At 59.7% G+C, this 115,343-nt stretch carries 95 protein-coding genes (2 of these 95 cut by a window edge); 31 read left to right on the top strand and 64 right to left on the bottom strand.

The window, feature by feature from the left end; all coding sequences use genetic code 11:
• Positions 1-1,532: the 5' portion of an APC family permease gene (locus tag ACX80D_RS05735; RefSeq protein WP_459321677.1), read on the bottom strand. 439 nt of this gene lie to the left of the window's left edge; the window shows 1,532 of its 1,971 coding nt (coding positions 1-1,532); its start codon is at positions 1,530-1,532; the stop codon falls past the left edge of the window.
• Positions 1,533-1,754: 222 nt separating this feature from the next.
• Here ACX80D_RS05735 and ACX80D_RS05730 point away from each other — a divergent pair, with 222 nt between their 5' ends.
• Positions 1,755-2,426: a potassium channel family protein gene (locus tag ACX80D_RS05730; RefSeq protein WP_459321676.1), complete on the top strand. Its 672-nt coding sequence runs from the start codon at positions 1,755-1,757 to the stop codon at positions 2,424-2,426.
• 1 nt (position 2,427) lies between these two features.
• Positions 2,428-3,084, top strand: coding sequence for a potassium channel family protein (locus tag ACX80D_RS05725; protein WP_459321675.1), 657 nt, complete (start codon positions 2,428-2,430; stop codon positions 3,082-3,084).
• A gap of 4 nt (positions 3,085-3,088) precedes the next feature.
• Here the strand turns inward: ACX80D_RS05725 and ACX80D_RS05720 are convergent, their stop codons facing one another.
• The 4 genes from ACX80D_RS05720 to dut form a co-directional block, all read right to left on the bottom strand.
• On the bottom strand, positions 3,089-3,883 hold the full coding sequence (locus ACX80D_RS05720; RefSeq protein ID WP_459321674.1) for a DUF3159 domain-containing protein: 795 nt from the start codon (positions 3,881-3,883) through the stop codon (positions 3,089-3,091).
• A complete protein-coding gene (locus tag ACX80D_RS05715) occupies positions 3,884-4,147 on the bottom strand; it encodes a single stranded DNA-binding domain-containing protein (protein ID WP_459321673.1) in 264 nt (87 codons plus the stop codon). It lies immediately after the preceding gene.
• Positions 4,148-4,254: 107 nt separating this feature from the next.
• A complete protein-coding gene (locus ACX80D_RS05710) occupies positions 4,255-5,052 on the bottom strand; it encodes a DUF3710 domain-containing protein (protein ID WP_459321672.1) in 798 nt (265 codons plus the stop codon).
• 61 nt (positions 5,053-5,113) lie between these two features.
• Complete coding sequence (gene dut, locus ACX80D_RS05705) at positions 5,114-5,632, bottom strand: dUTP diphosphatase (protein ID WP_459321671.1); 519 nt, start codon at positions 5,630-5,632, stop codon at positions 5,114-5,116.
• A 95-nt stretch (positions 5,633-5,727) separates the two neighbouring features.
• On the opposite strand from dut, the gene ACX80D_RS05700 reads away from it, so the two are divergent.
• Positions 5,728-6,213 (top strand): DUF3093 domain-containing protein, encoded by a 486-nt coding sequence (locus ACX80D_RS05700; RefSeq protein ID WP_459321670.1) that lies wholly within the window; start codon positions 5,728-5,730, stop codon positions 6,211-6,213.
• Between the two features lie 24 nt (positions 6,214-6,237).
• Here the strand turns inward: ACX80D_RS05700 and ACX80D_RS05695 are convergent, their stop codons facing one another.
• Entirely contained in the window at positions 6,238-6,507 is a 270-nt protein-coding gene (locus tag ACX80D_RS05695; protein ID WP_459321669.1) for a DUF4193 family protein, read from the bottom strand.
• A 320-nt stretch (positions 6,508-6,827) separates the two neighbouring features.
• Here ACX80D_RS05695 and sepH point away from each other — a divergent pair, with 320 nt between their 5' ends.
• Positions 6,828-8,246, top strand: a complete 1,419-nt coding sequence (sepH, locus tag ACX80D_RS05690) for a septation protein SepH (RefSeq protein ID WP_459321668.1) — start codon at positions 6,828-6,830, stop codon at positions 8,244-8,246.
• 145 nt (positions 8,247-8,391) lie between these two features.
• On the opposite strand, the gene ACX80D_RS05685 is transcribed toward sepH, so the two are convergent.
• The 3 genes from ACX80D_RS05685 to ACX80D_RS05675 form a co-directional block, all read right to left on the bottom strand.
• A complete protein-coding gene (locus ACX80D_RS05685; RefSeq protein ID WP_459321698.1) occupies positions 8,392-9,591 on the bottom strand; it encodes an alkaline phosphatase family protein in 1,200 nt (399 codons plus the stop codon).
• A 67-nt stretch (positions 9,592-9,658) separates the two neighbouring features.
• Positions 9,659-10,348, bottom strand: coding sequence for a DUF5998 family protein (locus ACX80D_RS05680; protein ID WP_459321667.1), 690 nt, complete (start codon positions 10,346-10,348; stop codon positions 9,659-9,661).
• A gap of 66 nt (positions 10,349-10,414) precedes the next feature.
• The gene (locus ACX80D_RS05675) at positions 10,415-13,090 is read right to left on the bottom strand and encodes a bifunctional acetate--CoA ligase family protein/GNAT family N-acetyltransferase (protein WP_459321666.1); all 2,676 of its coding nucleotides are present in this window, start codon (positions 13,088-13,090) and stop codon (positions 10,415-10,417) included.
• Positions 13,091-13,171: 81 nt separating this feature from the next.
• Between ACX80D_RS05675 and ACX80D_RS05670 the strand changes: the two genes are divergently transcribed.
• Both ACX80D_RS05670 and ACX80D_RS05665 read left to right on the top strand, forming a co-directional pair.
• The gene (locus ACX80D_RS05670; RefSeq protein ID WP_459321665.1) at positions 13,172-15,877 is read left to right on the top strand and encodes a DNA gyrase/topoisomerase IV subunit A; all 2,706 of its coding nucleotides are present in this window, start codon (positions 13,172-13,174) and stop codon (positions 15,875-15,877) included.
• A 247-nt stretch (positions 15,878-16,124) separates the two neighbouring features.
• A complete protein-coding gene (locus ACX80D_RS05665; protein ID WP_459321664.1) occupies positions 16,125-16,643 on the top strand; it encodes a DinB family protein in 519 nt (172 codons plus the stop codon).
• Between the two features lie 51 nt (positions 16,644-16,694).
• On the opposite strand, the gene ACX80D_RS05660 is transcribed toward ACX80D_RS05665, so the two are convergent.
• The 4 genes from ACX80D_RS05660 to ACX80D_RS05645 all read right to left on the bottom strand — a co-directional run bounded on the left by ACX80D_RS05660 (position 16,695) and on the right by ACX80D_RS05645 (position 23,925).
• Positions 16,695-17,693 (bottom strand): GNAT family N-acetyltransferase, encoded by a 999-nt coding sequence (locus ACX80D_RS05660; protein ID WP_459321663.1) that lies wholly within the window; start codon positions 17,691-17,693, stop codon positions 16,695-16,697.
• A gap of 9 nt (positions 17,694-17,702) precedes the next feature.
• A complete protein-coding gene (gene cydC, locus ACX80D_RS05655) occupies positions 17,703-21,137 on the bottom strand; it encodes a thiol reductant ABC exporter subunit CydC (RefSeq protein WP_459321662.1) in 3,435 nt (1,144 codons plus the stop codon).
• Between the two features lies 1 nt (position 21,138).
• A complete protein-coding gene (cydB, locus tag ACX80D_RS05650) occupies positions 21,139-22,245 on the bottom strand; it encodes a cytochrome d ubiquinol oxidase subunit II (protein WP_459321697.1) in 1,107 nt (368 codons plus the stop codon).
• A gap of 63 nt (positions 22,246-22,308) precedes the next feature.
• Complete coding sequence (locus tag ACX80D_RS05645; protein WP_459321696.1) at positions 22,309-23,925, bottom strand: cytochrome ubiquinol oxidase subunit I; 1,617 nt, start codon at positions 23,923-23,925, stop codon at positions 22,309-22,311.
• 187 nt (positions 23,926-24,112) lie between these two features.
• On the opposite strand from ACX80D_RS05645, the gene ACX80D_RS05640 reads away from it, so the two are divergent.
• The gene (locus ACX80D_RS05640) at positions 24,113-24,487 is read left to right on the top strand and encodes a BlaI/MecI/CopY family transcriptional regulator (protein WP_459321661.1); all 375 of its coding nucleotides are present in this window, start codon (positions 24,113-24,115) and stop codon (positions 24,485-24,487) included.
• 53 nt (positions 24,488-24,540) lie between these two features.
• On the top strand, positions 24,541-25,491 hold the full coding sequence (locus ACX80D_RS05635) for a M56 family metallopeptidase (RefSeq protein ID WP_459321660.1): 951 nt from the start codon (positions 24,541-24,543) through the stop codon (positions 25,489-25,491).
• Positions 25,492-25,563: 72 nt separating this feature from the next.
• On the opposite strand, the gene ACX80D_RS05630 is transcribed toward ACX80D_RS05635, so the two are convergent.
• Complete coding sequence (locus ACX80D_RS05630) at positions 25,564-27,684, bottom strand: DNA gyrase/topoisomerase IV subunit B (protein ID WP_459321659.1); 2,121 nt, start codon at positions 27,682-27,684, stop codon at positions 25,564-25,566.
• A 190-nt stretch (positions 27,685-27,874) separates the two neighbouring features.
• Between ACX80D_RS05630 and ACX80D_RS05625 the strand changes: the two genes are divergently transcribed.
• The gene (locus tag ACX80D_RS05625) at positions 27,875-28,099 is read left to right on the top strand and encodes a DUF7455 domain-containing protein (RefSeq protein WP_459321658.1); all 225 of its coding nucleotides are present in this window, start codon (positions 27,875-27,877) and stop codon (positions 28,097-28,099) included.
• A 295-nt stretch (positions 28,100-28,394) separates the two neighbouring features.
• Here the strand turns inward: ACX80D_RS05625 and ACX80D_RS05620 are convergent, their stop codons facing one another.
• The 4 genes from ACX80D_RS05620 to ACX80D_RS05605 form a co-directional block, all read right to left on the bottom strand.
• Positions 28,395-29,666, bottom strand: a complete 1,272-nt coding sequence (locus ACX80D_RS05620; protein WP_459321657.1) for an RNA polymerase sigma factor — start codon at positions 29,664-29,666, stop codon at positions 28,395-28,397.
• Between the two features lie 303 nt (positions 29,667-29,969).
• Complete coding sequence (locus ACX80D_RS05615; RefSeq protein WP_459321656.1) at positions 29,970-31,316, bottom strand: DUF4192 domain-containing protein; 1,347 nt, start codon at positions 31,314-31,316, stop codon at positions 29,970-29,972.
• Between the two features lie 204 nt (positions 31,317-31,520).
• Positions 31,521-32,879: an MFS transporter gene (locus ACX80D_RS05610; RefSeq protein WP_459321655.1), complete on the bottom strand. Its 1,359-nt coding sequence runs from the start codon at positions 32,877-32,879 to the stop codon at positions 31,521-31,523.
• A 4-nt stretch (positions 32,880-32,883) separates the two neighbouring features.
• Positions 32,884-33,855 (bottom strand): proteasome assembly chaperone family protein, encoded by a 972-nt coding sequence (locus tag ACX80D_RS05605; RefSeq protein ID WP_459321654.1) that lies wholly within the window; start codon positions 33,853-33,855, stop codon positions 32,884-32,886.
• A gap of 330 nt (positions 33,856-34,185) precedes the next feature.
• On the opposite strand from ACX80D_RS05605, the gene ACX80D_RS05600 reads away from it, so the two are divergent.
• The 5 genes from ACX80D_RS05600 to ACX80D_RS05580 all read left to right on the top strand — a co-directional run bounded on the left by ACX80D_RS05600 (position 34,186) and on the right by ACX80D_RS05580 (position 40,342).
• Complete coding sequence (locus ACX80D_RS05600) at positions 34,186-35,709, top strand: leucyl aminopeptidase (protein WP_459321653.1); 1,524 nt, start codon at positions 34,186-34,188, stop codon at positions 35,707-35,709.
• A 269-nt stretch (positions 35,710-35,978) separates the two neighbouring features.
• Complete coding sequence (gene lpdA, locus ACX80D_RS05595) at positions 35,979-37,361, top strand: dihydrolipoyl dehydrogenase (protein WP_459321652.1); 1,383 nt, start codon at positions 35,979-35,981, stop codon at positions 37,359-37,361.
• 135 nt (positions 37,362-37,496) lie between these two features.
• Complete coding sequence (gene sucB, locus ACX80D_RS05590; RefSeq protein WP_459321651.1) at positions 37,497-39,194, top strand: 2-oxoglutarate dehydrogenase, E2 component, dihydrolipoamide succinyltransferase; 1,698 nt, start codon at positions 37,497-37,499, stop codon at positions 39,192-39,194.
• A 209-nt stretch (positions 39,195-39,403) separates the two neighbouring features.
• Positions 39,404-39,754, top strand: coding sequence for a hypothetical protein (locus tag ACX80D_RS05585; protein WP_459321650.1), 351 nt, complete (start codon positions 39,404-39,406; stop codon positions 39,752-39,754).
• Positions 39,755-39,913: 159 nt separating this feature from the next.
• The gene (locus ACX80D_RS05580; RefSeq protein WP_459321649.1) at positions 39,914-40,342 is read left to right on the top strand and encodes an OsmC family peroxiredoxin; all 429 of its coding nucleotides are present in this window, start codon (positions 39,914-39,916) and stop codon (positions 40,340-40,342) included.
• 135 nt (positions 40,343-40,477) lie between these two features.
• On the opposite strand, the gene ACX80D_RS05575 is transcribed toward ACX80D_RS05580, so the two are convergent.
• The gene (locus ACX80D_RS05575) at positions 40,478-42,376 is read right to left on the bottom strand and encodes a serine/threonine-protein kinase (RefSeq protein WP_459321648.1); all 1,899 of its coding nucleotides are present in this window, start codon (positions 42,374-42,376) and stop codon (positions 40,478-40,480) included.
• Between the two features lie 110 nt (positions 42,377-42,486).
• Here ACX80D_RS05575 and lipB point away from each other — a divergent pair, with 110 nt between their 5' ends.
• From lipB to ACX80D_RS05560, 3 genes are read left to right on the top strand one after another with little or no spacing between them, the layout of a single operon-like run.
• The gene (gene lipB, locus ACX80D_RS05570; RefSeq protein WP_459321647.1) at positions 42,487-43,203 is read left to right on the top strand and encodes a lipoyl(octanoyl) transferase LipB; all 717 of its coding nucleotides are present in this window, start codon (positions 42,487-42,489) and stop codon (positions 43,201-43,203) included.
• A complete protein-coding gene (lipA, locus tag ACX80D_RS05565; protein ID WP_459321646.1) occupies positions 43,200-44,216 on the top strand; it encodes a lipoyl synthase in 1,017 nt (338 codons plus the stop codon). Before lipB ends, lipA begins: the two co-directional genes overlap by 4 nt.
• Positions 44,217-44,247: 31 nt before the next feature.
• Entirely contained in the window at positions 44,248-45,009 is a 762-nt protein-coding gene (locus ACX80D_RS05560; RefSeq protein ID WP_459321645.1) for a DUF4191 domain-containing protein, read from the top strand.
• Positions 45,010-45,200: 191 nt separating this feature from the next.
• On the opposite strand, the gene ACX80D_RS05555 is transcribed toward ACX80D_RS05560, so the two are convergent.
• Positions 45,201-45,638, bottom strand: a complete 438-nt coding sequence (locus ACX80D_RS05555; RefSeq protein WP_459321644.1) for an RDD family protein — start codon at positions 45,636-45,638, stop codon at positions 45,201-45,203.
• Between the two features lie 178 nt (positions 45,639-45,816).
• Between ACX80D_RS05555 and glnA (ACX80D_RS05550) the strand changes: the two genes are divergently transcribed.
• Entirely contained in the window at positions 45,817-47,241 is a 1,425-nt protein-coding gene (gene glnA, locus ACX80D_RS05550; protein ID WP_459321643.1) for a type I glutamate--ammonia ligase, read from the top strand.
• An 81-nt stretch (positions 47,242-47,322) separates the two neighbouring features.
• Here the strand turns inward: glnA (ACX80D_RS05550) and ACX80D_RS05545 are convergent, their stop codons facing one another.
• The 6 genes from ACX80D_RS05545 to glnA (ACX80D_RS05520) all read right to left on the bottom strand — a co-directional run bounded on the left by ACX80D_RS05545 (position 47,323) and on the right by glnA (ACX80D_RS05520) (position 55,582).
• Positions 47,323-47,508: a CsbD family protein gene (locus ACX80D_RS05545; protein ID WP_459321642.1), complete on the bottom strand. Its 186-nt coding sequence runs from the start codon at positions 47,506-47,508 to the stop codon at positions 47,323-47,325.
• Positions 47,509-47,604: 96 nt separating this feature from the next.
• Positions 47,605-48,510: a glutaminase gene (locus ACX80D_RS05540; protein ID WP_459321695.1), complete on the bottom strand. Its 906-nt coding sequence runs from the start codon at positions 48,508-48,510 to the stop codon at positions 47,605-47,607.
• A gap of 113 nt (positions 48,511-48,623) precedes the next feature.
• Entirely contained in the window at positions 48,624-49,379 is a 756-nt protein-coding gene (locus ACX80D_RS05535) for an amino acid ABC transporter ATP-binding protein (protein ID WP_459321641.1), read from the bottom strand.
• The gene (locus ACX80D_RS05530; protein ID WP_459321640.1) at positions 49,376-50,881 is read right to left on the bottom strand and encodes an amino acid ABC transporter substrate-binding protein/permease; all 1,506 of its coding nucleotides are present in this window, start codon (positions 50,879-50,881) and stop codon (positions 49,376-49,378) included. The genes ACX80D_RS05535 and ACX80D_RS05530 overlap by 4 nt, the downstream gene beginning before the upstream one ends.
• Before the next feature lie 198 nt (positions 50,882-51,079).
• Complete coding sequence (locus tag ACX80D_RS05525; RefSeq protein ID WP_459321639.1) at positions 51,080-54,226, bottom strand: bifunctional [glutamine synthetase] adenylyltransferase/[glutamine synthetase]-adenylyl-L-tyrosine phosphorylase; 3,147 nt, start codon at positions 54,224-54,226, stop codon at positions 51,080-51,082.
• A 9-nt stretch (positions 54,227-54,235) separates the two neighbouring features.
• Positions 54,236-55,582 (bottom strand): type I glutamate--ammonia ligase, encoded by a 1,347-nt coding sequence (gene glnA, locus ACX80D_RS05520; RefSeq protein WP_459321638.1) that lies wholly within the window; start codon positions 55,580-55,582, stop codon positions 54,236-54,238.
• 157 nt (positions 55,583-55,739) lie between these two features.
• On the opposite strand from glnA (ACX80D_RS05520), the gene panB reads away from it, so the two are divergent.
• A complete protein-coding gene (panB, locus tag ACX80D_RS05515; protein ID WP_459321637.1) occupies positions 55,740-56,642 on the top strand; it encodes a 3-methyl-2-oxobutanoate hydroxymethyltransferase in 903 nt (300 codons plus the stop codon).
• Between the two features lie 220 nt (positions 56,643-56,862).
• Here the strand turns inward: panB and ACX80D_RS05510 are convergent, their stop codons facing one another.
• Positions 56,863-57,042, bottom strand: a complete 180-nt coding sequence (locus ACX80D_RS05510) for an SPOR domain-containing protein (protein WP_459321636.1) — start codon at positions 57,040-57,042, stop codon at positions 56,863-56,865.
• A gap of 86 nt (positions 57,043-57,128) precedes the next feature.
• On the opposite strand from ACX80D_RS05510, the gene map reads away from it, so the two are divergent.
• Together map and ppgK are read left to right on the top strand one after the other, a co-directional pair.
• On the top strand, positions 57,129-58,007 hold the full coding sequence (gene map / locus ACX80D_RS05505) for a type I methionyl aminopeptidase (RefSeq protein ID WP_459321635.1): 879 nt from the start codon (positions 57,129-57,131) through the stop codon (positions 58,005-58,007).
• A gap of 72 nt (positions 58,008-58,079) precedes the next feature.
• Positions 58,080-58,874, top strand: a complete 795-nt coding sequence (ppgK, locus tag ACX80D_RS05500) for a polyphosphate--glucose phosphotransferase (protein ID WP_459321634.1) — start codon at positions 58,080-58,082, stop codon at positions 58,872-58,874.
• A gap of 162 nt (positions 58,875-59,036) precedes the next feature.
• Here the strand turns inward: ppgK and nrdR are convergent, their stop codons facing one another.
• The 13 genes from nrdR to ACX80D_RS05435 all read right to left on the bottom strand — a co-directional run bounded on the left by nrdR (position 59,037) and on the right by ACX80D_RS05435 (position 73,194).
• A complete protein-coding gene (nrdR, locus tag ACX80D_RS05495; RefSeq protein ID WP_459321633.1) occupies positions 59,037-59,519 on the bottom strand; it encodes a transcriptional regulator NrdR in 483 nt (160 codons plus the stop codon).
• 104 nt (positions 59,520-59,623) lie between these two features.
• A complete protein-coding gene (gene hisD / locus ACX80D_RS05490) occupies positions 59,624-61,012 on the bottom strand; it encodes a histidinol dehydrogenase (RefSeq protein WP_459321632.1) in 1,389 nt (462 codons plus the stop codon).
• A 105-nt stretch (positions 61,013-61,117) separates the two neighbouring features.
• Entirely contained in the window at positions 61,118-61,882 is a 765-nt protein-coding gene (locus tag ACX80D_RS05485; protein ID WP_459321631.1) for a hypothetical protein, read from the bottom strand.
• Positions 61,883-61,884: 2 nt separating this feature from the next.
• Complete coding sequence (gene dnaE, locus ACX80D_RS05480; protein WP_459321630.1) at positions 61,885-65,451, bottom strand: DNA polymerase III subunit alpha; 3,567 nt, start codon at positions 65,449-65,451, stop codon at positions 61,885-61,887.
• Positions 65,452-65,535: 84 nt separating this feature from the next.
• Complete coding sequence (locus ACX80D_RS05475; RefSeq protein WP_459321629.1) at positions 65,536-66,459, bottom strand: RluA family pseudouridine synthase; 924 nt, start codon at positions 66,457-66,459, stop codon at positions 65,536-65,538.
• Positions 66,452-67,069: a signal peptidase II gene (gene lspA, locus ACX80D_RS05470; RefSeq protein ID WP_459321628.1), complete on the bottom strand. Its 618-nt coding sequence runs from the start codon at positions 67,067-67,069 to the stop codon at positions 66,452-66,454. The genes ACX80D_RS05475 and lspA overlap by 8 nt, the downstream gene beginning before the upstream one ends.
• 177 nt (positions 67,070-67,246) lie before the next feature.
• Entirely contained in the window at positions 67,247-67,921 is a 675-nt protein-coding gene (locus ACX80D_RS05465; protein WP_459321627.1) for a DivIVA domain-containing protein, read from the bottom strand.
• Positions 67,922-68,067: 146 nt separating this feature from the next.
• On the bottom strand, positions 68,068-68,358 hold the full coding sequence (locus ACX80D_RS05460; protein WP_459321626.1) for a YggT family protein: 291 nt from the start codon (positions 68,356-68,358) through the stop codon (positions 68,068-68,070).
• 212 nt (positions 68,359-68,570) lie between these two features.
• A complete protein-coding gene (locus ACX80D_RS05455; RefSeq protein ID WP_459321625.1) occupies positions 68,571-69,098 on the bottom strand; it encodes a cell division protein SepF in 528 nt (175 codons plus the stop codon).
• A 78-nt stretch (positions 69,099-69,176) separates the two neighbouring features.
• Positions 69,177-69,956 (bottom strand): YggS family pyridoxal phosphate enzyme, encoded by a 780-nt coding sequence (locus ACX80D_RS05450; protein ID WP_459321624.1) that lies wholly within the window; start codon positions 69,954-69,956, stop codon positions 69,177-69,179.
• A 101-nt stretch (positions 69,957-70,057) separates the two neighbouring features.
• Positions 70,058-70,813 carry a polyphenol oxidase family protein gene (locus tag ACX80D_RS05445; protein ID WP_459321623.1) on the bottom strand — a complete coding sequence of 252 codons (756 nt, stop codon included), beginning with the start codon at positions 70,811-70,813 and terminating at the stop codon, positions 70,058-70,060.
• A 57-nt stretch (positions 70,814-70,870) separates the two neighbouring features.
• Complete coding sequence (ftsZ, locus tag ACX80D_RS05440) at positions 70,871-72,040, bottom strand: cell division protein FtsZ (protein WP_459321622.1); 1,170 nt, start codon at positions 72,038-72,040, stop codon at positions 70,871-70,873.
• Between the two features lie 431 nt (positions 72,041-72,471).
• The gene (locus ACX80D_RS05435; RefSeq protein ID WP_459321621.1) at positions 72,472-73,194 is read right to left on the bottom strand and encodes a cell division protein FtsQ/DivIB; all 723 of its coding nucleotides are present in this window, start codon (positions 73,192-73,194) and stop codon (positions 72,472-72,474) included.
• 40 nt (positions 73,195-73,234) lie between these two features.
• On the opposite strand from ACX80D_RS05435, the gene ACX80D_RS05430 reads away from it, so the two are divergent.
• On the top strand, positions 73,235-73,828 hold the full coding sequence (locus ACX80D_RS05430; RefSeq protein WP_459321620.1) for a hypothetical protein: 594 nt from the start codon (positions 73,235-73,237) through the stop codon (positions 73,826-73,828).
• On the opposite strand, the gene murC is transcribed toward ACX80D_RS05430, so the two are convergent.
• The 13 genes from murC to dinB all read right to left on the bottom strand — a co-directional run bounded on the left by murC (position 73,796) and on the right by dinB (position 90,238).
• On the bottom strand, positions 73,796-75,265 hold the full coding sequence (murC, locus tag ACX80D_RS05425; RefSeq protein ID WP_459321619.1) for a UDP-N-acetylmuramate--L-alanine ligase: 1,470 nt from the start codon (positions 75,263-75,265) through the stop codon (positions 73,796-73,798). The genes ACX80D_RS05430 and murC overlap by 33 nt on opposite strands.
• Before the next feature lie 6 nt (positions 75,266-75,271).
• The gene (murG, locus tag ACX80D_RS05420) at positions 75,272-76,381 is read right to left on the bottom strand and encodes an undecaprenyldiphospho-muramoylpentapeptide beta-N-acetylglucosaminyltransferase (protein WP_459321618.1); all 1,110 of its coding nucleotides are present in this window, start codon (positions 76,379-76,381) and stop codon (positions 75,272-75,274) included.
• Complete coding sequence (ftsW, locus tag ACX80D_RS05415; protein ID WP_459321617.1) at positions 76,378-77,667, bottom strand: putative lipid II flippase FtsW; 1,290 nt, start codon at positions 77,665-77,667, stop codon at positions 76,378-76,380. The genes murG and ftsW overlap by 4 nt, the downstream gene beginning before the upstream one ends.
• Positions 77,667-79,220 carry a UDP-N-acetylmuramoyl-L-alanine--D-glutamate ligase gene (murD, locus tag ACX80D_RS05410; protein WP_459321616.1) on the bottom strand — a complete coding sequence of 518 codons (1,554 nt, stop codon included), beginning with the start codon at positions 79,218-79,220 and terminating at the stop codon, positions 77,667-77,669. Before murD ends, ftsW begins: the two co-directional genes overlap by 1 nt.
• Entirely contained in the window at positions 79,202-80,314 is a 1,113-nt protein-coding gene (mraY, locus tag ACX80D_RS05405; RefSeq protein WP_459321615.1) for a phospho-N-acetylmuramoyl-pentapeptide-transferase, read from the bottom strand. Before mraY ends, murD begins: the two co-directional genes overlap by 19 nt.
• Positions 80,311-81,852: a UDP-N-acetylmuramoyl-tripeptide--D-alanyl-D-alanine ligase gene (locus ACX80D_RS05400; protein WP_459321614.1), complete on the bottom strand. Its 1,542-nt coding sequence runs from the start codon at positions 81,850-81,852 to the stop codon at positions 80,311-80,313. Before ACX80D_RS05400 ends, mraY begins: the two co-directional genes overlap by 4 nt.
• Complete coding sequence (locus tag ACX80D_RS05395; RefSeq protein WP_459321613.1) at positions 81,845-83,620, bottom strand: Mur ligase family protein; 1,776 nt, start codon at positions 83,618-83,620, stop codon at positions 81,845-81,847. The genes ACX80D_RS05400 and ACX80D_RS05395 overlap by 8 nt, the downstream gene beginning before the upstream one ends.
• Complete coding sequence (locus ACX80D_RS05390) at positions 83,620-85,467, bottom strand: peptidoglycan D,D-transpeptidase FtsI family protein (protein WP_459321612.1); 1,848 nt, start codon at positions 85,465-85,467, stop codon at positions 83,620-83,622. The genes ACX80D_RS05395 and ACX80D_RS05390 overlap by 1 nt, the downstream gene beginning before the upstream one ends.
• Positions 85,468-85,531: 64 nt before the next feature.
• Positions 85,532-86,188 carry a hypothetical protein gene (locus ACX80D_RS05385; RefSeq protein ID WP_459321611.1) on the bottom strand — a complete coding sequence of 219 codons (657 nt, stop codon included), beginning with the start codon at positions 86,186-86,188 and terminating at the stop codon, positions 85,532-85,534.
• Positions 86,185-87,183, bottom strand: coding sequence for a 16S rRNA (cytosine(1402)-N(4))-methyltransferase RsmH (gene rsmH / locus ACX80D_RS05380; protein ID WP_459321610.1), 999 nt, complete (start codon positions 87,181-87,183; stop codon positions 86,185-86,187). The genes ACX80D_RS05385 and rsmH overlap by 4 nt, the downstream gene beginning before the upstream one ends.
• A gap of 285 nt (positions 87,184-87,468) precedes the next feature.
• A complete protein-coding gene (gene mraZ, locus ACX80D_RS05375) occupies positions 87,469-87,900 on the bottom strand; it encodes a division/cell wall cluster transcriptional repressor MraZ (protein WP_459321609.1) in 432 nt (143 codons plus the stop codon).
• A 551-nt stretch (positions 87,901-88,451) separates the two neighbouring features.
• Positions 88,452-88,829, bottom strand: coding sequence for a DUF3040 domain-containing protein (locus ACX80D_RS05370; protein WP_459321608.1), 378 nt, complete (start codon positions 88,827-88,829; stop codon positions 88,452-88,454).
• Positions 88,830-89,080: 251 nt separating this feature from the next.
• Entirely contained in the window at positions 89,081-90,238 is a 1,158-nt protein-coding gene (dinB, locus tag ACX80D_RS05365; protein WP_459321694.1) for a DNA polymerase IV, read from the bottom strand.
• 200 nt (positions 90,239-90,438) lie between these two features.
• Between dinB and ACX80D_RS05360 the strand changes: the two genes are divergently transcribed.
• Positions 90,439-90,999: a hypothetical protein gene (locus ACX80D_RS05360; RefSeq protein WP_459321607.1), complete on the top strand. Its 561-nt coding sequence runs from the start codon at positions 90,439-90,441 to the stop codon at positions 90,997-90,999.
• Between the two features lie 113 nt (positions 91,000-91,112).
• A complete protein-coding gene (locus ACX80D_RS05355; RefSeq protein ID WP_459321606.1) occupies positions 91,113-92,216 on the top strand; it encodes a polyprenyl synthetase family protein in 1,104 nt (367 codons plus the stop codon).
• Positions 92,217-92,381: 165 nt separating this feature from the next.
• On the opposite strand, the gene ACX80D_RS05350 is transcribed toward ACX80D_RS05355, so the two are convergent.
• Positions 92,382-92,735, bottom strand: coding sequence for an Rv2175c family DNA-binding protein (locus tag ACX80D_RS05350; RefSeq protein WP_363844416.1), 354 nt, complete (start codon positions 92,733-92,735; stop codon positions 92,382-92,384).
• Positions 92,736-92,897: 162 nt separating this feature from the next.
• Here ACX80D_RS05350 and ACX80D_RS05345 point away from each other — a divergent pair, with 162 nt between their 5' ends.
• Both ACX80D_RS05345 and pknB read left to right on the top strand, forming a co-directional pair.
• Positions 92,898-94,550 (top strand): LysM peptidoglycan-binding domain-containing protein, encoded by a 1,653-nt coding sequence (locus tag ACX80D_RS05345; protein ID WP_459321605.1) that lies wholly within the window; start codon positions 92,898-92,900, stop codon positions 94,548-94,550.
• Between the two features lie 114 nt (positions 94,551-94,664).
• On the top strand, positions 94,665-96,812 hold the full coding sequence (gene pknB / locus ACX80D_RS05340) for a Stk1 family PASTA domain-containing Ser/Thr kinase (RefSeq protein WP_459321604.1): 2,148 nt from the start codon (positions 94,665-94,667) through the stop codon (positions 96,810-96,812).
• Between the two features lie 165 nt (positions 96,813-96,977).
• On the opposite strand, the gene ACX80D_RS05335 is transcribed toward pknB, so the two are convergent.
• Positions 96,978-98,375, bottom strand: a complete 1,398-nt coding sequence (locus tag ACX80D_RS05335) for a class II 3-deoxy-7-phosphoheptulonate synthase (protein WP_459321603.1) — start codon at positions 98,373-98,375, stop codon at positions 96,978-96,980.
• Between the two features lie 83 nt (positions 98,376-98,458).
• Positions 98,459-99,391: a lysophospholipid acyltransferase family protein gene (locus tag ACX80D_RS05330; RefSeq protein WP_459321602.1), complete on the bottom strand. Its 933-nt coding sequence runs from the start codon at positions 99,389-99,391 to the stop codon at positions 98,459-98,461.
• A gap of 214 nt (positions 99,392-99,605) precedes the next feature.
• Between ACX80D_RS05330 and ACX80D_RS05325 the strand changes: the two genes are divergently transcribed.
• Both ACX80D_RS05325 and ACX80D_RS05320 read left to right on the top strand, forming a co-directional pair.
• Positions 99,606-100,397 (top strand): alpha/beta hydrolase, encoded by a 792-nt coding sequence (locus ACX80D_RS05325; protein WP_459321601.1) that lies wholly within the window; start codon positions 99,606-99,608, stop codon positions 100,395-100,397.
• Positions 100,387-101,055 (top strand): hypothetical protein, encoded by a 669-nt coding sequence (locus tag ACX80D_RS05320; protein ID WP_459321600.1) that lies wholly within the window; start codon positions 100,387-100,389, stop codon positions 101,053-101,055. The genes ACX80D_RS05325 and ACX80D_RS05320 overlap by 11 nt, the downstream gene beginning before the upstream one ends.
• Positions 101,056-101,076: 21 nt before the next feature.
• Here the strand turns inward: ACX80D_RS05320 and ACX80D_RS05315 are convergent, their stop codons facing one another.
• The gene (locus ACX80D_RS05315; protein ID WP_459321599.1) at positions 101,077-102,066 is read right to left on the bottom strand and encodes an ROK family glucokinase; all 990 of its coding nucleotides are present in this window, start codon (positions 102,064-102,066) and stop codon (positions 101,077-101,079) included.
• Positions 102,067-102,226: 160 nt separating this feature from the next.
• On the opposite strand from ACX80D_RS05315, the gene ACX80D_RS05310 reads away from it, so the two are divergent.
• Positions 102,227-104,041, top strand: a complete 1,815-nt coding sequence (locus ACX80D_RS05310) for an AMP-dependent synthetase/ligase (RefSeq protein WP_459321598.1) — start codon at positions 102,227-102,229, stop codon at positions 104,039-104,041.
• Positions 104,042-104,184: 143 nt separating this feature from the next.
• On the opposite strand, the gene ACX80D_RS05305 is transcribed toward ACX80D_RS05310, so the two are convergent.
• Together ACX80D_RS05305 and gcvP are read right to left on the bottom strand one after the other, a co-directional pair.
• On the bottom strand, positions 104,185-107,580 hold the full coding sequence (locus tag ACX80D_RS05305; protein ID WP_459321597.1) for a pyruvate carboxylase: 3,396 nt from the start codon (positions 107,578-107,580) through the stop codon (positions 104,185-104,187).
• Between the two features lie 328 nt (positions 107,581-107,908).
• Complete coding sequence (gene gcvP / locus ACX80D_RS05300; protein WP_459321693.1) at positions 107,909-110,755, bottom strand: aminomethyl-transferring glycine dehydrogenase; 2,847 nt, start codon at positions 110,753-110,755, stop codon at positions 107,909-107,911.
• 151 nt (positions 110,756-110,906) lie between these two features.
• On the opposite strand from gcvP, the gene ACX80D_RS05295 reads away from it, so the two are divergent.
• The gene (locus ACX80D_RS05295; protein WP_459321596.1) at positions 110,907-111,743 is read left to right on the top strand and encodes a ParA family protein; all 837 of its coding nucleotides are present in this window, start codon (positions 110,907-110,909) and stop codon (positions 111,741-111,743) included.
• Positions 111,744-111,896: 153 nt separating this feature from the next.
• Here the strand turns inward: ACX80D_RS05295 and ACX80D_RS05290 are convergent, their stop codons facing one another.
• From ACX80D_RS05290 to gcvH, 5 genes are all read right to left on the bottom strand, one after another.
• Positions 111,897-112,490: a MerR family transcriptional regulator gene (locus tag ACX80D_RS05290; RefSeq protein WP_459321595.1), complete on the bottom strand. Its 594-nt coding sequence runs from the start codon at positions 112,488-112,490 to the stop codon at positions 111,897-111,899.
• A gap of 261 nt (positions 112,491-112,751) precedes the next feature.
• Complete coding sequence (locus ACX80D_RS05285; RefSeq protein ID WP_459321594.1) at positions 112,752-113,273, bottom strand: bifunctional nuclease family protein; 522 nt, start codon at positions 113,271-113,273, stop codon at positions 112,752-112,754.
• On the bottom strand, positions 113,270-114,004 hold the full coding sequence (gene ftsR / locus ACX80D_RS05280) for a transcriptional regulator FtsR (RefSeq protein ID WP_459321692.1): 735 nt from the start codon (positions 114,002-114,004) through the stop codon (positions 113,270-113,272). Before ftsR ends, ACX80D_RS05285 begins: the two co-directional genes overlap by 4 nt.
• A gap of 40 nt (positions 114,005-114,044) precedes the next feature.
• Positions 114,045-114,539: an FHA domain-containing protein gene (locus ACX80D_RS05275; RefSeq protein ID WP_459321593.1), complete on the bottom strand. Its 495-nt coding sequence runs from the start codon at positions 114,537-114,539 to the stop codon at positions 114,045-114,047.
• 159 nt (positions 114,540-114,698) lie between these two features.
• A complete protein-coding gene (gene gcvH, locus ACX80D_RS05270) occupies positions 114,699-115,085 on the bottom strand; it encodes a glycine cleavage system protein GcvH (RefSeq protein WP_459321592.1) in 387 nt (128 codons plus the stop codon).
• Positions 115,086-115,338: 253 nt separating this feature from the next.
• Between gcvH and ACX80D_RS05265 the strand changes: the two genes are divergently transcribed.
• Positions 115,339-115,343: the beginning of a hypothetical protein gene (locus tag ACX80D_RS05265; protein WP_459321591.1), read on the top strand. The gene runs 778 nt beyond the window's last position; the window shows 5 of its 783 coding nt (coding positions 1-5); the start codon lies at positions 115,339-115,341; its stop codon lies beyond the right edge, outside the window.

Below are 115,343 nucleotides of genomic sequence, written 5' to 3'. Positions count from 1 at the left end.
AGCGCCCTCACCGCCGAATCGGTCTCCACCGCAAGCTCCTTGGCCACGTTGTCGTAGTGCGACCGAATGCTCCACATGATTACGAACAGCACGGACATCGCCAAGAGCGCAATCCAGGCACCCTGTTCAAATTTCGTCACCAACACAATGAGTAGCACCGTCAGCGTCATACTGAAGCCAATGGTGTTGATCACCCGGGAACGCTTTATCCGGAACCGGATGGACTTGTCTCTGACTTTGAGCAGCTCGCGCCCCCAATGCCGGATCATGCCTAGTTGACTGGCGGTGAAGGAGATGAACACGCCCACTATGTAGAGCTGGATCAGCCGGGTGACATCGCCGTTGAAGGCCACGATCAGCACAATGGCGCCCACGGCCAGCAACAGCACGCCGTTGCTGAAAGCGAGCCTGTCGCCTCGCGTACGCAGTTGCCTGGGCAGGTAGCCGTCCTTGGCCAGGATGGAGGCCAACACCGGGAAACCGTTGAAGGCGGTGTTGGAAGCGAACACCAAAATGGCACCCGTGGCCGCCACCATGATGAAGAACGGGATGGAACCGGCGCCAAAAATGGTGGAGGCAATTTGGCTAATGGCAGGATTCTGCACATAGTCCACGGGTGGGGCCACACCATCGACCAGGAATTCTGTGTGCGGGTCCGCCACAATGTGCACACTGATGGCGTTGGCCAGGAACAAAATACTGGCCATCATGCCGGCGGCAATAGCGCCCAATAGCAATAAGGTAGTGGCTGCATTCTTGCTCTTGGGTTGGCGGAAGCTGGGCACCCCGTTGCTGATGGCCTCTACGCCAGTCAGCGCGGCGGCGCCGGAGGAGAAGGCGCGCAACAGCAAGAACGCCCCCGCGAGTCCAACGAGGCCTTGGTTGAAGGCGGCCTCGGGCACTATCTCAAAATCGGCCGACGGAGCCCTCCCCAGTGTTCCCGTTGCTGCTTGGAAGATCCCAGCCGCGGTCATGGAGAAGATGCAGAACATGAAAATGTACGTGGGGACGGCGAATACGGTGCCGGCTTCACGCACGCCGCGCAGATTCACCAGGGCGAGAATAATGACACCGATCACGGCGATCATGGCTTGGGCATCATGCCACCCAGGTATTGCAGTGGCTAGGTAGTGTGCTGCCGAAGACATGGACACGGCCACCGTCAGGACGTAGTCCACCATGAGTGCAGAGGCAACAGTTAGCCCTGCCCGTTTGCCCAAATTCACCGTGGCAATCTCATAGTCACCACCACCGGAGGGGTAGGCGTGCACGTTCTGGCGATAGGAGGCCACCACCGTCAGCAGTACCACCATGACGGCCAGCCCCACCCAAGGTGAGAGGGACACCGCGGCCACACCGGCCAGTGCCAGGGTCAGCAGAATTTCATCCGGCGCGTACGCCACAGAAGAGAGCGCGTCGGAGGCGAAAACGGGCAGCGCAACTCGCTTGGGCAGCAGCGTATGAGACAGCTTGTCGTTGCGGAACGGACGCCCCACCAGGACGCGTTTGAACGCGTTGAAAAAATTCAGCACGCGGGTAACGCTAGCACCAGAAAGGCGCACCCGCCCGGCGCCCACCCGTGAGCGCGGGTGCATGACACACTGGTGGGGCAGTGACAGGCAAGCGCATTGGTAGTCCCGACTTGACCGCGGGGCTAGACGGGGCGTGAAATTGGTACCCGCACAGCTTAGAAAAGCACTAGACATTCGCGGCACCGGCAATCACGCCGGGGTCCGCCACGACAGGGAGCGTGAATGGCACATTTCGTGATCATGGGTTGCGGGCGAGTGGGCGCAACCTTGGCCCATGCTTTGGAAGATTTTGGCCACTCGGTGGCCATCATTGACCAGGACGAACGGGCATTCCGCCGCCTGCGCACCGGCTTTGGTGGCCGCAAAATCACAGGGGTTGGCTTTGACCAGGACACCCTGAAGGAGGCGGACATTGAAAACGCCTACGCCTTTGCAGCCGTCTCCAGTGGAGACAACTCCAATATCCTCGCTACCCGCGTAGCCCGGGAAACCTTCCATGTGGAACACGTTGTAGCCCGCATCTACGATCCCGGCCGGGCTGAGATCTACCAGCGCCTTGGGATTCCCACGGTGGCTGCTGTGCGCTGGAGTGCCGATCAAGTGTTGCGTCGAATTTTGCCTGAAACCGCTATCAAAGGTGATTTCCGGGAACCATCAGGGCGTCTGTTCTTGTGCGAACTGGCACCGCACCCGAAGTGGATTGGCCATCACATTGCGGAGATGGAACAAGCTGCCGATGTCCGGGTGGCTTATTTGACGCGTTTCGGTGAAGGAATCTTGCCACGGGCAGATACCAGCTACCAGCAAGGAGATACGGTCCACGCCATGGTGGCCAGCTCCCGTTCAGCCGATGTGACACGTATTTTGGCAGCAGCCCCCCTGAAGGAGATTTAGCATGTTGGTGGTAATTGTTGGGGCGGGCAGTGTGGGCTGCTCCATTGCCAAAGAGCTGCTCTCCAACGGGCACGAGGTGCTCTTAATCGATCCCAAGCCGGAGGTTATCGGCAAAAGCGGGTTGCGCGGTGCCCGCTGGCTGGTGGGTGACGCTTGTGAGATCAGCACCTTACGCGAAGCCAAACTGGAAGAGGCTGACGTGGTTGTTTCCGCCACGGGAGACGACAAGGTCAACTTGGTGGTCTCCTTGCTTGCGAAGTCAGAATTCGGAGTGGGCCGCACCGTGGGCCGGGTCAACAACCCCAAGAACGATTGGATGTTCGATGATTCCTGGGGCGTTGACGTTGCCGTGAACACCCCGCGGCTCATGACGGCCCTTGTGGAGGAAGCGGTGGAGATTGGGGACCTGGTGCGGCTGCTGACCCTGCAGGCCGGTGTTGCCTCACTCGTGGAGTTCACTGTTCCTGGCGATTCCCACGTGATTGGCTCAACCGTGGGTGCAATCTTGTGGCCGCAAGATTCCACGCTCGTGGCCATTCTGCGGGATGAAGCACCCATTACCCCGAGCCCTGACGACGTCGTTGAAGCTGGCGATGAGCTGTTCTTTATCAGCACCATCGCGGCAGAAGATGAGCTGCGGAGTCTGCTTCGCAGCTAGGGAGCTAGCCGTCTGTAGCGGGAGCTTTAGTTTCGGCAGTGAGCTCGGTGACCGGACGGCTGATGAGCCAGGCAACCCAGAGCCCAAAGGCGTACAGCGGAACTCCCATGATCAGGCGCATGGCACCGAGTGCGTCCACGGCTCCTGCGAAGTACAGCGGCAATTGCACCGCCAGCCGGGCGGCCATGACGCCGACTAAGATCCAGGTGGCAACGCGGTAGGCGCGCAGCCGATCCGGCATCTCACGCCACCGAACGCCCTCATTCCGGGCGTAGCCGAAGAGCAGCCCCAGAATCGGCCAGCGCACGGCGATGGAGACCACCATGGCGGCAATGTAGGCGGCATTCGTGACGAAACCGATGGTGTAGAAGTTCTCGGCTTTGCCGGTCTTCATCGCCAAGAACGCTGAAAGCGCGACGCCGGCAATGCCGGCCAGCGCCTGCGTCAGGGGTGTGCGCTGGATGAGTCGGGCAACGAGAAAGATCGCGGCCACCGCCACCGAGCCAACTAGGGCAATCGTCAGGTCCCGGGTCAATGTGAACGCCACCAGAAAAACCAGCCCCGGCAAAACGCTTTCGGCGATACCCCTCATGCCACCAGCGGCAGCCAAAAGATCAATGTGGCCGTTATCTTTGCGGGCCAACGGGTTCTTGGCGGCCATTTCCTGGGCGATCTCCGCGAACCCGCCACTGGTCTTTGGACCCGACTGATTCAGTGTTTCTGACTGGGGAGACGGCTCAGGCTGACCTGAGTGAGCTGGCTGCTCTGGCTTATGTTCTTCGGGGTTCTGCTGGCTCAACTAGCTCTCCTGGATTCCAATGATCTCGTAGCGAGGGTTGTACATAGTGGGCAGTCCTTCATGCAGAGAGACCATTCCTTCAACCCGTAGCCGAACTCCGGCGCCGATGCCGGGCACACGCCGCCGGCCCAGCCACACTAGACGCAAGCGGTGGCTGCCACGGTTCTGATCCACCCGCAACTGATCCACCCGAGACGAACCGCCTTCCTTGAGCATGGTGTCGCTCAGGATAGCCCTGTAGGTGGGTGCGAGAGTGACAGGCATGATCGTGATTGCATCGATCACACCGGTGCACACTGCCCGTCCACGCGGAGGCAACTCTGCGATGGGAGTTGCCTCCGTCCAGTCGCCTTGCTCAACAGGAGACAATGCTAGCCAATCGCTGTGATTTCAGGGCCGCGCTCCAAGGGAGAGCCACCCTGGGCGGCACCCATGTCGGGGCCTGAAACTCCTTGTGCGGCAGCTACTGCATCCTTGGGCAGACGCAACAGTAGCAAGTCGCGGGGAGGCAGTGGCACTTCGCCACGGGCTACAACAACGCCACGGAACAAGTCTTCCAAGACCAAGGCCGCTTCGCTGTCCACGGCCGCGGACCCTCCCAGGACACCACGCAAGAACCACCGCGGACCATCAACACCGATGAAGCGGGCCACTCTGAAACCCTTGGATCCATCGTCGCTCTGAGCGGGAACCTTTGCTAGTACTTCCTTACCAAAAGTGCCGTCAAGAATCTCAATTTCGCCGCCCTGTGAGCCCACCGAGAGTCCGATCTGCTCACGAATATCGCGCCACAGCGGCTCCGAACGTGAGGCTGCGAAGGCCTGCAACTGCAAGCTGGATCCGTCCAGATCGAGAGTCACAGCAATAACGCGCTGGGTGTTTTCTTCCACTTCCAAGCGCAGGGAGAGCCCCTCCCGCGGTGTCACCAACAAGGCGCCGAGGTCCACATAACCATCGGTGTTCTCAATTTCGCTGACATCCAGAGGTCCATGAACGGCCCTGTCGTAAGCGGTATCTGCCGGGTCCGGCGGCAGATTCAGCATGGCTGCGGCGCTCTCGACGGATCCAGTCGTGGTGTCAGTGTCCGCCGACGCCCCAAGGGCACCGGAGGTGGTTGCTGCGGACTCCTCTGAGCCGTTGTTCTTTTTCTTACCGAACCCAAATGCCATGGGAATTAAGACTCCTTGTAAAAGTATGGAAGTAAAAGTATGGAAACGAAAGGATCAGCGATTAATTGAACGCTGGTGCATTATTCGACGGGGAAAAGCCGCCGGTGGAACCAAATCCGCCGGTGCCGCGCACAGAATCGGGCAGTTCCGCCACGGCGATGAACGTGGCGGTTTCCACACGCTGGATCACCATTTGTGCAATTCTATCGCCCCGGGACAGGGAGATGGAATGGTGCGCGTCGGTGTTTAACAAGGTTACGGAAATCTCGCCGCGGTACCCGGCATCGACCGTTCCGGGGCTATTGACAATGGTCAGGCCGTGTTTGGTGGCCAGCCCGGAGCGCGGGTGGATCAAGGCTACGAAACCAAAGGGCAAAGCAATGCTCACGCCCGTGGGCACTAGTGCGCGTTCGCCCGGGGCTAAGAGCAGGTCGATGCGGCTGCGCAGATCGGCTCCGGCATCACCTGGGTGGGCGTAGCTGGGAGGTTCGATCCCGGCGTCGAGCATGTGCAGTTGCACCTGAACAACAGGGCTCGCGGGATCACTGGCTGGGTTTGCGGGGAAAGTCTCATCGGTCACAACAGGACACTCTATCCCGAAGCGCTGGGCACTGCCCGCGTTCGCGCTCTGCGGACCAAGGTGAATTACTCACGAAAAGATGAAAAGCTGGTCCCATGTCATCAACATCTCCCCACAGCGCCACTTCCCCTTCCTCGGCCGCGGCCACCTACACCGAGAAACTTTGGCCAAACCTATGGGCTTGGGTGATTGTGGTGGGACTTTCGGCAGCAGGAATTCTGATCTTCGTACCCATCAGTATCGAGGCCGGGTTCGTGGCTTTCGGCGTTTTGCTGGCGCTCCAGATCGTGGTGTTGGTCACCTCGACCCCCAAGATTGCTGTCACCGAAGACACCCTTCAGGTGGGCCGGGCACAGATTGAACGGAAATTTGTTGGCGAGGTCAGTGTCCATTTTGGCGAGGACGCCACCGCGCAGCGCGGTATAAAGCTCAACGGTTTGGCTTACCTCTGCATCCGCGGCTGGATCAAGCCCGTGGTGAAAATTGAAATCCTTGACCCGGAGGACCGGACACCCTACTGGCTCACGTCTTCACGCAACCCCGAGTACTTGGCTGCTGCGCTACGCGGTAAGGGAGCCTAAGGGAAGCTAACGGGCTTGGAAAAGTTAACCTTCGCAATCTCGGCAGTACTTCATGCCCTGTTTTTCCTTAGCAAGTTGTGAGCGGTGCCGCACCAAGAAACAACCGCTACAGGTGAACTCGTCGGCCTGTTCGGCGATGATTTCCAAGGCCTGCTCTTCGGGAGCTAGCTCAGCACCGGGCAGTTCGTAGCTATCTGCCAGTTCAATCTCGGCGGGGTCAATCACGGCAACCACGGAGACCGGCCCCCGGCCAGCTCGACGGGCTCTGTGGTGCTGGCGAGTTCCGGTGTTCATACGTGTTCTCTTTTCTCTGTCCCGCCAAATACCGATCCGGCTTAATACAGCCAATACCTTAAAGCCTGTTGGCATTCCTGGCAGCCATGGCGCACCCCACGTTCGCAGCAGGCTTAAGTTTGACCACCGCGAAGTTCCACAGAGAACTTCTTAGTTCACCACGGAGCAGAACAACCTCGAGGAGCGCGGCGGGGGTTGACTGAGCAGAATCAGCCAGATTTTTCAGCCATCTCACGCCACGCCTACAGCGGTAGTAGGAATTGACCGGTATCGGTGGCAAAGTTTTGAAGTGAACTATTGAGACTTTTTTGGAGGACGGCATGGCTGATTTACGGCTAGTGGGTGTCCACGACGACGGCGAACACCTGCTGCTCAGTGGTCCCGACGGGGACAATTATCTTCTCCCCCTTGATGAGGCGCTGCGCACGGCTGTGGGCAGGACCAGTCAACGCGCTCCTCGATTGAACCAGCCCGGGGCCCGCATGACGCCCCGTGAGATCCAATCCTTGATCCGTGCAGGCTCCAGCGCCACCGATGTTGCTGATCAGTCCGGTCTGTCTCTAGAGCAAGTGCGCCGCTACGAGGGGCCGGTCTTGGCCGAGCGAGAGTACATTGCCAGCCAGGCCCGAAAAGTTCATGTTGCTTCCTCGGCCTTGCCCTCGGCAAACACCAAGCCGTCTCTGGATGAGGAACCCACCACGTTGGAAGAGATGGTCCGCTTCCGTCTTTCCGCTTTCGGCATCGACAGGGCATCGCTGCGCTGGGATGCTTGGCGTGACCATGCCGGGGCTTGGACTATCAGCGCAGATTTTGAGCCTGGTACCGAATGGGCGGCCAGCAGCATTGGAGAGCCCGCACCTGCTTTGTGGCGCTTCCACGCCGGACGCAAGTCGCTGCAGAACGCGAACCGCTGGGCGCAGCAGCTCAGTGAACTCGAACCCCTCGATAGCCCGGTGCCAGAACGCCGGCTCACCGCGGTAGCCGACAAACCATTCGACGTCGACGCAGACGGCACCAGCACCAGCACCAGCACCAGCACCGAAAATAGCACCGCCGAAACTGTGGACTTCGGCGATGGTGACTCCTCCCCCGCCGAGGCAGCCACAACAGATCCTGCCGACACCACAGGTGAGAGTGCAGGTACTGCAAGCGGCACCGAGCCCGACGCCGGTTATGCTGGTCACGGTCTTTTGGACATGCTCCGGTCCCGCCGCGGCGTCCGACTAGGAATCAACGAGGCCGGGGACGACGAACTCGCCGCCATGCTGGGCACCCACGTTCCTGGCGCTCATCCGCGCGATGAAACTCTCTACGGCCAAGACACCGACCACAGCAATGCTGGCGATCCTGAACCAGCACCGGCTCCAGAGTCAGGCTCAAAACCAGAATCTGCGCGGGATCGGCTCAGGAAATTGCCGTTCCTGCAGCTTGCACCGCGTCTGGCGGATGACGCTTTAGATAGCGTGGCCGAGGTCAGTACTGAAACCCGTGAAGTGGTCCTCTCAGGTGAGCCAACGGGACGCTTGCAGCAGGTCCAGAAGGCGGCGACACCCGCGGATGCAGCATCAACGCCAACCGCGTTAGCACAGAATCCGTCGGCACTGAAGGCTGATACCGAGGACCCGGGGCCCAGCGACAGCGAAGTGGCAGCCCGTCTGGAACGCAAGGCCGCAGCCAAGCCCAAACGTTCAAGTGTGCCTAGCTGGGACGAGATCGTCTTCGGTACCAAGGGCGACTAACCCCAGCACAGGTCAACTCAAGAGAGCACGGGCCGGTCTTTACAGGCCCGTGCTCTCTTGAATTCAGTTATACGGCAATTGCTTGGCGTGCGTGCCTAACTTTGCGTGACCGCATACCCCATTTTGCGAGACCGAACACTCCGTGTCAGCGGCGCTTGCCTTTGGCTTTCTTCGCCGTCACGGGAATCCGCAGTAGCGGCACTTCTCGTTCGGCCTTGGTGATGGAACCGTGCTGGCCCACCACGTCCATGGCTTGGAGCCGGACGCGGCGCAGATCGTAAAAAGCCACAGACTCCCGGGCCAAGATCAGCACATCACCAATGCGGTCGCGCACACTATCGCTCACCGTCCCAAAGTACCCTGCAGCGATGGCTTGTTCCCGGGTCACAACCCAGGCCTTGCGTTGGAAGTGCTCCAGCCAGGCTGCCATGAGCTGATCACGAGACTCCGAGGTCGACCCGGGTTCAAGATACAGGTGCACCATGCGCGGCTCCCCCGCAGTGTGCCGGACACCGGCCACCAACTCAGGAAACACCGAATAGTCAATGCGATCAGCGCGCGGGATATCCACCATGCCGTGATCGGCCGTCAACAAAATCAGGGTGTCCGCAGGTACCGTGGCCGCCAAACGCTTCATCCCGGCGTCGAGCTCTTCTAGCTGCCGTTCCCACTGGGGCGAATCCGCGCCATAAGCATGACCTGCCTTGTCCAGCTCGCTCCAATAGAGGTACACCAGCGCGCTGGGCGTTGCGGCCAGCGCCTCAACTGCCTGCTCTACCCGGGCGTGGGTGGAAGTGGCACCACTGAAACGACTACCGCGCAGGGCGGCCTGCGTCATGGCGGAGTCGGCGAACTTTGGCAAGCTCACCGTGGTGGCAGGGACCTGACCCAACAACCGCTCAAAGACTGTCGGGACCGGCTGCCAGCGAAACGGATCGACTCCAGCGTCCCAGTTGCCGAGCAGGTTGACCACCTTGTCTTGGCGGGGGTCTAACACGTCGTAGCCCACCATGCCGTGCTCCCCCGGAACGGCTCCGGTACCCAGCGCTGTCAAGGAGGTTGCGGTGGTGCTGGGAAACGCGGCGTGCAGGGTGCGGGGGTGCTCGCCGGCGGAATCAGCTGCCAAGACCCCGCGCAAGAAAGGTGCGTGAGAGGCACGCTGCTTGAGCAATGCCTTGCCCAAGCCGTCAACTAACACCACGCAAATCCTTTTCGCCGCAGGCAATTTCAGAGCGTTGGTGTACTCCTTGGCACCCAGCACGGCTGCAGCACTGCTGAGCACCTCACCAATGCTGGCTTTGCCGTAGGCCGGCGCCCCAGGCAGAGCGACTTGGCGGGCCAACATGGCCTCACTGGCGGCAGTGGCAGCTAGGGTTTCAGTGGCCGCTAGGGTCGCGGGGGCGCTCACGGCGTTATCGGCGGTAATGTGAACGGCCCAATCGTGCGCCGAATGCGGGGAATCGGCTGGCGCCCGCGTCGGGGTGGCCTGGTGTGACGGTTCCGGTGTTGACGGCGCGCAGTGCACGAGCGAAGGCCTTCGCATCCGCCACCGCCTGCAAACCCTCGGCCTCGGCGCTGATACGCAACGCGATGTCTTCTTGGACGATGGTGCCGGAGTAGCCGTGATCGGCGTCGCAGTTGGGATCCCCGCACGACGCCGGACCCATCTCGACCCGCTGTCCCCCGGACCATGCGATTGACAAGGTCAGCTCACGGGCGGGGTCGGAGGGCTTGTAGTCCTGCGGCTGGGCGTAAATGTAGCTCAACACCACGGAATTGATTTGACTCACGGGCACCGATTCGGTGGACACCTGCGCCACCATCTGTTCCCCCGATTCATCGAGTTGGTGATCGTCCACATGGGTGATGACCAACATTTCGCTGGTCAGTACCAGAACAGTGATGTGCCGGTGCACCTCGTTGCGGTCAAAGTGTGTTTCGAGGTGGACCAAATGGGACAGCGGCTCCTGGCTGTCCAGGGCGTCATTGACCACATCGGCAACCAGCCGGGGATAAAAACCAGACCGCTGGAGTGCGGCATCCAAATCGCGGCCCTTGATATTCGCCGGCGCGCCGGCTCCGAAGGTGTTCATGGTGTCCATTTTCGCACTTTGCCGCCAGCGAAAGCGAACTGGCGGCACAAACGTCCTTCCGGTCACCAAACGCGCTTAGGACCTCATCGCTCTGCGGGCACTGTCCGTTCGTTGGGCGGGGTTGCCAATCCGCACATCCACCGCCAATACCGTCACGGTGGTGGGCCCCACGAGAATCGGCTTGAACTCAATCAGCGCAACTTCGGGATGTTCATCCTTGAGCATTGCCACACGGGCTACAAGATCTTCCAATGCCGCCACATTCCCTGCCGGCAGGCCCTCGTAACCGAAGAGTTTCACGGCGGCACGGGGCGAACGGATTAGCTCCGCGGTGTCCGCCGCCGATAACGGCGGCACCCTGTGCGCCCAATCATCCAAAAGATTCACGGCATCCCCGGAGAGGCCAAAGGAGATCACAGGGCCTAACAGCGGATCCTCAATGGCCCGCAAGGTGCACGATTGGCCCACTTCGGCCATGCTCTGCACCTCCAAATCTTTCTTCCCATACGGTTCTAAGTATTTGCGCATCTGGACGATATTGCGCCGGAGCGAGTCCGCCGTTTCAATGTTGATCCGCACCCCGCCTAGATCCAGACGGTGACGCAGGCTCGAATCCAGGGTTTTGATAGCCACTGGCCACCCCAGCCGTTCGGCATTGACCACTGCCTCTTCGGCACTGTAGAACGGCACCGATTCCAACACGTCAATACCGTAGTGCCCCAGGATTTCTCGGGACTGCTCGGTGCTTAGCGTGACCAGCTCATCACCGGAAACACCTTCCAGCCACGTGTCCAAGAGGTCTTCCACAGCCTGGGAATCAACACCAGCGGGTGGCTCAAATTCCGATGATTCCACTGTTAACCATTGCGCGTGACGAACAACGGCCGCCAACGCTGCAATGGCTCCACCGGGACTGGAGAAGGCTGGCAGCGAACCGGCCATTTGCCGGTTGACGTGGATGGAGGGTTCAAAAATACCTGTAAACACGGCGATCACCGGTTTACCTGATTCCTGCGAGCACTCCTGCAACGTCTTCGCGATGGTATCCACGGTCAACCCCACCACCGGTAGCAGCGTCACGATGGCCGAATCCGCACCTTCTTGCGCCAGCGCATCCAGCACGGTTCGTTTGAGCAGCGGCATGGCCCGCGACTGTCCCATATTCAACACCAGTGATGTCTTCAGCACTGCAACCTTGAGTCCCTGTTCTTCGGCAGAATCCGCCACCACAGCACCGAGAGCACCAGAGTTGGCCAGGATCGCCAGGCCAGGGCCCTTAGGTAGCGGCTGGCCCACCACGATCTGCGCCACATCTGAGAGTTCTTCAATGGTGTTCACACGCACCACTCCGGACTGGCGCAGCATGGCGTCGAGTGCGCCGGTTGGGGCCTGGGTGGTGCGGACCGCATGCCCGGGTGGCAGCCGGAGCCCCATAGAGTCCGACTTCGCTACGATCACGGGCTTGGTTCTGGCCAGACGGCGGGAGATCCGGGAGAACTTTCGCGGATTTCCAATGGACTCCAAGTACAGCGCGCACGCTTGGGTGTTGGGGTCATCTTCCCAGTACTGCATCATGTCGTTGCCTGAAACATCTGCCCTGTTACCGGCCGACAGCACCGTGGACATGCCCACACTGCGCCGACTCATGGAGGCGAACAGCGAAACTCCTAAGGCGGCGGACTGGCTGAAGATCCCCAGCCCGCCCTGCGTGGGCAGCCCCGGCGCCATTGAGGCATTCAGAGACACTGCTGGATCAGTGTTGGCTAACCCCAACGACGCCGGTCCCACCAGACGCATTCCGTTGGCCCGAGCTTGGCTCACTAAGGCCCGCTGCCGCGCAAGCCCATGTTCGCCGTCGTCGGCAAATCCTGCCGTGGCAATGACCAGACCTTTCACGCCCGCCTGGCCACACTGATCAACAACACCAGGAACTTGGTCATAGGGCACGGCGATAATGGCCAGATCCACAGGCCCGGGGACCTCGAGAATACTGGCGTAAGGCATCATTCCGGAAACTTCCAACGCCTCTTGATTGACTGCGTGGACGGCGCCGGTGAACTTTCCTTCCACCACGTGTTCTAAGAGTTGCTGGCCAACACTGCCCCACTCGCGGCTGGCGCCTATGACGGCCACAGACTGCGGCGCCACCAGGCCGGCAACGCTGAGCGCTTCGGCACGGTGTTCACGGGATTCCATGACGGCCCGAGATTTTTCTGTTGGGTCTATATCAAACTGCAAGGAGATGACACCGTCATCAAAACGCCGGCGCACCTCATATCCCGCCTCGGAAAACACCTGCATCATCTTGCGGTTTTCTGGCAAGACTTCGGCGGAAAACTTATCGATCCCATGCTCGCGGGCAGCTGCGGCGAGGTGTTCCAATAAGATGGATCCCAGACCGCGGCTCTGGTGGGCGTCGGAAACGTTGAATGCTACTTCGGCTTCGGTTGGGTCATCCAACCGGTCATAGCGGCCAATGCCAATGATTTCCTTGCCGCGGGTGATCACAAAGGCCACGCGATCGCGATAATCCAGCTCGGTGAAGCGGCGCAGCTCTTTGGGCGTCAGCTTTGACTTGTAAGTAAAGAAGCGCATGTAGATGGAGTTTGACGATTGAGCCATATGGAAGGCTTGGACGGCATCGGCGTCGTCCGCGTGCATAGGGCGCAGGTGGGCCGTGCCACCATCACGCAGAACGACATCGGCTTCCCAATGGGCCGGGTATTCGGGCGCTAGCTCTGGCTTCACCATAGAATCACTGTACCGACATGATGCGCTATTTGCCGCTCATGCCACCCCTAACACCCATGTAGAAAAGGAATCACCGCCATCATGGCCAAGCGCCAACCCCCCGCAGCAGATGACTTTGTTGAAAACATTGTTGATATTGATGTTTCCAATGAGATGGAAAGTTCCTTCCTGGAATACGCCTACTCGGTGATTTACTCCCGCGCGCTCCCTGATGCGCGCGACGGTCTCAAGCCTGTGCAGCGGCGCATCCTGTACATGATGAGCGAGATGGGTCTGCGTCCCGAGAAAGGACACGTCAAGAGCGCCCGTGTGGTGGGTGAGGTCATGGGAAAGCTGCACCCACACGGTGATACGGCTATTTACGACACCATGGTGCGTATGGCTCAGGATTTCTCCTTGCGCCTGCCGCTCATTGATGGCCACGGTAACTTTGGCTCGCTCGACGACGGTCCCGCCGCCCCCCGTTACACCGAGGCGCGCCTGGCAGCCGCGGCCTTGGCGCTGACCGGCAACCTGGATGAAAATGTTGTGGATTTTGTGCCCAACTATGACAACCAGATGATGCAGCCCTCGGTGCTGCCAGCGGCCTACCCTAACCTTCTCGTCAATGGCGCCAGCGGCATCGCGGTGGGTATGGCCACCAACATGGCCCCGCATAACCTCGGCGAAGTGATTGCCGCTGCCCAACATCTGATCGCTAACCCTGACGCCACGCTCGAGGACGTTATGGCGTACGTGCCCGGTCCTGATCTGCCCTCCGGTGGCCGCATTGTGGGGTTGAGCGGCATACGCGATGCCTACGCCTCCGGCCGCGGCTCCTTCAAGACGCGCGCCAAGATCGCCGTCGAACAGCTCACGGCACGCCGCGTGGGACTGGTGGTCACCGAACTGCCGTACCTGGTGGGCCCGGAAAAGGTGAAGGCGAAGGTCAAAGAGGCCGTCGATAATAAAAAATTGGTTGGCGTCGCTGACTTTGTTGATCTCTCCGACCGCAAGCACGGTCTCCGTTTGGTGTTGGAGATCAAGAACGGTTTCAACCCGGCCGCCGTCATGGAGCAGTTGTACCGTTACACGCCGCTGGAGGAGTCCTTCGGCATCAACAACGTCTGCCTAGTGGAGGGCCAGCCGCAGACGCTGGGCTTATTGCAGCTGCTGCAGGTCTTCGTGAACCACCGTATTGATGTTGTCCGCCGCCGCACCGCCTTCCGGCTAGGCAAGAAGCAGGACCGCCTGCACATTGTCGAGGGCATGCTCATTGCCATCGTGGACATTGACGAGGTCATCCAGATCATCCGCACCTCGGATGAAGTGGCGGCGGCCCGCGAACGGCTCATGGCCATCTATGACCTCTCCGAGGTTCAGGCCAACTACATTCTTGATCTGCAGCTGCGCCGCCTGACCCGTTTCTCCATGGTGGAGCTGGAGTCTGAGCGCGATGAATTGCGCCGTGAAATTGCGGCCCTGGAAGCCATCCTGGCCTCCGATGAAGCCCTGCACCAGCTGGTGTCCGATGAACTCGGTGGGGTGGCGGCCACGCACGGCACACCGCGACGCACCGTGCTATTGGAGTCTGAGGCCATGGCACCGTCCGTGGCCAAGGCTCTGGCTGCGGGCCTCGGCGGGAAGCCCGGAAAAGCGGCGCCATTGGCTCTGGAAATTGCCGATGACCCCTGCTGGGTGCTTCTGAGCGCCACAGGCCAAATTGCCAGGACCACCTCCGCTGATCCGCTGGTGGAATCCGGTGCCCGGAGCAAACACGATGTGTTCTCCTCGGTGCTGAAAACTACGGCTCGGGCCGAGATCGGGGCTCTGACCTCGTTGGGGCGCATGCTGCGACTGCAAGTGGTGGACATGCCTGTCCTGCCGCCCACCGCAGCCCTGCCCAACCTCTCTGGTGGTGTTCCGGCCAAGGATTTCATCACCCTGACCAAGGGCGAAACGTTGGTGGGCTTTGTGCCACTGAACGCCATCTTTGCGGTGGGCACGGCCGCCGGCGTGGTCAAACGGGTCACTCCCGAATACCCCCTGAACCGCGACGATTGGGAGTACATCTCCCTCAAGCCCAAGGATGTTGTGGTGGGTGCCGGCCTAGCCACGGACGACGACGATCTTGTGTTCATCACGCAGGGCGCCCAGTTGCTTCGCTACAGTGCCGCCAATGTTCGCCCGCAGGGACGCACGGCTGGCGGCATGGCAGGTATCAAGCTTAGCGCCGGAGATGCGGTGTTGTCCTTCGGTGTCATCTCCCCGCATGATCCTGATGCCGTGGTGGTGACCGTCTCCGGCGGGCAAGAGGCCTTGCCGGGAACGCCGTCGGGCTCGGCCAAGGTCACAGCGCTCTCGGAGTACCCCGCGAAGGGCCGGGCCACCGGTGGCGTCCGCGCGCACCGATTCCTCAAGGGCGAAGACCGGCTCTTCTTGGCGTGGGCTGGCCACGGTCCGGCCAAGGCATCCTCCAGCTCAGGTGTGGCGAGAGCCCTCCCTGTGGAGCACGGCCACCGCGACGGATCCGGTGTCGCTTTGACAGCCGGTATTGACCTGGTGGGCCCAAGCTTGTCCAGTTCAACATTGGCCGGATCTGGCGCGGCCGGTTCTGGCGCGGCCGGTTCCACTCAGGCTGGTTCCACTGAGGAAAGTTCAGCTGCGCCTGAGCGTGCAACTGCAACATCGCCGGTAACATCGCCTGTAACATCGCCCGGGGCAAATACCCCACCGCCTGCGCCCACTCGTGATCCTGCGCCTATCCACGACGCCACCCAGGAGGCGTTTGAGCTGCCACTGGACTAGGTAGGGTCCTCCTCAGCTCTCAAGTTATCGATCCGCCGCGCCGCTGATCCGATCCGCCGCGCCGCCTCGTCATCGAGGTCATCGAGCCGTCACGTAATGACGCTTAGATTTTCCCAAAGCGTCATTACGTGACGGCTCGATGACCAGGTGCCTGCTCGGGAAGGGCCAAGCGCAGGCTGGGCGCCGGTGAGGCCACGGGAAGCTACTCGACGGATCGGCCTGGAGTGGATCGGCCTAGACTGGCCCCATGGACATCATGGGCGATCAAAAAGACTGGACCTGGTTACTCGAGAGGAGCTGCCCGGACTGCGGTTTCACTGCCTCAAGCGCCACTCCAGCCACGGCAGCCACGATGCTTCCGGCGTTGTTGCCGCGTTGGCGTTCGGCGCTGGGGCGAGCCACTGTGGAGGAACGTCCGGAGCCGGGTGTGTGGTCGGTGCTGGAATATAGCGCCCATGTCAGGGACGTGTATGAGGTCTTTACGGCCCGGCTGGAACTCATGCTCAGCGAGGACAATCCCACGTTCCCCAATTGGGATCAGGACCAGGCTGCCCTCGATGGAAACTACTCGGGGCTCGATCCGGAGCTGGTGGCACATGATCTGGTGCAGAACGGCCTCGACGCAGCCGCCGCGTTCGGTGCCGTGGCCGACGAAGACTGGAACCGACGCGGCCTACGTGGCAACGGTGCGGCCTTTACCGTAAAGACAATGACGGGCTATTTCTTGCATGATGTGGTTCACCACCTTCACGACATCAACGCCTAAAATCACCACCCACGCCTGCCCTGTCCCATCATCCCGCGCATTCGAAAGAGCTTAGGGCAGCAAGTCCCAGGCGACACTGCTGCGCCCAGGCAGGGCGCGGTACCCCATACGTTCGTACATTCCCAGGGCGCCGGTGGGGTTCAAGGTGTCCACGTCCAAGGTGGCGCGTTCCATCGCGGCGCCCGCGTACCGTGTCATGGCATCGATCAACAAGGCTGGGGCAATCTTGCGGCCGCGCCACGCCCGGCGAACACCGAGGAGTTCCGTGTACCCGTCGCGGTGGCCTGTGGCAGCCAGCACCGTCGGATCAAACATCGAGATTTGGTAGCCAGCCACCTCGCCGGTGGCATCGTCGAGAGCCACTGATGTCCATTCTGGGCGGAAGTTCTCATGAGCCATGAGCACGGACCACTTGTCCACGCTGCGTTGTTCCGAGCCCCAATGATCAGCAAAAGCCTCATTGTGAGCCCGCCGTACGGCCTCCGTAAGGTCAGGGGTAAACGGCACAATACTGACTCCCGGAGTCAACGGGGCATCCGGAATCTGAGCTAAGTCCAGTGCCATTTCCGTGAAGGTTCTGACTGGAACAAATGCTGCGGCACGCATCAGCTCCGAGTGCCCGGCCGTCACTTCCATGACGTAGCTGCGGACCACCGGCACGCCCGTTCCATCGGCCAATGAACGCCCCCGGAGCACCTGACACTGCCACGCCAAAACAGCTGCACCAATCCCCCGACGACGCCACAACGGGTCAACCCCGCCCATCGCGTAGCCCACATCGCTGGCCGGGTTCTTGGTCACAAAGCCCACAGCCCTCAGCTCTCCGTCGGCGTCCACACCAGCCACCGTGTTGAGCGCGGCCGGGTTTGTGGTTGAAGCAAGCACCTCCAGAAGGTCCGAAAGTTGCTCATGCCAGGGCGCCGAATCCGCCTGCGCCATCCGCTGCACCAGCTCGAACCACGGCTGCGCATCGGCCTGTGTCATGGGCCGAAACAGCAGCCCAGCGGCGGTGGGAAGAGGGGCAAATGGCACGGGCACATCGGGGTTCATCCCTCTAGCCTAAACGCCGAATCCGCTACCAGCCGCCGCCGTGGCCCGCTCAGGCTCCCCCAACGAAAGGTGAACATCTGCGGTCTGGGCCAGTTCGGCGTCGTGCGTCACCAAGACCACCGAGGCGTCAGCCAAAGAGCGCCGCAGATCCTCAATCAGCTCCACGGATTCATCCGCACCGAGGTGGGCTGTGGGCTCATCGAGAAGTACGACGTCGGCCCCCGCCACGAGCGTGCGTGCCACCGACACTCGGGTGCGCTGACCGCCGGAGAGATGATGCCCGCCGGGACCCACTCGCGTGTCCAGTCCCAGCGGCAGATCGGCTAGCCAGGGGCCCAAACCAACCGTAGCCAGGGCTTCGAGCAGCTCGGCCTCGGCAGGTGGTGAGGTCGCTGGCCGGGACAGAGCCAAGTTGGAACGCAGCGTTGAGTTGAACAGGTAGGCGTCTTGCGGGCACCAGGCGATCTTGGAAAGAGTTTCCGGCACGGCAGGAGCTTCGTTGATGAGGTAGCTACCGGAGGTGGGCTTAAGGAAGCCCAGCAAGACCGCCAACAGTGTCGACTTGCCGGAGCCGGAGGGTCCGCTGACGCTCCACCAGGTGCCACGCTGCGTCCCACCGCTGACATTGCTGAAAACATCGCTCGCGGCGTTGGGGTAACGTGCCGTGATTTTATGGACCTCCAGCGAATTAACTGGTTCAGTGTTGGTGGCGGTTTCTACATCGGTCTGCACCGTGGCGTGCGCGTCCAAGAGCGGCAAGGTTCGGTTCATTAACGTCACCAGAGCTGGGAGGGCGCTGACGGCTTCAATGTACTGTCCTAGTGGCTCGGCCAGCGCCAGCATGAGCAGTGCAGCAACGGCCGCGGCACGGGGATCCACACCGGATCTAATGGCGATGAGTGCCACTGCAATGGAAACCAGCGAGGTCAGCAGTGTGACAGTGCCTTGGCCTAGGCCATCGGCCCATGCGAGCCGACTCAAGGGTTTGGCCACCTTGGCATCGGTAGCGGTGAACCGCTGGGCTTGGGCCGTGCCGACGCCGTTAGCGGCTAGTTGGGCGGCTGCGGCAAACAGTGTGGTGGCCCGTTCAGCCAACCAAATTCGGTGAACTGCGGCGGCGGCGGAGGCGCGCCGCTGAGCGGCCAGCACCACCACCGGGAGCAGCACCAAGGCCACCAATCCCAGCAGCAAGATTATGCCGGTGGCTTCCGGAACCAACAGGTAGACGGTGAACAGCACCGCCCCGTAGGAAATGATCGCCGACGGGATCGGCACTACGGCCCGGGGAACGGCGTCGCGCAGCTCATCGACGTCTGCCACCAGGGTGCCCAAGGCGCCACCCGAACGGGTCAGCCTGCCCCAGTGCACCACGGAAGAGCCCAGGGTGTCCCAAAGTTTCAGGCGCAATTCAGCAGCCCAGCGGAACACGGCGTCGTGGGTCAAGAGCCGTTCAGAATAGCGCAGCAGGGAGCGGCCGATCCCGAAGGCTCGCACACCAACAATCAACGTCATGAGGAATAGGATGGGCGGCTGAGCAGCTGCCCAGACAATAAGCCACCCGGAGAGGCCGCTCAGCGCCGCGGCACTCAATGTGGCCAGAGCCGAGACCAGAACACCGGCGGCAAAGCGAGGTGAGCGCAGCGGCAAGTGGCTTAAGTGGCGCCACTGGAAACGAGCCAGGGGCTCATTTCGGTCACTTTCGACGGTGTTTACGGGAGCTGGGGCTGGTGTGAGCGCAGGGGCTGGGACGTCAAGGGCTGAGTTGTAGAGAGTCGATTTGCCAAGAGTCGATTTGCCAAGAGTCGAAGGCCCGGAGGTGACGGCCTGACTGTCACGCAACAGTCCTGCCAGCGCGGTGTCGTGCGTGGCGACCACGACTGCGACACTCCCTCGCAGCCGGGCCAATTCAACCCGCACGGCCTGTGCCGAGATGGGATCCAAATGTGCTGTGGGTTCATCAAAGAGCGCCAGTTCCACGGCCGGGTCTATGCCAATGCGGGCTAGGACGCGGGCCACGGCTACGCGGCGCAATTCTCCGGGGCTGCAGTCGACCACGGCACGGCTTGCCAGATGACCGGCGTTCACTGACTCAAGTGCGGCTGTTACGTCAGCCTTATCCACGAACAGCTGCTGCGGTCCGGCGGCATACAGGGCTATCTCCGCGGAAACGGTGTCCTCGGTGAAAGCCGGGTGCTGGGAGAGCCACACCACGGCTTCTGGGGCGCGCACGGCCAAGCGCCCCTGGACCACTGCTGCATCGCTCCCTGCTGAGGGAAGGGTGCCAGCCAACGCAGCTAAAATGGTCGACTTTCCTGTCCCACTGGCCGTGGCCAATACCAGGGCCTCACCCGGAGCCAAGGTGGCGCTAAAACCGGAAACAGCCGGCTCGCTCCGTCCGGGATAGCGGACGCTGAAGTTGTGGGCTTCAAGCACGGAGCCCACGGCGAATGCGGCACCATCCGCATTCTGATCCACGGCTGACGGTGAGCCGGGCTGGGAGGAGGGTTCGGCGTCGAGAATTTCAGTGACGCGGCGCAGCGCCTCTACCCCGTCCTCGCTGCCGTGGTGTGCCGCCCCCAAATCGCGCAGTGGACGGAAGCACTCGGGGGCCAACATCAGGGCCAGCAATCCAGCTTCCAGCGGCATGCCACCGGCAACCAGCCGGACGCCAATGAAAACGGCCACCACGGCCACGGAGATGGTACTGATCAGTTCCAACGCCATCGAGGACAAAAACGCTGTCCGCAGGGTGTCCATGGTGGATTTACGGTAGGCCTCGCAGACGTCTGCCAGAGCCTTGCGTTGAGCGTTGGCACGGCGCAGCCCTACCAAGACCGGCAGTCCGCGGGCCAGTTCAAGGAGGTGGTTGGAGAGCCGGTCCAAACCGCTGGCGGCCGCCTCCACGCGTTCTTGGGTGTGGAAACCGATCAGGACCATAAACACCGGTACCAGCGGCAGCGTTAGCGCCACGATCAGGGCACTGACCCAATCGGAGATGAGAATCTGCACTCCGAGCATGACCGGCAGGACAGCACAACTAACTAGAGCCGGAAGATAGGTGGAGAAATAGTTATCAAGACCGTCGAGGCCGCGGCTAGCCAGCATCCCTTCGGCACCCACAGCACCGCTTTGCCCGGCATTGCGCGGATCGAGGCGGTGGGCCACCAGCTTGGCGCGCAGCTCTTCCTTCACTCCCAGCGCGGCGCGGCGGGCCAAGATTGCTTGACCCCACACGGCCCCGCCAAGCAGAACCGCACCCACACTCCCCTGCACCAACAACTTGGTACTGTCCAAGACGTTACCGCCTGCCCATTGGGCCAGCGCGTGCGCCAAGGCACCCAAGCCAAGCACCAGGCCCACGGCTTTTAAGGCCGCCAGCCCACCCAGGCCAGCAAGAGCCAGCTTGGTCGAGTTACCACTGGGAAGTGTGGGTCGCATACTCATATCAGTGCTTTCCGCCTGTTGCTAGTGCCTTATCGGCGGGGTTGGGGTGCCCATCGCTATTGGTGTCGGTGCCCTTATTTTCTGCTCCGACAGCGGGGGCAAAATCGATCGGTTCGGGCAGGTGAGCCACGGTGATGCGCTTGCGGAAGACCCAATACGTCCACGCTTGGTAGGCCAAAACGAGCGGCACTCCAACCGCAGCCACGATCGACATCAAACGCAAGGTGTAACCGGAGGATGACGCGTTCTCAACGGTCAGGTTCCAGAGCGGATCAAGGGTTGAGGGCAACACCACAGGGTAGACCGCGCTAAAGATGGCGGAGGCGCCAGCCAACAAGAACCCGCCCATAGCCAGGAAACTAATGCCTTCACGGCCGGCACGGTTGGCTACCCACGATCCCACAGCAGCCACGACGGCCACGGCGATCAGCAACCAGCTGAACCACTTGCCGTTCTCCAGCGCCACGGCGATGGCCCATACCGCCATGGGCGCCAGTCCCACAGGCAGCCACCGCCCAACGAGCCGGCGGGCGCGGTGCCGGATATCGCCGTCGGTCTTCAGAGCCACGAAGGCTGCGGCGTGAACAATGGCAAAGCCGACCACCGCGAGACCGCCAATGACGGCGTACCAGGTGAACCAAGCGAAAGCTCCACCTACGCGGTCACCGTTGGCATTCAGTGGCAAGCCGGTGGTGGTCAGTGCCAGCATGGCGCCGATGCCGAACGCAGCCATAATGGATCCCACAGTGATGGCCCAGTCCCAGACCTTCCGCCACCTATCCTCGTGGATTTTGCCACGGTATTCGAAGGCTACCGCCCGGAAGATCAGGGCCAACAGGACGAACACCAGCGGGATGTAGAGGGCGGAGAACAAGGAGGCGTACCAGAACGGGAATGCGGCAAAGGTGGCCGCGCCGGCTGTGATGAGCCAGACCTCGTTACCGTCCCAGACCGGCCCCACCGTATTCAGCAGAACCCGGCGTTCCTTCTCGCCGCGGGCGAAGGTCTTCATCAGCATCCCAACGCCCAGATCAAAGCCCTCCAAAAAGAGATAGCCAATCCAGAGGAAAGCAATAATTATGAACCATAAAGTAGGCAGAAAATCCATCATTGATCCTTTGCGATCAGCAGGAGAAACGGAAGCTTGTCACAGTGTGGGAATGCGCTGGAATCAATAGGCAAAGGCGAGAACATCGTCCTGATCCTCCCCGCCGGCTCCGGTGCCGTCGTCGTCCTTGTCCTTGTCCTTGTCCTTGTCTGTGGTCTGCTTCTTGGTCTGATCCAACTCCGGCATAGCCGAGACCACACCGCCACGGACATACCTGGTCAGCAGCATGACCTCCACCACCAGCAAGACCGCGTATACGGTGGCCAGCGCCACCAGAGAAAAGATCACTTCTCCGGCCGAGACTCCGGGCGAGACCGCCGATGCCGTAAACATAAACACCTGATCGACGCCGCTCATGGCCGGGTTGGGTGCCACCACGAAGGGTTGTCGTCCCATTTCGGTGAAGATCCAACCGGCGGCGTTGGCACCGAACGGGGCGAGGATGCCCACCAGTGCCAGACGCATCAGTCCTTTGGAGAGCGGCACGGTGCCCTTGCGGGTGACCCACAGGGCGACGGCGGCAGCCATAGCGGCGATTCCGCCGAAGCCGATCATGATGCGGAAGCCCCAGTAGGTAACGGCCATGACCGGGACGTATTCGATCTCCGCGCCGGCATTGCTGCCGTACATGGGATCGTTGGGCAAATGTGTGCCGTACTTCGCCTGATATTCGGGCACGAGCGTGTTAACACCCTTGATATCGGTAGTGAAATCACCGTGGGCTAGGAAGGAGAGCAGGCCGGGGACTTCCATGACGGCCACCACGTCGTCGCAGTTGCGGCTGCCCACATCACCAATGGAGAGGATGGAAAAACCGGTCCCGTCGTGGCAGGCGGCCTCGGCGGCAGCCATCTTCATGGGCTGCTGATCAAACATCAATTTGGTCTGCACGTCTCCGGAAATGGTGGCGCCGGCAAAGGCGATCATGGCCACCACCGCACCTAGGCGCAGGGATTTGATCCAGACAGAGTGATCCAACTTGTCGCGGCCAGGAATTACCTCCGATTCCCCCACCACTACTCGGCCCTTGGCATCTACTGTGTCGACGCCATCTTTACGACGACGCCACAGGTGGTACCAGGCGATGCCCAGCAAGAAGCCGCCAGCAACGGCCAGAGCACCTGTGATGGTGTGGACAAACGCCACAATGGCGGTGTTATTGGTAAAGACCGCCCAAGCGTCAACCATGACAGGGCGTCCGTCGAGCATTTCCACACCGACTGGGTGCTGCATCCACGAGTTGGCCACGAGAATGAAGTAGGCCGAGACAATGGATCCAGCCACGGCGATCCAGATGCACGCCAGATGAACCTTGGCGGGGAGTTTTTTCCAGCCAAAGATCCACAGTCCCAAGAAGGTGGATTCCACAAAGAACGCCAACAACGATTCCATGGCAAGAGGGGCTCCGAAGACGTCGCCAACAAAGCGGCTATATTCACTCCATGCCATGCCGAATTGGAACTCTTGGACGATGCCTGTGGCCACGCCCATGATGAAGTTGATGAGGAACAATTTGCCCCAGAACTTCGTCATGCGCAGATAGGCCTCATTGCCAGTTCTATGCCACGTCGTCTGCAGTATTGCCACGAGAGTACCCAGCCCAATGGTGAGCGGCACCATCAAGAAGTGGTACACCGTCACGATTCCGAACTGCCATCTGGCAATGTCCAGAGCTTCCACAATTTTCCCCTCGTCCATGAAAAATATTCAGGGCATGCCCTAAGTTCTACGTTACGTAGAAATCTAAGTTCTACCCTGCGTAGAACATTGTTGTCAAAAGCTGTATATTTAGTGATGTGCACTTGCTTGACGTAGTCTGTGTACTTTTGATGAATGTTTGATGCGGGTAGTTAAGTAGAGGAATTTGATGGCAACGCTTGGAGATTTAGAAAGAGCCGTCATGGACCTGCTGTGGGAACACCAGGAGGCCATTACGGCCAATGTGCTACGTGATTTGCTCTCACAGCGCACCTCGGAAGGCAACGTGGAATCGCGGCCCCTGGCCGTCACCACGGTACTCACCGTGCTCTCTCGCTTGGAGAAAAAGGGTCTCGTGGAGCGCGAACGCGCTTCGCGTCCTCACCGCTACCGAGCCGTAACCAGCCGCGAAGAGCACACCGCTGAACTCATGCTTGAGGTCTTGGGCTCAGCCCCCGACCGCGAAGCAGTCCTTGCCCGTTTCATTGGCACCGTCAGTGCTGGTGAAGCCGAGACGCTGCGCAACCTCTTGGGACGTTCCTAACATCGGCACCCACCGGCTGCGTTACTGCGGCCGGACACGGTAAGTTGTAGATCATGTTTTGGACATCCTGGCTCCTAGCCGCTCTGGCAGTGATCTTGGCGTGGCCGGTGCCTGTTGTGTTGTCCCGCGCGGCGTGGCCTGCCCGGGCCCCCTTTGCCGCCATGGTGCTGTGGCAATCGATAGCACTTGCCGGTGGCCTCTCAATGATCGGCGCCATGCTCTGTTATGGGCTGGTGACACTCGGGGACACTCTGGCCAGCGGACTCCATGGCCTGATCCGGATCTTTTTAGGCCAGGAATCTCTAGACACGCTGGGCGTTTTACACGCCTTTGCCCTCAGTGCTGCAGCCCTGCTCTCGGCGCATCTGGTGTTTACACTCTGGCTGACGTACTTCCGTATTGCGCGCCAGCGCCGCCGCCACCGAGATCTACTGCACCTGCTCAGCTCACCGTCCGCTGACCGACCAGACACGCTGGTCATCAATCACCAAGCCCCGGTGGCGTACTGCCTGCCGGGCGGTTCGCGGTCGGTCACAGTCCTCTCAGAGGGGCTTTTAGAACTCTTGACCCCCGAGGAGCTGCGCGCGGTTCTGCTCCACGAACAAACTCATATAGCTCAACGTCACGACCTGCTGCTGTGGGCGTTTGCCGCTTGGCGCTCCGCGCTGCCGTGGCTGCCCACCTCCAAACTTGCCCAGCAGTCGGTATCCTCGCTGATAGAAATAATGGCCGACGACGTCGCCTTGCGTTCCGTCGACAAGCCCACCTTGGTCACCGCCATCGCCTTGGTAGCCAGCGGCTCCGCCCAAGTCCCCGCGGATACCTTGATGGCTGAGAACGCACCCCAAATTGACACACCCAGCACCACCTCGGCCCGGCTCAGCAGGCTGCTGACCCCGGCGCCAGCATTAGCTGCGAGCCAGCAGATCCTAGTGATTGCCGCAGCCCTGCTCTTACTGGCAATCCCCACAGCGCTGCTGCTGGTCCCAGGCCTTCTAAACTAGAGGCTATGGCAGGAGGAAGACCTGGTGTCTTTCACGGGGCCCGGGCTGATCCTTTTTTGCGGAGGAGCCTGTTTAGGCGTCGATGCGGTCCTGATCTAGCTGCTCACTGCCGGCGACAATGAATTCCTTGCGCGGGGCCACCTCAGATCCCATCAGGAGTTCAAAGGTATGTTCTGCACGGTCAGCGTCGGCACTTGTCACCCGGCGCAGCATTCGGTGGCGCGGATCCATAGTGGTTTCTGCCAGCTGATCGGCATCCATCTCACCCAGACCCTTGTAGCGCTGAATAGGCGTCTTGTACTTCTTGCCAGACTTGTTCAACTTAGCCAACAGGGCGTGCAGTTCCTGCTCGGAGTAGGTGTAGACCATCTCATTGGCTTTGGTACCGGAGTTAATGATTTCTACCCGGTGCAGTGGCGGGACGGCGGCGAAGACACGACCGGCGTCGATCATGGGGCGCATATAACGGAAGAACAGAGTCAGCAGCAAGGTACGGATATGGGCACCGTCCACATCGGCATCCGTCATGAGGATGACCTTGCCATAGCGTGCCGAGTCTAAATCAAAGCTGCGTCCAGAGCCGGCCCCAACCACCTGAATGAGAGCTGCACATTCGGCATTGGCCAGCATGTCCCCCACAGATGCCTTCTGAACGTTCAGGATCTTGCCGCGGATCGGTAGCAGAGCCTGAAAATCGGAAGATCGAGCCATCTTGGCCGTTCCCAGGGCGCTGTCACCTTCCACGATGAACAACTCACTCTTGGCTACATCGGTACTGCGGCAGTCCGCCAACTTTGTAGGCAGAGATGAGGTCTCTAACGCGTTCTTGCGGCGTTGAGTTTCCTTGTGGACGCGCGCCGAAATTCGTGACTTCATTTCAGAGACTACTTTTTCAAGCAGCTGCGCCGACTGGGCTTTTTCAGCGCGGGCGGTGGATTCCAGTTTCTCCTTGAGAGCCTTCTCGACCACTTTGGCCACGATGGCCTTGACGGCGGGGGTACCGAGAATTTCCTTGGTCTGACCCTCGAATTGCGGCTCGGCCAGACGAACCGTCAATACGGCGGTCATGCCCGCCATGACGTCGTCCTTTTCAACCTTGTCCGTGCCCGCTTTGAGCTTGCGGGCGTTGGCCTCAATGACCTTTCTGAACGTCTTCAGGATTGCCTGCTCAAAACCTTCTTGATGGCGACCACCCTTGGGCGTCGAAATGATGTTGACGAAGCTGCGCATGGTTGTGTCGTAACCAACACCCCATCGGAGGGCAATGTCTACTTCGCAGTCACGTTCCATGGGTGTGCTTTCCAACCGGCCTTCGGCATTTAGCACAGGTACGGTTTCCGTAAAGGTGCCGTGTCCTTGGAGGCGCCAAATATCGGTGACCGAGCCACCTACAGAGAGGAAGTCCACAAATTCGGAGATGCCGCCGTCGTGGTGGAAAATCTCCTCGTGCGTGGCGAACTCTCCCGGCGTCCCTGCGACGCGGCGTTCGTCAACAACTTTGATCTTTAGCCCCGGCACCAGAAAGGAAGTTTGCCGGGCACGGGCCACGAGCTCGTCATAGGAGAACTTGGCATCTGCTGTAAAGATTTGGCGGTCGGCCCAATAGCGGATCCGGGTGCCGGTCACACCACGCTTAGTAGTGCCGACCACATCCAGGCTCGAGGCCTCGGTGAACGGCTCAAAAGCGACATCGGGGCTCAGGCTCCGGCCGGTGTCCTTGAAGTGCCCAGGCTCTCCGCGGCGGAAACTCATTTGATAGGTTTTGCCGCCACGATCCACCTGAGCGTCCATCCGGGACGACAAGGCGTTGACCACACTGGCACCCACGCCATGCAGGCCACCCGAGGCCGCATAGGAGCTGCCGCCAAACTTTCCGCCAGCATGAAGCTTGGTCAAAACAACTTCCAGCCCGGTCAGACCGGTCTTTGGCTCCACATCCACAGGGATGCCGCGACCGCCGTCGTGCACTTCTACGGAGGTGTCCTTATGCAAGATGACAGTGATGTTCTGCCCATATCCCGCCAGCGCCTCATCGACGGAGTTGTCGATGATTTCCCACAGGCAGTGCATCAGGCCGCGGGAGTCGGTGGAGCCGATGTACATGCCCGGGCGCTTACGTACAGCCTCCAATCCTTCCAGAACGGAGAGATGGCGTGCACTGTAATCAGAACTCTGGCGTGCCACTGTGGACATACTCCTTCGAGGGTTGGTTGGCCTATCAATATCTAAGGTTAACGGCTGGTGAGCCCTAGCTGTTACAGGCTTGCCGCGCTAACACTGATCCGGCAGGGATACGCGGTTAGCGAAAGTACCCCGCTTCGATGGAAGCAACTCGCCCTAAGGATGGTTGTATAAAGTACAGGAACTTATGAAGGAGGCAATCATGACCACCACGACCATCAGCAGCCCCGAGCTGACAACCCTTGATCGCTGCGACCGTTGCGGCGCACAAGCATATGTGCGGGTAGTTCTGGAATCCTCCGGCGGTGAACTGCTCTTCTGCGGCCACCACGCGCGAGCAGTGGAAGCCACTTTGAAGCCCTTGGCTGCAACCTGGCTCGACGAAACCAGCCGCCTGCACGAAAAGGCACCCGTTTCAGTCGACTAACACCGCCCCGAGTGGCACGTGCTTTAGAAGAGGGACTCTGGATCACCAGGGTCCCTCTTTTTGTGTCTCCATGCACCTACTGACGCTTATTGCGCTCTGAGCTTCTACCCGCCTTCCGACTCCCCTATGGGCTGCGGCCTATAGGGATCATCTGACTGGCTGTGCGATCTTGGTGGCCGACAAAAGCAGCCGCCCACGCAAGCTGGCCCGCCTTCACGTGGCGAAGTATCCCGATTTCGGGAGAATCTTCGCCCCTTTGAGGGCGGGCCAGCTGGGTACTTCAGCGCACTGGATGTTAGTCCAGGTAGTCGCGCAGTACCTGTGAACGCGACGGGTGGCGCAGCTTAGACATCGTCTTTGATTCGATCTGGCGGATACGCTCACGCGTCACACCGTAGACCTTACCGATTTCGTCTAAGGTCTTCGGCTGGCCATCGGTCAAACCGAAGCGCATAGCAACCACTCCAGCCTCGCGCTCGGAGAGGGTGTCTAGCACGGAGTGCAACTGCTCCTGCAACAGTGTGAAGGACACCGCGTCGGCGGGAACAACAGCTTCGGAATCTTCGATCAAGTCTCCGAACTCAGAGTCTCCGTCTTCACCCAACGGGGTGTGCAAGGAGATCGGCTCGCGACCGTACTTCTGAACCTCGACTACCTTTTCCGGGGTCATGTCCAATTCCTTGGCCAATTCCTCAGGTGTTGGTTCGCGGCCCAAGTCCTGGAGCATCTGGCGCTGGACGCGGGCCAACTTGTTGATGACTTCCACCATGTGTACCGGGATACGGATGGTGCGGGCCTGGTCAGCCATGGCGCGGGTGATGGCCTGACGGATCCACCAGGTTGCGTAAGTGGAGAACTTAAAGCCCTTGGTGTAGTCGAACTTCTCTACAGCGCGGATCAGGCCCAGGTTACCCTCCTGGATGAGGTCCAAGAACAGCATGCCGCGGCCCGTGTAACGCTTGGCCAGTGAGACCACCAGACGAAGGTTGGCTTCAAGCAGGTGGTTCTTGGCGATTCCACCATCATGGACGATCCTCTTGAGGTCTCGCTCAAGCTGGGTGTCCATGGCATCGGAGCCGGCTTTCAACTTTTCAGTCGCAAACAAGCCCGCTTCAATGCGCAGGGCAAGATCAACTTCCTGTTCAGCGTTGAGCAGTGCGACCTTGCCGATTTGCTTCAGGTAGTCCTTGACGGGGTCGGCGGTGGCGCCAGCCGACATGACCTGCTGGACAGGCGCATCATCATCATCCGAATCTGAATAAACAAATCCGGTGCCAGTAGCTACGGGGCGCTCTGATTTGCTCTCGTCTTGCTCGTCTTCCTCAACTACTTCCTCAGTCGCGGAGTCATCCTCAACCTTGGACTTGCCACGTCGGGCAGGGGCGGCTGCCTTCTTCGGAGCAGCTTTGGCTGCATCGGGGACAGAGTCACCGGAGGCAGAAGCAGCCTTTTTGGCGGCAATGGTGGCAGCGCGCTTCTGTGCTGGCGTCAGGGGCACGGTTGCTGACGAGGAAGCATCCTCAGTCTCGTTGGATGTGGAGACTTTGCTTTTAGCAGTAGCAGACACAGAAAACCTTTCTTACGGCGGTCTGTGGAGTTACCTTCGGGCAACACCACTATGACCCTGTCAAGTCCGCGTTGCTTTTCGCATCACTTTTACTTGGAGGGTCGTAGGGTATAACTCCCCAGACCACGGCATTGTTCCCACCGCCCGAATGAAATTCCATTCGGCGCAAATCCAAAAAAATGTGAATGCTTCAACACGGACCCCACCGGGTCTTGCATCTAGTCTCTCACGATTTGCCCGGGGCTTCTTGCCTACGCCACGCCCAAGAGCTAGTGACCGAGTGCAATTAACATCACAGCGGGACTACGCCGCCTCATCAAGGCCTGTCTCTTCACCCTCATTCGCTTCCAGATTTGCTTCTGGCTGGTCTCCTAGCTGATCCTCCGGGCTGGATTCGTCAGTGTCGCGATGCCATGCGGTCATTGGATCCTTGGCGCAGTCAGCAATGTGCCCACTAGAGAGCAACTGTTCAAGAAGTGCGGCCAGCCGGTACCCGGGTTGATAGTCCATGCACGCCATGAAGTACTGACCAGCCCAACTACCCCGTCCTTTGCACCATTGAATCCAGCCCAAGATACACAGCACCGGCGCCTTGTCCGCTGAATTGGTGGACTGCGCAAGAAACTGCAGGAACGGTTCCGCCCGATCCAGCCTTTCCCAGTCCAGTAAACAGGGCGCTTCGCCCTCCATTCTTGGGGCAGTCCCGCCCACCAGAATATTGCCGAAGTCATAGGCTGCCCCCGCCATGAGTTCCTCGGTAACCCACCCTATCTGGATTGGTCTGCCAGCGGCTTGGTTGCCACCGTACCAATTGGTCGGAACCACTAGCTCTGCCTTATCCGAACCGGTCACACCCAATCCCACCGCGCCAGCGAGGGCATACTCAGCAGAGGTCGCCAAGAGGACGATGACAGCATCACGGACGTTTCGATCTCCCAGACTGGCCAGTAATAACGCGCACATGCACGTATCCGGTAGCTTCGGCCAGAGCTCCAGACTGAACTGCCACGCCTGCAGGGTTGCGGTCAGTTGCTCCACACCACATCCATTGATGGTCAGTGACGCCTTGACCAACTCGCAGGCGGCGGCAACCTTGGCCACGAATTCTGGGTCGCGGATACTCGTCAGCTGTGCCACTTGTTCCTTGGGCGCCTCCCCCACCAGGCTGCCTCGGAAAATAAACTCTGCATTGACAAAGCTTTCCTTAATGGCGGCATTGCTCTTACCCGGCCAAGGACAACAACTCGCAGAAGTGCATTCAAGAGATCGCCAATGTTCGGTGCCCACAAACCATGCATCTCGCACCGGAAGCCCCTGCGCCGCAAACTCCTGACACAACTGCTTGTACAACTTGGCATGAGCGAAGTTCTTGGGTCTGAGCCAATCTCCGCGGCCGAAAATGGCGATGAGGCAGCCGTCCGATTCGGTATCGCAGGCTAACTGAGCTGCGGCAATGCTGGCAAAATGGGCTGTTTCCCTACTGGTGGCATCATCAGGAGGAAGATCCAACCGCATGGTGGCCCGAAGCTTTTTACCTTTCATAGCGATGCACACAATACTGGCTTCGGGCCAATACCCCACCATGTGGGGAATGAATGCCAGGAGGTCTTCACCGGCACTGACTTTGATCTTCTCTGGTTCTCTACTCATGACCCAAGGGTGATGCCCTCGCGCTCCGGAATCTAGAGCAATTTCCACAAATGGCTATATCTGTGGATAACAGGGGCCTACATCCGCATGAAGAGGGTCGAAAACTTTTCTGCAATCAGTCATCCACAGCCCCCGCCGCGCAGTGCCCGAGGCTCAGAAGCTATGCGCCAGCGCAACTGGTTAAGCGCCCTACCCGCTGCTTATTTACTGCTTGCGCTTGAGCTTTTCTGCGCGCAGCTCATCCCTGTATTGCTGCTGACGTCGGCGCCTGTCCGAGAGCACGTCTCGCAGCGGCAGAATCCCCTCGCCGCGGGCGGCCATGGAGCTGCGAATAATGCGCCGGGTCCTGATGACGGCGACAATCCCAATACCCAGAATCAGGAACTGGAAGCTGAACGCCACACGGAAGGCGTCGAGGGAATACAAGCCTTCAGTTGAAAAACCCGTTCCATTGAGCAGGTCCAGTACCAACCCAACGATATACATCGTGACCAAGGCGGCAAAGAATCCACCGACGTTAACGATCCCGGTGGCCGTTCCTACACGGTGGGAAGGGTTGAAGGTCCGGGCAAAGTCGAAGCCAATCATCGAGGCAGGCCCACCCAAAGCTAGAACCAAAATCAACAGCGCCAACAACCACAGTGGAGAAGGACCGGCATGCAACAATACGGCTGCCCAGGCTGCAACGATGGCAAAGGAAACCGCGAGCACCATAGTGGACCGCCGAAGGGGGTGCTTTCCCACCCAGCTGCCTAGGAACGGTCCGCACGCAATGCCCACCACAACAAACATGCTCAACAACAAACTCGCGGTGGAGCTATCTAGGCCTTGGCCTGAGACCAGAAATGGGTATCCCCATGTCAGTACGAAGACGGTGCCGGAGAATTGCGTGGCAAAGTGGCTCCACATGCCCAGTCTGGTTCCAGGTTGCCGCCAAGCAGTGGTTAGGTCAGCGGCTGTTTCTTTCAATCCCTGCCGCATCCCCGGTGAGACCGCTCCCGCAGGGGCGTTGCGCAACAGCGCCGCAGCCAACACGCAGGCCAGCACACCCAGCGCAGCCAGCCCCAAAAATCCTTGGCTCCAACCATAGTTATGCAGCGCCCACGCGAAAGGGGCGATGCTGATGAGCTGGCCGATCTGTCCCAACTGCCCCGTTAGCTGGGTTAGGACCGGAACCCTGCGCGAAGGAAACCAGAGAGGGATGAGCCGAATCACGGCGATAAACGTCATGGCGTCGCCAGCGCCGACAAAAACACGGCCCACCACACCGGCTGGTATGGAGGAGGCGGCCGCCAGCTGCAGCTGTCCCACTGCCATCAGCGCGGCCCCGGTGGCGATCATTAAGCGTGGACCGAATCGGTCCACGAGCATGCCCACAGGAATTTGCAGCACCGCATAGACAACGAGCTGGATGACGGTGAAAGCCGACAAAGCCGCAGCCGTAGCGTTAAAACGCTCTGTCGCTACGAGACCGGCAACACCAAATGAAGTTCTCTGGGTGATAGCAATCAGATAGGCGAAAACACCGATACCCCACACCAACCATGCACGCTTACTATCCACCGCTTTAGCTTATGCCACCCTCAGGCTCACTTTGGTTCTGAGCGCCACCATCACGACTGGCCAGGTACGCCTCAACTGCGGCACCGAGCTCATCGGCGTCGGGCAGTTCATCGTTATCGCCAGCCAAAAGGGAGCGTCGGGAAACACCGTCAGTGTGTTCGTCGTAGCGCTGTTCCAAGTTCGTCACGACCAAGGCGACCTCACTGGAGGCTGTCACCTGGTCAGTAATTTGACGCTCCACAGCCCGTCCAGCCTCACGCAGACGTTCGCTGGGCAGCATCAGCGAGGCCGCTGCACCCAGGTATTCCAATCCAGCGACGGCGGCGGGCGGATATTCGGCGTCGGACAGGTAGTGCGGGACGTGGATGGCATAGCCCACCACATTGCGGCCCGCGTCAGCCAGCTTGACCTCGAGAACGTGGCCAATCGCTGCCGGAATCTCCATGGTGGTCTTCCATGCCGAAATACCCTCAATGAGGTCCGGACGGTTGCCGTGAACCGTAGCCCCAATCGGGCGGGTGTGCGGCACGGGCATGGGCACCGAATGAACCCACGCCACCAGATTCACATCGAAGCGTTCCACCAAACCCAGAACAGCATCGCTGAAGCGGTCCCACTGTAGATCCGGCTCGCTGCCGTTCAAATACAAAAATGGCGTACCCAAAGCATCCACCATGCGGTGCAGCACTAAGGAGGGCGCCTTGTAATCGCTGAGCCGGTCTTCGGTAAACGTCACCCGTGGCCGGCGCGAGCGGTAGTCAATGAGATTGTCAATATCGAAAATGGCCACGGGATCGTGGGCCAGATGATCGTGAAGTTCACCGGCGACCTGAGTCACCACGTGGCCTGCATCAGAGGATCCAGTGAACCCCATGATCAGGTTGAGACCGCTAAGATCCTCGGCGGCCAGCAGCTCCTCATTCAGGGCATAGAGGGACTCAGGGGCGTGAAACGGGGCGTACTCAAAATTTTTCATGGTCTTCCTCAGCAGCTTATGACTCTGAACAGCACAACACCGCAGGCCCCCTGAAACATTCCGCGAACATCCTATGTGGCGCAGTGCATACAGTACGGCATGGTCTTTAGCAGTACTGCATGGTCTTTAGCAGCCCGGTGACGCTAGGACTTTACCTTGACCGCAACACAGCAGAGAAAGCTGCGGTGCAATGTGGACCGCTGAATGTAGCTGAGAATCAAACGCTGGGCTGGCGACCGGGCCAATCTGCAGGCAATCGTTTTGCGTTGGGGCTACGATCGAAAGCAGCGACACAGTTCATCAGTACTCCACAGTAAGGACAGTAATTTCGTGACTGCAAAAGAAGCCATCACCTTTCGCGCCATTAACACCGACTTGGCGAAGACCGCCTCCGACGCCTTGGTGATCGCTGTGGCCAAGAGCGCCGACGGCCCCGTCATCCTCGACGCGCCGCTGTCTCCGGCGGCTCTCACCTCCTTGAAAGCCTCACTGTCCGCCCTCGGTGTGACTGGTGCGGCCGATCAGATTGTGCGCCTTCCCGGGCTTCCGGACACCGGCGCTAAGATCTTGGTCTTGGCGGGAGTAGGTAAGGTCAAGGGCGCCACCGTCAGCGAAGAAGCCCTACGCCGCCTAGCCGGAGCCGCTACTCGCCAGCTGGCCGGGACCAACCATGTTCTCTTTGCCGTACCTACGACGGCGGTCACACATGTTGCCGCTCTCGCCGAGGGTGCCGCTCTGGGCGCCTACCAGTACGCCAGCATGCACACCAGCACGGCCGGCAAGCATGCTCCCGTGTCCAAGGTCACCATCTATTCAACGTTGGCTAAAGATCCAGAACTAGCCGCAGCATTGGAACGCGCCTCAGTTGTTGCCAAGGCTGTCAACGCAACCCGCACCTTGGTCAATGAGCCCCCCAGCAAGTTGTATCCAGCAACCTTTGCCGATGCAGCACGCGAACTCTCTAAGGGCCTGCCCGTCAAGGTCACTGTCTTCGACGAGAAGAAACTACTCAAGGACGGATGGGGAGGCATCATGGGTGTGGGCCAAGGTTCCTCACGCCCACCGCGCATGGTCAAGGTCGAGTACAAGTCCGAGCGCGCCCTAGCCACCCTTGCCCTCGTGGGCAAGGGCATCACCTTTGACAGCGGCGGAATTTCCATCAAGCCCGGCGCCGGCATGGTCACCATGAAATGCGACATGGCAGGGGCTGCTGCAGTGCTCAACTCCGTCCTTGCCGTCGCAGCTCTGGGACTGCGGGTCAACATCACTGGTTGGCTCTGCATTGCCGAGAACATGCCCTCCGGAACGGCGATCCGCCCCTCCGATGTCCTCACGATGCTTGGCGGCAAGACCGTTGAAGTGCTCAACACCGATGCAGAAGGCCGTCTGGTCATGGCCGACGGGCTTGTTGCCGCTTCTGCCGAATTCCCCGATGTGATCATCGATGTCGCCACCCTGACCGGGGCCCAGGTAGTAGCGTTGGGGCACCGCACGGCTGGCGTCATGGGCGATGAAGGCGTCAGCGCAGCGTTGAAGGCTGCCGCTGATCGCGCCGGCGAGCTGGTGTGGCCGATGCCGCTACCAGAAGAACTGCGTCCCTCCTTGGACTCACCCGTGGCTGACATGGCCAACATCGGAGAGCGGATGGGCGGCATGATGACTGCAGCTGTCTTCTTGCAGGAGTTCGTTGGCAAGGGCAAGGACGGGGAAATGATCCCCTGGGCTCATCTGGACATTGCTGGTCCCGCCTTCAACGAAGGATCCCCGTACGGCTACACCCCCAAGCAGGGAACCGGTATGGCAGTTCGTACCTTGGTGACCTATGTGGAAGACGTTGTGGCACGTAGCGCCTAGTCGCCACCTCCGCCCCTGTCCCGTCACAGCTGAGAAGGAACTGTGACACACCGCGGCCATCACTAAAGTGAGTATGACCACATTCGCCATAGTGTGACAGCTGTGACGGCGCAGGGCGGGACAACTAACGTAAGGTAAATAGCGAAAGTATTTGTCTTTGACTTCGAAGCTGTCAGGGCTGTTCCTTAAGAACTCCCAGACTTCTTTCAATAAATGATGAGATGACGCGACAAAGTGTGCGCGTCAACCGAACGCGAGGGAGCGTCTAAGTGGCCGAACAGGCAGCTGGGCAAGAATTCGATATTTTGGTTCTCGGCGGTGGCAGCGGCGGTTACGCAACTGCTCTGCGCGCAGTCCAATTGGGCATGACCGTAGGTCTTGTGGAGAAGGGCAAGTTGGGCGGGACCTGCCTGCACAACGGCTGTATCCCCACCAAGGCACTGCTGCACGCAGCAGAGGTAGCTGATCACGCACGTGAGGGCGCCTCCATTGGCGTCAACAGCCAGCTCAACGGCATCGACCTAGTAGGCGTGAACAAGTACAAAGACGGCATCGTCGCCGGCAAGTACAAGGGGCTGCAAGGCCTCATCAAGGGCAAGGGCGTCACGGTCATCGACGGTGAAGGCCGCTTGACCGCTCCCAACACCATCACGGTGAACGGCGTGAACTACACCGGCAAGAACATTGTTCTGGCCACCGGTTCATACTCCCGCAGCCTTCCGGGCCTGGAAATCGGCGGCAAGGTCATCACCTCCGATGAAGCCTTGACCATGACTGAGCTACCCAAGAGCGCCATTGTGCTCGGCGGCGGTGTCATCGGCGTTGAATTTGCTTCCGTCTGGAAGTCCTTCGGCGTTGAGGTCACCATCATCGAAGGTATGGCCTCACTGGTCCCCAACGAAGATGCAGCCATCATCAAGGTGCTGGAGCGTACCTTCCGCAAGCGCGGCATCAAGTTCAACACCGGTACGTTCTTCCAGGGCGTCGAGCAGACCAACAACGGCGTCAAGGCCACCTTGGTTGATGGCAAGACGTTCGAAGCCGATCTGATGCTCGTTGCTGTTGGCCGTGGCCCGTCCACCGCTGGCATGGGCTTTGAGGAAGCCGGAGTCACGATCGACCGCGGCTTCGTCATCACCAACGAGCGTCTGCATACCGGCGTTGGCAACATCTACGCTGTGGGCGACATTGTCCCCGGTATCCAGCTTGCCCACCGCGGCTTCCAGCAAGGCGTTTTTGTTGCTGAAGAAATCGCGGGCATGAACCCGGTCATCGTCGAAGACATTAACATCCCCAAGGTCACCTACTGTGACCCGGAGATCGCTTCGGTTGGTTTGAACGAGAAGCAGGCCAAGGAAAAATTTGGTGGCGAGAACGTCGAGACCATCGAGTACAACTTGGCCGGAAACGGCAAGAGCGCCATCTTGGGCACCGGCGGCATCATCAAGTTCGTCCGCGAAAAGGATGGCCCCGTGGTGGGTGTTCACATGATCGGCAGCCACATTGGCGAGCAGATCGGTGAAGCCCAGCTCATTGTGAACTGGGAAGCATACCCTGAGGATGTTGCTGCTCTGATGCACGCACACCCCACACAGAATGAAGCTTTGGGAGAAGCGGCAATGGCCTTGGCCGGACGCCCGCTCCACGGCTAGCAAAAAATAGTGCACCCGGCGCTCACGCCGGGTGCACTAAGCTACAAACACGACCTATTTCTAAGAATTTCAGGGCCATGCATCACCGTGCAGGCCCAGACAAATGCAGCGCATTAGAAGGAGAACGGGGACGAAATGTCTGAATCCGTGAACTTGCCCGCCTTGGGTGAAAGCGTCACCGAAGGAACCGTCACACGATGGCTCAAGCAGGTTGGGGACCGCGTCGAAGTAGACGAGCCCTTACTGGAAGTTTCCACCGACAAGGTTGACACCGAGATCCCGTCGCCCTTCGCTGGCATTCTGGAAGAAATCCTCGTACCTGAGGACGAGACCGCTGAAGTTGGCGCTACGTTGGCCCGTATCGGCACCGGCGAATCCGCCAGTACCGAAGCACCCGCCGCCGACGAAGTACCTGCTGAGGCTCCGGCCGAACCCGCAGCTGCTCCTGCAGCTCCCGCAGCAGCACCGGCTGAAGCAGCCGCTCCGGCAGGAGATTCCCACGAACTGGTGCTACCCGCCCTGGGCGAGTCGGTCACCGAAGGTACCGTTACCCGCTGGCTCAAGGCTGTTGGTGACTCCATCGAGATCGACGAGCCGTTGCTGGAAGTTTCCACCGACAAGGTTGACACCGAGATCCCCTCCCCCGTGGCAGGCGTCTTGTTGGAAATCCGCGTCCCCGAGGACGAGACAGCTGAAGTTGGCGGCGTACTGGCGTTGATTGGTGCCGCTGGTGCAGCCGCTCCGGCAGCCCCGGCCGCTGCCCCGGCACCTGTTGCCGAAGCTCCCGCTGCAGCACCGGCTGCAGCTCCGGCTCCTGCTGCTGCACCTGCAGCTCCGTCCGCTGCACCCGCAGCTCCCGCTGCTGCTCCGGCCGCTCCCGCAGCTGCTGCATCGGGATCAGAGTCCAATTATGTGACTCCCTTGGTTCGTAAGCTGGCCAAGACGCACAACGTTGACATCGCTACCGTCACCGGCTCCGGTGTTGGCGGACGCATCCGCAAGGAAGATGTTGTTGCTGCCGCAGAAGCCGCCAAGGCCGCTGCTGCCCCAGCCCCGAGCGCATCCGCAGCCCCCGCTGCCAAGGCTGCTCCCGCCGTCGTACCGTCTTCATTGCGCGGCACCACGGTCAAGGCTCCTCGCATCCGCCAAGTTATCGCCCGCCGCATGCGCGAGTCGCTGGAAGCTTCCACGCAGCTCACGCAGGTGCACGAGATCGACATGACGCGCATCGTGAAGCTGCGCACCAAGGCCAAGAACCAGTTCCAGGCCACCAACGGCACCAAGCTGACGTACTTGCCCTTCATTGCTAAGGCAGTCACCGAAGCGCTCAAGGTGCACCCCTCGGTCAACGGTGAATACAACGAGGAAACTCAGCAGATCACCTACCACAACGCCGAGCACCTCGCGATTGCTGTGGACACGGACAAGGGCCTGCTGGTTCCTGTCATCTCCAACGCAGGAGACTTGAACCTTGCTGGCCTGGCCGGCAAGATCGCCGATGTTGCCTCACGCACCCGCAGCGGCAAGATCGGTCCGGATGAGCTCTCCGGTGGCACGTTCTCCATCACGAACATCGGTTCCGTTGGCGCCCTGTTCGACACCCCCATCATCAACCAGCCCAACGTTGCCATCCTCGGCACCGGCGCGATCGTCAAGCGCGCAGTGGTTGTTGCTGACGCTGATGGTGATGACTCCATCGCCATCCGTCACATGATGTACCTGTGCCTGACGTATGATCACCGCTTGGTGGATGGCGCAGATGCCGGTCGCTTCCTGCAGACCTTGAAGTCTCGCCTTGAAGAGGGCGCATTTGAGGCTGATCTGGGCCTGTAAAACGTCCCTTGCATGAATGTTCGACGGCGGTCGGCGGCTTGGTTGATTCAAGTCGCCGGCCGCCGTTCTCATTTTCCTTCTCCTACTCCTACTCCTACTCCTACTCCTACAACGTTTTATGTCCTGTGTCTGGGGCTCCATTCGTCATGTTGGTCATCTTAGGCAGTCCTTGATAGACACTGTGTCAGTAAATTGTTTAAGCTGAAACTATGGACTTTTTACATTTATTTCTTGTGTTCTTGCATATTCTTGGTGCCGCCGCGATTGTTGGCGGCTGGCTCGCCGCTTTCAAGACCCCTACCGTTAGCCAGTGGCAGTGGATCGGTGCGTTGACTCAGCTCATCACCGGTTTGTTGCTGGTTGGTTTGGCTGAGATGGGCGATGGCGACGTCAACCATATGAAGATTGGCGTTAAGCTGGTCATCGCCTTGGTTATTGCCGTTGCTGCTTTCATTGGCCGCCGCAAGGTCAAGAACAACCAGGATGTCTCCAAGGGACTGGCTCACGCAGTGGGTGGCATGGCGTTTATCAACGTCGCCGTCGCTGTTTTCTGGATCTAGTCTTTGCTCTTATTCACGGCGCTTTTCGCCGTGAGCGCAGTTTCTCAACTGTTCTCACCCTGAAGGGCGCCGTGGGGCATTTAAGGCAATAGGGTGGAGGTGGATGTCCAGATGAATCCATCTGGTCCCGCTGTTTTTTCTACACCTCAAGGAGTTAACATGGCAGCAACACGTAACGCCCATGCAGGCTGGGTCGGAGACCTTCCTACTGGTAAGGGTCAAGTCACCTTGGACAGCTCAGAACTGGGCAGCTTTGATATCACGTGGAGGGCACGCACCGAAGCATCCGAAGGCAAAACCAGCCCCGAGGAGCTCATCGCTGCCGCACACTCGTCGTGCTTCGCCATGGCCTTCTCTCACGAGCTTGCTGGCGCCGGTTTCGCCGCTGACTACGTCAACACCAGCGCCGCCGTCACGTTCGTCCCCGGCACCGGCATCACCGGTAGCCACCTGACGCTTGCAACGAAGATCCCGGGCATCACCCAGGAGCAGTTCGACACCTTTGCCAATGGAGCCAAGGCTGGCTGCCCCGTATCAGCGGCTCTGGCCGGTGTCGAGATCACTCTCGAGGCAACACTAGAGGCCTAGAAACCTTCGGAACCTGGAGGAATAAGTGTGGGCGGCAACTGCGAGAGCGGTTGCCGCCCACACTTGCGCTGGGCGGCTTGGGGCCGTGACGTACTGCTGCGCTTCCGTGCTGCCGAACGTTGCCAGCCCACCCAATTATTGTCCGCTGGCGGCCCCCTTCGTCATCGGTGCGGCGTGAAGCACTTCTTGAATCTGCCACCGTAAGTCAACCTTTGTGAGGAGAATCTTCAGGTCTTGACGTTGCTCCGAGGGATAGTTGTGCACTAGTGCCCCATCTGCGTCCTGTTCCGCAAAGCTACTGGTGAGGATGGTTGCCTGCACGATGGCAGAGCTGCTGCCGTCCACATCGCCGCCAGCTACAGGTGGTGGGCTCGCGCTAATGCGGGCCTTTTCTACCGTGAACTCCAACCCTGTCAATCCGTGGCCGGAGGCGGTCAAGGCAGCCACTATGGCGGTGTCTGCGGCCAAGGCCGGCGAATACTCCCCATTGATGTGGCGCAGCAAGTTCTGATCTGCGTGGGATAGCGCAAAGGATCTGGCCCAAGCCAGTGACCGCAAGGCCACCTCCGGTTCTGGCGCCAGCAAACCTTCTTGGACCTCCGGGGGAAGGGCTGCAGCCCAGGGCAGCGACACGGCATCTATCTCCGGTTGCGGAATAGCCAATGCCGGAACCGTCGATGACGCTCCGTAGTTCAGCCCTCTATCCCCGTAAGAGGTAGGCGTGGGCCAGGCGCCACTCATCACCACGATCCCTACTACTGACGCACCCATCCCCAAAAGTACTACCAGTACTAGTGCCACAGCGCGGCCCCTGATCTGGCCCCTGACCTGGCCCCGAACCCCGCTGCTAACTCGGCCACCATTCCCGCCTTGGATCCCACCTGCGGCACTGGGCACTCCCGGTTCCCGGTGAGGCGCAGCTCTTCGTCCAGTCCTGCTAACTTCTCCACCGCTGATGCCGTCCGTTCGGAGAGGCGCATCCCCATTTCCCCATAGGGGAGCCAGGCTCTTGATTTTCCTCCGGCGAGAAAACCAGGTTGCATCCTTCATCGGTGCGCCATCCGCAAGACTGGCTCCGCGTCGCTGTAGCACTTTGAGCCATCTCCCATGACGCGCCCCGTTGCGCCTTTTGTCTTTTGCCTTGGCAACGCGCCGGGTGGGCAATTCAGGAAGGACGCTCGGGTGCACAGCATGGGCCAATATCACCGATTCGGCCCGGGCACTTCGATACACCGCTTGGGCAAAAGCGGCGGCCGTTGGACGTCGCACAGGGTCCTCCTGCAACCCCGCTTCAAGTGCCGCCACTAGCTCGCTGGGAACCGATTGAACCAGACTGGACAACGGAGGACGGTCCCTTGTTGCCGGGGGCGTCCGGCCTGTTAAAGCAAACCAACCAACAGCAGCTAGCCCATAGACATCCGACGCTTCATTCCGCTGCCCATCTGAGGGACAAAAGTATCCGGGCGTCCCCACCGACTGCCCCGCCGACTGACCCAGCACTCGGCTAAAGCCAAAGTCCGCGAGGTAGGGCTTACCGGTGGCACTGAGCAGGACGTTGCTGCTGGAAACATCACCGTGGTTGGCTCCGCGACCATGCAGAAACGCCAACACTTCTCCCATCGGGGTCAGGACGGTCACCGACTCCCCCACTGACAACGGGCCGCGTGCTCGCACAATTTGGCTCAAGGAACCACCGGCCGCGAACTCCATGATCAAGACCAGCGCGCCGCTGGTATCGGCCACAAGCCGGTGCACGGGAATGAGGTGGTCGTGCCTGAACTGTGCCAGCAACCGCCACTCCTGCGTGATTTGGCTCTCATTGTGACGCGTGAGCGAGCTGGCGTGAGCTCCTTGCACAGGAGTTGGTTCCGTCGAAAGGAACTTGGCCGCCACGGAAGCTGAACCGTCATGCGGGGACATGAGCCACACCTGACCCTGAGCTCCCCCACCCAAACAGCGCACGGGATCATAGCCAGCGATGCGCGGAGGCCGGTCCGGGTGCAGTAGCTTGGCAGATTTGGTAATGGTGTCCATGTATAAGTAGTAGTCCGCTTTGAGATTTCCTGCTTGAAGTTATCCACAGGCCCCACGTCATGACGAATTCCGATTTAGGCGAATATGCATAGTCCTCTAAAGTGACCTCTATGACTGTTGAGTTCACCGAAGTTGGATTAGCCCCGAATTTCATTGACTACGCCAGTGCCTGGGATCTGCAGCGTAGCGTCCACGACAACGTCGTTGCTGGCACTGCACCTAATACGGTGCTGCTCTTGGAACACGCGCCGGTGTATACAGCCGGCAAACGGACCGAGGAGCATGAGCGGCCCTTCGATGGCACACCCGTGATCAATGTGGATCGCGGCGGCAAGCTCACCTGGCACGGACCCGGCCAGCTCGTGATGTACCCGATCGTTCGCCTGGCCGATGCCCGCAGCATCCGGGCGTACGTCCATGCCCTCGAAGACATCATCATCGAGGTGTTGGCTCATTTCAAGATCGACGGCGTCCGTGTTGAGGGCCGCGCTGGCATCTGGCTTCTCGCCGATGACAAGGGGCCCACACGGAAAATCGCCGCGATTGGTATCCGCGTCCACGACGGCGTCACGATGCATGGAATTGCTATCAACGCCGACAACAGTCTGGCACCGTACAACCAAATCATCGCCTGCGGTATTCAAGACGCAGGCACCACCACGATGGCAGCGGAAACTGGCAAAGACATCACCCCGCAGGATTTGCTTACCCACGTTCAAGTGGCCACAGACAAATTCTTAGCACCCCTGATCACCGATCTTCAGCCCCACGGGGACACAACCGCCGAGGCCGTTGATCCGGCGCGGCCAGAAGGAGCATTGCCGTGACGTTGGCACCTGAGGGACGTAAGTTGTTGCGTGTTGAGCTGCGTAATGCTGCGGTTCCGGTTGAGCGTAAGCCGGAGTGGATGAAGACCAAGGTTGAGATGGGTCCGGAGTTCATTGCGATGAAGAACCTGGTCAAGGGTCAGGGCCTGCACACGGTGTGTGAAGAGGCTGGGTGCCCGAACATTTTTGAGTGCTGGGAAGACCGTGAGGCGACGTTCCTTATTGGTGGTTCCGAGTGCACGAGGCGTTGTGATTTTTGCCAGATCGATACGGGTAAGCCGTCTCCGATTGACATGTTTGAGCCCACGAAGGTTGCTAAGTCTGTGGTGCAGATGAATCTGCGCTACGCCACGGTGACTGGTGTTGCCCGTGATGACTTAGCTGATGAGGGTGTGTGGCTCTACGCTGAGACGGTCCGTAAGATTCATGAGCTGAACCCGAACACGGGTGTGGAGCTGTTGATCCCTGATTTCTCCGGTAAGCCCGAGCATATTACGGCGATTTGTGAATCGAAGCCGGAAGTTTTTGCGCACAATGTGGAGACGGTGCCGCGGATCTTCAAGCGTATCCGTCCCGCGTTCCGGTACGAGCGTTCCTTGGACGTCATCACCCAGGGCCGGGATCAGGGCATGGTTACTAAGTCCAACCTGATTTTGGGTATGGGTGAGACGCGTGAGGAAATCTCTGTTGCGTTGCAGGATCTTCATGATGCTGGGACGGATTTGATCACTATCACCCAGTACCTGCGTCCTTCCGAGCGGCACCTTCCGGTGGATCGCTGGGTCAAGCCGCAGGAGTTCATGGAGCTCTCTCAAGAGGCAGAAGAAATCGGTTTCTTGGGTGTCATGTCCGGGCCGTTGGTGCGTTCTTCCTACCGTGCCGGACGCCTCTGGGCCACAGCGATGCGGAAGAAGGGTTTGGACATCCCCGAACACCTCGCCCACATCGCTGAGGGCATTGAAGATTCCGGCCACACCCGCCAAGAAGCAGCCTCGCTACTCGCCGCACAATAATTCCCGTCAAACCCGCTAGAATTGAATTACTATGGCCAAAACTGACTCCGCATCCAGTAACACTGACGACACCAAGCGTTCTCTCTTCTCGCGCAAGCCCAAGGCTGATAAGCCGAAGAAGACCAAGAAGCCCAGCCGCATCAAGCAAATGGTGGACATCTTCAAGATGACCCGCAAGCATGATCCGATGGTCACATGGTTGATGATCGGCGCCTTCTTGCTGCCCATCGCCATTGCCTTTGGCATCGGCTTCTTGTTGGATAACTGGATCACTGGTTTGCTGATCGGTATTCCCTTGGGATTGCTGTGTGCGTTGCTGATCATGTCACGGCGCGCCGAGCGCGCTGCTTACTCGCAGATCGAGGGTAAAGCTGGTGCTGCCGGTGCTGCACTGAGCTCGCTGAAGAAGGGCTGGATCTTTGATGAGCAGCCCGCATCGGTAAACCCGCGCACCCAGGATGTAGTTTTCCGCGCCATTGGCAAGCCCGGCATCGTACTGGTCACCGAAGGCCCTTCAAACCGGGTCAAAGGACTGGTAGATGCAGAACGACGCCGGTTGAGCCGCATCCTGCCCAACGTCACCATCACCGTGCTTGAGAGCGGACGCGGCGAAGGCCAGGTCCCCATTGCTCAGATCACCAAGAAGATGGGCAAGCTCAAGAAGGAACTGACCAAAGTCGAGGTGAGCGCCGTCAACAAGCGCATCACCTCGATGGGTAATAAGCTTCCTATCCCCAAGGGCATCGATCCCTACAAAGCCCGTCCGGACCGTAAGGCCTCTCGCGGACGGTAGTCACTACAGCTGTGAGCTAGAAGTTAGAGCAAGAAAGGGCCCGGTGGGATCAACTCCCACCGGGCCCTTTGTGTCTGCTGCCCCGCCTGTCACCATCACCGTTGACCTCACGGGTCAACGCATCAGGGCCTCACGAGTGGACACAGCCATGCCATGAAAGGTCAAGTATCAGTGCGCGGAGACACGCCCGGCTAGCGGCGAATCAGGATTGACTTGATTGCCCGGTCGTGGAGGCCGCGATGATCTGCGTCGACGATGATCACGGGAAACACCAAACACACCAGGACCGCGCGAATCACGCCGTGAAGCAACGTTGGCTGCCTGCCGTTGAGCTGAACCACCTCAATGCCCATGATTCGGTGACCCACACTGTATCCGAGCATGCCAACCAGAAGCATTTGCTCGATCGCAAAAATGGCCAAAATGGCGTTAGGATTACCGCCAAAGAAGGCAGCTGCGATGAGGTACGACAAGCCCCAGTCGATGCAAATGGCAAGTATGCGTCGTCCTGCTCGGGCCATGGATCCAGGGCCAGATTCGGGTTGTCCCAAACGCTCGCCCGGAAATTTGGATATATTAGAAGTGTCCGGCCCACTGAGCCAAGAACCTATGTCTTTACGATCTACCACCTCTCCAGCCTACCGTTGCCGGGAAAAAGCCGGGCATCGGGCTCGACCGGAGGGGTTGTAACATGCCGGAAACATTTCTGACACTGTTGAGTAATGGCGCCATTCTAGGCTTATGCCAGTTAGACATGCACCATGGCCGCACCAAGCCGGCCAAAATCCCCAGCGCCAAGGAGCGTAGATGTTCAAGAACGCCGAAGAAGTACTCCAGTTCATCAAAGATGAAGACATAAAGTTCGTCGATATCCGATTCACAGACCTACCCGGAGTCCAGCAGCACTTCAATGTTCCAGCCAAAACCGTCGACCTTGACTTTTTCGTCAACGGCCAGCTGTTCGATGGCTCCTCCATCCGCGGGTTCCAAGGCATTGCCGAATCGGACATGCAGCTGATCCCAGATCCCAAAACGGCATTCGTTGACACGTTCCGCAAGGAAAAGACGCTTGCATTGAACTTCTCCATCGTCAACCCGCGCACTGGAGATCCTTACCACCGCGATCCACGCGGCGTGGCCGAAAAGGCTGAGGCCTACTTAGCATCCACCGGTATTGCCGACACCGCTTTCTTTGGTGCCGAAGCTGAGTTCTTTGTCTTCGACAACATTCAGTACGAGTCTTCACCTCAGGGCTCCTTCTATAAAATCGATTCCGAAGAGGCCTACTGGAACACCGGCCGCAAGGAAGAGGGCGGCAACCTCGGTTACAAGACCCCTCAGAAGGGCGGCTACTTCCCAGTGGCCCCGATTGATCACCAGGCTGACCTGCGCGATGCAATGAGTCTTGAGATGGATGCCGCAGGCCTTGAAGTTGAGCGAGCTCACCACGAAGTTGGTGCAGCCGGCCAGGCTGAAATCAACTACAAGTTCAACACGCTCACACACGCGGCCGATGATCTGCAGAAATTCAAGTACGTCATCAAAAACACCGCTTGGGCCTGGGGCAAGTCAGTGACGTTCATGCCTAAGCCCGTTTTCGGCGACAATGGTTCAGGCATGCACTGCCACCAGTCATTGTGGAACGGCGGAACTCCCTTGTTCTACGACGAGAAGGGCTACGCAGGACTCTCTGACATGGCTCGCTGGTACATCGGCGGCCTCCTCAAGCACGCCGACGCCGTCCTTGCCTTCACGAACCCGACCGTGAACTCTTACCGCCGTCTGGTCAAGGGCTTTGAAGCCCCTGTCAACATGGTTTACTCACAGGGCAACCGCTCTGCCGGTATCCGTATCCCGATCACTGGTAGCAACCCGAAGGCCAAGCGTCTCGAGTTCCGTGCACCGGACCCGTCGTCCAACCCGTACCTGGCCTTCTCAGCTCAGCTGATGGCTGGCCTTGACGGAATCAAGAACCGGATCGAACCCCCGGCTCCGATCGACAAGGACCTGTACGAGCTGCCTCCGGAAGAAGCCAAGGATATCCCCAAGGCACCGGAGTCCCTCGAAGCGGCCCTGATTGCTTTGGAAAACGACAACGAGTTCCTGCAGGCCGGTGGCGTCTTCACCCAGGACCTGATCGACACCTGGATCGATTACAAGCGCGAGTATGAAATTAAGCCGCTCTCGCTGCGCCCGAACCCGTATGAGTTCGAGCTCTACTACGGTTGCTAGGCCGCACGATTATTAAATAGGGAGGGCCGGAACATCTAATGTTCCGGCCCTTCCTGTCGCTCTGTCTAACGGTGACCCGAGCTACTTACCAAAGACGTCTTTGCCGGCGTCCTTGACGTGCTCTCCGGCCTGCTTTGCCTTAGCTGCGGCCTGATCGGCTGCGCCCTCTGACTGAAGCTTCTCATTGTTCGTGGCATCACCAAGGCTTTCTTTGGCCTTGCCGGTCATTTCCTGTGCCTTGTTGCTGATCTTATCTCCGAGTCCCATGAGGACCTCCTTCAATATGAATCCAACGGGTTACACTTTTCACGTTACGAACTTAATCTGAGAGTTACCTGAGTACGGAGTCTTCTTGTGTTTACTTTAGAAGATGGACCAGCCAGTCCTAGCAGTGAATTTATCAAGCGCAGCGATACCGGCCACAGAGTTACCGTTGGGGCCCAGAGCTGGCCCCCATACCGAGATCGAACACCGTCCCGGCACAATGGCCACGATCCCGCCACCGACTCCGCTCTTACCCGGCAGACCCACCCTGTAGGCAAATTCTCCGGCCGCATCGTAGGTGCCGCAGGTGAGCATTACCGCATTGACGCGCTTACTCTGATTAGGACTCAGGAAAGGCGAGCCACCGGCTGCAACTCCGTGCCGAGCCAAAAAGAGCGAGGCCTTGGCCAGGTCTTCGCACGTCATCGCCAAGGCACACTGCTTGAAGTAGCTCTCCAGTACCTCATCAACGGGATTCTCAAGGTTGCCATAGCTAGCCAAAAGGTGCGCCATGGAAGCATTTCGATGACCGTGATCAGCCTCTGAATTGGCCACCACCGCGTCAATGTCAATCGTGGGATTACCGGACTCCAGACGCAGCAGTCCACGAATCGAGGCGGCCGCATCACCGGTCAGTGTCAGCAACCGGTCCGTGACCACCAGTGCACCGGCGTTGATGAAAGGATTTCGAGGAATGCCGCCGTCAGCCTCCAACTGAATCATGGAATTGAACGGTGTTCCAGACGGTTCCCGAAAAACCCGTTTCCAGATTGAGTCGTAATCATAGGACATGACCAAAGCCAGCGAGAAAACCTTCGAAATACTCTGGATGGAAAAAGACGTCTGCCAGTCCCCCGAGCCATACACTTCGCCATCAGCCATGGCCACGCAGATACCGAACTGCCGCGGATTGACCTCCCCCAAGCTAGGAATGTATCCGGCTACTGAGCCCTGGGCGCTCAAGGGCGTCACATGCTCAACAATCTCATCCAGGATCCCCTGCATATCCTCCACCCGCGCTCCCAACTGTCGTCCCGCCGTCGTACTTCGTCAAAAAAGATTCTGCCAAGGAAAAAGGGCGGCAGCTTAATAGCCGCCGCCCTTCACACTGATAAAAGCTACAGTACCTTGGCCAGGAACTCCTGTAGTCGCGGCTGCTGCGCATTGGTGAAGATGGACTCCGGGGTGCCCTCTTCGCAGATGTAGCCGGCGTCCATGAAGATCACGCGGTCTGCGACCTCACGGGCGAAGCCCATCTCGTGCGTGACCACAACCATGGTCATGCCCTCGGCGGCGAGGTCGCGGATCACCTGCAACACCTCGCCCACCATCTCCGGGTCAAGGGCGCTGGTGGCTTCGTCAAAGAGCATGATGCCGGGGTTCATGGCCAGCGCGCGAGCAATCGCCACCCGCTGCTTCTGACCTCCTGAGAGCGACGCCGGACGGGCATCAGCCTTTTCCTCCAGGCCCACGCGCTTGAGCAGTTCCATACCCTTAGCGCGGGCGCCAGCCTTGTCCAGCTTCTTCAGCTCGACCGGAGCCAACATGATGTTCTGAAGCACCGTCATGTGCGGGAACAAGTTGAAGTGCTGGAACACCATGCCAATGTTCTGGCGGACGGCGTTCAGATCTACCTTGGGGTCGGTGAGGTCAAAGCCGTTGACGGTGACCGTTCCGGCGGTGATGTCCTCAAGCTTGTTCAGGCAGCGCAGGAACGTGGACTTTCCCGAGCCCGAGGGCCCAATGACACACACAACTTCGCCCTCGGCAACGTCCACGTCAAGACCCTTGAGGACCTCATTGGAACCGAAGGTCTTCTTCAGCTCGCGGACACTGATTTTCGCTTTTTTCACTTTTGCACTGGTTTCGCTCATTTGTTGAACTTCCTGTCAAGGACGTTGGAAAGCTGGGTCAAGATGGAGATCACGATGAAGTACAACGCCGCCACGATCAACAGTGTTTCGCCCGTACGGAAGTTGGATGCGTAGATCTGCTGGCCCTGGTAGGTCAGTTCCGCGAAGCCAATAACGGCCAGCAAGGAGGTGTCCTTCAAGGTGATGACGAACTGGTTGATGAACGACGGCGTCATGATCTTCACCGCTTGCGGTACCACTACGCGGCGCATGGAGGTGACGTAGCTCAGGCCCAGGCTGCGGCTGGCTTCAAGCTGGCCTGTGTCCACGGACTGAATGCCGCCACGGACAATCTCCGTCATGTAGGCACCAGCGTTAAGGCTCAAGGTGATCACACCGGCTGTGAGGACATCGAGGGGCTGCCCTGTCATCTGCGGCAGACCAAAGTAGAAGAAGAATGCCTGAACCAGCAGCGGCGTGCCACGGAAGATGGCTACATAGGTGCTGGCAATGGCGCGCAATACCTTGTTTTCGGCGACCTTGAAGAAACCGAACACAATACCCAGAACGAGGGCGATCACCAGTGAGAGGACTGTGGCGACCATGGTCAGCCAGAGGCCCTTCATCAGTGCAGGGAAGCTATCGGCAACGAGCTGGAAGAAGCTTCCCTGCTCTACTGCTTCGGTCTTGGCTAGGTACTTGTCCAAGATGGCGTCGTACTCACCATTGGCCTTCAGCTCGGCTAGGCCGGTGTCAAAGGCTGCCAGCAGCTCAGCGTTCTGACCCTTGTTGACGGCAAAGCCGTAGGAGCTGCCCTGTTCTTTATCGGTGACAATTTTCAGGCCGTTGTTCTGACTGACGCCGTAGGCCAGCACGGGGTAGTCGTCAAAAACAGCAACCGAGTTGCCGGCTTTGACGTCGTCGTACATGGTCGCTGAATCAGCCAGCGCCTTGACTGTGAAGCCGAATTCGTCCTTGATGGAGTTGGCGAAGGTTTCGCCTTCACTGCCGCGCTTGGCGGTGACGGTCTTGCCCTTGAGCTCGGCGTAAGTCTTGATTTCATCATCATTTTTAGCCACGGCCATTTGAACGCCGGAGTCAAAATAGGGATCTGAGAAGTCGAAGATGTTCTTGCGTTCATCCGTGATGGACATACCGGCAATAACGCCCGCCACCTGGTTGGACTGCAGTGCCTGCAGCGCCGCATCAAAGCCCAGTGACTTGATGTCTACTTCGAAGCCCTGATTCTTGGCAATGGCGTTGATCAAGTCCATGTCAATGCCCACCAGGTTGCCGCTGCCATCGCGGAACTCAAACGGGGCAAAGGTGGTGTCGGTAGCAATAGCGAACGTCTTGCCTTTAACGTCGGCGGGCTGGACTACGGAGTTCACTGAAGCCGGGGCTGGCACGCTCAACGCTGAGGCGCCACCGATCCCGAACAACATGAACATAACAGTAAAAAGGGCAGCGAGGGCGGCAAATTTGCCGCCACTGCGCCGCCGTAGGGGTGGAAGCCTGAGCATAGATTTTCCCTCACAACGGTGTCGCGCCCCTCGCGGGGCGTTTGAAGTACCTCTCGACGGTACAGCGTTTAGTCCGAGGATGCGAGATCGATCACGATTGAGTTTCAGTTCCAGCCCGAAGTGGCCAAATCATGTCCACCACGCGCAGCTCAAGTGCGGCTCACGTACAGCTCACACGCGGCTCCCAGGTGGCTTAGCCTAGCCGTAATACAGGCGTTCAAACACGGCGCGGGCCCTGCGCGTCAGGCCAAGATAGTCTTCCTCGAAGGCGGCTGCCTGGCCGGGCTCATAGCCGCACCATCTGGCAACGGCTTCCAAGTCATGGCGGGCAGAAGGCAGCAGATCAGAATTTTTGCCTGTCCACATGACGTTGGCATTGCGAATCTTTCCAGCAAGCCTCCACGCTGCCTCCAACACGGCCGCATCCTCATCCTCGACGATTCCTAAGACGCGTGCCGCCTCCAGCGCTGGCAGAGTTTGAGTTGTCCGCAACGACTCATGCGCATGGGCGTGTTCGAGCTGCCAAAACTGCACCAGCCATTCGACGTCGCTCAGTCCACCACGACCGAGCTTCACGTGCCGGGCGGGGTCGGCGCCGCGGGGCAGCCGTTCGCCTTCCATGCGCGCCTTGATCCGTTTGATCTCACGCTGATCTTCGTCGGAGAGCCGGAGCGGGTACCGAATTGGATCTGCCATAGCCACGAATTCTTCGGCAAGCGTGTCAGAACCGGCCATGGGACGTGCTCGCAGCAGCGCCTGCGCCTCCCATGCCGAGGACCAGCGGCCGTAGTACTCAGCGTAGGCATCCAAGGAACGGACCAGAGGACCGTTTCGGCCTTCAGGGCGCAAGTCGGCATCAATACTGAGGACGCGTTCGGCCTGGATGGCTGGGCGGACCGGTGCGGTCAGCAGAGACGTCAGTTTTTGCACAATGGCTTTGGCTTGCTGGTTGGCAGCGTCAACGAATTCCTCGGCCAGCCCTGGTACCGGCTGGTGCACAAAGAGTACGTCAGCATCGGAACCGTACCCAATTTCGGCCCCGCCTTGGCGCCCCATGGCCACCACAAGCACGTTGGTGAGCGGCTCGGAGTCAGCGTAGACGGCTTTTTCAGCAATCATCAATGCGCCCAAGACCGCTGCTCGATCAGCGTCGCTGAGGGCCGCCGATACTTGGTCTTGCTCCAGCAGGCCTGAGCTGTCAGCAATGCCAATACGTAGAATCTCGCGTTGCCGCAGCAGACGCAGCAAGCGAATCGCTTCACCAGTGTCACTATGGCGAGCTAATTTTGAGCGAATTTCCGTCCACTGCGCTTCAAAGCTCACCGGTACCAATTCCCGAGAGTTACCCAGCCAGGCTGTTGCTTCCGGGGAAACTTCCAGTAAGTCACTGACCAGACGTGAACTGGAGAGCAGATGGCACAGGCGTTCAGCTGCCGCCTGGTGGTCACGCAACATCCCCAAGTACCAGTGGGAGGTACCCAGAGCGTCACTGACGCGGCGGAAAGCGAGGAGTCCGGCGTCGGGGTCTACACCATCAGCCAGCCAGCCGAGCAGGACAGGCAGTAGCTGACGCTGCAGTGCAGCACGCCGGCTGACGCCTGCGGTGAGGGCTTCGATATGGCGCACGGCTCCAGCCGTATCCCGGTAACCGAGGGCGGCCAAACGTGCCCGGGCTGCGTCAGAAGTCAGTGCGGCATCCGCCGCGCTGAGATTTGCAGCCGTGGCCAGGATGGGGCGGTAGAAAATTTGCTCGTGCAAGGACCGTACGGATCGCTTGACCTTGCTCCAGTCAGCCTCCAGCGAATCGGCGCTGGGGCGCTTCATACTCATGGGTCCTTCCAAAGCCCGTGCGAGAGCACGCAACTGCTCCGGCGCAGTCGGCATGCTGTGCGTGCGACGCATCTGCACCAGCTGGATACGGTGCTCGAGCACGCGCAAATAGGTGTAGTGGCTCAAGAGAACCGCGGCATCGGTCCGGCCCATATAGCCGGCCAAAGTCAGCGCCTCAATGGCATCGGTGGTGGCGCGCAATCGGATCGTGGTGTCACTTTTCCCATGGACCAACTGCAACAGCTGCACAGTAAATTCAACATCGCGCAGGCCGCCCTTTCCCAGTTTGATCTGGCGGTCGGCATCAGCGTCAGGGATATTTGCTGTTACCCGCCGGCGCATAGCCTGCACGGACTCCACAAAGCCATCACGTTCTGAGGAGTTCCAAATCAGAGGCTCAACGGCCCTCTCAAAGTCCTCGCCCAGCGCTCTGTCCCCGGCAATGGCGCGGGCCTTCAGCAGTGCCTGAAACTCCCAGCTTTGCGCCCAGCGCTGATAGTAGGCCAGGTAAGAATCGAGGGTGCGCACCAGCTGACCGTCTTTACCTTCAGGGCGCAGATTAGCATCGACCTCCCACAAACCGGGCTCCCGCTCGGGGGCATAAATGGTGCGGGAGATGGCTCCAGCCAAGGCATTGCCCACGCGCACCGCCTCACCCTCATCCATCATGACGGCAGGCCTCGGAGATACGGGATGTGAGGAGGCGCGCTCCGTACCGTCACCGGCGTCGGACGGGTCCTGAGGCGCAGGCTCCTGGTCTGGGTCTAGGTCCTGGTCTAGGGCCACCACGTACATGACGTCGACGTCGGAAATATAGTTCAGCTCCCGGGCTCCACACTTGCCCATCCCCAACACAGCCAGGCGCAACGAGGCAACTTTCTCCGCGCCCATACTTACGGCCACTTCACACCGGGCCACCGCGAGGGCTGCCTCGAGGGCAGCACCGGCCAAATCTGCAAGCTCAGCGCCAATCTGGGGCATCACCGCCGTGGCTGACGGCGCGGCGAGATCCCGCAACGCCAGCTCACAGAGGTGCCGGCGATATTGAGTGCGCAGTGCTATCCGCGCCTCGGTGCCCATCACCTGCGCAACGGGACGGTCCGATTCCGGGTCCGCGCCCACCGCGCGCAACAGCGAGGTCCGGAGTTCCTCCACCCCGTAGGTAACGTGATGAGACGCCGCCGTCGCCGGATCCACCACCTCCAGATGCTCCGGATGACGCATCAAGAATTCCACCAACGCCTCGGAAGCACCCAGCAGCCTGAACAGTTGCTCATTGGAGACCTGAGCACCCGTAGTTGGATCCAGTACCTGCAGTAGCGCCCGGCTGGCTGGCACCGCGCTCAGTAGCCGGACCAACGATCGCAGGGCCATATCCGGGTTGTCAGCAATCGCCAACGCATCGAGCAACTCGGCTTGGTCAAGGTCTGCAAGTTCGCTAAAACTCAGGAACCGTTCACACGTTTCAAGGTCAGAGAATCCACGGGATATCAGGGTGCGGGTCAGGGAACTCATGGCAGTGGTTTAGAGCACCCCTAGGTAACGGTTAATTTCATAAGGGGTGACTTGAAGGCGGTATTCCTGCCACTCGGCGCGCTTATTACGGAGGAAGTTTTCAAACACCTGCTCGCCCAAAATCTCGGGCATGAACTCAGATTCTTCCATTTGACGCACGGCATCGTGAAGGCTGGAAGGGAGTGGATCGTGACCCATCAGGCGACGTTCAGCACTGGTCAGCGCACTGATATCCTCCACTGCTGCCGGAGGAAGTTCATAGCCTTCCTCGATGCCTTTGAGGCCGGCTCCGAGCAACACAGCGTACGCGAGGTAGGGGTTTGCTGCGGAGTCGATGCCCCGGTATTCCAGCCGCGCTGCTTGACCTTTGCCCGGCTTGTACAGTGGCACGCGCATCAGAGCTGAGCGGTTGTTATGGCCCCACGAGACGTAACTGGGTGCTTCTCCCCCGCCCCACAGGCGCTTGTAGGAGTTGACGAACTGGTTAGTCACTGCGGTGAATTCCGGAGCGTGTTTGAGGATTCCGGCCATGAATTGACGAGCCGTTGTGGACAGCTGGAATTCGGCAGCGGGATCGAAGAAAGCGTTCGTGTCACCCTCAAAAAGGGAGAAGTGGGTGTGCATGCCCGAGCCCGGGTGATCAGAGAACGGCTTGGGCATGAAGGTGGCGTAGGTGCCCTGTTGGATGGCGACTTCCCGGATCACTGTGCGGAACGTCATGATGTTATCGGCCGTCTGCAGCGCATCTGCATAGCGCAGGTCAATCTCGTTTTGGCCAGGTCCGCCTTCGTGGTGGCTGAACTCAACGGAAATACCAACATCTTCAAGCATGGTGACCGCGGTGCGCCTAAAGTCCTGTGCCACACCACCGGGGACGTGGTCAAAATAGCCGGCCTGGTCCACGGGGACGGGAATGCCATCAGGTCCGGGCCGATCCGACTTCAGCAGGTAGAACTCAATTTCTGGGTGCGTGTAGCACGTAAAGCCCATGTCAGCGGCTTTTGCCAAGGTGCGTTTGAGGACGTTGCGCGGATCTGCGGCGGACGGTTCGCCGTCGGGGGTGAGCACATCACAGAACATCCGTGAGGTCTGTTCGGACTTGCCGTTTCCGCGCCACGGCAGGATCTGAAACGTGGAGGGGTCCGGCTGCGCCAGCATGTCCGATTCAAAGATACGTGCCAAGCCTTCGATGGCTGAGCCGTCAAAACCTAGGCCTTCCTCAAAGGCGCCCTCAACTTCAGCAGGGGCCAATGCGACAGATTTAAGGCTGCCTACAACGTCAGTGAACCACAGGCGCACAAATCGAACATCGCGCTCTTCAATGGTGCGCAGCACAAATTCCTGTTGACGGTTCATGTACGGGCCTCTTCCTTTGGCACATTCACCCCTGGCTCCATTTGAGGGCAGGCGGCGGACGGGTTTGCGGCAGGTGTAGTCCCTGCAGAGTTCACTCTACTAACTACAGTGACGCGCTGCGCCCAACCCGCACGTCGAATCGTAATAAGCTGGTGCCATGTCACCCACAAGCAACCCTGACTCCCCCGTGTCCGCCGAACTCGCGGCCCCCTATGGTTCTGGCGCGGCTGCCCGGCCCACCAGTACTGGCGGCGTTCCAGCAACGGCGGCCAAGGTCCGAACCCATCATCTGCTGGCGGCCAAACAGGCGGGCCAAAAATTCGCCATGTTGACGGCCTACGACCAATACACCGCACAAATTTTTGATGAAGCTGGCATTGAAGTGCTGCTAGTGGGCGATTCCGCCTCCAACAATGTTCTGGGCAATGAGACCTCTTTGCCCATCACCCTTGATGAGATGATCATCTTCTCCCGGGCAGTGACTGCAGGGGCTAAGCGCGCTCTGGTCGTGGCTGATCTCCCCTTCGGCAGCTACGAGGCATCCCCCGAGCAGGCCATTGCATCCTCGGTACGCCTCATGAAGGAGGGACTGGTTCACGCCGTCAAGATGGAAGGTGGCGCCTACTACGCTCCCACCGTGCGCGCACTGACCCAGGCTGGCGTGCCCGTCATGGCGCACATTGGTTTCACCCCGCAGAGCGAACACATGCTGGGCGGTTACCGAGTTCAAGGTCGGGGAGAAATGGCCCAAGGCTTGATTGACGACGCCGTTGCTCTCGTTGAGGCCGGCGCGTTTTGTGTGTTGATGGAAATGGTCCCAGCCGACACGGCCGCCGCTGTTGAAGCCGCAGTATCCGTGCCAACTGTGGGCATTGGCGCAGGTAACACCACCACCGGTCAAGTGCTGGTGTGGCAAGACATGGCCGGGCTGCGCCCCGGCAAAATGGCCAAGTTCGTCAAGCAATACGCCCAGGTACGCACCGTTCTGGCCGATGCTGCCCGTGAATACGGTGATGAAGTCCGCTCCGGCGTTTTCCCAGGTCCCGAGCACACTTTCTAAGCGCTCGGGGCACCTAGCTAAGCGCTCGGGGCACCTAGACCCGGCTTATACGCACTCCCTTGATCCGCCGGTGCGTATAAACAAACTTGAGTTTGTTTATACGCACCGGTTCCTGTTCCGCTTGCGGTGGAATGAGAGCACCGCAACCCGGCCGGGCGTGTCGTGCGTATAGGCAAAGCGAGTGCAGACCACAGAGCGTCCGCGAGCCACATGAGGTGACTTATTCGTCGTCGTCCTCTTGAGCATCCAACGCATCAGCGGCAGCGTTACGCTCCTGGACCCTCGCCAACGCCTGCTCAGCTTCGGCTGCACTCGCATAGGGGCCGATCAGGGACTTCCAGCCTGATTGGGCGTCCTTCTCTACTGTGCGGGTTTCCACGTTGTACCAATATTGCGCCATGATGGCCTCCAAGCTTTGTGGGCGAACTCTTGCAACTGCTGCCATCATAGAACTTTTCAGCAGCCAAAAACTTATAGGATGGTGGCATGTCTTCAACAGCAACCTCAGCACCCATTGGCAAACTGGTCCCCGGCACTATTAGTGAGCAGTTGGCCGTCCCCGCATCCATTCCTCGCCCCGAATATGTGGGTAAGGCCGGTCCGGCACCGTTTAAGGGCTCGGAAGTCAAAGATGCGGAAACGCTGGAAAAGATCCGCATTTCCAGCAAGATTGCTGCACAGGCCATTGTTGAGGTGGGCAAGCACATTGTTCCCGGTGTCACTACTGACGCCCTTGACCGTGTGGGCCACGAGTTCCTCCTGGATCACCAGGCCTACCCGTCCACATTGGGCTACCGCGGTTTCCGCAAGTCGCTGTGCTCCTCCATCAATGAAGTGATCTGCCATGGCATTCCAGATACCACGGTGCTGGAAGACGGCGACATTATCAACATTGACATCACCGCTTTCAAGAACGGCGTTCACGGAGACACCAACTTCACGTTCCTGGTGGGCGATGTTGATGAGGAGTCCCGCCTGCTGGTGGAACGCACGCAGGAATCGCTTAACCGCGCCATTCGCGCTGTAGCTCCGGGCCGTGAAATCAACGTCATTGGCCGCACCATCGCCTCCTACGCCAAACGTTTTGGGTACGGAGTTGTGCGGGACTTCACCGGGCACGGAGTGGGCGAGGCTTTCCACACTGGGCTGATTATTCCGCATTATGACGCGGCTCCGGCCTACAGCACTGTGATGGAAGAGGGAATGGTGTTTACTATCGAACCCATGCTCACTTTAGGAACCATCGACTGGGACATGTGGGCTGACGATTGGACGGTGGTCACCCGTGACCGTAAACGCACCGCCCAGTTTGAACACACCATGGTTGTTACGTCCACTGGTGCAGAAGTCCTCACTCTGCCGTAGCATTACCCGGTCAACATCTATCCGCCAGCCTTGGCACTTGTACGCGAAAAAACTTCTATCTTTGGAGCCTGCATGACTAAGAAGCACCCGTCCCGAACCACCGTCATTGGTATTGACATTGGCGGCACCGGCATCAAGGGCGGCATTGTCGACCTCGATACCGGAGAGGTGGTGGGTGACCGCTTCCGGATCCCGACGCCCAGTCCTTCTACCCCGCAGGCGGTGGCCAAGGTGGTCAAGGAGATTGTTGAAGAGCTCTCCGGACGCAAGCACGCTCCCAGTAAAGACGCGCCAGTGGGAATCACGTTCCCAGCCATCGTCTCCCACGGCATCTCCCATTCGGCAGCGAACGTAGATAAGTCATGGATCGATGCCAACGTCGATGAGATCTTCACCAAGGAGTTGGGCCGCGAAGTTCAGGTCATGAACGACGCCGACGCCGCCGGCCTAGCTGAAGCTCGCTACGGCGCTGGCAAGGGCGTCAAGGGCACCGTTTTGGTCATCACCCTGGGAACCGGAATCGGTTCGGCGTTCATCTACAACGGCAAGCTCATCCCTAACCTGGAACTGGGCCACCTGGAAATCGACGGATTCGACGCCGAAACCAAGGCCTCGGCCAGCGCCCGGGAACGCGATGACATCAGCTGGGACGAGTACGCCGTCCGTCTGCAGCGCTACTTCTCCCACGTGGAATTCTTGTTCTCCCCGGAGCTGTTCATCATTGGTGGCGGTATCTCCAAGCGCAGCGAAGACTACCTGCCTCAGCTGGATCTGCGAACAAAGATCATCCCGGCCGAGCTGGCCAACAACGCCGGCATTGTAGGCGGTGCCTTGCAGGCAGCCGTGCATTTCAAGCTGACCAAGTAGCCTCAGCCAGGCAACGGGAATCGCCAACGGGCGCCGCAACAACTGCAACAACTGCAACAACTGCAACAACTAAGGGTGTGTGCCCCCATCTTCACGATGGGGGCACACACCCTTAGTTGTCAGCTACGTTCTTGCACGTGCTTGTTCTCGCATGAGCAACTGCTAGTACTGAATCTCGGACGGATCCTGGGACAGTTGCTGCTCCTCACCACGAAGCGTGGCAATAGAGGCTTCAAAATCCTCGAGTGATTCAAAGGCTTGGTAGACACTGGCAAATCGCAGATAGGCCACGAGATCTAGTCGGCGCAGGGGCGCCAAGATGGCCAAGCCCACGTCATTAGCCTCAATCTCAGCCGCGCCACTGGCACGGATTGACTCTTCAACTTCCTGAGCCAACTTGGCCAAGTCATCATCTGTGACGGGGCGCCCTTGGCAGGCCTTACGCACACCGCTGATGACCTTGCTACGGCTGAAGGGCTCGGCCACCCCGGAACGTTTGCTCACGGAAAGGCTAGCGGTTTCCATGGTGCTGAACCGTCGGCCGCACTCGGTACATTGCCGCCGGCGCCGAATAGAGGAGCCATCGTCAGACAGCCTGGAATCCACCACTCGGGAATCGGGATTACGGCAAAATGGACAATACATGCAACCCCCTTCAGGTCAGGATCATCTTCAGTCTAGTTTCTCGCCCGAACGAATTACAACCGTGTGATTACCACACCGGCAGCACCAGTGTCTAGAGCTATTTCTTAGGGAAAACGGACGGCTACGGCGTCACCGTGCGCCGGCAGATCCTCCGCCTTTGACAGTGTGATGACGTGAGTGGCCACTTCGGCCAGAGCGTCCTTGGAGTAGTTGATCAGCTGAACAGCGCGCAAGAACGTGGTGACATTCAACCCTGAGGAAAACGCCGCCGTACCGCTGGTAGGCAACACGTGGTTGGAGCCCGCGCAGTAGTCGCCCAAGCTCACAGGGCTGTAATCCCCAACGAAGATGGCCCCGGCATTGGTGATTCGAGCGGCCACCTCAGCGGCGTTCTCGGTAACTACTTCCAAGTGCTCGGCAGCGTAGGCGTTGCAAACGGCTACCCCTTGCGCAAGATCATCAACCAGAACAATGCCCGATTGCACGCCGCCAAGGGCAGTTTCAACACGTTCGCGGTGGGCTGTGCGGGCCACCTGCTCTACCAATTCACTCTCGACGGCGTCAGCCAACTCCGGTGATGTGGTCACCAAAACCGAGGCGGCGTTGGGATCATGTTCGGCCTGGCTGATGAGATCGGCGGCAACAAACACCGGGTTAGCGCTGTGATCGGCCAGAACAGCAATTTCCGTGGCGCCAGCTTCCGAGTCAATACCCACAACGCCCTTGACGAGGCGTTTAGCAGTGGCCACAAAAATATTGCCGGGACCGGTAACCACGTCAACGGGCTCAATGGCCTCTCCCCCACCATTGACCGTAGTACCTGCTGCCACGCCGTAGGCGAAGGCTGCAATGGCTTGGGCGCCGCCCATGGAGTACACCTCAGCAATACCCAGCAGGGCTGCGGCAGCCATGATTGTTTTATCCGGCAGCCCGCCGTTGCTCTTCTGCGGCGGGGAGGCGAGGGCGATGGAGCTAACACCAGCAGCAAGTGCCGGAACAGCATTCATGATTACCGAGGAGGCCAAGGGGGCCAGCCCTCCGGGAACATACATGCCCACGCGGGTCACTGGTAGCCAGTGCTGGGACACGACGGCGCCGTCGGCCATAGGAAAGTCCATATTGGCCGGTTTCTGCGCCTGGGCAAAGGCTCTGGCGCGGGCGATGGATTCTTCCAACGCGGCGCGGACTGCGGGATCTAGATCGGCCAGCGCCTGCTCTAGTGCCGCGGCGGGGACACGGGGATGTTCCTGACTCACGCCGTCGAACTTCAGAGCCAACGCGGCCAGTGCGGCGTGGCCGTCCCGCCGAACATCGGCAATGATGGCTGCCACGGCCGTTTCGGCGGTGGTCACGGTGGCTGCGGCGGTTCGGGGCACAGCATTTTTCAGCTCAGCCAAACTCAAGGAACGCCCGCGCAAATCGATACGGCGCAGGGTCACGGCAGCTTCGCTACTGGTGGCGGTTGTGGACGCGGAAGTTTCAAGATTGCTCACAACAATGAAGTTTACCTGTTGGCTAGCCGGTGGGTGCGTCGTGGCTACCGGGCTTCCGCCTGCTGGACATCCGCCCCAGGGTTTTGCCCAGCGTCTTTACCAGCGTTATCCCCCAGCGACGCCGGATTGCTGGTGCGCAGGCGCAAGCTTGGAGGAGTCCTCGAGTGGGCGCGCAAAGTTGTAGCCGATGAAGTGAACCAGAAATAGCACGGCGGCACTAGCCAACGGCCAGAGCAAAAGTACAGACGGTGAGCGGAGCGAGAAGATCATGCTGGGACTGGGGAGATTCTCCGGCACCGTCTGGAAGAGATCCCCGGCGAAAACACCGATTCGCCACGCGAGCACGGATCCGGCGAGCCCGCCGATGAGCAGAGCTAGCGTTGGCGTTCCCGAAGCCCACACACGCCGATTCTTCCTGCCTTGACGCAACAGCAACACCGCTGAAAGTACCCCGGCCACCAGCAGCAACAGGGCCAGCGCCGCGTCCCGTGGGAACCACGTGGCAAAGTCCTTGCCCTCGCCGTAGATGGCACCGCCCGGGGCCAGCACAAACCAAGCGACACCCATGATGGCGCCTAGCGAGAGGGTCAGCGTCAGCCACGTGCGCCATATGGCAGCAGTGTCCTCATCTCTGGGCCCCGTCCCTGCCTTTGCATCCTTGGGTGTCCGGAGTCGCCGATCGGCTCGCCGCCCCGTTGGAGCCAAAGTGGGCGCAGGGTTAGGCGCCGAGGCCATGGCGGCAGAGACTGGAGGCGCCAGGGTTTTAGGAGTCGTCACAGGGTCATGGCGTGCTCTTAGAGCCGCATCGTCCGCAGCGGCGGGAGCGTCCGGAGTGGTGGCAGCAGCCGCAGCGGTGGCAGATTCAGTCATTCTCAGCCTTCCAAGCAATTGGGGCCCAGCAGCACCTTGAGATCGCCAAAGAGCGATGGCGTGGGATTGACCCGGTGATGCAGTGGCAGCTTCATGACTTTCATTGATCGTGTGCCGGCCAGGTGCATCTTAACTTCGGTGTTGCCACGGTGATCGTTGAGAACGGACTTCAGCGCCTCGAGGACCTGTTCGTTGGCCTTATGTTCGGGCATTGAGATGACCAGCGGGCCGGACATGCCTTCGGTGAGGTCCGGGACGGTCATTTCCATGGCATTCAACGTAATGGCACCGTCGTCGCGCTTTTGCAGACGGCCCTTGACCACCACAATCAAATCTTCTGCCAAGACGTTGGCGATGGGGCCGTAGGTCTGGCCGAAGAACATGACTTCCACCGAGCCGCCCAGATCCTCGATCTCGCAGCGGGCGTAGGGGTTACCGCTGCTCTTGGCGATGCGGCGTTGGAGGTTGGTGATCATTCCCGAAATGGTCATGATGTGTCCGTCTTGGGGGCCGTCATCGCCCAAGAGTTGAGTGATGGACATGTCCGCGTTTTGGCTCAGAATCCCTTCCAGCCCACGCAGCGGGTGGTCCGAAACATAGAGCCCCAGCATGTCGCGCTCAAACGCCAGTTTGTCCTTCTTCTCCCATTCGGGCAGATCCGGGATCTCCGTAATGAGAGCAGATTCGGGCTCTTCCTCACCACCTAATCCGGCGAAGAGGTCAAACTGGCCCACAGCCTCATTGCGTTTGATGCCAATGACCGAGTCAACGGCTTCTTCATGAATCATGGCCAAGGCACGCCGGGCATGGCCCAAGGTGTCGAAGGCACCGGCTTTGATGAGGGATTCAATGGTGCGCTTGTTACACACCACGGCGGGGACCTTCATGAGGAAATCGGAGAAACTTTCAAAGTTCCCCTTTTCCTTACGCGATTCCACCATTCCGTTGACCACGTTGGCACCCACGTTGCGGATGGCGCCCATGCCGAATCGGATGTCTTTGCCGATGGGGGTGAAGTTCAAGGCGGATTCGTTGACGTCCGGGGCGAGGACCGTGATGCCCATGCGGCGGCACTCATTGAGGTACAGCGCCAGCTTGTCTTTGTCATCGCCCACGCTGGTCAGCAGCGCAGCCATGTATTCGGCCGGGTAGTGCGCCTTCAGGTAAGCGGTCCAGTAGCTGATGACACCATAGGCGGCCGAGTGTGCCTTGTTGAAGGCGTAGTCGGAGAAGGGCAGCAAAATCGCCCACAGGGTGGTGACGGCGGCGTCCGAGTAGCCGTTGTCGATCATGCCTTGGTGGAAGCCTTCGTACTGCTTGTCCAGCTCCGACTTTTTCTTCTTACCCATGGCACGGCGCAAAATATCGGCCCGGCCTAGCGAGTAACCGGCCAGCTTCTGCGCGATGGACATGACCTGCTCTTGGTACACGATCAACCCGTAGGTGCCGCCCAAAATGTCTGCGAGAGGTTCCTCCAGCTCAGGGTGGATGGGTGTGATCGGCTGCAGGCCGTTTTTACGCAACGCATAGTTCGTGTGCGAATCGGCACCCATGGGCCCTGGTCGGTACAGTGCCAGCACAGCGGAAATATCTTCAAAGTTATCCGGACGCATGAGCTTGAGCAGCCCACGCATGGGGCCGCCGTCGAGCTGGAAAACACCCAGCGTGTCCCCGCGCGCCATGAGCTCGTAGGAGGGTGCGTCGTCGAGCTCTAGACGTTCAAGGTCCAGGTCGATGTCCTTGTTGGCTTTGATGTTCTCTAACGCGTCGGTGATGATGGTGAGGTTTCGCAACCCCAAGAAGTCCATCTTGATCAGCCCCAGGCCCTCAGCGGTGGGGTAATCGAACTGGGTGATCACCTGGCCGTCTTGGATGCGGCGCATGATCGGGATGACGTCGATGATGGGATCGGAGCTCATGATCACACCAGCGGCGTGGACACCCCACTGGCGTTTGAGCCCTTCCAAGCCCTTCGAGAGCTCAAAGACCTTGGCCGCTTCAGGATCGGTATTGATCAGGTTGCGGAAATCCGCCGCTTCGCCGTAGCGCTTGGCCTTGGGGTTTTCAATGTCGTTGAGGAGAATGTCCTTGGCCATGACGGCTGGGGGCAACGCCTTGGTCAGCATTTCTCCCATGCTGAAGGGGTGGCCCAACACGCGTGAGGAGTCTTTCAGGGCCTGCTTGGTCTTGATCGAGCCGTAGGTGACGATCATGGCAACACGTTCGTCGCCGTACTTTTCGGTCACATACTTGATGACCTCGTGGCGGCGACGATCATCGAAGTCCACGTCAAAGTCAGGCATGGACACACGTTCAGGGTTGAGGAAACGCTCAAAGATCAGGCCGTGACGCAGCGGGTCAAGATCGGTGATGCGCATAGCGTAAGCCACCATGGACCCGGCTCCGGAACCACGGCCGGGACCAACCCTAATGCCCTGGCTCTTGGACCAGGTGATGAAGTCAGCCACCACCAAGAAATATCCGGGGAAGCCCATACGGATGATGACGTCCAGCTCGTAGTCCGCCTGTTTGCGAACATCATCGGGGATGCCGCTGGGGTACCGGTAGCGCAAGCCGGCGTCCACTTCCTTGACCAGCCAGGAAGTCTCGTCCTCGCCCGGCGGGCAGGGGAACTTGGGCATGTAGTTGGCATCGGTGTTAAAGGACACCTCGCAGCGCTCGGCAATCAACAGTGTGTTATCGCACGCCTCGGGCAGCTCTGAGAAGAGCGAACGCATCTCCGCAGCCGATTTCAAATAATAGCCACTACCACTGAAAGCAAAACGCTTACCACCCTGGTCATAGGTGGGTTCGGTCAAAGTAGAGGCAGATTGCAGAGCCAACAGAGCCTCGTGGGCCTTGGCATCGTGTTCGTGCGTATAGTGCAAATCATTGGTGGCAACGAGGGGGATCGCCAATTCCTTGGCCAGCCGCAGCAGGTCCTTGGTGACCCGGCGTTCAATGTCTAGCCCATGGTCCATGAGCTCACAGAAATAGTTTTCTTTGCCGAAAATATCCTGGAACTCGGCGGCGGCCGCCTTAGCCTCGTTGTACTGTCCCAAACGCAGCCGCGTTTGAACCTCGCCGGAGGGGCAGCCAGTGGTCGCTATGAGGCCGGGGTGGTACTGGTTGAGCAGTTCCCGATCCAAACGCGGGTATTTACCCATAGGTGAGTCCAGCGAGCCAATCGAGGAGGCTCGGAACAAGTTGCGCATGCCCTGATTGTTGTAGCTCAGTAGCGTCATGTGGGTGTAGAAACCGCCACCGGAGACGTCATCCTTTTTCTGCGACTCGTCGGTGCGCCATTTGACCCTGGTTTTATCCGTGCGGGCCGTGCCTGGGGTGACGTAGGCTTCAACACCGATGATCGGCTTGATGCCGGCGTCGGTGGCCTTGCGCCAAAAGTCGAAAGCGCCGAAGAGATACCCGTGGTCAGTGGTGGCTAGGGCCGGCATTTGGAGCCGCTTAGCCTCGTCAAAGAGTTCGGTCAGGCGCGCTGCACCGTCCAGCATGGAGTATTCGGTGTGCGTATGAAGATGGACAAAACTGTCAGTCGATGAGCTAGCCACCCATCTATTCTACGGTGCTTAAAGCCCGACGGCGGGAGGCCACCTCACAGGGTCAGCCTCCCGCCGTCGGGTATGGCACAGCTGCTAGTGTTCACCGCGCAGATGATCCAGCGCGTAGTTGAGGTCCTGCGGGTACGGGCTGGTGACGCTGACCGGCTCCCCCGTTGCCGGGTGGGTGAACCCGAGCCTATGGGCGTGCAGCCACTGCCGGGTCAAGCCCAACTCGGCTGCTAACGTAGGATCGGCACCATAGGTCAGGTCCCCGGCGCAGGGGTGGCGTAGCGCCGAGAAGTGCACACGAATCTGGTGGGTACGTCCGGTTTCTAGGTGCACCTCCACCAACGATGCCTTGCCAAACGCTTCCAACACCTCATAGTGGGTGATGGAAGGACGTCCATCCTCAATCACGGCGAAGCGCCAGTCATGTCCCGGGTGGCGACCAATGGGGGCATCGATGGTGCCCTGCAACGGATCGGGCAAGCCCTGCACGACGGCGTGGTAAACCTTCTCCACGGTTCGCTCGCGGAACGCCTGTTTGAGTACGGTGTAGGCGTGCTCGGTCTTGGCAACCACCATGGCTCCGGAGGTTCCCACGTCGAGGCGGTGCACAATGCCCACGCGTTCTTGCGCGCCGGAGGTGGAGATGCGGAAGCCTGCTGCAGCCAACCCACCCACAACCGTGGGACCTACCCAGCCCGGTGAGGGATGCGCGGCAACACCGACCGGCTTATCCACCACCACGAAGTGCTCGTCGTCCAGCAGGATGTTCAGTCCATCTACGGGTTCCACGATGACTTCTAGCGGGTCGCGCCGTTCAGGAATGGTGATCTGAATGCTGGCCCCAGCACTGAATTTATCGCTTTTGACCATGGTTGCACCATTTTGCAGGACATTCCCCTCGGTGCACAACAGCGCCGCGGCGGAACGGGAGATTCCCAACAAAGCGGCCAGTCCGGCGTCGGCCCTGCTGCCAGCAACGGCCTCGGGAGCGAGAAACGTCTCAGTCATTGCTATTCCTGTCATCATTGTTCTGGTGCTCCTTACCCTGCTCCGCAGGGTCCTTCACTGGCTCCGAAGAAGCCTTGCCCGATTCTGCTTTGCTGCCGTCCATTCCGATCCCCAGCAGCGTCAGCAGGCAGATCACGATAACCCCGCCCACCACCGCCATATCTGCCATATTGAAGATGGCAAAGTTGGGGAAGGAGATGAAGTCCACCACGTGCCCCATGCCGAACGACGGCGGACGAAACAGCCGGTCTGTCAGGTTACCCAGCGCGCCACCGAGGACCAGCCCTAGGCCGATCGACCACCAAATGGAGGCGATTTTGCGCGAGAGGACCATGATCGCGATGGATACGGCAGCCATGAGGATGGTGAACACCCAGGTGAAGTTCTCACCGATGGAGAACGCTGCACCGGGATTGAGGATGTGGTACCACTGCAGGAGTCCATCGATGACGGGGGTCTTTTCACCAATTTCCATGGTGGAACTCACCCACCATTTAGTCAGTTGATCGCAAAGGTAGGCAAAGGCTGCAACGCCGAACCAGATCCACCAGAAGTGGTGGCGGCGGGCCTTGACAGCGGCGGCCGGAGCCGGCAAAGAGTTCTCGCTCATGACGCTTTCAGTTGTTCGGGTGTTAAAGCAAAAGGGATTGTTTCAATCATAGGCGGCTATATCCACCATCCCGGGACCTGCCCTATTTCAGGGCTGACTTACAAGCCCCAAACGAGGGTTTAACAAACGAAAGCCGGTGGAACAAGTTTCCTTGCTCCACCGGCTTTTGTTTGCTAGCTAGGACTCTAGGGCGCCTTCGGAAAAGTCCGGGGCTGCCACTGAGCCGCGGGCATCCAAGTCGCGCAACTGGCCTTCGATGTAGCTCTTCAGGCGTGAACGGTAGTCGCGCTCGAATCCGCGCAGCTGCTCGACCTTGCGCTCGAGTACTGAACGCTGCTGCTCCAGGGCCCCGAGCGTCTTACGGCTCTTCTCCTGTGCATCGTTGACGAGCGTGCTGGCTTCGATCTGTGCCTCGGCAATGATCTTGTCGCGCTGCTCAACACCGGCGTTGACGTATTCGTCGTGCAGGCGCTCGGCCATGGCAAGAACGCCACTGGCTGATTGTGCAGTGGAGCTCGGAGCTGCCGGAGCTGACGCTACCGGAGCAGGCGCTGCCTCCACCTTTTCTTCAACAACGGGCTCCGGAGCCTTTACAGGCTCCTTAACCTCAGGTTCAACGACAACCGGCTCGGGTTCCTTGGCCTGTACCGGGGCTACAGGAGCCGCGGTTACCTTAGCGTCGGAGCCACCGTCTGCGAGCTGCTTACGCAGTTCGTCGTTTTCCTGGTGGAGTCGGCGAAGCTCAACGACGATCTCGTCAAGAAAATCGTCGACTTCGTCCTGGTCATAGCCTTCACGAAACTTTGTCGGCTGGAACCGCTTGTTGACAACGTCTTCTGGCGTTAGCGCCATTTAGTCACCTCATTGGTCTTATGTGAGTCAGAAACCGGCCGAAACCTGCCCGGACTGCGGTACCGAATACAAATCTGGAGATCTGAACTGGGGTCTTTCCGCTTTTACAATATAACTTTTCTTCGACGAAAACTAACGACGCGACCCTAACCGACAAAACTTCTTGTGATACTCATCCCAATGCCGACCCCAACGAGCAATAAAAGGAAGCCAATATCGAGGGCAACGGCACCAATTCTGAGCGGCGGAATCATGGCTCGGAGCTTACGTAGCGGCGGGTCAGTGAGTCGATACACCATCGATGCGCCGACCAGGGCCGCGCCCTTAGGCCGCCAGTCACGGGCAAAGACCTGAATCCAGTCAAAGACCATGCGTAGTAGCAGCGTAAGGAAGTACAGCAGCAGGAGCAGATAGAGGAGAGCGAAAACTATTGTCACGCGTGTGCACACATTCCCTAGGTGGAGGAAAAAGAAGTTCTTTGCCTCCAGAGTAAACCACTATGTTACGGATTGTCCCGGAAGGACCGCACCTCAAGCCACGAGCTTAACGGACTGCGCTTATTAAGGAACTGCCCGGACACAACGTGTCCGGGCAGTTCCTTAATGACTTGGCAGGCTCTAGCTTTTATCAGCTGAGCCGTTTGCTGCTCTTAGCTCTGGTTGAAGAAGCTGGCCTGGGTATCGGAGATCTTCTTGTCATCGCCCAGCACCTCAATGTAGGACGGCGAGAGCAAGAACACCTTGTTGGTGACGCGCTCAATGGAGCCGCGCAGGCCGAAGACCAGTCCGGCTGAGAAGTCCACCAAACGCTTGGCGTCGGCTTCACCCATGTCCGTGACGTTCATGATGACCGGAATACCATCCCGGAAGCTCTCCCCAATGATCTTGGCGTCATTGTAGGAACGAGGATGGACTGTGGTGATCTGGCGCAAACTTTCAGCCTCTTCCCGGGTAGATGCAGCACGCTTGATGGGGGTTACCGGAGCGCGGTATTCGTCATCGCCAGCCTTGGGCGCTGATGGTTCAACCGCTGCGGCAGGAGCCGGGGCTGCATCGCGCTCAAGCACGTCCTCTTGGGCGTCTTCTTTTGGCAACGGCGGAGCATGCTCCGCGTCATAGTGCTCGTCACCGTCGGCGAGCCCAAGAAAAATCATTGTCTTGCGCATAGCGCCAGCCATGGTTGCTCCTCATTAGTGTGCAAAGCTAGAAATCTCTTTGTTCAGCTGGCGAACGGTATGCCTGCTGTTCTCAAAACGCTACAGCACCACTGGGCGGGGGCCGAGGATATCGGAACCGACACGCAGGTGTGTCGCCCCTGCCGCTAGTGCTGCCTCCAAATCGTGACTCATGCCAGCTGATATAGCGGTGGCGTTGGGGTGCTCCGCCACGAGCCGCGCCGACACCGTTGCCAGCAAGTCAAACGCTGGCTCCGGCGCAACTCCCAGAGGCGCTACTGCCATGAGTCCGGCGAGTCGCAGGCCGTGTGCGCCGGTAATTTGATCGGCCAGTTCCATGACGGACGACGGCGCCGCCCCTCCCCTGCCGCTGGGCGAGGTAGTAGGTTGCGTAGCCGCGGTTGATTGGCCTGTTGGATCCCTGAACTCCGCATACGATTCGGAGAGGTCCACCTGAATGAAACATTCCAGCGGCGCCCGTCCGCTGGATTCCAGCTCCCTGACCATGGCGTTCTCCAACGCCTTCACCAAAGAACCCCTGTCAATGGACTGCACCGAATGCGCGTAGGTCACCACGGACTTGGCCTTGTTCTTTTGCAACTGCCCGATGAAATGCCAGCGCAGCTGTTCCGCACCAGCGCCAGCTACCTCCAAGGCCTTGGCCGCAGCCTCCTGATCCCGGTTTTCGCCAACATCAGCGACGCCGAGGCTGTGCAGACGCAGGACATCTGCCGCCGGATGAAACTTGGTCACCACGATGAGTGTGGGTGTCACTACATCCGTGCGGGCGGCACTAATTCGCGCCTTGACCGCGTCCAGACGTTCGGCGAGTTGACGTGTACGGGGGTCCTGCAAATTCATGGGCTTGATAGCTTTCACTACGCAATATCGGCGGATGGGATGGATCGTTGGCGAATTGATTCACGAGAATTCATTGACGCGAAACGAATGGTGGCGTGAGGCTAGAGGGCCGAGACGACAAAACCTATGAAGCGACCTTCTGCCGAGCCGTCTCGGACGGCGCGTCGGTGCGAATGAAAGGTTGGGTTTTCTAGCGTGCAGGCTCCGCTGGGATGGGCCGTGACCTCATGAGCGCGTAATTGCGCCAGGACCGCGGCTGGCAGGTCTAGCGCGGGCGTTCCCCAGGATGTGGTGGCGAATGATGCCGGCACCTTCGCCGCCAGGGCCGCCCTCATGGTTTCAGGGACTTCGTAGCATTGGCCGCAAATACTCGGCCCCAGCCACGCCTCAATGGTGCGAGCCCCTGCGGCACGCATGCTCGTCACCACAGCCCCTATGACGTTTGCCTCCACCCCTGGCCTGCCGGCATGGGCAACGGCTAGCGTTAGCCCGCCGTCGTCGTCTTCTGCCACTAAGACCACGGGAACGCAATCGGCAACCATGACGGCCAGACCGGCACCCTTGGAAACTAGCGCATCGGCAGTGGGTGCTGGCGTCGCCGCAGCATGTGAGTCTGCAGGCTCTGGAACTAGGGCTACCGCGTTGCCATGAACTTGGCTCATATAGGCCAAGGAAACGTCAGAGCCACTGAGCCTTGACAGTTCCTGATTCAGCACTGCCCGGCGCTGTGTCACGCTGGCAGGATCGTCTCCAACATGAAAGGCCAGGTTGCCTGTCTCCGTCCCGGTGAAACCGACCCATACTCCGGGGCGCACCTGCTGCACGGAAACCATATAAGCAACCTGACCATTCATCATTGTGGGTATTGCAATACTTCCTCATGCCGGCGGCGATGGCCACCGGCATGAAACCGCCTACTTGAGGAAGTCCGGCACATCCAGATCATCGGAACGGTGTCCGGTCAGATCGGGTTCTACAATGGCGGGCAATTCAACATCAAAGCCACCGTCGGCAGGAACGTGCGATGCTGACTGCTGACCCCACTGGTTGAGGTTGGTAACCGACGCGCTAGTGGGCACGGCCGCCGGAGCCGGCGGAACCGCAGCGGCAACAGGCTCGGCAACTTCCGGAGCGGAGTCAGGTGCGTCAAAACCAGCAGCAATGACCGTTACACGGACTTCGTCACCTAGGGCATCGTCAATGACAGCACCGAAGATGATGTTGGCCTCAGGGTGGGCCACTTCCTGAACGAGACGCGCGGCCTCGTTGATCTCAAAGAGTCCCAGATCAGAACCACCCTGAACGGACAACAGAACGCCATGCGCGCCGTCGATCGAAGCTTCCAGCAGCGGGGACGCAATGGCAAGCTCGGCTGCCTTGACGGCGCGGTCTTCACCGCGAGCCGAACCAATACCCATGAGTGCCGAACCGGCGCCTTGCATGACGGACTTGACGTCGGCGAAGTCGAGGTTGATCAAACCGGGTGTGGTGATGAGATCGGTAATGCCCTGGACGCCAGACAGCAGCACCTGATCGGCTGAACGGAAAGCGTCCATGACAGAGACGTTACGGTCGCTGATGGAAAGCAAGCGGTCGTTCGGGATGACGATAAGCGTGTCAACCTCGTCGCGCAGTGCCTCGATGCCGTTATCGGCACTCGTCGCACGGCGGCGGCCTTCGAACGTGAAGGGCCGGGTGACGACACCGATGGTCAAGGCGCCGAGCGAGCGAGCGATTCGAGCCACGACGGGGGCGCCACCGGTTCCGGTTCCGCCACCTTCACCAGCAGTCACGAACACCATGTCGGCGCCGCGCAAGACTTCTTCAATCTCTTCCTGATGGTCCTCTGCTGCCTGACGGCCAACATCGGGGTTGGCGCCTGCGCCGAGACCACGGGTGAGTTCACGTCCAACATCAAGCTTGACGTCGGCGTCACTCATCAACAGCGCCTGAGCGTCAGTGTTGATGGCGATGAATTCAACGCCGCGCAGACCCACGTCAATCATGCGGTTCACTGCATTTACGCCGCCACCGCCGATGCCGACGACTTTGATGACTGCCAAGTAATTCTGGGGTGCTGCCACGTTACGTGTCCCTTGTTCGTATGTTGCTGAAAGATCAAAAAAGCGTACCTTTGCTACCTATAAATCAATGCGCCTGCAAGCTGCCAGCATCAATCTTGGGAGCAACCTTGAAGCAATGCTTGAAGCTTTGGTAGCTTAACCTTCAAGTTGAAGGTTATAGTTATGTCAACTAACTCTTGTCTGTGACGCTATGGTGCATCTGCGCCGCATGCAATTACCGCTGCCGCGTGTCGCCAGAATCCCCCAAAAAAACGTCCCAAACACCCCTATCTGTGTCGTTTCGTGTAGCTTTTGAAGGGTGGACGGTTGGCTCCACGATGAGTGGCGGCTGCCACCTTACGGATAAGTGCGACCCGTATAACACCGCCGAGTCATCGTGACAGCACCATCGAGCCGACCCGAGAGACTCACAGCGTTACAGGGGCACCGAATCACCGAGTCACCGGATGCCGCGGGGCACTGACATCAAAGACTTGAGCCGGCACGGGAGCTGGCTTGCCGGGCTGTGCGGTGGGCACTGGAGCATTCAATAGCGATTCCAATACTGCGGCCTTGAGCTCCATGTCACTGGCATTGCCCCACACTACACTGCGCCCGTCAACAAGTCGCAGTTCTACGGCATCCGGAGACTTAGCCGTTGCGTTGGCTAGCTGGTTCAGGATGGATTTAGGCAGGGTCGCCAAAACGGAGGTCATAGCTTGGAAGGTGTCTTGGCCGATGGCAGCTTTACCGCCGTCGATCAGCGGAAGCGCTGCAGCAGCTGCATCCTTGGTGGTGCCGAGCTCAACACCGTCCTGGTCCACCAACGAGTAAGTTGCACCGTTCTTCAGCAGCGCAACAGGTACCCGTTCCACTACGTGAACCACCAGGGTGGACGGCGGCCGTGCTTCGATCCTGGAACTCTTGATCTGCACCACGGATTCCAGCAACGCCGAAACATCCTCAGCCGTCACTTGGGGTAGTGGTTGAGAAATGACCGGTGCCAAGGTGAGCTCCAAGGTGTCCTGGCTGACCAGCTTATTGCCTTCAAAGACCACGGTCTTGACACCCAAAACTGGGGAATAGAGGGCAATGCCCATCACCAAGGCCAACACAGCTACGACACCCGCTGCAGACAGCAAGAACGTACGTCGACGTCGCTTGTGGTTCGGCATTGGAAAAGCCAGTACCTGCGCCTCGGTGTGATGTTCAGACTTGGACTTATCGGCAGCGCTCTCCCCCGGCGCAGGCTTTGACGGCGTTGACTTTACTGGCGCGGACTTTGCCGGCACCGACTTGTTGGATCCAGCCTTGGTGGATCCAACCTTGGATGGCACCGGCTTGGTGGAACCAGCCTTCGCCGATCCGGACGTGGAAGTTCCAGCTTTCGCGGAACTTTTCGTGGCTGTACCGTCCTTGGCTGCTTCAGCCTTAGCTGATTCTGGTGGGCGCAACTTCGCACTCGCACGTGGACGAGGGACTCGCAGAAGACTCCTCGCCCTTTCTGTAACTCCAGACTGTTTAGAAGCTTCAGACGATTCAGAAGTTTGTGTGGGCACCGGTAGCATTGCCACCTTCTTGCTGGTACCCCGCACCGTTCCAGAAGCTGGCGGGCCGCTTGAAGCGCCGGAGGTATCCTGCAGTGCAGCGCCATTCGACGCTTCTTTATTCGGTGTAGTGCCATTTGGAGCCGCGTCATTCGTAGCTGCGCTGCTCGCTGCAGTTCCGTCCCCATCGGCGGGGATGCGGGTCCGGATGACTCGAGGCTTACGTGGTTCAGCCATTGCCGTCTTCGACGCCGGCCAATAGCGCCGCCACTAGAACCGGACCGTATTCGGTGACGTCCCCAGCGCCCACCGTCAAAATGATGTCCCCGGCAACTGCTGCACGGCACAAGGCCGCCACGGCCGCCACTGGCTCCGGGGCGTATCCGAAAGGCTTGGTCAAGGATTTTGTAATCAGCTCGCTGGTGACCCCGGGGACGGGATCTTCGCGGGATGCATAAATATCTAGGACGGCAACGGTGTCTGCCAGATCCAAGGCCCGAGCGAATTCGGTGGCGAATTCGGCGGTCCGGGAAAAGAGGTGGGGCTGGAACAGCACATGAACCTTGTGCTCACCGGCCACAGTGCGGGCGGCTAGCAGCGCGGCGCGTACTTCGGTGGGGTGATGGGCATAGTCGTCAAACACCGCGACCCCCCGCGCCTCACCCTTGGCCTCAAAGCGCCGGGCTGCGCCCGCGAAATTGCCAAGAGCAGCCAAAGCGCTGCTGACCTCAACGCCGAGTGCCAGCGCAACCGCCACAGCGGCAGCCGCGTTGCTGAGGTTGTGATTGCCCGGAACCTGCAGCCGGAGTTCGAACGGCCCAGATGCCGAGGCGCCAGAAGAAGCAGCACTCCCCCACTGATCGCCCTGGAGCACTACTGTAGCGGTGGTGAACAATCCGTCGTTGTGACCGGGGATTAGCCGCACATCAGCGTCTTCGGCAAATCCATAGCTGATGGTGTGTGTTCCCGACGCACTGGCCTGGGCAGCCAAGGCGGCCGATCCGGCGTCGTCAGCGCAGGCCACCAACGTGCCACCGTCCGGGAGGAGTTCCACGAACTGCCCAAAGGCCGCGTAGACGTTTTCGGCCGTTCCGTAGTGGTCCAGGTGGTCGGCTTCCAGGTTGGTGACCACGGCGATGTTCGGCCGGTAGTTGAGGAAGGAAGCGTCGGATTCGTCGGCTTCGGCCACGAAGACTCCTGCTGAGCCATGGGCTGCGTTGACGCCCAAGCCTTGGACGGTGCCGCCTACAGCGAATGAGGCATCCACTCCGGCACCGCGCAACATGACGGTGATCATGGAGGTCGTGGTGGTTTTGCCGTGAGTGCCGGCCACCGCCACCACAACGTCCTGCGCCATGGCAGCCGCCAGTGCCTGAGAGCGGTGCAAAATGCGCAGTCCGCCCGCGCGGGCCGCGAGCAGCTCGGGGTTGTCTTCGCGGATGGCCGTGGAGATCACCACGGTATTGGCAGCGGCGACGTTGGCACCGGCTTGGCCTACATGCACGGTGGCGCCCAGTGTGGCCAGCTCGGCCAACCCGGCAGAATCTTTGGCGTCAGACCCACTGACAGAGAGTCCCTGGCCCAACATAATCCGGGCGATCGCCGACATTCCGGCCCCGCCCATACCAATGAAATGGACCCGGCCCAGCTCGGCGAGTGTGGGTGGTGTGTACATGGTGGGTGTTCCCTTATCCGTCATTTCCGTCTACTTCCCGCTCGCTGCGAACACCATAGCGGCCATACTTTCGGCCGCGTCACGAATACCCAGTTCAGCAGCACGGGCACCCATGCGTTCTAATCGGGGCGTATCAAGGCACAGCGGTATCAGCTCCGTGCGGACCCACGCGGCATCGAGTTCCGCATCCGGGACCAGCAATGCGGCACCAGCGTCCACCAGCCCGGTTGCGTTGCGTGCCTGTTCCCCGTTTCCGATGGGCAGGGGCACAAACACCGCAGGAAGTCCGACGGCGGCCACCTCCGACACTGTTCCGGCGCCTGAGCGGCACAACAGCAAATCTGCCGCCGCGTACACGTCTTCCATGCGATCCACATATTCCACCTGGCGGTATCCCGGCGCGCCAAGAAGTTCCCCGTCTGCATCGAGAATAGATTTGCCTTTTCCGGTGATGTGCAAGGTCTGGATACCGGCGTCAGCAAGCGCCCGGACGGAACCGGCGATGGCTTGGTTCAGTCGCAATGCACCCAGCGATCCGCCGGTGACAATCAACGTAGGTTTGTGCTCTGCCAAATTGAGGCGTTTCCGGGCCGTAGCCTGAGCGGAGCTGCGCTCCAGAGTGGCAATTTCCTTGCGCATGGGCATGCCCACCAGATGCGCATGCCGGATGGCCGTTGCTGCGAAAGCAGTGCCCACATTTGTGGTGTAGCGCGCGCCTACTTTGTTGGCCAAACCTGCTTTGGTGTTGGCCTCATGGATCACAATGGGAACGCCCAATGATTTAGCTGCCAGGTACATGGGAGTACACACATAGCCACCCACACCCACCAGCACATCCGCGTTGGCATCACGAAGGATCTTTTTGGCGTCGCCAATAGCCCGCACCATGCGCACTGGCAGCTTCACCAGGTCCACGGAAGGTTTGCGCGGCAGCGGAATGCGTTTGACAAATGCCAGCTCAAAACCGGCCGCCGGTACCAGCGTTGCTTCAAGACCCGAGGTAGTGCCTACGGCCAAAATAGTGCTCTCGGGAGAGGACTCGCGAATGGCCGCAGCTATGGCCAGCAACGGACTGACATGCCCTGCTGAACCTCCCCCGGCCAGAACCACTGACAAGGGGGTTGGGTGGATCTGTGTCATGAGGTCTTCAAGCTACTTTCTGGCTCTGTTCGGGAAAATGACAGGACAACTCCCAAGGCGGCAAGCACCATGATCAGAGCTGTTCCACCATAGGAGATCAGTGGCAATGGCACACCAATCACGGGGAGGAGTCCCACCACCACGGCGATATTGACCACGGCTTGGCCGATGATCCATGTCATGATCATGCCGCACACAACGCGGGTGAAGGGATCGTTGCGGGAGTTGATGACCCGGAAGATCGAGTAGGCAAGGATCACGTACAGCCCGACAATGACCAGGGTGCCCAAGAGGCCAAACTCTTCGCCGATGATGGCGAAGATGAAGTCGTTATGGGCTTCAGGAATCCAATTCCATTTTTGCCGGCTCTGTCCAAGGCCAACACCAAACCAGCCTCCGGAGGCGAGAGCGTAAGCACCGTTGATGTACTGATCGCAGGCACCTTCCACGCTGCAGTCACCGAGCCAGGCGGCGAAGCGGCCGGTTCTGTTTGTGTCGGAGATGTTCGCGATCACAGCAATGATTCCGGCCGCCGCAACAGCTATTGCTAGGAAGCGTTTGGGTACCCCGCCAATCCAGAGACCCATTAGGACCATCAGGCCGATGATGATTGCGGTTCCTAAGTCATGACCGAGCATGACCAGTCCCAGGATCAGGCCAGCGCCAATTCCCATGGGGATCAGGATGTGCATGAGGCGGCGAATGAGCGCGCCCTTGGCGGCAATCACCGCACCCATCCAGATGGCCAGGGCCAGCTTGGCAGCTTCCGATGGCTGGAACTGAATGCCGCCAATCCCCAACCAGTTCATATTTCCGCCGGCACTAACACCCAGCGGCGTAAAGACTAGTGCAAGCAGGACTATGGCGATACCCAGCAAAATGGGAGCAAATTTCTTCCATACAGCCGGTGGCACGCAGGAGAGCACAAACATCAAAACGAGCCCGAGAAGAGCAAAACCGGACTCTCTCAGGAACAGATCGTAGGGGTCTTCGCCTTTGGAGATGGTTTCCGCCGTGGATGCCGAAAGTACGGTTAAGCGCCCGATGAGGGTCAGCGCTAGGGCAGTGCCGACGATCCAGTAATACCCCGCAGCAGGGCGGCCGACCCGGGCGTTGAAGGCGTCCCGGAATCGTTGGAATCGCTTGACCTTGCCACCGGCTGCTGGAGCCGGCATCGACGCCGCACTGACTTTAGCTTTAGTCTCATTATTGACAGCCGTTTTCTTGGCGGTCGTGGCGGGCACGCCTTTGGCGGAGGCCCTTGGCTGTGCGGGCGTTTTGGCCACTATGACTCCTTATTGGCGCTTGCCCGTAATTCCAGCAGTTCCCGTACCGAGTCAATGAAGGCATTGCCACGATGGGCGTATGAGGTGAATTGGTCCATGGAGGCCGACGCCGGTGCCATCAGCACCGTGTCCCCGTCCGTGGCTAGCGATGCGGCTACTGCCACAGCCTCAGCCATGACGGCGTCGCCTCGCAGCTCGGAACCGCTGGAACGTCGCCCACCGCTGGCACGTGTGGCAATAACCTGCACGTCCGGAGCTAGGCGTTCTAGGGAGCTTGCAAGATCTGAGCTATCGGCACCAATCAGCACCACAGCTTTGAGCCGTGCTGCGTGACTGCGAACCAGATCGTCATAGTCGACGCCCTTGGACAGGCCGCCAGCAATCCAGATGACCGGCTTGAACGCTGCCAGTGATGCTGCTGCAGCATGCGGGTTGGTGGCCTTTGAATCGTTGACCCACAGAACGCCATCAGCGTTGGCCACGGCTTGGATGCGGTGTTCACCGTTGTGGTAGTTCACCAGACCCTTGCGTACGTCATCGGGGCTCAGCCCGCAGGCCCGTACAAGTGCTGCGGCCGCGGCAGCATTAGCCACTAGATGCCGGGGCACCAGATCTCCAATGTCGCTGATCTTCGCTAGCTCGACGGCCGAATCTTTGCGTTCTGCAATGAAAGCCCTGTCAACGAGCAGGCCCTCCACGATACCGACCATGCTGATGGCCGGCATACCCGTGGTGAAAGCTACCGCTCGGCAACCTTCTTGGACATCGGCTTCTTGGACCATACGTTCGGTCTCAATTTGTTCGGCGTTGTAGATGCACGCGATTTCTGTGTTGGCGTAGATTTTGGCTTTGTCGGCGGCATAGGCTTCATAGCTGCCGTGCCAGTCAACATGGTCTTCGGCCAGGTTTAGGCAGACACTGGCTGCTGGCGCTAGGGATTCGCTCCAGTGGAGTTGGAACGAGGAGAGTTCCACCGCCAGAAAATCCCAGCCTTCAGGATCACGGACGGCATCAAGAATGGGGGTGCCAATGTTTCCCGCGGCAATGGCGCGCAGGCCTGCTGCTTGCAACATGGATTCCACCATGGTGGTGGTGGTGGTTTTGCCATTGGTACCGGTGATGGTGATCCAGCGGGCCGTCTTCCTACCCTCGCGCTGGCGCACACGCCACGCCAGTTCAACATCTCCCCAGATGGGGATGTCCGCCTCTGCCGCAGCAGCCAGTAGAGGGTGCGATGGTTTATAGCCTGGGCTGGTGACCACAAGCTCGGCGGACTCGCCGTTGACCAGCGGCAACACGGTAGAGCTCTCTTCACCCAGGATCACCTGGGTGACCCCCACGATCTTGAGGGTATCGGCGTTAGCCCGGGCCTCGTCGTCGTCCGAGGAAGCGACAACCACCACTGCAGCCCCTAGCTCAGCCAAGGTGTCAGCCACCGAGAAACCGGTCTTGCTGATGCCGGTAACCACCACGCGCAAGCCAGCCCAGTCGGCGTCCCAACTGGTCAGGGAATCAAGTCGGTTTTGCAATGCACTCACAGTCGAACAATCCATTCAGCGTAAAAAGCTCCCAGACCCACGGCCACCATGAGTCCTGCCAAAATCCAGAACCGCACAACGACGGTGACTTCCTTCCAGCCCTTGAGCTCGAAGTGATGTTGCAGAGGGGCCATGAGGAAGACTCGCTTGCCCTTGGATAGCTTGAAGAAGCCAACCTGAATCACGACAGAAGCAGTGATGATCACGAACAGTCCGCCGATGATGGGCAGCAGCAGTTCGGTGCGGGAGAGGATGGCGAAGCCGGCAATGGCGCCGCCGATCGCGAGGGATCCGGTGTCACCCATGAAGATTTTCGCCGGTGAGGTGTTCCACCACAGGAAGCCAATCAGGGCAGCAAACATGATGACCGAGATCAGAGAAAGATCCAACGGGTCACGGACTTCATAACAGACGGTCTCGGCCGGCACCCTGTGCGATCCGCAGCCCTGGCTGCTCTGCCAGAGGCCTATGAGCGTGTAGGCGCCGAAGACCAAAATGGCGGCTCCGGTGGCCAGCCCATCCAGGCCGTCGGTCAAGTTCACGCCGTTGGTGGCTGCGGTGATGATCAAGTTAGACCAGATCACAAACAGCACCACGCCCAAGCCTGCACCGGCGAACGCCAGGTTCAGGGTGGGGATATCGCGGGCAAAGGATATAAACGTGCTGGCCGGGGTACGGCCGGAACTGTCCGGGAAACCCAACGCCATGATGGCGAAGGAAATACCCACCACGGCCTGGCCCAGAAGCTTGCCCTTGGGGTTCAGGCCAGTGTTGTGTTGCTTGGTAATTTTGAGGAAGTCATCGAGGAACCCGACCAGTCCCATACCCACCATCAAATAGATCATGAGCAGTCCGGAGGCTGTGGGTCCGGTGGAATTATTGTTGACCAACCACACGATCAGGTGGGTGATGAAGTAGGAGGCAACCACTGAGCCGATCACTACGGTACCGCCCATGGTGGGGGTGCCGCGCTTGATCTGGTGAGTGGTGGGCCCGTCTTCCCGAATGATCTGGCCATAACCCTGCTTTACCAAGAATCGGATAAAGATGGGTGTGCCGATCATGGCAAAGGCCAAAGCCAAGCCGGCTCCAATGAGCAATGCAATCATGGCTGGGCAGTCCTTTCACCTGTTGTGTTATCACTTGCTTGTGTGGGGCTAATCCCCGTGGGTAATGCTATCTGATCACCCAAGAAACGGAGCCCAGCGCCATTAGAAGACTTGAATAGAACAATGTCGCCGGGCGCTAATTCAGCTTCCAAAACAGCGGCAGCGGCAGCAGCATCGGCGAAGAACATGGACTCATCTCCCCAGGAACCTTCCATCACAGCACCGACATGCATGGCCCGGGCACCCTGGCCCACTACCAGCAAGCGAGAGATGTTGAGCCGAACCGCGACACGGCCTACGGCGTCGTGTTCTAGGACCGATTCCTCGCCGAGTTCGAGCATCTCACCCAGCACGGCCCACGTGCGCCGGGCACCGCTGCCGCCCAACTCTGCCAAGGTACGCAACGCTGCCCGCATGGATTCCGGGTTGGCGTTGTATGCATCGTTGATAACGGTGACGCCGTCGCTACGATCAGTGCGTTCCATCCGGTAGCGGCTGGCTGCTCGCTGCTCATTGAGCGAGGTGACAATCTGCTCCGGCGTGGCGCCTGCGGCGAACGCGGCGGATGCTGCTGCGAGCAGGTTCGTCACGTGATGCAGGCCTAGTAGCTTGCTACTCACGTGTAACGGGGCGCTGTGTCCGGGGAAAATAAGATCAAATTCGGGCTGACCGTCAGCATTCGTGCGCACGTTCCGGGCTAGCACCATAGTGTCGGCGCTAGCGCCGTCGCTATCAGCACTGTCAGTACCGTCGCCTGGCGTTAGCTCGGCAGCGTCGGCGCTGCTGAAGAATCGTACGGGGGCGCCGGAGCGCGCAGCCATGGCACGCACCCGGCCATCGTCAAAGTTGAGGATGGCGCAGCCACCGGGTGTCAGCGCTTCAACGAGCTCGCCCTTAGCGACAGCGATGTTGTCGATGGAACCGAACTCGCCGGCGTGGGCGCTGCCAACACACAGCACAACACCTATATCGGGGCGCACCATCTGCCCCAGGTACTTGATCTGGCCCATCTTCGTGGCGCCCATTTCAATGATCAAATAGCGGGTTTGCTCATCGGCCCGGAAAACGGTCAGTGGCACACCCACTTCACCGTTGTAGGAACCCACGGGAGCCACAGTGGGACCTAGCGGTGACAAAATGCCAGCCAACAGGTCCTTGGTGGTGGTCTTGCCGGCGGAACCGGTGATGCCAATGACGGTCAGAGGCGAATGAGCGCGAATCTGGCGCACCACTTCGGCAGCGATCGCTCCCATGGCGAGGACAGCGTCGGGGACGATGATAGCCGGGAAGGGATTTCCGGCGTCGTCCGCTACCTCCCGCTCAGCCAGAGCCAACACGGCACCTGTGGCGAAGGCTGCGGCAATAAAATCATGGCCATCGGCTGCTTCACCGGCCTTGGCAACGTACATGCTGCCGGCCACAGCCTCCCGGGAATCGGTGACAATGGCGGCGACGTTCAGGCACAGATTCGGGTCAGTGCCCGGCGTCAGGGTGCCCTGGGTGAGCTCGGCGAGGTGGGCTACTGTAATTTCAATCATCAGTTGGGGACTCTATCTTGCTTGCTCCGGTAAGGGGGAATCCGTGCGCCACTAGCGCCGCACGCAATTCAACCCGATCGTCGAGGGAAATATTGACACCCTTGACTTCTTGGTAAACCTCATGGCCGCGTCCAGCCACCAATATAACGTCGTTCGGGCCGGCCAATTCCACGGCTCGGGCAATGGCCGCAGCGCGCGGCTCAATCTCCTCGATGATGCGCTCAAGCCCGCCGTCGCGCTGGGCTTCATATGCCCCAGCCAGCACGCCGGCGCGGATCGCGGCCGGGTCCTCGTCGTGGGGATCGTCATCGGTAATGATGACCACATCGGCCCCTTGAGCAACCACGGCACCCATGATGGGGCGCTTGGTGACATCACGCTCTCCTGTGGCACCAAACACGGCAATCACGCGCGCGCCCGCCGTGTCCGGCCGGACAGCGTCCAGGGCTCGGGCCAACGCATCAGGATTGTGGGCGAAATCCACCACAGCAACCGGAGCCGTGCCGATCAGCTGCATGCGGCCCGGCACCTCCACCGTGAAGGGGTCATGAGAGTCCAGCACCCCTTGCAGACGCGCCAGCACCGCGTGGTAGTCGACGCCGGAACCTGCGTCCGCAGCCTTCGTTAGCAAGTGCGTGGTCACCATGAGCAACGCCAGCGCCGCGTTGGAAACGTTGAAGGCGCCGGGCAAGCCCGTGTGAACCTTGAGGACAGCGTTATCGGGGCCATGGAGCGTGAACCGAGAACCCACACCATCGCGGCGAACCTCACGCACCTGCCAGTCTGCTGCTGCGTGTCGCTCTGCACTTGGGCCGGCAGCGTCTGCATCCGTTGCCAAGGTGACCGTGGGGACAGTAGCGGTCTCCGCCATGCGCTGTCCCCAGTGGTCATCAACGGTCACGACAGCCTGGCGGGCATGACCGGGAGTAAACAGGGCAGCCTTGGTCTCAAAGTAACCCTCCATGCCGCCGTGCAAGTCCAGGTGATCCTGGGTGAGGTTCGTGAACCCGGCAACATCAAAGATCACCGCGTCCACGCGGCCAAAGGCCAGCGCGTGAGAAGAGACCTCCATGGACGCGGCGGTGAGACCCTTTTCTGCCATAAGCGCTAGGAGGGCGTGAACATCCGTGGACTCGGGCGTGGTCAGCTTACTGGGAATAGCTTCCTCGCCTGCCAGGATTTCAATGGTGCCAATCAGCCCGGTGCCGTGCCCCAGTGCACGTAGCAACGAGTTTAAAAAATAGGTGGTGGTGGTCTTGCCATTGGTGCCGGTCAAGCCGAAGAGCTCCAGGCTGTGTGCGTTAGCCGGGGCGCCGGCGGTATTAGGGGCAGCATCGGTGCCGTAGACACGTGCAGCCAGCTTTCCGGCCACGGCGCGCGCGTCTGCCAAGGATAGAACAGGCACCGCTGGCGATTCCCCTACAAGTTGAGTGCCGGCGTCGTCCGTCATGATGGCGAGAGCACCGGCAGCAATGGCCGCACCGGCAAAGGAAGCTCCGTGGCTGCGTGCACCGGGCAACGCCAAGTACAGATCTCCCGGGTGGATGGCTCGTGAGTCCAGGCTGATGCCGGTGATCCTCAGGTTTGCATGGCGGGACAGAGCACCGGACCATGTCTCCGGATTGAGGCCAGCCAAGGTAGCCAGCTCTGCCAAGGTGGCGCCGCTGTGCTGGCTGGGCCGCAAGCTGCTGGCGGGGGTGTTCACGGGCACTTGTACGGAATCCTTTTCTGCTCCACGATCGGTGGTGGCATGTTCTTTCTCCGCCATTATTTGTAGAACTTGGGGAGTTTGACGGGTGGTGTGGTTGAAGGTGGAACGTCGTTGCTGCGAAGCACCTGTCCCATCACTTGATTAAACGTATACCCCTGAGTGACTCCATAGACGTTGCCCTGCGGCCGTTGGACCGTTATACCCACCACATAGCGGGGATCATCCATGGGAGCCATGCCGACAAAGGATGTGGTGTAGCCGTCAAAGCCGACACCATTGTCCGCCGGAGCCTCGGCCGTACCGGTCTTGCCGCCGGTGCGGTATCCGGGAATGTCCACCACTTTATAGTCGGTCATGGTAACGACGCCTTCGAGCATGTCCCGGGAGTCTTTGGCGGTTTCCGGACTGATGACTTTCACGCCAGGGGCCTGCGGTAGGGTCTCCACGGTTCCGTCGGCGGCCGTGAAGGATTCAATCAAGGCTGGCTTGAGCCGGACGCCGTTGTTGGCTATGGTTTGGAAAACCATGGTGGTCTGTAGCGGGGTTTGTGCCACACCCTGACCAAATAGCACGGTGTAGCGTTGGCGGCCGTCCCAAGTCTTCCAGTCAGCCAGGATGCCGGGGCTCTCACCCGGGAGCGGAATGCCGGTCTTCGCGCCTACACCGAACTTGCGCATGTAATCGTAGCGCTGCTGCAAACTCAGCCGGGATCCGGCCATGACGGTTCCCGTGTTCATAGAATCGGTGATGATGCCAGAGAGAGTGCGCTTTTCTGTTCCGTGATCAAAAGAATCGGAGAACGTCTGTCCGTCCACTGTCAACGTTGGTGGGACAAGGAACTCGCTCATAGGCGTGGCCAAGCCTTCTTCCACGAGTGCCGCCGCGGTCATGATCTTGCTCGTCGAGCCTGGTTCTACGACTGAACTGACAGTACGGGAACCAATGTTGGCCTTATCGGAGGCGGCCACATCGTTGGGATCGTAAGAATCACTGTCAGCGATGGCAACCACTTTGCCGGTCTTGGCCTCAATGACTGTGATGCTGGCCCACTGGGCGCTGTACTGTTCCTTCTGCTGCTGAGCAGCCTGCTGGGCATAAAATTGGATGTCTTGGTCAATGGTCAGCGTGACAGTTTGCCCATCGACCGCTGGCACGGTCCGCACAGGGGCTGTGGGAATGATGATGCCGTTCTTCCCAGCCTGATAGGTACGGGTACCGTCGATTCCTGTCAGTTTGGCATCCATGGTTTGTTCAATGCCCGCCAACGCCTTACCGTCGCTGTCCAAGAACCCAACGATCGGCCCACCGACCACACCCATAGGGTAGACGCGCTTGGTGATTGCTTCAGAATAAATGCCCGGAATGCGCAGTTCAGCGATTTCCTTCTCAACGAGGGGGCTGACATCCATGGCGACGTAGTTGTGGACCCGATCGCCAGTCACGCTCTTTTTGACATCGTCGAAAGGTAGCTCCAACACTTTTGCCAATTGGGCAATGCCTTCATCGGAGGTGTAGGTCACCACTTTCCACTTACCAGTGGCCGGATCCATCACGGTTTCCCCGGTCTTAGGGTCCAAGACCAGACGGTCGAACTCCGGGTATTCGGCAAAATTAACTTGAGAGACGGTGATGTTGTACCGAATGATACTCTCGGCTAGAACTTTTCCTTTGGAGTCCACAATCTTCCCGCGCACCGCCGGCAAAGTCTGCTCAACCTTGCGCTGGTTCTCAGCAGCCTCGGCCATATTGTCAACATCCAAGCCCTGCACCAGGACGAGTCTGCCGCCGATGATCAACAGAATTGCCATCATGAGAACGAATCCCCAGCGCAGACGCACGCGCCCGATCTTGTTCAGTTGCTGTGCAGTCGCACCACGTACGCCCGGACTTGAGTTGTCTGCCACTGCTTAAATCCCTTGCATTCCTTGCTTCGCAAAATGCTGAAGCACTCAGTCCATCATAGAAAAATTAGCTGTCCTTTTGTGCCGGGGCGGGGATCGTGCCGCCATTAAGATCCGGGGCAACCACCGCGGGCGGCACAACTGCCGCCTCCTTGGCCGCCGTATCTTTAGCAGCGCTAACTTCACCTGCCGGGCTCAACGGAACTTCTGATGCGGGCGCCGCGGGCTGGGCCCGAGGCTTATCAATGACCGCGGCCGGTATGCTCACCAGACCCTTTGTGTCAACGGTGGCCGGCAGCGGTGAACCACTGACCGTCTTGGTGCGCACATCGATCTGTCCTGTAGTTCCTGCCGGAACCATGCCTAAGGCTGCGGCTCGTGCGGCCAATTCCTGCGGCGCCTGATTCGCGCCGATTTCCTGCTCCATAGTCTGGTTGGCCTTAATCAGCTCTGACTGCTGATTCTTCAAGCCCACGAGCTCGTACTGGCCCTTGGAGACGGAAATGCTCATGATCAAAACCACGGCCATGGCGGTCACGAAGATCAGCGCCAAAGTGATGGCCAAGGGTGAGCGGCCACGTCGCGGCGCTGAGACCACCAGCGACAGCGGAGCCCGTGATTTTTTGACCTTGGGTTCCGGAGGCGGCGCGGCCACAGGTTCACTCAGCACACGGGCGGCACTGCCCAGTGTGACAGGGATGGTCCGTGATGCACTCGGGCTCATACGACACTCCTGATTCTGATCTTTTCCACGGCCCGCAAGCGTGCTGATGCCGCCCGCGGATTCTCTGCAATTTCCTGCTCGCTTGGTATTTCTGTGCCCTTGGTAAGACGCTTCAAGGTGGCTTTGTGCTCTTCGAGTTCCACCGGGAATCCGGCGGGGGCCGAGGACCGTGACCCAGCAGCAAAGACTGCCTTGACGATCTTGTCTTCCAGCGAGTGGTAGGACATGACCACGGCCCGTCCATGGAGCGCAAGCGCGTCGACAGCTGCAGGAATGGCAGTTTCCAAAACGCTAAGCTCCTCGTTGACTTCAATGCGCAACGCCTGGAAGGTGCGTTTGGCGGGATGTCCTCCGGTCTTGGCCGCACCGGAGGGAACCACGTTGCGGATAATATCCACTAGTTCCCCGGTGCGTGTCAGAGGTGCCTTGTCTCGAGCAGCAACGATGTGATTGGCAATGCGGCCAGCGAATTTCTCTTCGCCCCATTTGCGGATGATGCGGACCAGCTCTTCCTCTGAATAGCTGTTGAGCACATCAGCGGCGGTCTGACCGCGGCTCGTATCCATGCGCATGTCCAAGGGGGCATCAAAGGAGTAGGCGAAGCCACGATCCCTCTCGTCCAGTTGCAAGGATGATACTCCAAGGTCCATCAAGATCCCGTCAATGCGCGGGACTCCCAAATCTTCGAGCACCTCGCTGATTTGGTCATAGACGGCGTGGACCAGATCGGTCCGTTCCTGGAAGGGCGCTAGACGCTCCCCTGCCAGGCCCAGCGCTTCGGTATCGCGATCGATACCAATCAGATGTAAATCTGGGTAACGCTGCAACATGGCCTCACTGTGTCCACCCATGCCCAAGGTGGCATCAATGACTACAGGGGTGCGTCCTGCTGCCCGGGCAACGTCGAAGGCCGGGGCTAGGAGTTTGATGCAGCGGTCTTTGAGAACGGGAGTGTGGCGTTCGGACGTAGGTGGCGTGGGGGTTTCCGACGTCATCACGACTCCGTTTCTTTTTCGGTCAAAACCGGGTGGGGAACGAGGTTCCCCATGGCATTGCTAACTGGCGATTCATACATGTCATTGCTGGTACTGCTGTGGTTTAGCCAACACCGGTGCGTCATTGCGCGGTGCCGGGCAAAGACCCAGACGGTCTTAAACCAGATCCCCCTCCGCGCCAAGCCCCGTCCCGCCTGGCTCCGGGGAAGGTGAGCCAGGTTTGACGGTCTTGCTGGGCGGCTGGAGATCTCATTCAAGACCACCAATGTTTCGGTAATGCTGGTGTTAGCTGATGCCGGGTATTGCCAACTCGTCCGTAGCCGAGAACGCTGTTTCCTTGGCCGCTAGGTAATCGTTCCAAGACTGCGCATCCCAGATCTCCGCACGGCTGCCGGCACCAATAACAACGAGTTCCTTTTCCAACCCTGCGTAGGAACGCAGGGTAGCTGGAATAGTGACTCGCCCTTGCTTATCAGGAACCTCATCTGAGGCACCTGATAGGAAGATTCGAATGTAGTCACGAGCCGCCATATTGGATAGTGGCGCATCCTGCATCTGGGTCAGAACTTTCTCAAACTCACGAGCACTAAACACGTAGATGCAGTTTTCCTGCCCTTTGGTCAGGACCAGTCCGCTGGATAATTCCTCTCGGAATTTAGCGGGAAGGATGATCCGTCCCTTCTCATCAAGGCGCGGTGAGTGAGTTCCGAGAAACAAACCGCCACCACCTTCATTGTTGAGGGCTGATGCCTAAATTAGCCCCATTTCCCTCTTCCGTGCTCCACATTACTCCACAATCCTCCACCGTCAACTTCATTTTCCCACAGGCCCTGTCCGTGTCGCCGATGAACTCCTTACAGTTGCAGGGATCTGCGCACCTCCCTGGGAGTGGAGGGAAAAGACGACAGTCCTGTCTACAGTCCTGTCTAGGTGGCTAGCACGAGCGCCATAGCCCAGTATTTAGCCGATTTTTTGGGGGAAGCTGAGGGCTTTGGGGGCCTGCGGGGGCCTCTGGGGAGGAAAAGGGAGTGCCCTAGGGAAGGAAGTGGGGGCACAGCTTGAACCGGCGAATGTGGTGAAGACGAGTGGACCACTGTGACGCCAAACCTCAGTACAGAAGAACAGCTTGAGGGGACGCAAAAAGACGGCGTCCGCAACTCAGGACAATGATCTAATCATCATCCTGAGCAATGAACGCCGTCTCTGACGTGTTGCTTTACATCCTTCTAGAGGACGCGGAGGTTATCCGATTCCAACGTGGCGTAGCTTCACTGCTCGCGGCGTCTCTCGTCCCACTTCTCTTCGAGATTATTCATGAAGCCGCTCTTCTGTTTGGCGGCTGACTGAGCCCCGGGCTTGCCCGGGGACTCTCCGGCAGCCCCAAATTTGGCTTTGGAGAGGGAGACGTAAACGCCTGCTCCCATGATGAGGAACCCGAGGATACCCACCACAATCAAATGCGTAGCGACCCCGCCCAATAGAACTAACAGGCCGACAATCATCACCAGAACTCCGATGACAATGTTTCGCGTTGACAGTGAGCGCGTGGGCGAACTCGACAAGGCGTGTGCAAATTTGGGATCTTCAGCATGCAGCTGCTGCTCTAGTTGATCCAGCAGTCTCTGCTCGTGCTCAGAGAGGGGCATGACGACCTCCTTCAGGTCAGGGCCGTGGCGTCTGTCTCGTTAACGTCTTAAACGCCTTATTGGTTCCCGCTGATTCAGTGTCGCGTCGGTGACCGCTGCGTCCCTGGCACGGCTGGAGTGCCAACAAAGTTGAAGTCGTCAATAAGTCAACTCCTACTAGTACTAACAATAGGCGTGATTTTGCTGAACTGAAACCCAGTGTGACGTTGCCGTGACTCAGTTGTCAGTAGGCAACGCACCGCTACCGCACGCTACGCCGAGTCTCGGGGCTTGAGGAGTCTGGCAGGGCCTATTTTGGCGTTGCCAAAGCGTGCCGCAATGGCATCCCCCACGGCCTCGGCATTGCGCGAATTGCCGTCTCGAGGATCAAGTTCCAATTGCAAAGGCACGTCATCGAGCGCTTCCAGCTTTTCCATCCGCACCCCGATCAGCCTCACGGCCTGCCCCCTAGGGCCCAGCCCTTGCAGCAGCGCCACAGCGGCAGCATAGATAGCGGCCGAGCTGTCCGTGGCTGCCCCGAGAGTACGGGAACGGCTGACGGCGGAAAAATCAGAATATTTCAGTTTCAGCGCCACGGTCCGTCCGCTCAGTCCAGACTGCCGCAGCCTGGCCGCCACCCGATGCGAGAGCCGCAACAGCTCACGGGTAAGAATGACGTCGTCGTGCGTGTCATGGGTAAAAGTCTCCTCGGACCCAATACTTTTCTCCTGGTGCTCCGGAGTGACCGGCCTCGGGTCAATCCCCCAGGCGAGAGCGTGCAGATTGGTCCCGCTACTGCCCAACGCCCGCTGCATCGCGGAGATCGGCGTCGCTGCAACATCGGCCACGGTGAAGATACCAAGCCGGGCCAAGGTCTCACGAGTTTTGGCACCCACTCCCCAAAGCGCCTCCACGGGCAAAGTATGTAGATACTCCACCGTGCGGGACTTTTCAATCAACAGCATCCCATTGGGCTTGCACCGGGTCGAGGCCACCTTCGCCACAAATTTGCTGGCCGCAATGCCGACGGATGCAGTGATACCTAGCTCCGCGGAAATGCGAGCCCGAATCAGTGCGCCGATCTCCAACGGGGTACCGAGCCGGCGCAAGGACCCGCTGACGTCCAGGAACGCCTCATCAACACTGAGCTGTTCCACCGTGTCCGTAATGGAGTGGAAGATATCCATGATCTGCCCTGACACTTGCTGATAGAGCTGGTGTTGCGGAGCAATCACGACGGCGTTCGGACACATCCGCAGGGCCGTCACCATGGGCATGGCCGAACGGACGCCGCGGGCGCGCGCTTCGTAGGAGGCCGACAGCACCACTGACCTCCCCTCAGGGTGGCCCACAATGACCATCTTTCCCCTGAGCTCGGGCCGGGTACGCAGTTCCACCAAAACAAAGAAGGCATCCATATCCACATGCATGATGGTGCAGCCGTCCTGGACGGGGACAGGCGGATCCGCTGGCTGCTCGGGTTGATTCACACCTCTAGTCTATTGATCTGCCATTGCGCTGCCACCCGCCGGCAGTGAGCTGCGCAACAGGGACGGGGCCGCCGTCGCCCAACATGGGTAAACTTATCAAAATGTCACTGCACCGGCACCGGCAGCTAAGGAAAACAGTCATGAATCCCACACCGCTTCGCGCACTGCCCTCCCTCCGTAGGCCGCTTCTATCAGCCGCAGCAGTTGCTGCCGCCTTATTGCTGGGTGCTTGCTCCAGCACGGCTGGCCAAGATGCTGCGCCCACGTCAGCGTCCTCTTCAGTGTCCGCCCCTTCAGCATCCGCTTCATCCGCAACACCATCTGGATCCCCATCTGGGTCCCCGGCGCCTTCAGCCGATACGGCTGTCAAAGAACTAGTGGCCGGCTTCCCCAGCAAAGTTCTGCCCTTGCCCAAGGGCGCAGCGATTCAGACCTCCAGTCTTGAAAAGGGCGCCACTGAATCGGTAGCCCAAGTAACAGCAACCACAACCCAGACGCCGAAGCAGATCTTGGCGTTCTACACCACGACACTGACAGCTCAGGGCTTCAAGGCCCAGCCGGGCGATGCCGTGGACGGCGTCCCGCTGAAAACATTCGTTCGGGCAGAGGGTAAGGAAATTGCTACCGTCTCGGTAGTGGTCACTTCCGGCACATCCACCTTCACCGCTGGCGCAACATTGCTACCAGCATCACTGAAGTAAATACTCGCTCCCCCTCCACCAGCGCCTCCCAGCAGGGTCCCCCGGCACCCATCGCCGACCACGGCTGGCACCTCCCACGGCTGGCACCTCCCACAGCAAGGAATCTTGAAAGCATGAACCAAAAGCCTGCCCTGCCCCACGTCTCCTCCTCAGGCGAGAGTGAGGCCTTCATTGGGGCTGTGGCAGCGCAGCTCAACAGTTTTTTGGCCGAGAAGCACCAGCTTTTGGGCCAAATTTCCCCCGCTACGTTGGTCCTTGTTGATTCCATCAAGACCTTAGTTACCGGCGGCAAGCGCATGCGCGCTCTGCTGTGTTATTGGGGTTGGCGCGGAGCAGGTGGGGCACCCGATGCTGAGGCGATCATTCAGGCAGGTGCAGCGCTGGAACTGTTCCAGGCCGCAGCCTTAATCCATGACGACATCATTGACCGTTCAGATACTCGCCGCGGCGGTCCCAGCGTGCATAAACGATTCAGCACCTTGCACACAGACAACAGGTGGTCCCTGGACGAGGAACGGTTTGGTCATGCCGCAGCAATCCTTACAGGTGATCTGTGCTTGTCACTGAGTGAAGAAATGTTCTCCCGCATCAGCACCGCAGCCACCAACCGCGCACGGGAGGTCTTCAACTTGATGCGTACCGAAGTGATGGCCGGACAGTACCTGGACATTCTCGAAGAAGTTGCGGGTCCGTGCGAACCTCATGAAACGGCCGTGGCCAGGGCTTCAGCGATCATTCGTTTTAAGAGTGCCAAGTATTCCTCTGAGCACCCCTTGGTCATGGGCGGCGCCTTGGCCGGAGCCGAGGAGGAACGACTGACGAGCTACAGTGCTTTCGCATTGCCTTTGGGCGAAGCTTTCCAGCTGCGCGACGATGTCCTTGGCGTATTTGGTGATCCGGCCAAGACGGGAAAGCCTGCGGGCGACGATTTGCGTGAAGGTAAGAGGACCGTTTTGGTTGGCCATACCATTGAAGCCGCCGCGGCAGCGGACCGTGACTTTGTGGACAAGAATTTGGGCCGCCAAGATCTCAGCGAAGCCGAGGTAGCCCGGATGTGCGCCATCATGATGGATTCTGGGGCCTTAGCCAAGACTGAGGCTATGATTGCCGAGCTAAGCGCGGAGGCCTTCGCAGCTTTGGCGACACTGCCTATCGAAGCTTCGGTACGCGAAGCACTGCGGGCCTTGGGCCAGAGTGCCGTTTCCAGAACGTCCTAAATTTTCTAAGCCAGCGGACGCCTAAGCCAGCAGAGGCTGTGGCGCTAAGGTTGCGGTGTCGAATTGACGATGCGGTGTCGAGGGATCTAGTTCACTACCGTTGTCCGGTTCGGGCAAGGGTTGTGCTGTTGCCTTGCTTCTGCAGTCCACCAGCACAAGGGACCGTTACCAGCCGAGGGCTGCGGCGCGCCGGCGGATTTCTGTTTTCCGACCTGCGTGCAAGGCATCAATGGGACGCCCGGGCAGAGATTCGTCTGCCGTGAACAGCCAGGTGATGGCTTCTTCGTCTTCGAAACCGGCATCTTGGAGCACCGAGATGGTGCCTCGCAGGCTTTCCAAGATGTGGTCCTCAACGATGAACGCTGCAGGAACCGCGCGGATATTGCGCTCACCCACACGTGCGGCCAGCAAGGATCCGTCCTTAACGAGGGCATGGACTTTGGTTACCGAAACATTAAGTTTCTCGGCAACATCGGGCAGGGGCAGCCATTCGCTGACTACTGATTCAAGATTACTCACACACAAAGGTTCCCACATTTTGGCTTCCAGCGTATGAAGATTGTGCTGGAGTGTACATGTGAACTGCCTTTGTACCGCCCTTTGGTGTAAATTCTCATTAGTCACACTAGTAGCATCAACACCACTAGTACCGTCAGCAACGGAAACCCGAGGTCCCCATCCATGACTCCACCACGCCCGTCTGCCACGTCCGGCAAACAGTTTGCAGCAGTTGCAACAGCAGCCATCCCCGTTGTTATGCTCTCTTCTCTAGCTATGGCGGTTCCCGCGACCGCCGCTCCAATCCAAACCGGGGCCCAGCCGCACGGCAATCACGGAGCTCTGAATTCAGCAGATGTTTTGGCGGCAATTCAGGCTCGTGCAGCTCAGGTCCAGAGCAAGTCCTCGAGCATTCCCGCCGCGGTGGTGGCCAGCTCCGTGCCAACGGCGGTGACCTCGAAGCTCCAGACGGCTGGGGCCCAGAGCGCCAAGGCGCTGGCTGCACAGAATCAAGCTGCAGTTCGCTATACGGTACGTTCCGGTGACACCGTTTCTGCGATCGCAGCCAAACACGGTGTTAGCACAGCGTCAATGCTGACTCTGAATAAGCTCTCAGCAGCCTCCATCATTTACCCCGGACAAGTCCTGGCGGTCTCCGGATCGAAGGCCCCGGCGGCAAGCTCCAGCACGGCCGCCAAGGCAGCTACGAGCACGTCCAGCGCTCCCAGTAGCTACACCGTGAAGTCCGGCGACACCCTCAGCGCCATTGCCGCCAAGCATAAGATCAGCCTCAGCTCGATCTTCTCCCTCAACGGGCTCAATGGCAGCTCCATCATTTACCCCGGCCAGAAGATCAAGGTGGGCGGAACAGCCGCAGTAGCTGCGCCGTCGAACACTGCCGCCACGCCACCGGCAGCAGCCTCGCCAACTAGCTCCAGCAGCTATACCGTGAAGTCCGGCGACACGCTCAGTGCCATTGCTGCCAAGCACAAGGTCAGCCTCAGCTCGATCTTCTCCCTCAACGGGCTCAACGGCAGCTCCATCATCCACCCCGGCCAGAAGATCAAGGTCGGCGGAACAGCCGCAGCCGCTGCGCCGTCGAGCCCTGTCTCTAAGCCCGCGGCTCCGGCAGGCAAGTCCGGGAGCTACACCATCAAGTCCGGTGACACGCTCAGTGGCATCGCTGCAAAGCACGGGGTCAGCGTCTCGGCTCTCGTCGCAGCCAATGGCATCAGTGTCAATGCCGTCATCTATCCGGGCAAGGTCCTCTCCATCCCCGGGTTGAAGGCCAATTCCAGTTCCATCACCCCTATTGCTCCTGCCCCGGCTCCCGGCTTGACGCCGGAGCAGGAAGTGCCCAGTAACTTCCTGCACTACACCTACCCTGATGCAGTGGTAGCCGATGCCAATAAGAACAAGGCCGCGCTGCTCGCCGCGCCCTCCCCCTCCCGGGCGCAAATGAGGGAGATTATCTCCAGCACTGCTTCCAAGATGGGCGTTGACCCAGCCTTGGCTTTGGCCTTTGCCCAGCAGGAATCCAGCTTCGATCATCAGTCGGTCTCCCCCGCAAATGCCATAGGCACCATGCAGGTCATTCCCGATGCAGGCGATTGGGCCTCGGGACTGGTAGGACGCAAGCTGAATTTGTTGGACCCCCATGACAACGTGACAGCCGGTGTAGCCATCATTAGGGCGCTGCTGCGCGGTGCCCCCAATGAAGATCTGGCCATTGCTGGCTACTATCAGGGGCAGTACTCGGTCAGCGTGCACGGCATGTTCTCTGACACGGTGAATTATGTTGCTGGCATCAAGGCTAAGCGGGCCACGTTCAGCTAGAACCAAAGGTAGAGCGAGAGAGCGGCGCAGCCACAGAGTACGCTCTCAACGAAAAGGGGCCCCAGCACAGTGTTGCTGGCGGCCCCTTTCATATTGTGCTTCTAAACTACAAGTGTGCACGATGGATCTACCGACCCCCGCGTCGGGACAACAGTTGATGGACGCTACCTGGTGTTATCCCAGGTGGCGCACGGCGGCATGTCCACCGTGTACTTGGCCAAAGACCTGCGGTTGCACCGCAATATTGCCTTGAAGATCCTGCACCCGCATCTGGGCGCCGATGCCGCTTTCATCACCCGATTGAGCAGAGAAGCCCAGAGCGCCGCCAGCCTCTCGCACCCTCACGTGGTACAGATCCACGATCACGGGGTGGGCCCGGGCGACGCCTATCTGGTGTTTGAATTTATAGACGGCTACACGCTCCGGGATGTGATCGACAAGCAAGGTCCGCTGAGTCCCCGGCAGGCGTTGGACTTGATGGATCCCATTGTGGAAGGTCTCGCCGCAGCGCATAGCGCCGGGTTAGTTCACCGCGACGTTAAGCCTGAGAATGTCCTCATCTCACATCAGGGCTGGGTCAAGATTGGTGATTTTGGGCTGTCTCGGGCAGTGACGACTTCCACTAACACAGGCACCGTCTTTGGCACGGTGGGCTACATTGCCCCTGAGCTGGCTCGCGGTGAGGGTGGCGATGCCCGGAGCGATATCTACTCCGCCGGTGTGATGCTCTACGAGCTGCTGACCGGCCACCAGCCCTTCCGCGCCGAGGTTCCAGTGGCTGTGGTCATGGCCCACCTCCAGGACCCTATGCCGGCACCGTCCGCCGAGATTCCCGGCCTGCCCCCTGTCATGGACGAGCTGGTGCGCTACATGAGCGAAAAGGATCCGGATCACCGTCCTGCCAATGGCGCCGAGCTGTTGGAGGATCTGCGCCACATTCGCAAGGATCTAACGCCCGCTCAGCTCGATTTCCAGCCCCCTTCCGAACAGCACCAACAGCTCCAGCCTCACGACGCCAACCTCACCGAAGCCTTGGGCCAGGCGGACACCACAGCGCTTGCCGCCCCACGATTTCCCACGACTGTGTTGCCCCGTTCCCCTCGGCTCTACGCTGAAGATCCGCATCTTGATCAGTACGCTCTGGCTGCTGCCAACGCGTACGACGCCGGACAGTCCTCTACCGCCGCTCTCAGCGGCGCGGCCCTATCTTCCGCATCGGAGGACAGTTCCGCTGCCCCAGCGTCCGAGCAGTCAAATCTTTCCCCTGGCGTGGGCTTGTCCAAACGGCAGGCTGCCGCAGCTGCTAAGACAGCGGCCAAGGGTAGAGCCAAGGCCGCCGCCACGCCGCAGAGGACTCTCGGCTCACAGCATCCCCGGCGGCGTGCCACGCTCTGGGTCCTACTGGTGGTGCTTCTGGGCGTCATTGCTGCCAGTGCCGGTTGGTTCCTAGCGTTGGGTCCCGGGGCACTGGCCACAGTCCCTGAGGTGGGGAACAAGAGCGTTGAACAAGCTCTCAGCCTGTTGCGCACCGAAGGTTTTGAACTAACTTCCACCGCGGACGTCCATGATGAGAAGGTAGCTGCCGGATTTGTCGTGGCCACCGACCCCACAGCCGGCAGCTCATTGCGCAAATTCAACAATGTCACTGTCCAAGTCTCCGTGGGACCGGTGCTCTACGCGGTACCCACGGTCATTGGGGTGACCCAAGACAGCGCCACAAAGACGCTCACTGACGCCCAACTTACCGTGGGAACGGTCACGGACGCGTTCGATGAAAAGGTGGCGGCCGGGATCGTACTCCAACAGGATCCAGCACCTGGGAAGGAGTTCAGGGCCAACACCAAGGTAAATCTGGTGGTGTCCAAGGGTCCCAAACCCATCCCGGTACCGGCCGTGACGGGCAAATCCCAGGCCGACGCCGAGGCAGCCCTCACTGCGGTGGGGCTCGTGGCCGTCATCGCCCCTGAGCAGGTCAACAGCGCCACCATCCCGGCCGGCTCCGTGATCACCGCTGCACCGGGCTCAGGCACACTGACGGCCGGCGGCGAGGTCACGCTGACCATTTCCAAGGGCCCGAAGATGATCGAGGTCCCCAACATGGTGGGCAAACAAGTAGGCGTGGCAACAAGCGAGCTCGAGGCGCTTGGTTTCGAGGTCAGCGTGGAGAACTTCCTCGGCGGTTTCTTCGGTACCGTCCGCATTCAGACGCCCGAGGGTGGTCTGGCCCCTGAGGGCTCCACGATCGTTTTGAAGGTCGTCTAAGCCCCGGCTACCCCGTGACGGCAGCACAGGTCCAGACACGCGACAGGCTCAACGAACGCAGGAGCCGGGATCCTCGGAGCGGGGATGGATTTTCAAGGTCGCCCAGCGACCGAGGAAATCTTACTGCCCGCGAGAGGACCCCGGCTCCTGCGCCAGGCTGTCTGACTACTTGGACTGGCGCAGGCCCTCGGAGACCAGGAAGGCCATTTCTAGGGACTGCTTGTGGTTCAGGCGAGGATCGCAGACTGACTCGTAGCCGGTGAGGAATGCTTCCTGATCGATGGGATCGGCGCCACCGAGGCACTCGGCCACGTCATCGCCTGTCATCTCCACATGGAGGCCACCGGGAATGGTGCCCTGCGCCTGGTGAACCTCGAAGAAGCCGCGGACCTCGTCAATGACATCGTCAAAGTTGCGGGTCTTGTAGCCGTTAGGTGAGGTGACCGTGTTGCCGTGCATGGGGTCAGTGACCCACAGCACCTGAGCGCCGGAAGCGGTGACCTTCTCCACGAGGCTCGGGAGCTTCTCGCGGATGTTGTTCGCACCCATGCGGGTAATGAACGTCAGACGGCCAGGCTCGCGGTTCGGGTCGAGCTTCTCGATCAAGCGCAGTGCGTCATCACCTGTGGTGGTGGGGCCAAGCTTGACACCGATCGGGTTGCGGACCCGTGAAAGGAAGTCAACGTGCGCCTGATCCAGGTCGCGGGTACGCTCACCGATCCACAAGAAGTGGGCTGAGGTGTCATACGGCAGGCCTGTGCGGGAATCGATGCGAGTCAGGGCACGCTCGTAATCCAACAGCAGGGCTTCGTGGCTGGCGAAGAACTCAACGGTCTTCAGCGCATCGAAGTCGGCACCGCAGGAGGCCATGAATTTAATGGCACTATCGATTTCCTTAGCCAAGGCCTCGTAGCGGCTGTGGGCCGGGTTCGAAGTGAAGCCGCGGTTCCACTCGTGCACGCTGCGCAGATCGGCAAAGCCACCCTGTGTGAAGGCACGGATCAAATTCAGCGTGGAGGCAGAGGTGTGGTACGCCTTGAGCATGCGCTCAGGGTTGTGCTGCCGGGATTCCGGGGTGAACTCGAAACCGTTGACGATGTCTCCACGGTATGCCGGGAGGGTCACGCCGTCGCGCGTTTCATCATTGGAGGAGCGCGGCTTGGCGAACTGGCCAGCCATGCGCCCCATCTTGATGACGGGCAGCTGCGCACCATAGGTCAGCACCACCGCCATCTGGAGGATCGTCTTGACGCGGGCGCTGATCTTGTCGGCCGTTGCCGCCTCGAAGGTCTCGGCACAGTCGCCGCCCTGCAGCAAGAAGGCCTCACCCTTGGCAGCTTGGGCCAAGCGTGAACGCAGCACATCGACTTCACCAGCGAACACCAGCGGCGGCACGGAGGAAAGCTCCTTGACCGTGGAGGCGAAGGCCGGGTGCTCGGACCACGTGGGCTGCTGCGCAATCGTCAGGCTACGCCAGTCATCGAGGCCTGGGTAAACGGCGGCACCGGGTACGGGAAGACCGGCAGCGGGTGCGTTAGCTGTGTTCAAAGTTAGATCAGTCACCTCTAAAGCCTATCCCCCCAAAGCAGCACCTGCTAACCGGTCCGATCCATGAGATGCAAGCGGCGTTTGGACGGTTCCTGAAATCAGGATGCGGAGGTGCCAGCTTCTGGTGTGGACCCTGTGCCAGCGGCCGGAGTGGAACTCGGGCCGGGCTCAACTTCAGCGGTTTCCGGATCGGCTTCTGGGTCGGTCTCTGGATCGGCTTCCGGGGCGGTTTCAGCCACAGTTTTTTTGGCGCCGATCACCGTAACCGTGCCTGGCGCAAGGGTCTCTTGGGGATCAATTCGGACAGCCGCCGACTTCGCGTCCTTGGTAGCTGCTGTTTTGGCAGATTTTTCGGCTGCCAATTTGTCTTTGACCGTTGAAGCATAGGAGTCTACATATTCCTGGCCGGACAAGCGCATGAGCTCGTACATGATCTCGTCCGTGACGGAGCGCTGAACAAAGCGGTCATCGGCCATGCCCTGGTAGCGGCTGAAGTCCATGGGTTCACCGAAGATGACGCCCAGCCGGCGAATACTGGGGATCCGTCGCCCAATAGGTTGGACCTTATCGGTGCCAATCATGGCCACAGGGATCACGGGGACGTTAGCCGTCAAAATCAGTTTTGCTACGCCCACCTTGCCGCGGTACAGGCGACCGTCGGGACTGCGGGTGCCTTCGGGATAAATTCCGAGCAGACCACCACCGTTGAGTACTTCTACACCAGTTTGCAAGGAGTTAGCCGATGCAGCACCTCCGGAGCGGTCCATGGGCAGCTGGTTGGTGAGCTTGAAGAAAGCTGCTGTAAGCCGGCCCTTAATGCCCCGTCCGGTGAAGTAATCACTCTTGGCCAAGAACACCACCGGCCGCGGCACCATGAGCGGCATAAAGATCGAATCCGAAAAGGAAAGGTGGTTACTGGCCAATACGGCCGGTCCGTCAACGGGCAGGTTGTCCAGGCCCTTGGTCCAGGGGCGGAACAGCACCTTCAATACCGGGCCTAAAAATATCTTCTTCAGTACCCAATAGATCACGGTGGCATTCCTTACTCTTGCGCGCCCGGTCCTCTAGTAACCGAGCTCAGCGGTACCCCCGCTGTGGACGTATCAACAGTAGTCTAGTGACAGCATCGTCGAAATCATCGGAACACGGCTGAAACTGCGCCGCAGGACAGCACCGGATAGAAACAGTGCCGGACAAAAACAGTGCCGGACAGAAACAGTGCCGGACAAAAGAGGAGCTTCCGCCATGGCCCAAGCACAGCCAGCGTCCCAGCCACAGCCACCGTCCCAGCCACAGGCCCTGGCGTTCCGTTCCGAGGGCCACGGGGATCTGCGCCGGGTTGGCGTAGCAGTGTGCCACGGTTTTACTGGTTCGCCTGTGAGTATGCGTGGTTGGAGCGAGTACCTTGCCAGCGCCGGGTTCGCCGTCAATATGCCCCTTCTGGCAGGGCACGGAAGCACGTGGCAGGAACTTTCCAAGACGCCGTGGCAGCACTGGTACCGGGATTTTGAGGCCGCTTACCTGGAACTGAGCGCCCGCTGCGACACAGTTTATGTTGCTGGCATGTCCATGGGTGGCGCGCTGGCCCTGCGGGTCGCTGCACTGCATCCGGTGGCCGGGGTGGCACTGGTCAATCCCGGTTTGACGTTTAGTGACAAACGGGCGAAATATTCCGGGGTGCTCAAATACGTTCTCAAAAGTGTCCCAGCCATCGGCGATGACATCAAGGCACCCGGCATCTCCGAAGGCGCCTATACCCGCACCCCCGTGGCAGCCGTCCACCAGCTCGCCCAGCTCTTTACCGACACCACCAAGCTGCTCCCCCACGTCAGCGCGCCAACACTGATTTTCCGTTCCGCCGTGGACCATGTGGTGCCCGAATCCAGCATTGACGTTCTCAAAGCACATCTGGGCAGCGCCGACGTTCAGGTGGTGCCCTTGGAAAACAGCTACCATGTAGCCACCATGGACAACGATGCAGCCACCATTTTTTCCCAGTCTGCAGATTTCTTTCGGAGGCACCAACATGCAATCTGACCCCGGAGCGGGTACGCCGCACACCGGCGATGACGACGAAATCTGGCGGGATTTGGTGTCGCGGATAGAGGAAGCAAACGACGCTTTTCTAGAGAATAGACTCTCCGACACCAGTGATCGTGGCGTCGCGGATGTGGACAGTGCAGACCCGCATAGTGCCGATGCGCACGACGGCGGTGACACCGGTTCCAGCAGTTCGGAAGCCGGCTTGCCGGTTTCCAGCGCAACGAAACCCACGGACGCTGAGCCCAAGACCGTGGTGGACTTTGACCCACTTGGGGTCTGGCATTCGCAGGAATCCCCAGCACCTACGGAGCCTGCGGCTGAGAGCCGCTTCGCCGCCACTCCGAGCGGCACCAGTGACGGCGGAGCTGACTTTGGTCCGCGCGATTATGCAGTTGATGACGATGACGATATAGACAGCTTTGTCCCCGAAGAACTGCCAAGCCTGAGCAATTCTGATCCTGCCATCGTTATGTCCTGGGTGGGCGCAGCTGGCGGCCCCCTCTTCCTCGTCTTTTCAGCCATCTTCTGGCGACATGTCCCCACCCTTTTAGTGGTTGCCGTCATCATGGCTTTCGTTGCAGGCATCGGGTACCTGCTCTACCGGCTGCCCAACCACCGTGACCACGACAGCGGTGACGGTGCAGTGGTCTAGTTGCCTAGCCGGCGCTGTTCTCTACTGGCGCTGTTCTCTGGCTAGATCCGCAGCACCGATCAAACCTGACATGGGTCCCAGCTGAGCTTGGGCAATGATCGCCTCCTGACGGTAACCGCGGCCGGTGAGGTTTCTCAAAAACGCCCTGCGTGCCGGTTCGAGCAGAAGATCGCCGGCCGCGCTGAGTCCGCCACCAATGATGAAGATGGATGGATCGAGGGCGGCTGCAAGATTGGCAATGCCCAATCCTAGCCACTCCCCTACTTCTGCCACGAGTTCCAGCGCGGTGGGCTCGCCCTCCAAGGCGAGTGCCGTGACGACCTGCCCGGTAATCCCTTTAGGCCGTCCGCCAGCAGCCGACAAAAGACCCGCTGCCATGGGCGAATGCTTGCGAGCCAGTTCCCTGCCTTCACGGCCCAGCGCGTTGCCTGAAGCGTACTGCTCCCAGCACCCCCGGTTTCCACACTCACAGCGATGCCCGCCAGGCATGATGATTTGGTGCCCGAATTCTCCGGCCATGCCAAAACTGCCACGTTCCACGCGTCCATCAATGACTAAAGCGCCGCCAATGCCGGTCCCCAGGGTCAGCATCACCATTCTGTCCCGGTCCCGACCCGCACCAAAGCGCCATTCCGCCCAGGCGGCGGCATCGGCGTCGTTAGTTACTAAAACTGGGCGGCCCAGTAAATCCTGAAGATTCTCCTGCAATGGTTCATCGCGCCACGCCAAATGTGGACTGAATACCACCCGCGAACCGGCCAGATCCATCCAGCCGGCGGCACCGATGCCTACTGCACACAGCTGGTGGCGGCTCCCCAATTCCTGCACCAGCTCCGCAATCACGGCCTCCACGGCACGGGGGTCACGGCCTGGCGTATCGCGCCGAAGTTCCTCCAGAATGACCCCCTGCTCGTCAACCACGCCCGCGGCTACCTTGGTTCCACCAATATCAATCCCTAGGGATAGTGCAGGCGAAGCAGGGGAGTTTGAGGCGGAGATCGGTGGCAACATGCTAAAAATTCTAGCGACCAATGTTGCTCACCTGAAATTGTAACTGTGAGCTGAACAACATAATGTTACTTACAAGTAACTTGGCTGCTCCGGCAGATCCCCCGGTTGACGGATAGAGTAAAGCAACACGGTCGCAGTCCCACATATCAAAGGAGCTATTGTGCAAGAGATTTCCGTTCCGGCCAAGGTTGTCAGCCCCAGGACCATGAACACCACCGACTTTGTGCTCCGCCAAGCAAAGTTGGCTGCCAATCCGGCACTCTTCTCCAGGCGCAATGAAGACAATGTGTGGATTGACGTTTCCGCGAAGGAATTCCTCGCCGACGTCAGCGCCATCGCCAAGGGCCTCATGGCTTCCGGCATCAAGGTGGGCGACCGCGTGGGCATCATGGCCCGCACCCGCTACGAATGGTCATTGGTTGACTTCGCCATCTGGTTTGCCGGAGCCGTCTCCGTGCCGATCTACGAAACCTCCTCCCCCTCTCAGGTGGCGTGGAACTTGGGCGACTCCGCTGCGGTGGCAATTTTCGCTGAAACCGGCTCGCATGAAAATATCATCCGGCAGGCCGCTCACAACGAGAACCTGACAAGTCTTGAGCATGTCTGGCAGCTCGAGGGTGATGGTTTGGATGTTTTGCGTGAGGCTGGGCGAGACATCTCCGATGACGCCTTGGAAGCCGCCCGTACAGCCAATGGCTTGGACGATCTAGCCACCATTATTTACACCTCTGGCACCACGGGCCGCCCCAAGGGCTGCATGCTCACCCACCATAACTTCGTGGAACTTAGCGAGAATGCCCGCGCCGTGCTGGGCGAAACTGTAGTCCCACCCGGATCGCAGACCATCATGTTCTTGCCCTTAGCCCATGTCTTTGCACGCTACATTTCCGTGCTGGCCGTAGCTTCGGGAGCCAAGATCGGCCACACCCCGGATATCAAACACCTGCTCGAGGATCTCCAGAGCTTCAAGCCCACGTTCATCTTGGCTGTGCCGCGAGTCTTCGAGAAGGTCTACAACTCTGCCTCGCTGAAGGCTGAGAGTGAAGGCAAGGGCAAGATCTTTGCCGCTGCCACCAAGACCGCCATTGAATACTCACGTGCCACGCAGGACGGCGGCGCTGGCTTTGGTCTCAAGGCCAAGCACTTAGTCTTCGACAAGCTGGTGTATACCAAGCTCCGTGCGGCCATGGGCGGCCAAGTCCGCCACGCAGTCTCCGGCGGCGGGCCCTTGGGCGAACGCCTAGGGCACTTCTTCCAAGGCATTGGGCTGCAGATCTTGGAGGGTTATGGCCTGACCGAGACCACCGCACCCATCACCGTGAACCGACCCGAGCACATCAAGATCGGCACGGTTGGAGGCCCGCTCCCAGGTAATGCTGTCAAGATTGCCCACGACGGCGAGATCCTCACCAAGGGTGTCTGTGTCATGAAGGGCTACTTTGGTCGTGACGATCTCACCGCTGAGACCTTCGTTGACGGCTGGTTCCGTACTGGCGACATTGGTGAGCTCGATGACCAGGGCTTCCTCAAGATCACTGGACGCAAGAAGGAAATCATCGTCACCTCCGGTGGCAAGAATGTGGTTCCGGCCTTGTTGGAAGACCAGATCCGGGCCCATGCGGTTGTCTCGCAGTGTGTGGTCCTTGGCGACCAGCGCCCCTTTATTGCAGCGATTGTCACGCTCGATGAAGAAGCCCTTCCACAGTGGGGCAAGGCCCATGGTCTGCCCCTCGGAATCTCCGTTGCCGAGGCGGCCAAACATCCCACGGTAATTGCCACTGTTCAATCTGCCGTGGACAAGGCCAACACCGCAGTGTCCTCCGCCGAGGCCATCAAGCAGTTCCGGATCGTCGATACCGACTTCACTGAAACCTCCGGGCACCTGACTCCGTCCTTGAAGGTCAAGCGTGCCCAGGTCATGAAGGACTTCGAATCCGTAGTTGAGGAAATCTACCTGAGCAAGAAGCCCTCCTAAGCCCAACCTCCATTCCAAACTGCAGCTGATGCGATAAATCTTCACGATTTATCGCATCAGCTGCAGTTTCGTTTAAAGCTGGTGCCAGAAACGGCGGCGCCAGCTCCCGGAGAGGGAGCCAGCGCCGCCGTTGGAGGCTTTCGCTAAGAAATAACGACCAGCAGGTCTCCACCCTGAACCTGGGCTACCCCGGAGACGGCGAGGCGCGAGACCGTGCCACCCACCGGCGTCGTGATGGAGGCTTCCATCTTCATGGCCTCGATCGTGGCAACGGTTGCCCCAGCTTCAACCACGTCACCCACGGCAACGGTGACTGAGACGGCACCGGCGAACGGTGCTGCAACTTGGCCGGGCACAGCCGCGTCTGCCTTTTCGGCAGCCTTGACGGTGCTTTCGATGCTACGATCGCGGACCATGACCGGGCGGCTCTGGCCATTGAGCTTAGCGACGACGGTGCGCATGCCCTTTTCATCAGCCTCGGAGATGGTCTCCAGCTCGGCAATCAGGCGCACGCCCTTGCCCAACGGCATGATGTGCTCAACACCGCGACGCAAGCCGTAGAGGTAATCGCGGGTATCCAACACCGAAACGTCGCCGTAGGTCTTGCGAACTTCTTCGAAGTCCTTCGTGGGGCCGGCGAAGAGGAGACGGTTCAGAGCTGCGCGGCGGGTTTCGCTATCGCCGGCGAGCTGCTCGCTGTCCTCGTCGGTCAGCGTGCCCATGCGCTCAACAATGGTGCGACCCTGCAGCGCCTTGGTGCGGAAGGGTTCAGGCCATCCGCCGGGAGGGGTGCCCAGTTCGCCGCCGAGGAAGCCCACTACCGAATCCGGGATGTCGTAGTTCTGCGGGTTTTCCTCGAAGTCGGCCGTCTCAGCCTTGATACCTACCAGGTGCAGGGCAAGATCGCCCACTACCTTGGACGACGGCGTGACCTTGACCAAGTGCCCAAGGATCCGGTCCGCTGCGGTGTACATGTCTTCGATTTCCTCGAAGCGCTCCCCTAGACCCAGTGCGATGGCCTGCTGGCGTAGATTCGAGAGCTGGCCACCGGGGATCTCGTGCGTGTACACCCGTCCCGTGGGTGCAGCCAAGCCGGACTCGAAGGGTGCGTACAGGCGGCGCACGGCCTCCCAGTAGGGTTCCAACGAGCTGATGGCAGCCAAGTCAATGCCCGTGTCGCGCTCGGTGTGGGCCAGTGCAGCCACGAGTGCCGAGGCTGAGGGCTGGCTGGTGGTGCCGGACAGTGCAGCGGAGGCGACGTCAACGGCGTCGACCCCTGCATTGATGGCAGCCATCAAGGTGGCGAGCTGACCACCGGCGGTGTCGTGCGTGTGCAGGTGCACCGGCAGGTCAAAGCGCTCACGCAGCGCGGTGACCAACTTGGCGGCTGCGGCAGGGCGCAGCACGCCAGCCATGTCCTTGATCGCCAGGATGTGCGCGCCGGCGTCAACAATGCGCTGAGCCAGTTCCAAGTAGTAATCGAGGGTGTAGATGTCCTCGGCTGGATCCAACAGATCACCGGTGTAGCACAGGGCAACCTCGGCAACAGCAGTTCCGGTGGCGCGCACGGCCTTGATGGCCGGCTCCATCTGGTCCACATCGTTCAGCGCGTCAAAGATGCGGAAGATGTCAATACCGCTGGCGGCAGCTTCCTGCACAAACGCATCAGTGACGGCTGCCGGGTACGGCGTGTAGCCCACGGTGTTGCGGCCGCGCAGCAGCATCTGCAGACAGACGTTGGGCAGTGCCTCACGCAGCTGGGATAGACGCTGCCACGGGTCCTCGCCAAGGAAGCGCAGGGACACATCGTAGGTGGCGCCGCCCCACGCTTCAACCGAGAGCAATTGCGGGGTCAGCACGGATACGGCCGGGCCAGCAGCGAGCAGGTCCCTAGTGCGCACGCGGGTGGCCAGCAGCGACTGGTGAGCATCACGGAAGGTGGTGTCAGTGACCGCCACAGCAGTCTGTGCGCGTAGTGCCGCGGCGAAGCCCTCCGGGCCAAGCTCGGCGAGCTGCTGACGTGAGCCAGCGGGAGCATCTGCCAGTTCGACGGCGGGCAGCTTGCGTGCCGGGTCCTCAACAACCGTGAGCTCGCCGTTGGGCTTGTTGACGGTGACATCGGCCAGCCAGGTCAGCAACTTGGTACCGCGGTCACTGGAAACGTGAGTGGTCAACAGCTCGGGGCGCTCATCGATGAAGGAGGTGGCCACATCCCCTGCGTTGAAGGCGGGGTCTTCAAGGACTGCCTGCAGGAAGGAGATGTTGGTGGAGACGCCGCGGATGCGGAACTCAGCCAAGGCACGGCGGGCACGGGCCACAGCCGTCTTGTAGTCCCGGCCTCGGCAGGTGAGCTTGACCAGCATGGAGTCAAAGTGGGGGCTGATCTCGGCACCTGCGTAAATGGTGCCGCCGTCGAGCCTGACACCGGCGCCACCAGCGGAGCGGTAGGTGGTGATGGTTCCCACGTCCGGGCGGAAGCCATTGGAGGGATCTTCGGTGGTGATGCGGCACTGCAACGCGGCACCCTTGACGTGGACGTTGTCTTGGCTCAGGCCAAGGTCAGCCAGCGTTTCACCTGCGGCAATGCGCAACTGAGCCTGGACGAGGTCCACATCGGTGATTTCTTCGGTCACCGTGTGTTCGACCTGGATGCGGGGGTTCATTTCAATAAATACGTGCTGACCGGCGCGCTCACCCACGGTGTCCACGAGGAACTCCACGGTGCCGGCGTTGACGTAGCCCATGGCCTTGGCGAACTTCACAGCATCGGCGTGCAAGGCCTTGCGGATGTTCTCGTCAAGGTTTGGAGCCGGAGCAATTTCGACGACTTTTTGATGACGACGCTGGAGCGAGCAGTCGCGCTCAAACAGGTGGATGACATTGCCTTCATTGTCGGCCAGAATCTGGACCTCAATGTGGCGGGGGCGCAACACAGCTTGTTCCAGGAACATGGTGGCGTCACCGAATGCGGCATCAGCCTCGCGCATGGCTGCCCTGAGGGCCTCTTCAAGGTCTTCTGCCTTTTCAACCCGGCGCATGCCGCGGCCACCGCCGCCAGCTACTGCCTTGGCGAAGATGGGGAAGCCGATCTTCGCAGCTGCCCCTAGCAAGTACTCCAGGTCGGAGCTGGGCTCGCTGGACTCCAGGACGGGAATGCCAGCCTTGCGTGCCGCATCAATTGCGTGGACCTTGTTACCGGTCAGTTCCAAGACTTCGGCGGGCGGGCCCACAAAGGTGATTCCGGCATCGCGTGCAGCACTGGCCAACTCCGGGTTTTCTGAGAGGAAACCGTAGCCGGGGTAAATAGCATCAGCGCCAGATTCCTTGGCAACGCGAATCACCTCGGCCACGTCTAAGTAAGCGCGGACGGGGTGCCCTTCCTCACCAATCAAATAGGCTTCGTCGGCCTTTTGGCGATGGATGGAGGTGCGGTCCTCATGCGGGAATACCGCTACTGTCTTAGCACCGAGCTCGTAGCTGGCACGAAAGGCACGGATCGCGATTTCTCCACGATTGGCAACCAGAATCTTTGAAAACATCTCACTCCTGTGTGAATGATGGGGTTGGGACCCGTGTTCCAACCAGCGTTGAGTTCAGCTGAGTCCAGCTGACTCCAACGGAGACCAGCATGGAACAACGGCCTCCAACAGTTGTGGAACACTGACGCTCATCCGAGCACGGCTATGGCCAGCGTCAGGTGTTGACGCCACGCCTCCGTCCCGAAATACTTTTTCAAATCTTGCAAAAGTACTACCGATAAAACTATCGCACTGCTTTCAGCGATAGTTGTGCAAGTTTGACCCTGCAAGCCATTAAGCAGCAAATCGTGTGGCCCAGATCACTTCTGCACTCGTAATAAAGTGGGGTCTAGAACACCTCGGCCAGTTCCTCAATGGTGGGGCAGGAGCACACCAGGTGTCGGTCACCATAGGCCTGGTCAACGCGCCGGACCACGGGCCAGTACTTGGCCCGCGGGTCCACCCCGGCGGGGAAGACAGCCTCTTCGCGGCTGTACGGATGATCCCATTCCTGGGTGATGCTCTGCGCCGTGTGCGGGGCGTTGATCAGCGGGTTGTCCTCCGCCGGCCACAGTCCGTCCTGCACCGCAGCTATTTCCTTGCGGATGGAGATCATGGCATTGATGAACCGATCAATTTCCCCCAGGTCTTCCGACTCCGTAGGCTCCACCATCAAGGTGCCCGGCACCGGGAAGGACATGGTCGGCGCATGGAAACCGTAATCAATCAGACGCTTAGCCACATCGTCTACGCTCACCCCGGAATCCGCCGTGATGCCGCGCAGGTCCAGAATGCATTCGTGCGCCACCAGATCGTGGGCACCCGTGTACAGCACCGGGTAGTGCTCGCTGAGGCTGCGGGCAATATAGTTCGCCGACAAGATGGCCGTCTGAGTGGCCACCCTCAGCCCCTCCGGCCCCATCATGCGAATGTAAGCCCAAGAGATGGGAAGGATCGACGCCGAACCGTACGGTGCGCTGGAGACCAGGCCCACCGAGGTGCCAGCCTCGAGCTCGCGAGCCGGCAGATGCTTGGCCAAGTGCGCGCCAACTGCCACAGGACCCACACCGGGGCCACCGCCGCCGTGCGGAATGCAAAACGTCTTGTGCAAGTTCAGGTGTGAAACGTCGGCACCAAACTTGCCCGGCTGAGCTAATCCCACCAGAGCGTTGAGGTTAGCGCCGTCCACATAAACCTGCCCGCCGGCGTCGTGAATCATGGCGCAGATGTTGGAAATCTCGGTCTCGAACACGCCGTGCGTTGAAGGGTAGGTGACCATGATTGCGGCCAGATTATCCTCATGGACGGAGATCTGGCGCTTGAGATCGTCAATGTCGACGTTGCCGAAGCCGTCGGTGGCCACTGGGACAACCTTCAGCCCGGCCATGACGGCGGAGGCGGCATTGGTACCGTGCGCCGAGGTCGGGATCAAAACGATGTCGCGGTGCGGGTTGCCGTTTTCCACGTGGTGGGCGCGGATGGCCATGAGCCCGGCGAACTCACCTTGGGAACCGGCGTTGGGCTGGACGGACACGGCGTCGTAACCGGTAATTTCGGCCAGCCATTCCTCGAGCTGCGTTGCCATCTCCACAATGCCCACGGTGTCCGAAGCTGGTGCAAATGGGTGCAGATTGGAGAATTCCGGCCAGGTGATGGCGGCCATCTCGGCCGTGGCGTTGAGCTTCATGGTGCACGAGCCGAGTGGGATCATGCCGCGGTCCAGCGCGTAATCGGCGTCGGAGAGCTTGCGCAGGTAGCGCAGCATCTGCGTTTCGGAGTTGTGTGTGTGGAACACGGCGTTGATCATGAATTCCGTGGCCCGTGCCGGCGTTGGAAGTGCGACGTCGGCGGCATCCTTCGCCACTGCCGGCGCCTGTGTGCCGAGCAAGGTAGCCAACGCCGCGACGTCGGCCTCGGTGGTGGTCTCGTCCACGGCGATCTGCAGGTGGTCATGGTCAATCTGACGCAGCAAGTATCCGGCGCGGTGAGCTGCCGCAACCAGCTCCGCTGCAGCATGGCCGCTGCCCGAAGCTACCTTGACCTTGATGGTGTCAAAGTAGTTTTCATGGACCACGCTGTGACCGGCGGTTGTAGCGGCCTCGGCCACAGCAAGGGCCATGGCGTGCACGCGGGTTGCAATTCGCTTCAGGCCCTCAGGGCCGTGATAGACGGCGTACATGCCCGCCATGACTGCCAGCAATACCTGCGCTGTACAGATGTTGGAGGTGGCCTTCTCGCGGCGAATGTGCTGCTCGCGGGTCTGCAGAGCCAAACGGTAGGCCTGGTTACCAACGGCATCCACGGAAACGCCCACTAGACGCCCTGGCAGTGAACGCTCCAGGCCCTTGCGGACAGCCAAGTAACCGGCGTGCGGACCACCAAAGCCCATGGGGACACCAAAGCGCTGAGTGGTTCCTACAGCTAGGTCAGCCCCGAGCTCACCGGGCGATTCCAGCAGCGTCAAGGCCAAAAGATCGGCGGCCACGGCCACCACTGCCTTGCGTGCATGGGCGGCGGCAATCACAGGGGCGATGTCACGGATCAGCCCGGAATCGCCAGGGTATTGCAGGAGCACGCCAAAGAATTCAATGTCAGGGAGTGCCTCATCGAAATTATGCGAAAGCACGGGAATGCCCATGGCCTTGGTCCGGGTCATAATCACCGCCAGGGTCTGCGGGAAGATGTCAGCGTCAACCAGCAGGACAGCGTCGTTGCCGGCACTGCGGTTATTACGACGCATCAGCGCGACAGCCTCTGCAGCGGCAGTTCCCTCATCGAGCATGGACGCATTGGCGGTCTCCATGCCCGTGAGGTCTGCCACAACAGTTTGGAAATTCAACAACGCTTCGAGCCGGCCCTGAGAAATTTCTGGCTGGTACGGGGTGTACGCCGTGTACCAAGCAGGGCTCTCCAAAACGTTGCGCTGAATCACACCAGGGGTGTGGGTGCCGTAATAACCCTGACCAATCAAGGACTTATTGACGGTGTTCTTGCCCGCCAAGGCCTTCAATTCTTCTAGCATGGCCTCTTCAGAGACAGCCGCCTGCAGCGTCAACGGCTCGGTGCTGTAAATAGATTTGGGCAGCGCGGCCGCAGAAAGCTCCTCCAAAGAAGAAAATCCAAGGGTGCTCAACATATGATGAATGTGGGGTTGCGCTGCAACCCCAATGTGACGCTCGCTAAAATCGGCCGACACAAGGTTGTTTGTGTTGAGCCGCGCGGGCAAATTCTCTGGGGTGTTTGTCAATGGATTCTCCAAGTCGCGAACGTTCCACAGTTATTGTATGTGTCAACGCCACCAACCGACACAAGTTTTAATAAGCAACGCAAAGGGTAATGGTTAATCCGTGCAAGTAGTCAGTATCAGCAGCCTCAAGGGCGGCGTCGGCAAGACCTCAGTCACGCTCGGGCTGGCTTCGGCAGCCTTAGCTGCTGGCATCCCGACCCTCGTCATCGACCTTGACCCGCACGCCGACGCCACCACGGGACTGGGTGTTGCGCCACGCGGTCAGCTGGATATTGGGCAGCTGATCAAAAATGCGCGCAAAGCCGATCTGGGTGCCAATGTGGTGCCCAGCGGTTGGCTTGCCGCTCATAAGAACGACGCCGGGGCCCTCCCCACGCTTGACGTCGCCATGGGTTCTGCCTTCAGCGGCATTTACGACCGCCCCGACCTCAGCAAACGAGATCTGCGACGCTTGTCCACGATCTTGGCTAACGCTGACCGAGATGGCAGCGCGCCCTACCAGTTGGTCCTCATTGACTGCCCTCCGTCATTGAACGGCCTGACTCGTATGGCTTGGACCGCCAGCTCACGCGTGCTCTTGGTTGCTGAGCCTGGTTTGTTCTCCGTGGCTGGAACCCAACGCACGGTACGTGCCATTGAACTTTTCCGCACCGAATTTGCCCCGGCACTGGTACCGGCAGGGATTGTGGCGAACCGTGTCCGCTCCGGCTCGAATGAGCATGCGTATCGCTTGGCGGAGATGAAGACCATGTTCGGTGATTTGCTGCTCTCCCCCACCATTCCCGAGCAGGCCAATTGGCAGCAGATTCAAGGCGCAGCTCATCCGGTGCACCAGTGGCCAGGGGATTCTGCCAAGAACGCCTCGGCGCTCTTTGACCGCTTGCTTGATTCAGTCCTCACCCAGAGCGCTACCCGCAGCCGTCTCTACCGGGGCTAAACCGCACCGAAAAGACCCCGCAACGAGAAATGCCATGCTTTGACGTCGATGCCACAGTTTGAACTATGGAATCCACGTCAAAGCATGGCATTTTCATCGGTGGGCTCCCGCCGCTACCCATTCGCGAACAGCTGCGGTGAGCAGACGTGACGGTTATGAAATTTTGCGCGCTTCCCGGCGCTTGACGAGTTCATCGTCCGGATAGGACTGAACAGCTGCGTGTTCGCTGGGAAGGGCAGCCAGACTGCCTTCGACTTCACGCCAAACACGGCCTACAGCGATTCCGAAGACGCCCTGTCCTCCCTGGACCAAGTCAATGACTTCATCCGCGGAGGTGCACTCGTACACCGAGGCGCCGTCACTCATCAAGGTGATTTGGGCGAGGTCTTCCACACCGCGTTCGCGCAGGTGCTCCACGGCTGTGCGGATCTGCTGCAAGGAGACCCCAGTGTCCAGGAGACGCTTGACCACTTTCAACACCAAGATGTCCCGGAATCCGTAGAGTCGCTGAGAACCTGAGCCTGCGGCGCCACGAACGGCGGGCTCCACCAAACCTGTGCGAGCCCAGTAGTCCAGCTGCCGGTAAGTGATCCCAGCGGCCTTGCAGGCGGTGGGTCCGCGGTAGCCAGCGTCCTGATCTAAAACGGGCAGATCTTCGGTGAAGAGCAGACCCTGTGACCCTGCACTTAAGGCAGTGCTGGGGGCCGTGGCTGCGGTCAGCCCGCCGGCGTCACTGGTGGCACTCACGTAGATCCTCCTGTTTCACAGTCCCCTGAATAGTTGGCTGCAAACTCGCGGTCAAACAGCATTTAAGGAATGGGCGCTCAGGGCCCGTTCCTCAAGTCTGCCCGTACCAGCAACGGCTTGCAATGGGGGAACTCATTACCTCGACGTTAGAGCCACCTGAGAGCAAGGTCAAAGATCTCGGGAGAAGTATTTTAGCGTGTCGAAAGTTTAGACCTCAACTTGAACCTTAGGTCAACTCGAAAATTCCCTAAAGTTCGCGGATTACTTCTCAAAATCCTCAGGTTCCACGTCGTTGAGAAATTCGCGAAATTGACGAACCTCACGTTCTTTAGCTTCCTCACTCGCGGCGCTGTCCGTCTCCTCACCATCGACGTCACCGTCTTCGTCGTGATCGGCAATTTCAACGCCGGCCTCGGCTATGAGGCTTTCGGCAGCCCAGATGGAACACTGCGCGCGCTGAGCGATGGCGATGGCATCGGAGGCCCGCGAGCCAACCACCGTGCCATTATCAAGAACTAGTTCTCCATGAAACACACCGTCTTCAACCTTGGTCAGGTTAACCCGGACAATACTGTGCCCCAACGCCAAGACCACCCCGCACAAAAGATCGTGGGTCAGTGGCCGTGGCGTTACTACTCCCTGCTCGGCCATCGCGATGGCGGTGGCCTCGGCGGCACCGATCCAGATAGGAATGTGCCGCGGGCCGCTCCGTTCCCTCAGCAAAACCAGTGGCTGATTAGAAGGCATCTCGATTCGGACACCCACAATTTCCACTTCAATCATGGCGTTTCCATCTCAGCGATCCGGGCCTGCACTAAGGAACTGTGTAAGTTCAGGCAGAGCTCGGCAACTTCACGGGCAGCCTCGGCGGCGCGCACGGCCGAGGTGCTGTCTTTGCGGGACGATAGCGGAGCCACGACCCGCTCAACCAGCCCAAATTCGCGTTCTGCCGCAGCTTGGAAGGGACGCAGGTGCCGGGGCTCGAGCCCGTGGGCGGCCAGTGCCGTGCACGCCTGGGCGATCCGGACGGCGTGGTCGTCATAGGTGCCTTGGTGTTGCTCCACCAGACCATAGCTGAGCATGGTCTCGAGTAGTTCGGCGCTTGCTCCGGATTCAATGCGCAGCTGCTCGGCGGAAAGTCGGCGGGATTTACTCTTGAGTTCTCGCGCCAGCTCATCGGAGACCATACGTGGAGCCACGGAAACACCCGGCGGAAGATTTTGCGGAGTCAGACCCTGATCGATGGCTTCCAGATACTCGCGAATGACCTTCAGCGGCAGGTAGTGGTCGCGTTGGAGCCCCAGAACAAACCTGAGACGTTCGACGTCGGACTCCCGGAATTGGCGGTAACCGGCAGGAGTGCGTTGCGGGGTGATGAGGCCCTTTTCTTCGTAAAAACGAATCTTAGAAGCTGTCACGGACGGAAAATCGGTGCACAGCAAAGCCAGCACTTCGCCGATATTTAAGACAGCTGCGGCTCCGGTGCGCCGGCTGGCAGACTGTACGTCCACCAGCCGGCGCCCGGCACCTGAATCCAGGCTTCCCACGGTGCCCTTAGGAATCCGATGCGGTATCGGTGGAGCCCGTGTTCCCACTGAAGTAGTAGGTCAGGCGGAACTTGCCAATCTGCACTTCGTTGCCGGTGCGAAGACGGACTGCATCCACCCTGTCCCCGTTGACGTAGGTCCCATTGAGGCTGCCGGAATCAACAACTTCGAAGCCGCCGTCGAACTTAATGAAGTTCACGTGGCGGCGTGAGACGGTGACATCGTCCAAGAAGATGTCAGCGTCGGGGTGCCGTCCTGCCGTGGTGACCTGGCTGTCCAAGAGGAACCGGGCACCTGCGTTCGGCCCCACATGAGCAATGAGCAGCGCCGACCCGGCGGGCAACGAATTCACCGCATTTTGTTCATCGCTCGCTAAGAGTGGCACCGTTGTGGGGCCACTCTGAACGGGAGGCAGCTGGATCGAAGTGGTATCTGGTGCACCAGGCTGATCCTGGAGGCCCGCCTGATCGTTCACCCCGGCGTTGTTACCTCTGTCAACCATTGGTACTCCTCCTTGAAGAAAGTTGTTGAGAGCTCACATGAACTCCCACAGTGTTAATAACGTACGAGCCGTTGCTGGGAAAGCCCTGATCTACCGGCTTCAACCCCGTCATGGCGGCTGTCACCTAATACAGACGGCTTGTACAAAGACTACTGGCTACTAGCCTACCTTTTCTTGGTAGTCAGCTGCGCTAAGCAAGCTCCCATAGGACGACGCATCGCTCAGGGTGATTTCAAACAGCCAGCCCGCACCGTAAGGATCGGAGTTGATGAGGGCCGGATCCGCGTCCAGCTCTTCGTTGCGTGCGGTGACGCTCCCGTTCAGCGGCGCATAGATGTCGCTGACGCTCTTGGTTGATTCGACCTCGCCAACAACGGTGTCGGCGCTGACGTCGGTACCAGTTTCCGGCATCTGCACATACACAACATCACCGAGGGCATCCTGCGCAAAATCGGTGATGCCAACCCGTACCACGCCGTCAGCGGAGGGGGCTGAAATCCATTCGTGCTCTGCCGTGTAGGACAGGTCTGCGGGAATGCTGCTCATTGTGCGCACCTTTCAAGGTTCATCGCTGCCATGCGAGGAAAGTGAAGTTTAAGTAGAACAAAGTAGACCAAGGCCGCCAGCTGTTTTAGCCCTTTGACCACAACCAGTCTTTAGTGTGTAACCACAACCAGTCTTTAGTGTGTAACCGTTCTTGACAAGTCGAAGACAACTCGAAGGTACATTCTAGCAATATTGCGTGACTTTGCGGTCGATGACTGCCGAAAAACTGGCACAAATCTGACATGATTCAACTATGAC

The sequence above is a fragment of the Arthrobacter sp. Sr24 genome, from assembly GCF_054511175.1.
Note: the sequence above shows the minus strand (reverse complement) of the source record. Positions and strands in the feature narration are given on the sequence as shown.

What these genes read in the sequence shown, in the direction of transcription:
- ACX80D_RS05730 (WP_459321676.1), top strand. Translation starts at nt 1,755, where the DNA reads ATGGCACATTTCGTGATCATGGGTTGCGGGCGAGTGGGCGCAACCTTG.
- ACX80D_RS05725 (WP_459321675.1), top strand. Translation starts at nt 2,428, where the DNA reads ATGTTGGTGGTAATTGTTGGGGCGGGCAGTGTGGGCTGCTCCATTGCC.
- ACX80D_RS05715 (WP_459321673.1), bottom strand. Translation starts at nt 4,147, where the DNA reads ATGCCTGTCACTCTCGCACCCACCTACAGGGCTATCCTGAGCGACACC.
- ACX80D_RS05710 (WP_459321672.1), bottom strand. Translation starts at nt 5,052, where the DNA reads ATGGCATTTGGGTTCGGTAAGAAAAAGAACAACGGCTCAGAGGAGTCC.
- ACX80D_RS05700 (WP_459321670.1), top strand. Translation starts at nt 5,728, where the DNA reads ATGTCATCAACATCTCCCCACAGCGCCACTTCCCCTTCCTCGGCCGCG.
- ACX80D_RS05695 (WP_459321669.1), bottom strand. Translation starts at nt 6,507, where the DNA reads ATGAACACCGGAACTCGCCAGCACCACAGAGCCCGTCGAGCTGGCCGG.
- sepH (WP_459321668.1), top strand. Translation starts at nt 6,828, where the DNA reads ATGGCTGATTTACGGCTAGTGGGTGTCCACGACGACGGCGAACACCTG.
- ACX80D_RS05685 (WP_459321698.1), bottom strand. Translation starts at nt 9,591, where the DNA reads ATGTTGGCCCGCCAAGTCGCTCTGCCTGGGGCGCCGGCCTACGGCAAA.
- ACX80D_RS05680 (WP_459321667.1), bottom strand. Translation starts at nt 10,348, where the DNA reads ATGGACACCATGAACACCTTCGGAGCCGGCGCGCCGGCGAATATCAAG.
- ACX80D_RS05675 (WP_459321666.1), bottom strand. Translation starts at nt 13,090, where the DNA reads ATGGTGAAGCCAGAGCTAGCGCCCGAATACCCGGCCCATTGGGAAGCC.
- ACX80D_RS05670 (WP_459321665.1), top strand. Translation starts at nt 13,172, where the DNA reads ATGGCCAAGCGCCAACCCCCCGCAGCAGATGACTTTGTTGAAAACATT.
- ACX80D_RS05665 (WP_459321664.1), top strand. Translation starts at nt 16,125, where the DNA reads ATGGACATCATGGGCGATCAAAAAGACTGGACCTGGTTACTCGAGAGG.
- ACX80D_RS05660 (WP_459321663.1), bottom strand. Translation starts at nt 17,693, where the DNA reads ATGAACCCCGATGTGCCCGTGCCATTTGCCCCTCTTCCCACCGCCGCT.
- cydC (WP_459321662.1), bottom strand. Translation starts at nt 21,137, where the DNA reads ATGAGTATGCGACCCACACTTCCCAGTGGTAACTCGACCAAGCTGGCT.
- cydB (WP_459321697.1), bottom strand. Translation starts at nt 22,245, where the DNA reads ATGGATTTTCTGCCTACTTTATGGTTCATAATTATTGCTTTCCTCTGG.
- ACX80D_RS05640 (WP_459321661.1), top strand. Translation starts at nt 24,113, where the DNA reads ATGGCAACGCTTGGAGATTTAGAAAGAGCCGTCATGGACCTGCTGTGG.
- ACX80D_RS05635 (WP_459321660.1), top strand. Translation starts at nt 24,541, where the DNA reads ATGTTTTGGACATCCTGGCTCCTAGCCGCTCTGGCAGTGATCTTGGCG.
- ACX80D_RS05630 (WP_459321659.1), bottom strand. Translation starts at nt 27,684, where the DNA reads ATGTCCACAGTGGCACGCCAGAGTTCTGATTACAGTGCACGCCATCTC.
- ACX80D_RS05625 (WP_459321658.1), top strand. Translation starts at nt 27,875, where the DNA reads ATGACCACCACGACCATCAGCAGCCCCGAGCTGACAACCCTTGATCGC.
- ACX80D_RS05615 (WP_459321656.1), bottom strand. Translation starts at nt 31,316, where the DNA reads ATGAGTAGAGAACCAGAGAAGATCAAAGTCAGTGCCGGTGAAGACCTC.
- ACX80D_RS05605 (WP_459321654.1), bottom strand. Translation starts at nt 33,855, where the DNA reads ATGAAAAATTTTGAGTACGCCCCGTTTCACGCCCCTGAGTCCCTCTAT.
- sucB (WP_459321651.1), top strand. Translation starts at nt 37,497, where the DNA reads ATGTCTGAATCCGTGAACTTGCCCGCCTTGGGTGAAAGCGTCACCGAA.
- ACX80D_RS05585 (WP_459321650.1), top strand. Translation starts at nt 39,404, where the DNA reads ATGGACTTTTTACATTTATTTCTTGTGTTCTTGCATATTCTTGGTGCC.
- ACX80D_RS05580 (WP_459321649.1), top strand. Translation starts at nt 39,914, where the DNA reads ATGGCAGCAACACGTAACGCCCATGCAGGCTGGGTCGGAGACCTTCCT.
- ACX80D_RS05575 (WP_459321648.1), bottom strand. Translation starts at nt 42,376, where the DNA reads ATGGACACCATTACCAAATCTGCCAAGCTACTGCACCCGGACCGGCCT.
- lipB (WP_459321647.1), top strand. Translation starts at nt 42,487, where the DNA reads ATGACTGTTGAGTTCACCGAAGTTGGATTAGCCCCGAATTTCATTGAC.
- ACX80D_RS05560 (WP_459321645.1), top strand. Translation starts at nt 44,248, where the DNA reads ATGGCCAAAACTGACTCCGCATCCAGTAACACTGACGACACCAAGCGT.
- glnA (WP_459321643.1), top strand. Translation starts at nt 45,817, where the DNA reads ATGTTCAAGAACGCCGAAGAAGTACTCCAGTTCATCAAAGATGAAGAC.
- ACX80D_RS05545 (WP_459321642.1), bottom strand. Translation starts at nt 47,508, where the DNA reads ATGGGACTCGGAGATAAGATCAGCAACAAGGCACAGGAAATGACCGGC.
- ACX80D_RS05540 (WP_459321695.1), bottom strand. Translation starts at nt 48,510, where the DNA reads ATGCAGGGGATCCTGGATGAGATTGTTGAGCATGTGACGCCCTTGAGC.
- ACX80D_RS05535 (WP_459321641.1), bottom strand. Translation starts at nt 49,379, where the DNA reads ATGAGCGAAACCAGTGCAAAAGTGAAAAAAGCGAAAATCAGTGTCCGC.
- ACX80D_RS05530 (WP_459321640.1), bottom strand. Translation starts at nt 50,881, where the DNA reads ATGCTCAGGCTTCCACCCCTACGGCGGCGCAGTGGCGGCAAATTTGCC.
- ACX80D_RS05525 (WP_459321639.1), bottom strand. Translation starts at nt 54,226, where the DNA reads ATGAGTTCCCTGACCCGCACCCTGATATCCCGTGGATTCTCTGACCTT.
- glnA (WP_459321638.1), bottom strand. Translation starts at nt 55,582, where the DNA reads ATGAACCGTCAACAGGAATTTGTGCTGCGCACCATTGAAGAGCGCGAT.
- panB (WP_459321637.1), top strand. Translation starts at nt 55,740, where the DNA reads ATGTCACCCACAAGCAACCCTGACTCCCCCGTGTCCGCCGAACTCGCG.
- ACX80D_RS05510 (WP_459321636.1), bottom strand. Translation starts at nt 57,042, where the DNA reads ATGGCGCAATATTGGTACAACGTGGAAACCCGCACAGTAGAGAAGGAC.
- map (WP_459321635.1), top strand. Translation starts at nt 57,129, where the DNA reads ATGTCTTCAACAGCAACCTCAGCACCCATTGGCAAACTGGTCCCCGGC.
- ppgK (WP_459321634.1), top strand. Translation starts at nt 58,080, where the DNA reads ATGACTAAGAAGCACCCGTCCCGAACCACCGTCATTGGTATTGACATT.
- nrdR (WP_459321633.1), bottom strand. Translation starts at nt 59,519, where the DNA reads ATGTATTGTCCATTTTGCCGTAATCCCGATTCCCGAGTGGTGGATTCC.
- ACX80D_RS05485 (WP_459321631.1), bottom strand. Translation starts at nt 61,882, where the DNA reads ATGACTGAATCTGCCACCGCTGCGGCTGCTGCCACCACTCCGGACGCT.
- ACX80D_RS05475 (WP_459321629.1), bottom strand. Translation starts at nt 66,459, where the DNA reads ATGACTGAGACGTTTCTCGCTCCCGAGGCCGTTGCTGGCAGCAGGGCC.
- lspA (WP_459321628.1), bottom strand. Translation starts at nt 67,069, where the DNA reads ATGAGCGAGAACTCTTTGCCGGCTCCGGCCGCCGCTGTCAAGGCCCGC.
- ACX80D_RS05465 (WP_459321627.1), bottom strand. Translation starts at nt 67,921, where the DNA reads ATGGCGCTAACGCCAGAAGACGTTGTCAACAAGCGGTTCCAGCCGACA.
- ACX80D_RS05455 (WP_459321625.1), bottom strand. Translation starts at nt 69,098, where the DNA reads ATGGCTGGCGCTATGCGCAAGACAATGATTTTTCTTGGGCTCGCCGAC.
- ACX80D_RS05450 (WP_459321624.1), bottom strand. Translation starts at nt 69,956, where the DNA reads ATGAATTTGCAGGACCCCCGTACACGTCAACTCGCCGAACGTCTGGAC.
- ACX80D_RS05445 (WP_459321623.1), bottom strand. Translation starts at nt 70,813, where the DNA reads ATGATGAATGGTCAGGTTGCTTATATGGTTTCCGTGCAGCAGGTGCGC.
- ACX80D_RS05435 (WP_459321621.1), bottom strand. Translation starts at nt 73,194, where the DNA reads ATGCCGAACCACAAGCGACGTCGACGTACGTTCTTGCTGTCTGCAGCG.
- murC (WP_459321619.1), bottom strand. Translation starts at nt 75,265, where the DNA reads ATGACGGATAAGGGAACACCCACCATGTACACACCACCCACACTCGCC.
- murG (WP_459321618.1), bottom strand. Translation starts at nt 76,381, where the DNA reads ATGACACAGATCCACCCAACCCCCTTGTCAGTGGTTCTGGCCGGGGGA.
- murD (WP_459321616.1), bottom strand. Translation starts at nt 79,220, where the DNA reads ATGGATTGTTCGACTGTGAGTGCATTGCAAAACCGACTTGATTCCCTG.
- mraY (WP_459321615.1), bottom strand. Translation starts at nt 80,314, where the DNA reads ATGATTGCATTGCTCATTGGAGCCGGCTTGGCTTTGGCCTTTGCCATG.
- ACX80D_RS05400 (WP_459321614.1), bottom strand. Translation starts at nt 81,852, where the DNA reads ATGATTGAAATTACAGTAGCCCACCTCGCCGAGCTCACCCAGGGCACC.
- ACX80D_RS05395 (WP_459321613.1), bottom strand. Translation starts at nt 83,620, where the DNA reads ATGGCGGAGAAAGAACATGCCACCACCGATCGTGGAGCAGAAAAGGAT.
- ACX80D_RS05385 (WP_459321611.1), bottom strand. Translation starts at nt 86,188, where the DNA reads ATGAGCCCGAGTGCATCACGGACCATCCCTGTCACACTGGGCAGTGCC.
- rsmH (WP_459321610.1), bottom strand. Translation starts at nt 87,183, where the DNA reads ATGACGTCGGAAACCCCCACGCCACCTACGTCCGAACGCCACACTCCC.
- ACX80D_RS05370 (WP_459321608.1), bottom strand. Translation starts at nt 88,829, where the DNA reads ATGCCCCTCTCTGAGCACGAGCAGAGACTGCTGGATCAACTAGAGCAG.
- dinB (WP_459321694.1), bottom strand. Translation starts at nt 90,238, where the DNA reads ATGCATGTGGATATGGATGCCTTCTTTGTTTTGGTGGAACTGCGTACC.
- ACX80D_RS05360 (WP_459321607.1), top strand. Translation starts at nt 90,439, where the DNA reads ATGAATCCCACACCGCTTCGCGCACTGCCCTCCCTCCGTAGGCCGCTT.
- ACX80D_RS05355 (WP_459321606.1), top strand. Translation starts at nt 91,113, where the DNA reads ATGAACCAAAAGCCTGCCCTGCCCCACGTCTCCTCCTCAGGCGAGAGT.
- ACX80D_RS05345 (WP_459321605.1), top strand. Translation starts at nt 92,898, where the DNA reads ATGACTCCACCACGCCCGTCTGCCACGTCCGGCAAACAGTTTGCAGCA.
- ACX80D_RS05325 (WP_459321601.1), top strand. Translation starts at nt 99,606, where the DNA reads ATGGCCCAAGCACAGCCAGCGTCCCAGCCACAGCCACCGTCCCAGCCA.
- ACX80D_RS05320 (WP_459321600.1), top strand. Translation starts at nt 100,387, where the DNA reads ATGCAATCTGACCCCGGAGCGGGTACGCCGCACACCGGCGATGACGAC.
- ACX80D_RS05315 (WP_459321599.1), bottom strand. Translation starts at nt 102,066, where the DNA reads ATGTTGCCACCGATCTCCGCCTCAAACTCCCCTGCTTCGCCTGCACTA.
- ACX80D_RS05305 (WP_459321597.1), bottom strand. Translation starts at nt 107,580, where the DNA reads ATGTTTTCAAAGATTCTGGTTGCCAATCGTGGAGAAATCGCGATCCGT.
- ACX80D_RS05285 (WP_459321594.1), bottom strand. Translation starts at nt 113,273, where the DNA reads ATGATTGAAGTGGAAATTGTGGGTGTCCGAATCGAGATGCCTTCTAAT.
- ACX80D_RS05275 (WP_459321593.1), bottom strand. Translation starts at nt 114,539, where the DNA reads ATGGTTGACAGAGGTAACAACGCCGGGGTGAACGATCAGGCGGGCCTC.
- gcvH (WP_459321592.1), bottom strand. Translation starts at nt 115,085, where the DNA reads ATGAGCAGCATTCCCGCAGACCTGTCCTACACGGCAGAGCACGAATGG.